Source organism: Bradyrhizobium sp. CB3481, assembly GCF_029714305.1.
Lineage (GTDB): Bacteria > Pseudomonadota > Alphaproteobacteria > Rhizobiales > Xanthobacteraceae > Bradyrhizobium.
On the sequence record NZ_CP121647.1, the window covers coordinates 3,170,076 to 3,283,953 of the forward strand.

Annotated in this window: 105 protein-coding genes, 3 tRNA genes and 2 pseudogenes (2 of these 110 only partly in view); 56 read left to right on the plus strand and 54 right to left on the minus strand. The window is 63.4% G+C overall.

Features of this window, described 5'->3' with window-relative positions; all coding sequences use genetic code 11:
• On the plus strand, nt 1-320 hold the 3' end of the coding sequence (locus QA643_RS15225) for an adenylate/guanylate cyclase domain-containing protein (RefSeq protein ID WP_283033940.1). The gene continues 988 nt to the left of window position 1, outside the view; 320 of the gene's 1,308 nt are visible here — the last part of the coding sequence; the start codon falls outside the window, past its left edge; its stop codon occupies nt 318-320.
• A 12-nt stretch (nt 321-332) separates the two neighbouring features.
• Nucleotides 333-1,247, plus strand: coding sequence for a PhzF family phenazine biosynthesis protein (locus QA643_RS15230; RefSeq protein WP_283033941.1), 915 nt, complete (start codon nt 333-335; stop codon nt 1,245-1,247).
• Between the two features lie 125 nt (nt 1,248-1,372).
• On the opposite strand, the gene QA643_RS15235 is transcribed toward QA643_RS15230, so the two are convergent.
• Complete coding sequence (locus QA643_RS15235) at nt 1,373-1,837, minus strand: DUF488 domain-containing protein (protein WP_283034812.1); 465 nt, start codon at nt 1,835-1,837, stop codon at nt 1,373-1,375.
• 140 nt (nt 1,838-1,977) lie between these two features.
• On the opposite strand from QA643_RS15235, the gene QA643_RS15240 reads away from it, so the two are divergent.
• Nucleotides 1,978-2,949, plus strand: coding sequence for a tripartite tricarboxylate transporter substrate binding protein (locus tag QA643_RS15240; protein ID WP_283033942.1), 972 nt, complete (start codon nt 1,978-1,980; stop codon nt 2,947-2,949).
• A 122-nt stretch (nt 2,950-3,071) separates the two neighbouring features.
• On the opposite strand, the gene QA643_RS15245 is transcribed toward QA643_RS15240, so the two are convergent.
• Both QA643_RS15245 and QA643_RS15250 read right to left on the minus strand, forming a co-directional pair.
• Nucleotides 3,072-3,896 carry a DUF72 domain-containing protein gene (locus tag QA643_RS15245; RefSeq protein ID WP_283033943.1) on the minus strand — a complete coding sequence of 275 codons (825 nt, stop codon included), beginning with the start codon at nt 3,894-3,896 and terminating at the stop codon, nt 3,072-3,074.
• Nucleotides 3,897-3,942: 46 nt separating this feature from the next.
• Nucleotides 3,943-4,380, minus strand: a complete 438-nt coding sequence (locus QA643_RS15250) for a hypothetical protein (RefSeq protein ID WP_283033944.1) — start codon at nt 4,378-4,380, stop codon at nt 3,943-3,945.
• A 149-nt stretch (nt 4,381-4,529) separates the two neighbouring features.
• Here QA643_RS15250 and QA643_RS15255 point away from each other — a divergent pair, with 149 nt between their 5' ends.
• Nucleotides 4,530-4,670, plus strand: coding sequence for a hypothetical protein (locus QA643_RS15255; RefSeq protein ID WP_283033945.1), 141 nt, complete (start codon nt 4,530-4,532; stop codon nt 4,668-4,670).
• Nucleotides 4,671-4,734: 64 nt separating this feature from the next.
• On the opposite strand, the gene QA643_RS15260 is transcribed toward QA643_RS15255, so the two are convergent.
• On the minus strand, nt 4,735-5,358 hold the full coding sequence (locus QA643_RS15260; RefSeq protein ID WP_283033946.1) for a phasin family protein: 624 nt from the start codon (nt 5,356-5,358) through the stop codon (nt 4,735-4,737).
• 213 nt (nt 5,359-5,571) lie between these two features.
• On the opposite strand from QA643_RS15260, the gene QA643_RS15265 reads away from it, so the two are divergent.
• The 3 genes from QA643_RS15265 (at nt 5,572) to QA643_RS15275 (ending at nt 8,979) form a co-directional block, all read left to right on the plus strand.
• Nucleotides 5,572-5,766: a hypothetical protein gene (locus QA643_RS15265; RefSeq protein WP_283033947.1), complete on the plus strand. Its 195-nt coding sequence runs from the start codon at nt 5,572-5,574 to the stop codon at nt 5,764-5,766.
• A gap of 317 nt (nt 5,767-6,083) precedes the next feature.
• Complete coding sequence (locus QA643_RS15270; RefSeq protein ID WP_283033948.1) at nt 6,084-7,214, plus strand: glycosyltransferase family 2 protein; 1,131 nt, start codon at nt 6,084-6,086, stop codon at nt 7,212-7,214.
• A 262-nt stretch (nt 7,215-7,476) separates the two neighbouring features.
• The gene (locus QA643_RS15275) at nt 7,477-8,979 is read left to right on the plus strand and encodes a glycosyltransferase family 39 protein (RefSeq protein ID WP_283033949.1); all 1,503 of its coding nucleotides are present in this window, start codon (nt 7,477-7,479) and stop codon (nt 8,977-8,979) included.
• Between the two features lie 13 nt (nt 8,980-8,992).
• Here the strand turns inward: QA643_RS15275 and QA643_RS15280 are convergent, their stop codons facing one another.
• Together QA643_RS15280 and QA643_RS15285 are read right to left on the minus strand one after the other, a co-directional pair.
• The gene (locus QA643_RS15280) at nt 8,993-10,888 is read right to left on the minus strand and encodes an adenylate/guanylate cyclase domain-containing protein (protein WP_283033950.1); all 1,896 of its coding nucleotides are present in this window, start codon (nt 10,886-10,888) and stop codon (nt 8,993-8,995) included.
• A gap of 42 nt (nt 10,889-10,930) precedes the next feature.
• Entirely contained in the window at nt 10,931-11,458 is a 528-nt protein-coding gene (locus QA643_RS15285) for a FecR domain-containing protein (protein ID WP_283033951.1), read from the minus strand.
• A 276-nt stretch (nt 11,459-11,734) separates the two neighbouring features.
• On the opposite strand from QA643_RS15285, the gene QA643_RS15290 reads away from it, so the two are divergent.
• The 10 genes from QA643_RS15290 to QA643_RS15335 all read left to right on the plus strand — a co-directional run bounded on the left by QA643_RS15290 (nt 11,735) and on the right by QA643_RS15335 (nt 21,392).
• Nucleotides 11,735-12,430: a DUF899 family protein gene (locus QA643_RS15290; protein WP_283033952.1), complete on the plus strand. Its 696-nt coding sequence runs from the start codon at nt 11,735-11,737 to the stop codon at nt 12,428-12,430.
• A 608-nt stretch (nt 12,431-13,038) separates the two neighbouring features.
• Nucleotides 13,039-13,386 carry a hypothetical protein gene (locus QA643_RS15295; protein WP_283033953.1) on the plus strand — a complete coding sequence of 116 codons (348 nt, stop codon included), beginning with the start codon at nt 13,039-13,041 and terminating at the stop codon, nt 13,384-13,386.
• A complete protein-coding gene (locus QA643_RS15300; protein WP_283033954.1) occupies nt 13,383-14,378 on the plus strand; it encodes an RtcB family protein in 996 nt (331 codons plus the stop codon). The genes QA643_RS15295 and QA643_RS15300 overlap by 4 nt, the downstream gene beginning before the upstream one ends.
• Before the next feature lie 263 nt (nt 14,379-14,641).
• Nucleotides 14,642-15,775: a DUF2778 domain-containing protein gene (locus QA643_RS15305; RefSeq protein ID WP_283033955.1), complete on the plus strand. Its 1,134-nt coding sequence runs from the start codon at nt 14,642-14,644 to the stop codon at nt 15,773-15,775.
• A 215-nt stretch (nt 15,776-15,990) separates the two neighbouring features.
• Nucleotides 15,991-17,475 (plus strand): AMP nucleosidase, encoded by a 1,485-nt coding sequence (locus QA643_RS15310; RefSeq protein ID WP_283034813.1) that lies wholly within the window; start codon nt 15,991-15,993, stop codon nt 17,473-17,475.
• Between the two features lie 348 nt (nt 17,476-17,823).
• A tRNA-OTHER gene (locus tag QA643_RS15315) sits at nt 17,824-17,895 on the plus strand.
• A 4-nt stretch (nt 17,896-17,899) separates the two neighbouring features.
• Nucleotides 17,900-17,965: transfer RNA gene (locus QA643_RS15320), tRNA-His, on the plus strand.
• A 339-nt stretch (nt 17,966-18,304) separates the two neighbouring features.
• Nucleotides 18,305-19,456, plus strand: coding sequence for a slipin family protein (locus tag QA643_RS15325; protein WP_283033956.1), 1,152 nt, complete (start codon nt 18,305-18,307; stop codon nt 19,454-19,456).
• Between the two features lie 65 nt (nt 19,457-19,521).
• Complete coding sequence (locus tag QA643_RS15330) at nt 19,522-20,112, plus strand: 2OG-Fe(II) oxygenase (RefSeq protein ID WP_283033957.1); 591 nt, start codon at nt 19,522-19,524, stop codon at nt 20,110-20,112.
• A 536-nt stretch (nt 20,113-20,648) separates the two neighbouring features.
• Nucleotides 20,649-21,392 carry a Crp/Fnr family transcriptional regulator gene (locus tag QA643_RS15335; protein ID WP_283033958.1) on the plus strand — a complete coding sequence of 248 codons (744 nt, stop codon included), beginning with the start codon at nt 20,649-20,651 and terminating at the stop codon, nt 21,390-21,392.
• 328 nt (nt 21,393-21,720) lie between these two features.
• Here the strand turns inward: QA643_RS15335 and QA643_RS15340 are convergent, their stop codons facing one another.
• The 4 genes from QA643_RS15340 to QA643_RS15355 all read right to left on the minus strand — a co-directional run bounded on the left by QA643_RS15340 (nt 21,721) and on the right by QA643_RS15355 (nt 25,040).
• The gene (locus QA643_RS15340) at nt 21,721-21,933 is read right to left on the minus strand and encodes a hypothetical protein (protein WP_283033959.1); all 213 of its coding nucleotides are present in this window, start codon (nt 21,931-21,933) and stop codon (nt 21,721-21,723) included.
• Between the two features lie 196 nt (nt 21,934-22,129).
• Nucleotides 22,130-22,591 (minus strand): phasin family protein, encoded by a 462-nt coding sequence (locus QA643_RS15345; protein ID WP_283033960.1) that lies wholly within the window; start codon nt 22,589-22,591, stop codon nt 22,130-22,132.
• A 403-nt stretch (nt 22,592-22,994) separates the two neighbouring features.
• Nucleotides 22,995-24,635 (minus strand): chaperonin GroEL, encoded by a 1,641-nt coding sequence (gene groL, locus QA643_RS15350; RefSeq protein ID WP_283033961.1) that lies wholly within the window; start codon nt 24,633-24,635, stop codon nt 22,995-22,997.
• 90 nt (nt 24,636-24,725) lie between these two features.
• The gene (locus QA643_RS15355; RefSeq protein WP_283033962.1) at nt 24,726-25,040 is read right to left on the minus strand and encodes a co-chaperone GroES; all 315 of its coding nucleotides are present in this window, start codon (nt 25,038-25,040) and stop codon (nt 24,726-24,728) included.
• Between the two features lie 376 nt (nt 25,041-25,416).
• On the opposite strand from QA643_RS15355, the gene QA643_RS15360 reads away from it, so the two are divergent.
• The gene (locus QA643_RS15360; RefSeq protein ID WP_283033963.1) at nt 25,417-25,701 is read left to right on the plus strand and encodes an usg protein; all 285 of its coding nucleotides are present in this window, start codon (nt 25,417-25,419) and stop codon (nt 25,699-25,701) included.
• A gap of 145 nt (nt 25,702-25,846) precedes the next feature.
• On the plus strand, nt 25,847-26,386 hold the full coding sequence (locus tag QA643_RS15365) for a cupin domain-containing protein (protein ID WP_283033964.1): 540 nt from the start codon (nt 25,847-25,849) through the stop codon (nt 26,384-26,386).
• A gap of 120 nt (nt 26,387-26,506) precedes the next feature.
• Here QA643_RS15365 and QA643_RS15370 read toward each other — a convergent pair whose 3' ends face one another.
• Nucleotides 26,507-27,757 carry a nucleoside transporter C-terminal domain-containing protein gene (locus tag QA643_RS15370; protein WP_283033965.1) on the minus strand — a complete coding sequence of 417 codons (1,251 nt, stop codon included), beginning with the start codon at nt 27,755-27,757 and terminating at the stop codon, nt 26,507-26,509.
• A 243-nt stretch (nt 27,758-28,000) separates the two neighbouring features.
• Here QA643_RS15370 and QA643_RS15375 point away from each other — a divergent pair, with 243 nt between their 5' ends.
• A complete protein-coding gene (locus QA643_RS15375; RefSeq protein ID WP_283033966.1) occupies nt 28,001-29,224 on the plus strand; it encodes an MFS transporter in 1,224 nt (407 codons plus the stop codon).
• 8 nt (nt 29,225-29,232) lie between these two features.
• Here the strand turns inward: QA643_RS15375 and QA643_RS15380 are convergent, their stop codons facing one another.
• Both QA643_RS15380 and QA643_RS15385 read right to left on the minus strand, forming a co-directional pair.
• Nucleotides 29,233-30,687 carry a GntP family permease gene (locus QA643_RS15380; RefSeq protein WP_283033967.1) on the minus strand — a complete coding sequence of 485 codons (1,455 nt, stop codon included), beginning with the start codon at nt 30,685-30,687 and terminating at the stop codon, nt 29,233-29,235.
• Between the two features lie 19 nt (nt 30,688-30,706).
• Nucleotides 30,707-31,753 carry a patatin-like phospholipase family protein gene (locus tag QA643_RS15385; RefSeq protein WP_283033968.1) on the minus strand — a complete coding sequence of 349 codons (1,047 nt, stop codon included), beginning with the start codon at nt 31,751-31,753 and terminating at the stop codon, nt 30,707-30,709.
• A gap of 214 nt (nt 31,754-31,967) precedes the next feature.
• Between QA643_RS15385 and QA643_RS15390 the strand changes: the two genes are divergently transcribed.
• The gene (locus QA643_RS15390) at nt 31,968-32,225 is read left to right on the plus strand and encodes a hypothetical protein (protein WP_283033969.1); all 258 of its coding nucleotides are present in this window, start codon (nt 31,968-31,970) and stop codon (nt 32,223-32,225) included.
• A gap of 20 nt (nt 32,226-32,245) precedes the next feature.
• Here QA643_RS15390 and QA643_RS15395 read toward each other — a convergent pair whose 3' ends face one another.
• Nucleotides 32,246-33,010: an SDR family oxidoreductase gene (locus QA643_RS15395; protein ID WP_283033970.1), complete on the minus strand. Its 765-nt coding sequence runs from the start codon at nt 33,008-33,010 to the stop codon at nt 32,246-32,248.
• 13 nt (nt 33,011-33,023) lie between these two features.
• Nucleotides 33,024-33,782 carry a proteasome-type protease gene (locus QA643_RS15400; RefSeq protein WP_283033971.1) on the minus strand — a complete coding sequence of 253 codons (759 nt, stop codon included), beginning with the start codon at nt 33,780-33,782 and terminating at the stop codon, nt 33,024-33,026.
• Nucleotides 33,783-33,913: 131 nt separating this feature from the next.
• Here QA643_RS15400 and QA643_RS15405 point away from each other — a divergent pair, with 131 nt between their 5' ends.
• Nucleotides 33,914-34,291: a hypothetical protein gene (locus tag QA643_RS15405; RefSeq protein ID WP_283033972.1), complete on the plus strand. Its 378-nt coding sequence runs from the start codon at nt 33,914-33,916 to the stop codon at nt 34,289-34,291.
• A 64-nt stretch (nt 34,292-34,355) separates the two neighbouring features.
• Nucleotides 34,356-35,969, plus strand: coding sequence for an ABC transporter substrate-binding protein (locus QA643_RS15410; RefSeq protein WP_283033973.1), 1,614 nt, complete (start codon nt 34,356-34,358; stop codon nt 35,967-35,969).
• An 11-nt stretch (nt 35,970-35,980) separates the two neighbouring features.
• On the opposite strand, the gene QA643_RS15415 is transcribed toward QA643_RS15410, so the two are convergent.
• Nucleotides 35,981-36,973 carry a tripartite tricarboxylate transporter substrate binding protein gene (locus QA643_RS15415; protein WP_283033974.1) on the minus strand — a complete coding sequence of 331 codons (993 nt, stop codon included), beginning with the start codon at nt 36,971-36,973 and terminating at the stop codon, nt 35,981-35,983.
• 117 nt (nt 36,974-37,090) lie between these two features.
• On the opposite strand from QA643_RS15415, the gene QA643_RS15420 reads away from it, so the two are divergent.
• Entirely contained in the window at nt 37,091-38,041 is a 951-nt protein-coding gene (locus tag QA643_RS15420) for a LysR family transcriptional regulator (protein ID WP_283033975.1), read from the plus strand.
• A gap of 44 nt (nt 38,042-38,085) precedes the next feature.
• Here the strand turns inward: QA643_RS15420 and QA643_RS15425 are convergent, their stop codons facing one another.
• The 3 genes from QA643_RS15425 to QA643_RS15435 all read right to left on the minus strand — a co-directional run bounded on the left by QA643_RS15425 (nt 38,086) and on the right by QA643_RS15435 (nt 41,393).
• Nucleotides 38,086-38,928, minus strand: coding sequence for a transglutaminase family protein (locus QA643_RS15425; protein ID WP_283033976.1), 843 nt, complete (start codon nt 38,926-38,928; stop codon nt 38,086-38,088).
• Nucleotides 38,929-39,027: 99 nt separating this feature from the next.
• A complete protein-coding gene (locus QA643_RS15430) occupies nt 39,028-39,972 on the minus strand; it encodes an alpha-E domain-containing protein (RefSeq protein WP_283033977.1) in 945 nt (314 codons plus the stop codon).
• A 2-nt stretch (nt 39,973-39,974) separates the two neighbouring features.
• Entirely contained in the window at nt 39,975-41,393 is a 1,419-nt protein-coding gene (locus QA643_RS15435) for a circularly permuted type 2 ATP-grasp protein (protein WP_283033978.1), read from the minus strand.
• Between the two features lie 220 nt (nt 41,394-41,613).
• Here QA643_RS15435 and QA643_RS15440 point away from each other — a divergent pair, with 220 nt between their 5' ends.
• The 3 genes from QA643_RS15440 to QA643_RS15450 all read left to right on the plus strand — a co-directional run bounded on the left by QA643_RS15440 (nt 41,614) and on the right by QA643_RS15450 (nt 43,828).
• Nucleotides 41,614-42,351, plus strand: coding sequence for a molybdopterin-binding protein (locus QA643_RS15440; RefSeq protein ID WP_283033979.1), 738 nt, complete (start codon nt 41,614-41,616; stop codon nt 42,349-42,351).
• Nucleotides 42,352-42,592: 241 nt separating this feature from the next.
• The gene (gene gpt, locus QA643_RS15445; RefSeq protein ID WP_283033980.1) at nt 42,593-43,111 is read left to right on the plus strand and encodes a xanthine phosphoribosyltransferase; all 519 of its coding nucleotides are present in this window, start codon (nt 42,593-42,595) and stop codon (nt 43,109-43,111) included.
• Nucleotides 43,112-43,207: 96 nt separating this feature from the next.
• Entirely contained in the window at nt 43,208-43,828 is a 621-nt protein-coding gene (locus QA643_RS15450) for a hypothetical protein (protein ID WP_283033981.1), read from the plus strand.
• 131 nt (nt 43,829-43,959) lie between these two features.
• Here the strand turns inward: QA643_RS15450 and QA643_RS15455 are convergent, their stop codons facing one another.
• Nucleotides 43,960-44,982, minus strand: coding sequence for a methionine synthase (locus QA643_RS15455; protein ID WP_283033982.1), 1,023 nt, complete (start codon nt 44,980-44,982; stop codon nt 43,960-43,962).
• A 119-nt stretch (nt 44,983-45,101) separates the two neighbouring features.
• Between QA643_RS15455 and QA643_RS15460 the strand changes: the two genes are divergently transcribed.
• From QA643_RS15460 to QA643_RS15470, 3 genes are all read left to right on the plus strand, one after another.
• The gene (locus tag QA643_RS15460; protein ID WP_283033983.1) at nt 45,102-45,803 is read left to right on the plus strand and encodes a glutathione S-transferase N-terminal domain-containing protein; all 702 of its coding nucleotides are present in this window, start codon (nt 45,102-45,104) and stop codon (nt 45,801-45,803) included.
• Between the two features lie 132 nt (nt 45,804-45,935).
• Nucleotides 45,936-46,547, plus strand: a complete 612-nt coding sequence (locus QA643_RS15465) for a 2-hydroxychromene-2-carboxylate isomerase (RefSeq protein ID WP_283033984.1) — start codon at nt 45,936-45,938, stop codon at nt 46,545-46,547.
• Nucleotides 46,547-47,521, plus strand: coding sequence for an NADPH:quinone oxidoreductase family protein (locus tag QA643_RS15470; protein ID WP_283033985.1), 975 nt, complete (start codon nt 46,547-46,549; stop codon nt 47,519-47,521). Before QA643_RS15465 ends, QA643_RS15470 begins: the two co-directional genes overlap by 1 nt.
• Before the next feature lie 315 nt (nt 47,522-47,836).
• Here QA643_RS15470 and QA643_RS15475 read toward each other — a convergent pair whose 3' ends face one another.
• The 9 genes from QA643_RS15475 to QA643_RS15515 all read right to left on the minus strand — a co-directional run bounded on the left by QA643_RS15475 (nt 47,837) and on the right by QA643_RS15515 (nt 59,072).
• Entirely contained in the window at nt 47,837-48,514 is a 678-nt protein-coding gene (locus tag QA643_RS15475) for an alpha/beta fold hydrolase (RefSeq protein ID WP_283033986.1), read from the minus strand.
• Nucleotides 48,515-48,600: 86 nt separating this feature from the next.
• The gene (locus tag QA643_RS15480; RefSeq protein ID WP_283033987.1) at nt 48,601-49,491 is read right to left on the minus strand and encodes a crotonase/enoyl-CoA hydratase family protein; all 891 of its coding nucleotides are present in this window, start codon (nt 49,489-49,491) and stop codon (nt 48,601-48,603) included.
• A 180-nt stretch (nt 49,492-49,671) separates the two neighbouring features.
• Nucleotides 49,672-51,093, minus strand: coding sequence for an amidase (locus QA643_RS15485; RefSeq protein WP_283033988.1), 1,422 nt, complete (start codon nt 51,091-51,093; stop codon nt 49,672-49,674).
• A complete protein-coding gene (locus tag QA643_RS15490; RefSeq protein WP_283033989.1) occupies nt 51,086-52,258 on the minus strand; it encodes a M20 aminoacylase family protein in 1,173 nt (390 codons plus the stop codon). Before QA643_RS15490 ends, QA643_RS15485 begins: the two co-directional genes overlap by 8 nt.
• Nucleotides 52,259-52,265: 7 nt before the next feature.
• A complete protein-coding gene (locus QA643_RS15495; RefSeq protein WP_283033990.1) occupies nt 52,266-53,801 on the minus strand; it encodes a M81 family metallopeptidase in 1,536 nt (511 codons plus the stop codon).
• Between the two features lie 226 nt (nt 53,802-54,027).
• Nucleotides 54,028-55,668, minus strand: a complete 1,641-nt coding sequence (locus QA643_RS15500) for an ABC transporter ATP-binding protein (RefSeq protein WP_283033991.1) — start codon at nt 55,666-55,668, stop codon at nt 54,028-54,030.
• Between the two features lie 172 nt (nt 55,669-55,840).
• Complete coding sequence (locus QA643_RS15505) at nt 55,841-56,731, minus strand: ABC transporter permease (RefSeq protein ID WP_283033992.1); 891 nt, start codon at nt 56,729-56,731, stop codon at nt 55,841-55,843.
• Nucleotides 56,732-56,743: 12 nt separating this feature from the next.
• A complete protein-coding gene (locus QA643_RS15510; protein WP_283033993.1) occupies nt 56,744-57,685 on the minus strand; it encodes an ABC transporter permease in 942 nt (313 codons plus the stop codon).
• A gap of 256 nt (nt 57,686-57,941) precedes the next feature.
• Nucleotides 57,942-59,072: a M20/M25/M40 family metallo-hydrolase gene (locus QA643_RS15515; RefSeq protein WP_283033994.1), complete on the minus strand. Its 1,131-nt coding sequence runs from the start codon at nt 59,070-59,072 to the stop codon at nt 57,942-57,944.
• 276 nt (nt 59,073-59,348) lie between these two features.
• Here QA643_RS15515 and QA643_RS15520 point away from each other — a divergent pair, with 276 nt between their 5' ends.
• Nucleotides 59,349-60,971 (plus strand): ABC transporter substrate-binding protein, encoded by a 1,623-nt coding sequence (locus QA643_RS15520; RefSeq protein WP_283033995.1) that lies wholly within the window; start codon nt 59,349-59,351, stop codon nt 60,969-60,971.
• Nucleotides 60,972-61,450: 479 nt separating this feature from the next.
• Here QA643_RS15520 and QA643_RS15525 read toward each other — a convergent pair whose 3' ends face one another.
• A complete protein-coding gene (locus QA643_RS15525; protein ID WP_283033996.1) occupies nt 61,451-62,308 on the minus strand; it encodes an alpha/beta hydrolase in 858 nt (285 codons plus the stop codon).
• Here QA643_RS15525 and QA643_RS15530 point away from each other — a divergent pair.
• Both QA643_RS15530 and QA643_RS15535 read left to right on the plus strand, forming a co-directional pair.
• Nucleotides 62,273-63,370, plus strand: coding sequence for a lysophospholipid acyltransferase family protein (locus QA643_RS15530; protein WP_283033997.1), 1,098 nt, complete (start codon nt 62,273-62,275; stop codon nt 63,368-63,370). The genes QA643_RS15525 and QA643_RS15530 overlap by 36 nt on opposite strands.
• 1,139 nt (nt 63,371-64,509) lie before the next feature.
• On the plus strand, nt 64,510-66,270 hold the full coding sequence (locus QA643_RS15535) for an adenylate/guanylate cyclase domain-containing protein (RefSeq protein ID WP_283033998.1): 1,761 nt from the start codon (nt 64,510-64,512) through the stop codon (nt 66,268-66,270).
• A gap of 379 nt (nt 66,271-66,649) precedes the next feature.
• On the opposite strand, the gene QA643_RS15540 is transcribed toward QA643_RS15535, so the two are convergent.
• A complete protein-coding gene (locus QA643_RS15540; protein ID WP_283034814.1) occupies nt 66,650-67,207 on the minus strand; it encodes a TMEM175 family protein in 558 nt (185 codons plus the stop codon).
• A gap of 276 nt (nt 67,208-67,483) precedes the next feature.
• On the opposite strand from QA643_RS15540, the gene QA643_RS15545 reads away from it, so the two are divergent.
• Nucleotides 67,484-68,974 carry a vanadium-dependent haloperoxidase gene (locus tag QA643_RS15545; protein ID WP_283033999.1) on the plus strand — a complete coding sequence of 497 codons (1,491 nt, stop codon included), beginning with the start codon at nt 67,484-67,486 and terminating at the stop codon, nt 68,972-68,974.
• 247 nt (nt 68,975-69,221) lie between these two features.
• On the opposite strand, the gene QA643_RS15550 is transcribed toward QA643_RS15545, so the two are convergent.
• Nucleotides 69,222-69,308 (minus strand) — tRNA-Leu (locus tag QA643_RS15550).
• Between the two features lie 174 nt (nt 69,309-69,482).
• Between QA643_RS15550 and QA643_RS15555 the strand changes: the two genes are divergently transcribed.
• Nucleotides 69,483-69,908 (plus strand): twin-arginine translocation pathway signal, encoded by a 426-nt coding sequence (locus tag QA643_RS15555; protein ID WP_283034000.1) that lies wholly within the window; start codon nt 69,483-69,485, stop codon nt 69,906-69,908.
• Between the two features lie 149 nt (nt 69,909-70,057).
• Here QA643_RS15555 and QA643_RS15560 read toward each other — a convergent pair whose 3' ends face one another.
• Entirely contained in the window at nt 70,058-71,260 is a 1,203-nt protein-coding gene (locus tag QA643_RS15560) for an FAD-dependent monooxygenase (RefSeq protein ID WP_283034001.1), read from the minus strand.
• Between the two features lie 7 nt (nt 71,261-71,267).
• Nucleotides 71,268-71,513 (minus strand): zinc-finger domain-containing protein, encoded by a 246-nt coding sequence (locus QA643_RS15565; RefSeq protein WP_057852504.1) that lies wholly within the window; start codon nt 71,511-71,513, stop codon nt 71,268-71,270.
• A 260-nt stretch (nt 71,514-71,773) separates the two neighbouring features.
• Between QA643_RS15565 and QA643_RS15570 the strand changes: the two genes are divergently transcribed.
• Together QA643_RS15570 and QA643_RS15575 are read left to right on the plus strand one after the other, a co-directional pair.
• Nucleotides 71,774-72,922, plus strand: coding sequence for a hypothetical protein (locus tag QA643_RS15570; RefSeq protein WP_283034002.1), 1,149 nt, complete (start codon nt 71,774-71,776; stop codon nt 72,920-72,922).
• A 53-nt stretch (nt 72,923-72,975) separates the two neighbouring features.
• Complete coding sequence (locus QA643_RS15575; protein ID WP_349253287.1) at nt 72,976-73,728, plus strand: alpha/beta fold hydrolase; 753 nt, start codon at nt 72,976-72,978, stop codon at nt 73,726-73,728.
• A gap of 42 nt (nt 73,729-73,770) precedes the next feature.
• On the opposite strand, the pseudogene QA643_RS15580 reads toward QA643_RS15575, so the two are convergent.
• Nucleotides 73,771-75,102 (minus strand): annotated as a pseudogene (locus QA643_RS15580) (hypothetical protein); the annotation flags it as partial.
• 206 nt (nt 75,103-75,308) lie between these two features.
• Between QA643_RS15580 and cysE the strand changes: the two are divergent.
• Entirely contained in the window at nt 75,309-76,136 is an 828-nt protein-coding gene (cysE, locus tag QA643_RS15585; protein ID WP_283034004.1) for a serine O-acetyltransferase, read from the plus strand.
• Between the two features lie 106 nt (nt 76,137-76,242).
• Complete coding sequence (locus tag QA643_RS15590) at nt 76,243-76,461, plus strand: DUF3126 family protein (RefSeq protein ID WP_171709115.1); 219 nt, start codon at nt 76,243-76,245, stop codon at nt 76,459-76,461.
• Between the two features lie 141 nt (nt 76,462-76,602).
• Here QA643_RS15590 and QA643_RS15595 read toward each other — a convergent pair whose 3' ends face one another.
• Entirely contained in the window at nt 76,603-77,319 is a 717-nt protein-coding gene (locus tag QA643_RS15595; protein WP_283034005.1) for a hypothetical protein, read from the minus strand.
• A gap of 220 nt (nt 77,320-77,539) precedes the next feature.
• Here QA643_RS15595 and QA643_RS15600 point away from each other — a divergent pair, with 220 nt between their 5' ends.
• Nucleotides 77,540-77,869 (plus strand): hypothetical protein, encoded by a 330-nt coding sequence (locus tag QA643_RS15600; RefSeq protein WP_283034006.1) that lies wholly within the window; start codon nt 77,540-77,542, stop codon nt 77,867-77,869.
• 65 nt (nt 77,870-77,934) lie between these two features.
• Nucleotides 77,935-78,465, plus strand: a complete 531-nt coding sequence (locus tag QA643_RS15605; protein ID WP_283034007.1) for a gamma carbonic anhydrase family protein — start codon at nt 77,935-77,937, stop codon at nt 78,463-78,465.
• Between the two features lie 36 nt (nt 78,466-78,501).
• Here the strand turns inward: QA643_RS15605 and QA643_RS15610 are convergent, their stop codons facing one another.
• Nucleotides 78,502-78,669, minus strand: a complete 168-nt coding sequence (locus tag QA643_RS15610) for a hypothetical protein (protein WP_283034008.1) — start codon at nt 78,667-78,669, stop codon at nt 78,502-78,504.
• Nucleotides 78,666-78,893, minus strand: coding sequence for a hypothetical protein (locus QA643_RS15615; protein WP_283034009.1), 228 nt, complete (start codon nt 78,891-78,893; stop codon nt 78,666-78,668). The genes QA643_RS15610 and QA643_RS15615 overlap by 4 nt, the downstream gene beginning before the upstream one ends.
• A 777-nt stretch (nt 78,894-79,670) precedes the next feature.
• Between QA643_RS15615 and QA643_RS15620 the strand changes: the two genes are divergently transcribed.
• The 3 genes from QA643_RS15620 (at nt 79,671) to QA643_RS15630 (ending at nt 87,806) form a co-directional block, all read left to right on the plus strand.
• Nucleotides 79,671-79,823, plus strand: coding sequence for a hypothetical protein (locus QA643_RS15620; protein ID WP_283034010.1), 153 nt, complete (start codon nt 79,671-79,673; stop codon nt 79,821-79,823).
• A 220-nt stretch (nt 79,824-80,043) separates the two neighbouring features.
• On the plus strand, nt 80,044-85,716 hold the full coding sequence (locus QA643_RS15625; RefSeq protein ID WP_283034011.1) for an MBG domain-containing protein: 5,673 nt from the start codon (nt 80,044-80,046) through the stop codon (nt 85,714-85,716).
• Nucleotides 85,717-86,027: 311 nt separating this feature from the next.
• The gene (locus QA643_RS15630; protein WP_283034012.1) at nt 86,028-87,806 is read left to right on the plus strand and encodes a ShlB/FhaC/HecB family hemolysin secretion/activation protein; all 1,779 of its coding nucleotides are present in this window, start codon (nt 86,028-86,030) and stop codon (nt 87,804-87,806) included.
• A 211-nt stretch (nt 87,807-88,017) separates the two neighbouring features.
• Here the strand turns inward: QA643_RS15630 and QA643_RS15635 are convergent.
• The 5 genes and pseudogenes from QA643_RS15635 to QA643_RS15655 all read right to left on the minus strand — a co-directional run bounded on the left by QA643_RS15635 (nt 88,018) and on the right by QA643_RS15655 (nt 92,412).
• Nucleotides 88,018-88,786: pseudogene (locus QA643_RS15635) on the minus strand (outer membrane beta-barrel protein).
• A gap of 263 nt (nt 88,787-89,049) precedes the next feature.
• Nucleotides 89,050-89,934, minus strand: a complete 885-nt coding sequence (locus QA643_RS15640) for a dienelactone hydrolase family protein (RefSeq protein WP_283034013.1) — start codon at nt 89,932-89,934, stop codon at nt 89,050-89,052.
• A gap of 409 nt (nt 89,935-90,343) precedes the next feature.
• Nucleotides 90,344-90,850, minus strand: coding sequence for a hypothetical protein (locus QA643_RS15645; protein WP_283034014.1), 507 nt, complete (start codon nt 90,848-90,850; stop codon nt 90,344-90,346).
• Nucleotides 90,851-91,045: 195 nt separating this feature from the next.
• A complete protein-coding gene (locus QA643_RS15650; RefSeq protein WP_283034015.1) occupies nt 91,046-91,933 on the minus strand; it encodes an alpha/beta hydrolase in 888 nt (295 codons plus the stop codon).
• Between the two features lie 14 nt (nt 91,934-91,947).
• Nucleotides 91,948-92,412 (minus strand): GNAT family N-acetyltransferase, encoded by a 465-nt coding sequence (locus QA643_RS15655; RefSeq protein ID WP_283034016.1) that lies wholly within the window; start codon nt 92,410-92,412, stop codon nt 91,948-91,950.
• Between the two features lie 296 nt (nt 92,413-92,708).
• Here QA643_RS15655 and QA643_RS15660 point away from each other — a divergent pair, with 296 nt between their 5' ends.
• The 3 genes from QA643_RS15660 to QA643_RS15670 all read left to right on the plus strand — a co-directional run bounded on the left by QA643_RS15660 (nt 92,709) and on the right by QA643_RS15670 (nt 94,387).
• Nucleotides 92,709-93,164 carry an Hsp20 family protein gene (locus QA643_RS15660; RefSeq protein WP_283034017.1) on the plus strand — a complete coding sequence of 152 codons (456 nt, stop codon included), beginning with the start codon at nt 92,709-92,711 and terminating at the stop codon, nt 93,162-93,164.
• A gap of 85 nt (nt 93,165-93,249) precedes the next feature.
• On the plus strand, nt 93,250-93,567 hold the full coding sequence (locus QA643_RS15665; protein ID WP_283034018.1) for a hypothetical protein: 318 nt from the start codon (nt 93,250-93,252) through the stop codon (nt 93,565-93,567).
• A 634-nt stretch (nt 93,568-94,201) separates the two neighbouring features.
• Nucleotides 94,202-94,387, plus strand: coding sequence for a hypothetical protein (locus QA643_RS15670; protein WP_283034019.1), 186 nt, complete (start codon nt 94,202-94,204; stop codon nt 94,385-94,387).
• Between the two features lie 428 nt (nt 94,388-94,815).
• Here QA643_RS15670 and QA643_RS15675 read toward each other — a convergent pair whose 3' ends face one another.
• Entirely contained in the window at nt 94,816-95,445 is a 630-nt protein-coding gene (locus QA643_RS15675; RefSeq protein ID WP_283034020.1) for a transglutaminase-like cysteine peptidase, read from the minus strand.
• Nucleotides 95,446-95,586: 141 nt separating this feature from the next.
• Between QA643_RS15675 and QA643_RS15680 the strand changes: the two genes are divergently transcribed.
• Nucleotides 95,587-95,790, plus strand: coding sequence for a hypothetical protein (locus tag QA643_RS15680; protein WP_283034021.1), 204 nt, complete (start codon nt 95,587-95,589; stop codon nt 95,788-95,790).
• On the opposite strand, the gene QA643_RS15685 is transcribed toward QA643_RS15680, so the two are convergent.
• A complete protein-coding gene (locus tag QA643_RS15685) occupies nt 95,777-96,394 on the minus strand; it encodes a PilZ domain-containing protein (protein WP_283034022.1) in 618 nt (205 codons plus the stop codon). The two genes, QA643_RS15680 and QA643_RS15685, sit on opposite strands and share 14 nt — an antisense overlap.
• A gap of 306 nt (nt 96,395-96,700) precedes the next feature.
• Here QA643_RS15685 and QA643_RS15690 point away from each other — a divergent pair, with 306 nt between their 5' ends.
• The gene (locus QA643_RS15690; protein WP_283034023.1) at nt 96,701-97,474 is read left to right on the plus strand and encodes an enoyl-CoA hydratase-related protein; all 774 of its coding nucleotides are present in this window, start codon (nt 96,701-96,703) and stop codon (nt 97,472-97,474) included.
• Nucleotides 97,475-97,620: 146 nt separating this feature from the next.
• Nucleotides 97,621-98,178: a hypothetical protein gene (locus tag QA643_RS15695; protein ID WP_283034024.1), complete on the plus strand. Its 558-nt coding sequence runs from the start codon at nt 97,621-97,623 to the stop codon at nt 98,176-98,178.
• A gap of 58 nt (nt 98,179-98,236) precedes the next feature.
• Here QA643_RS15695 and QA643_RS15700 read toward each other — a convergent pair whose 3' ends face one another.
• The 5 genes from QA643_RS15700 to QA643_RS15720 form a co-directional block, all read right to left on the minus strand.
• On the minus strand, nt 98,237-98,965 hold the full coding sequence (locus QA643_RS15700) for an amino acid ABC transporter ATP-binding protein (protein WP_283034025.1): 729 nt from the start codon (nt 98,963-98,965) through the stop codon (nt 98,237-98,239).
• Entirely contained in the window at nt 98,952-99,602 is a 651-nt protein-coding gene (locus QA643_RS15705) for an amino acid ABC transporter permease (protein ID WP_283034026.1), read from the minus strand. Before QA643_RS15705 ends, QA643_RS15700 begins: the two co-directional genes overlap by 14 nt.
• A 4-nt stretch (nt 99,603-99,606) precedes the next feature.
• Complete coding sequence (locus QA643_RS15710) at nt 99,607-100,269, minus strand: amino acid ABC transporter permease (RefSeq protein ID WP_283034027.1); 663 nt, start codon at nt 100,267-100,269, stop codon at nt 99,607-99,609.
• A gap of 20 nt (nt 100,270-100,289) precedes the next feature.
• Nucleotides 100,290-101,069: a transporter substrate-binding domain-containing protein gene (locus QA643_RS15715; protein ID WP_283034028.1), complete on the minus strand. Its 780-nt coding sequence runs from the start codon at nt 101,067-101,069 to the stop codon at nt 100,290-100,292.
• A 219-nt stretch (nt 101,070-101,288) separates the two neighbouring features.
• Nucleotides 101,289-101,843, minus strand: coding sequence for a PAS domain-containing protein (locus QA643_RS15720; RefSeq protein ID WP_283034029.1), 555 nt, complete (start codon nt 101,841-101,843; stop codon nt 101,289-101,291).
• 605 nt (nt 101,844-102,448) lie between these two features.
• Between QA643_RS15720 and QA643_RS15725 the strand changes: the two genes are divergently transcribed.
• Nucleotides 102,449-103,237: a rhomboid family intramembrane serine protease gene (locus QA643_RS15725; RefSeq protein WP_283034030.1), complete on the plus strand. Its 789-nt coding sequence runs from the start codon at nt 102,449-102,451 to the stop codon at nt 103,235-103,237.
• Nucleotides 103,238-103,427: 190 nt separating this feature from the next.
• A complete protein-coding gene (locus tag QA643_RS15730) occupies nt 103,428-103,856 on the plus strand; it encodes a CBS domain-containing protein (RefSeq protein WP_283034031.1) in 429 nt (142 codons plus the stop codon).
• Between the two features lie 3 nt (nt 103,857-103,859).
• Here QA643_RS15730 and QA643_RS15735 read toward each other — a convergent pair whose 3' ends face one another.
• Nucleotides 103,860-104,927 carry a patatin-like phospholipase family protein gene (locus tag QA643_RS15735; RefSeq protein WP_283034032.1) on the minus strand — a complete coding sequence of 356 codons (1,068 nt, stop codon included), beginning with the start codon at nt 104,925-104,927 and terminating at the stop codon, nt 103,860-103,862.
• Between the two features lie 237 nt (nt 104,928-105,164).
• Here QA643_RS15735 and QA643_RS15740 point away from each other — a divergent pair, with 237 nt between their 5' ends.
• The gene (locus tag QA643_RS15740) at nt 105,165-106,232 is read left to right on the plus strand and encodes a hypothetical protein (RefSeq protein WP_283034815.1); all 1,068 of its coding nucleotides are present in this window, start codon (nt 105,165-105,167) and stop codon (nt 106,230-106,232) included.
• A 150-nt stretch (nt 106,233-106,382) separates the two neighbouring features.
• Here QA643_RS15740 and QA643_RS15745 read toward each other — a convergent pair whose 3' ends face one another.
• A complete protein-coding gene (locus QA643_RS15745; RefSeq protein WP_283034033.1) occupies nt 106,383-106,946 on the minus strand; it encodes a nitroreductase in 564 nt (187 codons plus the stop codon).
• 82 nt (nt 106,947-107,028) lie between these two features.
• Entirely contained in the window at nt 107,029-109,074 is a 2,046-nt protein-coding gene (gene thrS / locus QA643_RS15750; RefSeq protein WP_283034034.1) for a threonine--tRNA ligase, read from the minus strand.
• A 254-nt stretch (nt 109,075-109,328) separates the two neighbouring features.
• On the opposite strand from thrS, the gene QA643_RS15755 reads away from it, so the two are divergent.
• Both QA643_RS15755 and QA643_RS15760 read left to right on the plus strand, forming a co-directional pair.
• Nucleotides 109,329-110,573: a hypothetical protein gene (locus QA643_RS15755; protein WP_283034035.1), complete on the plus strand. Its 1,245-nt coding sequence runs from the start codon at nt 109,329-109,331 to the stop codon at nt 110,571-110,573.
• Between the two features lie 105 nt (nt 110,574-110,678).
• On the plus strand, nt 110,679-111,794 hold the full coding sequence (locus QA643_RS15760; protein WP_283034816.1) for an MFS transporter: 1,116 nt from the start codon (nt 110,679-110,681) through the stop codon (nt 111,792-111,794).
• 23 nt (nt 111,795-111,817) lie between these two features.
• Here the strand turns inward: QA643_RS15760 and QA643_RS15765 are convergent, their stop codons facing one another.
• Nucleotides 111,818-113,041: an alpha/beta hydrolase gene (locus QA643_RS15765; RefSeq protein WP_283034817.1), complete on the minus strand. Its 1,224-nt coding sequence runs from the start codon at nt 113,039-113,041 to the stop codon at nt 111,818-111,820.
• A gap of 401 nt (nt 113,042-113,442) precedes the next feature.
• On the opposite strand from QA643_RS15765, the gene QA643_RS15770 reads away from it, so the two are divergent.
• Nucleotides 113,443-113,878: the beginning of an amino acid permease gene (locus QA643_RS15770; RefSeq protein ID WP_283034036.1), read on the plus strand. The gene runs 929 nt beyond the window's last position; only the first 436 of its 1,365 coding nucleotides appear in the window; its start codon is at nt 113,443-113,445; its stop codon lies beyond the right edge, outside the window.

Sequence of the window (113,878 nt, forward strand, 5' to 3'; positions counted from 1 at the left end):
CCGCGCGCGAAATGCTGGAAGCCAATGCGCGGGTCAACGAGGCGACGAGCTGGCCGCTGCGCATCGGCATCGGCATACACCTCGGCGAAGTCGTCGCCGGCAGCATCGGCTCGCCCAGGCGAAAGGAATACACCGTGATCGGCGACACCGTGAATTTCGCCTCGCGGCTTGAGGCACTCAACAAGGACTTCAATTCGCAATTTCTGATCTCGGAGGCGGTGCACGATGCGCTCGGCGACGCCTGCAGAGATGCCGTCTCGCTCGGCGAGGTCGAGGTCAGGGGCTATGAGCGGCCGATGGCCGTGTGGCGGCTGGGATAAGGGAGTAGCGAGATGCAACGGCGTTATATCACCGTCGACGTTTTCACCGACCGTGCCTTCGGCGGCAATCCGCTCGCCGTGGTGCTCGACGCCGGCGGGCTGTCGACCGAACAGATGCAGGCGATCGCGCGAGAATTCAATTATTCGGAAACGACCTTTGTGCTGCCGCCGCGCGATACCGCGCACGACGCGCAGGTCCGCATCTTCACCGTGAACCGCGAAATACCCTTTGCCGGTCATCCAAATGTTGGCACCGCCTTCGTGCTGGCGACACTGGCTGCAAAGCCGCCGGCGCGGCTCCTGTTCGAGGAGGAGGCCGGCCTGGTGCCGGTCGAGATCGCGACCGAGCAAGGCAGGGTCGCCAGCACCGAGTTCACGGCGCCGCAGCCGTTGAAGCGGATGTCGCATGTCAGCACTGACGAGGCTGCGGCTCTGCTTTCATTATCGGCGAGCGATGTGAAGATCGACCGGCACCCGCCGCAGGTCATCTCCGTGGGGCTATCCTTTATCGCGGTCGAACTTGCCTCGCGCGAAGCGCTACGCCGGGCGAAGCCGAATGCTGCGGCGTTCGAGAAGACGTTTCCGTGCGACGGCAGCGACGCCGTCTACTTCTATACGCGCGACGTAACGTCGGGCGAAAAGCCCTGCGACTTGCAGGCGCGCATGTTCCATCCCGGCTCGAGCGGCCTGTCGGAAGACCCTGCCACCGGAAGCGCGACGGCGGCGGCCGCGGCGCTGCTCGCCGATCTCGACGATACCAGGGACGGCGAACTGAAATTGAAGATCGGGCAGGGCGTCGACATGGGCCGGCCAAGCCTGCTGCTGACCCGCGTCCGCAAGCAGGGCGGAAAGGTCGCTTCCATTCATGTCGGCGGCGCCTGCGTGAAGATGATGGAGGGAACGTTCCACCTTGAGGGGAAGGGGTGAGAGTCGGGTGTTGCCGCAAACACAACCGTCATGCCCGGGCTTGACCCGGGCATCCACGCCTTCCTCGCTATGCGGCTGCAAAGACGTGGATGGCCGGGACAAGCCCGGCCATGACGGAGAGACGCTCACACCTGCGGCGCGACCAGGTTCTCCACCTTCACGCCATCGCGCTCCTCGATAATCTCCGCGATCCAATGCCGGTGGCAATGGGTGTGGTCGCGCTCATAGCAGAGAATGCAGACCGGCCCCGCCTGCTTAACGAGCGCGGACAGCTCGTCGAGCTCCTCCTTGGCCTGCGCCGTCTTCAGATGCTTGGAATAGATCCGGTGCAGCACATCGAACTTGCCGCTGCGCGCGGCCTCGCGGCCCTCCTTCGGCGTGCCCAGCCCCTTCAGATGCAGGTAGGCGATGCCGCGCTCATCGAGCCCTGCAGCCAGTTGATTCTTGGAAAAGCCCGGCCGCCGCGAAGAGGCCACGGCGCGCACGTCGACCAAAAGCTTGACGCCGGCCTGTTCCAATTCGTCGAGCACGGCCTTGGCCGGCGTCTGCTCATAACCGATCGTGAAGAGGCGTTTGGTCCTGCGGGCCATATCGATATCCACGGCGCTGATCTCCTGCCAAGCTAGGGTCGCGCGAAGAGGATTGCCATATCACGCGTTGCCGCCGGATGCGCCATATCGCATAGTCCCCTTAAAGAGCCTGCGAAAAGGCTCATCTGCGGGGGAATACAATGAACCGATTTGGCCGGATGCTCACACCGCTGCTCGCACTGCTCGTTTGCGGCGCTGCAACAGCGCAGGCGCAATCCAGCTATCCTGATCGTCCAGTAAAGATCATCGTCCCGATCGGTCCCGGTGGCAGCTACGACCTGGTCGGGCGGCAGCTTGCGGATGCGCTATCCAAGCGGATGGGGCAGGCCTTTGTGCTCGAGAACAAGCCGGGCGCCGGCACCGTCGTCGGCACGCAGGCGGCTGCTACGGCCGAGCCGGACGGCTACACGCTGGTGGTCGGCGGCCTCTCCAACATGGCGTTCAACTCGGCGCTCTATTCCAAGCTCGGCTACGATCCGCGCAAGGATTTTGTCCCGGTCGCGCTGATCTACAAGTTCGGCTACGTCATGGTCGCTCGCAAGGATCTGCCGCATGCGAGGCTGCCGGACATCGTCGCGGCGGCAAAAGCCAATCCGGGCTCGATCTCGGTCGCGACGGCCGGCGTCGGCACCGGCCAGCATCTGGTGGCGGCGGCGTTCATGAAGGCGGCCGGCGTGAAGTTTCAGGAGATACCCTACAAGGGCTCGCCGCCGGCCTTCACCGACCTGCTCGCCGGCCGCATCGACCTGTTTTTCGATTCCAATTCCGCCGGGCTGCCTTACGTGCAATCGGGGCAGGCCAAGGGCATCGCGGTGCTGTCGTCAAAACGGAGTCCGCTGGCGCCTGATGTGCCGACGATGTCGGAAGCCGGCGTCTCCGGCCTCGACGTCGATTCCTGGCTCGGCATCTTTGCGCCTGCCAAGACGCCGCCGGAGACAATCGCAAAACTACGCCGCGAAATCCGCGCCACGCTGCCCGAACTCAAGGAGCGCTTTGAGAAGAGCGGCGGGGAGGTATGGGACCTCGCCGACGACAAGCTCGATGCCTTCGTCGCCTCCGAATACGAGAACTGGACCAGGCTGATCCGCGAAGCCGGCATAAGGCTGGATTGACGCGCCAAGGTGGCCTGCATGGTTCGAGACGCCGCTTCGCGGCTCCTCACCATGAGGATCTGAGACCTCGTCCTGAGGAGCGGCCATCAGGCCGCGTCTCGAAGGACGAAAACCACGACCAGCTACTTCACGCGCTCGATCAATTCCATCGCGCCGGCCGGCGCGCGGATCTTGCCTTCGTGGATCACGTAGGCGAACACGTCGCGCGGCATCTTCTTCGGCTTGGCCTTGTCGACGCGCGGCAAATCGTCGGGCTCGCCGCCGCCGGCCCAGTCCTGAAAGCGCTTGGCCCAGGCGTCGAGCTGCTTTGGCGGATAGCAGGTCTTGATCTCGTCATTGCCCTTTTGCAGCCGCGCATAGACGAAGTCGCTGGCCACATCGGCAATCGCCGGATACTTGCCGTGCTCGGCGAACACGACGGGCGTCTCGAACTGGCGCAGCAGCGCGATGAACTCCGGCACGCAAAAGCTGTCATGCCGCACCTCGACCACATGGCGCAGCGCGCGCCCTTCGAGCTTGCGCGGCAACAGTTCGAGGAATTTCCCGAAATCGGCTTCGTCGAATTTTTTGGTCGGCGCGAACTGCCAGAGCACCGGTCCGAGCCGGTCGCCGAGCTCCAGCACGCCGGAATCGTAGAAGCGTTTGACGGAATCGCCGGCCTCCGCCAGCACACGGCGATTGGTCGCGAAGCGTGGTCCCTTCAACGAGAACACGAAACCGTCGGGCACCTCACGCGCCCATTTGCGAAAGCTCTCCGGCTTCTGCGAGCCGTAATAGGTGCCGTTGATCTCGATCGAGGTCAGTTTCGACGCGGCGTAGGATAGCTCCTTCGCCTGTGCGAGCTTCTCCGGATAGAAGACGCCGCGCCACGGCTCAAACGTCCAGCCGCCGATGCCGATATAGATGTTGCCGCTGTTTTTCGCGGTCGATTTTGCTGGCTTGCTCACGGGGATGGCTCATCGGGAAATGGGAGGAGGGGCTGAGCGATATTAGCTAAGCCGGTCCTGAATGGCCAGATTGTCGCAGCGGCGGCGAGCCTTTGGAAAATCCGGGATGAAGGCGAGGCGTGAATTCCGCCGAGCGGGACTGAACTGCAAGTCGCAAGGCCCGCCGCCACACAATCCGACTTCGAAGACACACCTTCGATCCTTTCGGTTCTCCGCGCGCCAAATTGGTTGTTCGCGAATCGCTCGCCGGTATCATCACGGCGCTGATTCCTGAGGTGATTTCGCTTTCCTTCGTCTCGGGCGTCGATCCCAAGGTGGCATTGGTCGCTTCTATCATGTTGTGTCTCGTGATGTTCGTGCTCGGCGGCAGGCCCGCCATGGTGACCGCCGCCGCCGGCTCGATCGGACCGATGGTGAAGCTGCTCGGCGTCGCTAACATCGCCGCCGGCTTCCATGGCGGCGGCGGCGGCCGCGCGATGATCACCCAGACCGTCGTCAACGTGAAGATGGGCAGGGCCGCACCTGCATTTCGACCGCGGTCGCCGCCATCCAGCGCAGCTCTACGTTTCACCAGCGACTCACCGGCCAGCTTGGCGCGCGAATTGCAGCGTTGCAGGACGAAAGGATCTATCGATGACCATCTTGCAGTGGATATCGACCATCACCAAGGCGATCATGCAGACCTGGGCCGGACGTTACCGGCCGGAACGGCATTACATGCGCGGCGCCGGACCTGCGTCGCAGCGCAGCCAGCGCCAGGGATCGCAGGCATGATTGCTCGAAAAAGAGGCTCCGGAAAACCGGAGCCTCATGGCTGTTGTCCGAACCGGTCGGTATCTCAGCGTTTGCCCTGTGACGGCGGTGCTTTGCCCGCCAGCCCCTTGAAGGGATCCAGGGTTTGCTTCGCGAGCCGAGTGTGGAGGTCGCAGATCTTCTGTGACTCCGCGACCGAGGTCTCATAGGCCCGTTTCACGAATTCGCTTTGCACGGTCATCGCCTTGTCAAGCGAGCGCGCGCCGCTGAGTTGCTCGACGAACGAGCCGAACTCTTCGATCGATTTTCGCGTGTAGTCGCGATAGGCATTCGCAATCGTCTGCAGGCTCACCGGTGCCGGCTCGGCTGACGGGGCCGGCGTGGGCTCGGTCGACGCAGGCTCGGCCGGCGAAGGAGCTGCCTCCGGCGCGGTCGCGGGCGCAACATCCTCGACCGGTGCAACAGCCTCGACCGGCGCGACAGTCTCGACCGGCTCGGCAACAGGTGGGGCTTGATCCACCGGCGGGCTTTCGACGATGGCTTGCTCCGGCTCCGATTGCAGGCTCAGGTCCGGGCTTTGCGGCTCGACAGGTTCCGAGGTCTGCAACTCGACCGGTGCCGAGGTCTGCCGGGCGTCCGCCTTCTTCTTGCGTTCGCCTTTCCCCTTGCGCCGTTTGCCGGCCGATTTGGTGTCATCTGTCGTCGACATTGCTTTCCCCTATTCCCTGTCAAATCAAAGGTCGAGACTCCGCCTTGTTTACGCTGGAATCGCGGTTCTTGCTTGTCACTTGCGCGGCAGTCGCGTGGTGAGATTTTGAACGTCGGCATTTTCGGCCGATTTTGGCGGCGGTTGGCGTCGGGCCTATTCCTCGCCGCGCTTTTTCCGTGATAACAGTTCCCGGTCAGGTGGGGATAATAGACTATGAATTCGCAATCAGTCGCTGGTCTTTTGGGAGCCATCGTCGCGTCGATTGTGATGGTGGTGGCAATCGCGTACGGGCCGATCGGCCAGTATGGAAAGCCCGCCAAGCCGGCCAACGTCCAGCAGACCGCGCCCGCGCCGGTTCCCGCGGCGCCAGCCCCGCGCGGGCCGGTGATTCGCGAGGTACCAAATTAGGTGATGTCCTTGCGGAATGCTTGGGGCGTTCCTATCTAGCCTCTAACGGCGACGTTGACGCGTAAAAGCTCCGGCGCTGGGACGACCATGAATAGCTTGGCTGCGCCGGATGTACGCGCGCCTCCTGTTCGTGGTCGTTGGCATTTTCAGAGCATTTTCAAGCAGCGCAGGTCTCCGGATCCGACCCCGGCAAGGCGGCTGATTCGCCGGCGCCGTACCGGGCCGGATCGTTTTCGCCTCGTTTTTCACCGTCTGGTCACCTCGTTCTCCAAGCTCGCCTTGGCATGTCAACCGGCTGCGGATATACGCTGCCGGTCATGAATCAAGCCATCAAACCGGGCTCCGAAACCCCGTCGCAGGCCGGTTTGCCTGAGCTCTCGGTCGTTGTCCCGACCTTCAACGAGCGCGACAACGTCACCGTGCTGTACCGGCGGCTGGAGGCCACGTTGGCCGGCACTGCCTGGGAAGTGGTCTTTGTCGACGACAATTCGCCCGACGGAACCTGGGACGTGGTGCGCGGGCTGGCGCGGAAGGATTCCCGCGTCCGCTGCATCCGCAGGATCGGACGGCGCGGACTGTCGGGGGCGTGCATCGAAGGCATTTTGGCCTCCAGCGCGCCCTACGCGGCGGTGATCGACGCCGACCTCCAGCATGACGAGACCCAGCTGCCGAAAATGGTCGCACTGCTCCGCAGTGGCGAGGCCGAGCTCGTGGTCGGCAGCCGCTACATCGAGGGCGGCAGCGCCGATAGTTTCAACAAGCAGCGGGCCGGCGCCAGTCAGCTTGCGACCGAGGTCGCCAAGCGGGCGCTGAAGGTCGAGATCGCCGATCCCATGAGCGGCTTCTTCATGATCCGCCGCGACCGTTTCGAGCAACTGGCGCCGCAACTCTCGACGCAGGGCTTCAAGATCCTGCTCGACGTCATCGCGACCGCGCAAGGCAAGCTCAAGACCGTCGAAATTCCCTACGCCTTCGGCTCGCGCCAGCACGGCGAGAGCAAGCTCGATTCCATGGTGGCGCTGGACTTCCTCGGCCTGGTGCTCGCCAAGCTGACGCACGACGTGGTTTCGCTGCGCTTCCTCTTGTTCGCGATGGTCGGCGGCACCGGCCTTGTGGTGCATCTAGTGGCGCTGTTCATCGCGCATGAAATCTTCCGGGAGCCGTTTGCCGAGGCGCAGGCCGCCGGCGCGCTGGTCGCCATGACCAGCAATTTCATCCTGAACAACTTCCTGACCTATCGCGACCAGCGGCTGAAGGGGTTTGCGATCCTGCGCGGTCTGTTGCTGTTCTATCTGGTTTGCGGCGTCGGACTGCTCGCCAATGTCGGCGTCGCCTTCGCGGTCTTCGACCAGGAGCCGATCTGGTGGCTCGCGGGCCTTGCCGGCGCGCTGATGGGCGTGGTCTGGAATTACGCGATGTCGGGCCTGTTCGTCTGGCGCAAGCGATGATCGATGGCGCTTTCGAGCGAAAGCCCTCGGACGTGATCTGAGGGTCAGTACCGGTTCGCGCGAAGGATGATGAGATGACGCGTGCCCCTCACACTCCACTGTCGTCGCCCGGCCTGACCGGGCGATCCAGTACGCCGCGGCCTTTCGATCTGATCGCAGGCTTCCCGGCGTACTGGATCCCCGCTTTCGCGGGGATGACGGGTAGTGGGTGGGACAGACTGGAGCCCAATCCTGATGCAATCAGGACCGCCAGGGCTTCAAAATGACCTCGAACGAGGCGCGGGTAGCCCTTAATACGAGTCTGGCGATTCTGGCGCTGGTGGCGCTACGCCTGATCGCCGCCTGGTTTACCCCGATCAGCTTCGACGAGGCCTATTACTGGATGTGGTCGAAGCATCTGGCCGGCGGCTACTACGATCATCCGCCGATGGTCGCCGTCGTGATCCGGCTCGGCACCATGATTGCCGGCGATACCGAGTTCGGGGTGCGGCTGGTGTCGATCCTGCTCGCGCTGCCGATGAGCTGGGCGATCTATCAGGCGGCCGCCATCCTGTTCGGCAGCCGCCGTGTCGCCGCCTCGTCTGCAATGCTGCTCAACATCACGCTGATGGCCGCGGTCGGCACCATGATCGTGACGCCGGATGCACCGCTCCTGGTGGCTTCCAGCCTGCTGTTGTTCGCGCTCGCCAAGGTGCTGCAGACCGGTCAAGGCGCGTGGTGGCTTGCGGTCGGCGCCGCCGCCGGCTGTGCGCTGCTGTCAAAATACACCGCGCTGTTCTTCGGGCCCGCCATCCTGATCTGGCTGGTCGCGGTCCCCAAGCTGCGGCATTGGCTGATCTCGCCTTGGCTTTATCTCGGCGGGCTTGTCGCGCTGCTGCTGTTCGCGCCGGTCATTCTCTGGAACGCCGACCATCATTGGGTTTCCTTCATCAAGCAGATGGGGCGGGCGCGGATCGAGGATTTCCGCCCGGTCTACATTGCCGAACTGGTTCCGACGCAGATCGCGTTTGCGACGCCGCTGGTCTGGATGCTGGGCACGATGGGGCTTTATGCGCTGCTCCGCCGCCGCGCCGGTGCGCTGCCGGCGCGGGCGCTCGTGAATACGATGTTCTGGATCATCGTCGCCTATTTCGTCTGGCATTCGCTGCATGCCCGCGTCGAGGCCAACTGGTTCGCGCCGGTCTACCCGGCGTTTGCGATCGCCGCGGCGGTTGCGGCGCATCTCGTGCAATGGCCGCCACGCTGGCAGAGCCTGGCCGATTTCTGCCGGCGCTGGGCGGCACCTAGCGGCATCGTGTTGTTCGTGGCTTTGGTCGTGCAGGCCGACACTGGGCTGCTGTCGGGCTATCGCCGCGACGCCACCGTGCGTAGCATCGGCATCGGCTGGCGCGAAACGGCGGCCGAGATCGAGGCGGCGAGGGCGCGAACGGGTGCGACCTGCGTGCTGGCCTCGGATTACGGCACCACCGGCTGGCTCGCCTTCCATCTGCCAAAGGGCACCTGCGTGGCGCAGCAGAGCCAGCGCATCCGCTGGGTCAACATGCCCGAGCCGGATGCGGCGCAGCTTGCCGGCCCTCTGCTCTATGCGCGCGAGGTTTTCCCGGGCGAGGACGAGATGAGCGGCTCGTTCGCAAGCGTCGAGAAGGTCGGCGACGTCGAGCGCAGGCGCGGCCCGCTCGTTATCGAGACCTATGCGCTGTATCTACTGCGCGGGCCGAAGGGCGACGTGCTCGACCATACGCCACCGCCGGAAATGATGAAGTAGGCGGCGGGGCCGTTCACTCGGCGGCGTCGGATCGCGTGTGCTGGTTGACCGCCGGGTGCTCGTTCCGCCACAGCCAGACCGCAAGCGAGCCCGACCTGCCGCGAATCTGCGCCTCGACGGGGCCGGTCAGGCTTCCGGTCTTCAACCGGGCGCCGGTGCGTTCCGCCGCGCCGCGCAGCGTATCGCTCAGCGCCAGCCGGACGTCATGGCGCGCCGCCACTTCCATCAGCCGGCTCGCCACGTTCACGGTGTCGCCGGTTGCGGTGATGTGCTGGTGGTTGCGGCCGCCGAGCCGGGAGGCGACGATCGGTCCGAAATGCGCGCCGATCTTGAAGCCGATACGTAGAGCGATTTGCGGCGGCAACGCCGCAATCCAGCGTTCGGTCTTGACGCAGAGCGCGATTGAACATTGCGCCGCGCGCGCCGCGTCGTCCGCCGCGGCTTCCGGCAGGCCGAACAGGATCATGGCGCCGTCGCCGAGGAAGCTCGTGATCACGCCGCCGCAGCGTGTCACTTCCTTGTCGACCAGGGCGTGAAACTCCTGCAGAAGGCCGCGCGTGGCGTCGGGATCGAGCGTTTCGCTGAGCGAGGTAAAGCCGGACAGATCGACAAACACGACGGCGGCGTCCTGCCTGACCGGCGCCAGCAGGAAGTCGGGATCGCGCGTCAGCCACTGCTGCAGGCCCGGCGTATGGAATTGTTCGAGCAGCTTGTTTTGCGCGGCGAGATGCTGGGCGCTGTGCCGGCCCGACCAGAGCTGGATGCCGCCGAACAGCATCAGTGGCGGCGCTGAAGCGGCGATGGTCACCGCGGCGTTGAGCCATTGACCGTGCGCAAAGGCGATCGCATTGGCGGCCGCCCATGCCAGCAGCACCGCGCTCACCGCAACCAGACCGACGGCGTTTCGCCGCCAGGCCAATAGCCCGACCAGCAGCATGGGCAGCAGGATCGTCGTCGCGGCGTCGATAATGCGAACCCGCCGATCACGCACGATACCGTCGCCTGCCAGCAGATGCGTGATCGCGGTTGCGATGATTTCCACGCCCGGCATCAGCGAGTCGAACGGCGTCGGAAAGAAGTCGCCGGCGCCGGTCGCGGTGGCGCCGAGGACGACGATCTTGCCTTGAATGGCTTCCTTGTCGACGTGGCCCTCGATCAGGTTAGCGGCACTGATGGTGCGAATGGTGTGGCGCGGACCGTAATAGGAAATCGGCAGCGCATAGTCTGCAGCCGTCAGGATCGGCCGGTCGCCGAACCTGAGGCGGTCGGGTTCAATCGTCAGCTTGTCGCCGATTGCGATCGAGGCGACGCGGAGCGGAAACGACAATTCGATATTGTCCCGCGTCCGGAACAGCATCGGCACCGACAGCGGCGTGCCGGTCTGGCCCGTCGCCACATTGGCAACGCCGACTTCCGCGCGCTCAACAAATGCTGGCAGCGGCAGCAGGAAGCGGCTGGCCTTCGGCAGGCCGGCCAGCGGCCCCTCGCTCTCTTCCGACGGTTGGACGGTGTTCGGGAATACGGCCGCTGCCGCGAGCACGGTCGGGCGCGCTGCGAACGCTTTCGCGAGGGCCGCATCGCCCTCGGCAGGGCCCTTGTCGATCAGCAGCAGATCGACGGCAATGACTTTCGGCTCCAGCCGTGCGATCGCCTCGACGATCTCGGCTATCTCTGCGCGCGGCAGCGGATAGGCACCGGCGAGCTTGACGATGGTGTCGTCGATCGCAACGATGGTGACGAGGTCCGGCGGCGCCTTTATGCCGCGCGTCAGCGTTCGCGCGTCGGTCAGTGCCGACTCGAGCCGGTCGAGAAAGCGCAAATAGCCGTTCGAATGGCCGAGCCATATCGCGCCTGCCCACAATCCCGTGCAGAGCAACGCAACCAGAATATGAAGACGTCGATGGCTCATTCGTGCGTTTCTTCCGTCCTGGTCTTCTATTGCCCCAGCCTTTTATTGTCCGAGCCTTGCCATCAGTGCCGCAACGCGCGCCGCGCCCCAGCGTTTGACGACCAGATCGCCCGATGTCTCGACGTCGACGCCCTCGCCGGGGCCGAGCAAGACGCTGCCGCGGCCGGCTGAGCGCGCGACGCTGACGCGGCCGTCGACGACAAAGACGGACGTTTTTCCGCTCTCGGCATCGACGGCCCATTTGGTGCCGCGCACCGCGGCAATCGCCTGCGGCGTCACCACGTTGAACCGCGTGCGGCCCGGCTTCTTCGGCACTTCGACCAGCAAGGCCTTGTTGCTGAGCTCGACGGAATCGACATGGCCATCGCGGTTGCGATCCCTGAGCTCGAACTTAGCACCGCTCTCGGCCACGATTGTGATAGCTGCTTCACACTGCAAGGTTTGGGTTCCCTGGGCGGTCGGCGTGGACGTGCAGCCTGATATTGCCGGCTGCGCCGCCGCAGCCCCGGCGAGCAGCAGCAGGGTGCCCGCGAAGGCAATGGATCCGGCGCGTGCCAGCGTTATTGTCATGGCAGCTTCCCCTGGGTACGGACGAATACAGCGAAGAAGGGCCTGATACGGTACCGTATCAGGCCCGTTCTCCAGCGCAAAGCCAATGGCCGGCGTTAATGTGTCTGCGCCCGGCGATTAAGGTTCGGCGATGGCTGCAATGCGAGAAAGCAGGCCTAAACGTCGCCAAAACGGCGTGAAACCGGGGGTTTAACACCGGATTTTTACCCGCCGCTGTCGGCGAAGCCGGGGGTTGAAACGTCTTCCAATCATCCAAACGCAACAGGAGGCGTTCCCATGTCCGGTTCCACCCTGAAGCCCGCCGCCGAACTCGCACGCGCAAACGCCGTGCGCTTTCCCAACGAGAGCGCCGAGTATCGCCGCGCCCGCGAGCAATTGCTCGCCGAGGAGATTGAGCTGCGCCGTCATATCGAACGCGTCGCCGCGTTGCGCCGCGCGCTGCCGCCGGGCGGTGTGGTGACGAAGAACTATGAATTCGAAGGCGAGGGCGGCAAGACCACGCTGTCGGACCTGTTCGGCAACAAGCAGACGCTGGTGATCTACAGCTACATGTTCGGCCCGCAGCGCGAACAGCCGTGCCCGATGTGCACATCCTTCATGAGCACCTGGCAAGCAAAGCTGCCCGATGTCGAACAGCGCATCGCCTTCGTGTTCGTGGCGCGCTCGCCGATCGCGCGGCTGATCGAGGCGAAGAAGGCGCGCGGCTGGACACGGCATCGGATCTATTCAGATGCGTCGGGCGACTTCACGCGCGACTATGTCAGCGCGGCGGATGCGGACGTGCCCGGCTACAACGTGTTCACGCGGCGCGACGGCAGCATCCGGCATTTCTGGTCGGGTGAAATGGGAGCATCGACCGCCGATCCCGGACAGGACCCGCGCGGTGCGCCCGATTTCGATCCGCTGTGGACCATCCTCGACACCACGCCGGAAGGGCGCGGCAAGGATTGGTATCCGCAGTTGCGCTATTAGGTAAGCTTCTCATGGTGAGGAGTGCCACCGGGTCCGCGCGAAGCGCGGCCCGATGACAGGCTCCGCGCGTCTCCGGACGATGCTTCGCATCGCCGGGCGAACCATGAAGCCCCGGTTGTGGCCTACATCCTTCGAGACGCCCGCTTTGCGGGCTCCTCAGGATGAGGAGTTAGCGCGGCCGTGACGCAGGAAACTTAGCGCGCCCGACGCGTGGAAATTGTGCGCACTATTTACAAATCCGGAAATTGATGTATGTGATCGCGCGCTTCCGCGATCCATGGAAAGACGATGCTTCGTTTAGACACCAACCCGTCACGTTATGCAGGCCGGCCGGTCGTCCGGCGCGGTCGTGCCATGGCGTGCGTCGTTGGCGTATGTTCGAATTACGCAGCGTTCCGCCAGGAAACACCGTCAGTGTAACGCGGCAGCGGGTCTCCCTCTGCCGCCATGGCAGGGAACGATCCGCGGCAGTGCCACTCGTGGCAAGCTCGACCTCATAATTGCTCCCTGCCTGCAAACCCGATCGTCCCATGTCGCGACTGACGTGGGGCACGCCGAAGATCCGGACCGGATTTCGGCGTATACTATTGCAAGTGAAGGAGAATGAGATGCGATCCGACCCCTTTCAGGAGCGCGCCCGCGCCTTGGCCGTCGAGGCCGGGCTCGATCCCGATGCGAAGATCGACCGTCCTGGGCAGCGGCCGATGCCGACCTGGTGCCTGTTTCGCGATGCCGCGCGCAAGGAAAAGCTGGCGCGCGATGCGGAGGCGGTTGCCGGCGACATCGCGATGAAGCCGCAGGCGGCGCAATACCAGAACAGCCCGCTGAAGATCTTCGGCACGCACGAGGACGCGACGATCGCGCAGATGCGCAACTGCATGTCGGTCGGCAACGCGGTTGCCGGCGTGATTTGCGCGGACGGCCATCTCGCTATGCCCAGCCGGTCGGCGGCGTGATTGCTTATGAGAAGCAGATCAGCATCTCCGGCGTCGGCTTCGACATCGGCTGCGGCAACATGGCCGTGCGGCTCGATACGCCGTTCAGCCAGATCGAGAACAATGTCGGCACCATCATCAAGGATGTGCACAGCGTGATCTCGTTCGGCGTTGGACGCACCAACGACGAGCGTGTCGAGCATGCGCTGTTCGACGACGACGACGCATGGCGCGAATCCGACATGGGCGCCTACCGGCAGAAGGCGGTCTCGCAGCTCGGCACCGTCGGATCGGGCAACCACTATGTTGACCTCCTGCGCGACGAGGAAGGCTTCGTCTGGATCGGCGTGCATTTCGGCAGCCGCGGTCTCGGCCACACCAGCGCGACCCGCTACCTCAAGGCCGCGGGCGGCAAGGACGGCATGAACGTGCCGCCCGCCGTGATCGACGAGGACAGCGAGATCGGGCGGCGCTACATCGCGGCGATGCAGCTCGCCGGCCGCTACTCCTATGCCGGCCGCGAATGGGTGATCGAGCGCGTGCGCAAAATCATCGGCGGCGAGGTCACCGACATGGTGCACAACCACCACAATTATGCGTGGCGCGAGAACCATGGCGGCAAGGATCTGTGGGTGGTGCGCAAGGGCGCAACGCCGGCATTTCCCGGCCAGCGCGGCTTCATCGGTGGATCGATGGGCGATGACGCTGTGATCGTCGAGGGCGTCGATAGTGAGGAGGCGAAGGCTTCGCTCTATTCGACCGTGCACGGCGCTGGACGCTTGTTCGGCCGCAAGGAGGCCAAGCGGCGGTTCACGCGCGCCGAGATGGACGCGTGGCTGCAATCGCGAGGTGTCACGTTGATTGGAGCCGATCTCGACGAAAGCCCGATGGCCTATCGCCGGCTGCCGGAAGTGCTGGCCGAGCACGCCGGCTCGATCCGGGTGCAGCACACGCTGCGGCCTTTCGCGGTGGCGATGGCCGGCGAGAACGAGTTCGATCCGTTCAAGGATTGAGGCTTAACTTGGTCCAATATGGGACATCCGGCCTGACCTCGCGCCGGATGTCCCTGAAAAGGCCCAATCCCCGGAGCGTTACGGGGATAATTTCTCCAATAGTTCCAGATATTTGAAGCCGCCTTAGTTCCGCCCGCGTTTAAGCCGGATTTAACTAAAATTCGCCTTAATGACGCTCTGTGCCTCTGCGAGATGCTGCTGGGGGCCCTCGGGACGGCGGCATCAATGGGGGACTTGGTGGAATTGTTCTGGGCGTTGTGTGAATGAGTAAGCGTACGCGTGCGTTCGGCCCTGCGGCCCACAACCGCAGGAAATCCTCTCGTAAAGCTATTCCCCAATATTTCCTCGGCGGTGTCGCGGTCACTGGCCTCGTGCTGGGCTGCGCCTGGACCGTCTACACCAACGTGATCGGCGCCAGCATCTATCCGTCGGTGAACGGTGCGGCGTACGACGCGCCCGTCGCCAACAATACGACGATGATCGCCGCTCGGGCGCAGCCGGCCTTCAATGAAATATTCGCCTCGTTCGAACAGCGCCCGCTGGTGATGCCGGCGCCGGAGAATGTCGCAAGCTCGCTGATGTTCAACGAAAGGTTCGCCGCTGCAGCGGCGCAGGGCGAGCCCTCGCGTGCGGGTGAGGCGAGGCCGGTCGAAACGACGAAACTGGCGGAAGCTTCGCCGCCGGCTGCCGCGCCAAAGGCCGTCGAGGCGCCCAAGCGCGCGGAAACGCCGAAGCCGAAGGCACCGGCGACCCAGCTCGCGCTCAATGTGCCGGCCGCGGCGCCGCAGGAGCCGGCGAAAGCATCGGGCAATCCGATCCGCGACATGGCGCAGCGCGCCAAGGCGGCGGTCATGTCGATCGGTTCGGGCGACCGGATCAACATGGTCGAGAAGCTGTGGGGCAAGCCGCAATCGAACTCGCTATTGGCCTATGCCTCGGCCGATGCCAGCGTCACCGGCAGCATCATCGATACGCGCAGCCAGAACCCGATGCTCGGCGGCTCGCCGCCCTATGATCGGCAGACGGCGGTCTACGACATTTCCGCGAAGATGGTCTATCTGCCCGACGGCACCAGGCTCGAGGCGCATTCCGGCCTCGGCTCCAGGATGGACGACGTTCGTTCCGCGCATGTGCGGATGCAGGGCGTGACGCCGCCGCACATTTATGAGCTGAAGCCGCGCGAAGCGCTGTTTCACGGTGTGCCGGCACTGCGGCTGACGCCGCTCGGCGGTCAGGACAAGATCTTCAACCGCGACGGACTGCTCGCTCACACCTACATGCTCGGGCCGAGCGGACAATCCAACGGCTGCGTCTCCTTCAAGGACTATTACGCCTTCCTCGACGCCTACAAGAACAAGGGCATCCGTCGTCTCGCGGTGCTGGCGAAGGTCCAGTAGGTCGTAAAAGCGGATATTTCGTAGGATGGGTAGAGCGAAGCGAAACCCATCATCGTTCCGCATGCGCGGTTGTAAGTGATGGGTTTCGCTTTCGCTCTACCCATCCTACGCGCAGACCTCTCTGGAACGAGCCTCGATTGTGGTTATATTGGCTGACCCAGCGTGAGTCTTTCGCGCTCGCAGCCAATCTGGCGGGAAACAACATGTGTTCCGCAATGCTCGTCGAAACTCCACCGCACATCGAGACTGAAGCCTTCGTCGATGCCGGCGCGGCCGTTGCCCGTATCGAGGAAATCTACGAGCGCAATACCCGGTTCCTTCGCGACCGGTTTGAAGCCTATGTCAATGGCGGGACGTTCGCGACGCGCGTGCGCGCCTGCTATCCGTTCGTGCGGATGACGACGGCGACCCATGCGCGGCTCGATTCGCGCCTCGCTTACGGCTTTGTCGCGGGACCGGGCGTGCACGAGACCAGTGTGACGCGCCCGGATATTTTCCGCACCTATTTCACCGAGCAGATCGAGCTGCTCGTGAAGAATCACGGCGTGCCGGTCGAGATCGGCGAGTCCAACGAGCCGATTCCGATACATTTCGCCTATCGGCGCGACATCAACATCGAGGCGGCGCTGACGATTGCCGACAGCTCGGCCTTTACGCGAACGCTGCGCGACGTGTTCGACACGCCCGACCTTGGCGCGATGGACGATGCGATCGTCGACGGCACGTTCGAGCTGCCCCCCGGCGCGCCGGAGCCGCTGTCGCTGTTTCGTGCGGCGCGGGTCGATTACTCGCTGCGCCGGCTTTATCACTACACCGGCACCGATCCCGAGCATTTCCAGAATTTCGTGATCTTCACGAACTACCAGTTCTATGTCGATGCCTTCGTGCAATTGTGCCAGCAACGGCTCGCATCGGGCGACGTCGGCCCCGAGGCGTTCGTTGCACCCGGCAATACGATCACGCGCAATGCACGCCTTGGCGGCGGCACGACCGGGACGGCGCTCGAGCGTAGCCCGCAGATGCCTGCCTTTCATCTCGTCGAGCCCGGCTATCGCGGCATTACCCTGATCAATATCGGCACCGGCCCGTCCAATGCGCGCAACGTCACCGACCACGTCGCCGTGTTGCGGCCGCATGCCTGGCTGATGGTGGGGCATTGCGCCGGCCTTCGGAATACGCAGCGGCTTGGCGACTACGTGCTCGCGCATGGTTACGTCCGCGAGGATCACGTGCTCGATCACGAGCTGCCGCTCTGGGTCCCGATCCCGGCGCTCGCCGAGATGCAGGTGGCGCTCGAGGAGGCGGTCGGCGAGGTGACCGGGCTGACCGGCTTCGAGCTCAAACGGGTGATGCGCACCGGGACGGTCGCAAGCGTCGACAACAGAAATTGGGAAATCAGCGGCCCGTCGGTCATCAGGCGGTTGTCGCAATCGCGCGCTGTCGCGCTCGACATGGAGTCCGCAGCGATCGCCGCCAACGGCTATCGCTTCCGCGTGCCCTACGGCACCTTGCTATGCGTCTCCGACAAGCCGCTGCATGGCGAGATCAAGCTCGCCGGCATGGCCAGCGAATTCTACCGCCGGCGCGTCGGTCAGCATCTGGAGATCGGCCTGAAGGCACTCGAACGGCTCAAGCATCAGGAATCCGAGCGGCTGCATTCGCGCAAGCTCAGAAGTTTTGCGGAAGTCGCATTTCAGTAGTGCGACCTTCAAGTGCGTAGTGCGTAGGGTGGGCAAAGCGGCTTGTCCGCCGTAGCTTGAAGAGCGAAGGCGGAAGCGTGCCCACCATTTGGAAGCGCGCTCGCCGATGGATGGTGGGCACGTCGCTGACGCTCCTTTGCCCACCCTACGAAGCTACGAGGTTGGTTAACGCTGTGATGGTGACGACACAGCGTCTGCGTGATCATAAAAAAATCTCGTCAGCACTCTTGCAACTGAAAGATGTTTCGTTTATTGACCCGCTCCTTCGCTTTGGCCATGTGTTCGGGCTCGTTGTGATCCCGACTGGCGCGGGCCGGTCTTCGGTTTCGTGTTCCGCCTGGTGAAGACGCGATAGTAGCTCAGCGGCAGAGCGTCGGGGTGACCCGAAGGTCGCCGGTTCGATTCCGGTCTATCACACCACAAAGGATAGCTCAGTTTGGTAGAGCAGATGAATGTGAATCATCCTGTCACGGGTTCGAATCCCGTTCCAGCGCTCCGTTTCAGCCTGATAAGCTGATACCTCTGAAGGGGACCGGACGCGCGCTTCAGTCGCAGTCCGGCCGCATTGCCGCAAGGCTTTTCGTCCGAACCTAGACACTGTGAGACCGGCTTTGCGCCGCGGTGGATACCGCTTGCGTTGATGCCGGGTGGCAACGTTTGGCCGCGCGACGCAAGTCGTGCGATCGACCGCGTGCGCCCGTCATTGCGCAAGCTTAAACCCGGCCCGCCGAGCTTCCAGGAAGCGTCGTCTGCGTCCTCACGTCCTTTGCAAAACGAAACCCGCACTTCGACCTCTTCAGGGCCGGAGCGCAAACCATGGAGGCGTGCCGTGACCTGGCATTTGCTGATGAAGACGCTGACGGTGAAGGATGGCGAGCGCGCGTTGCTGACGCGTAACGGCAGGCTCGAGCGCGTACTCGAACCCGGCCGTCACCTCTTGTTCGATCTGCGCCGTCAGTTGACGGCGGAGATCTTCAACGTCGTGCGCACCGAATTCCCCGCGGAGCGTTACGCGGTGCTGAAGGCCGCGCGGCCTGATCTCGCCGCCGAGCTGTTCGAGGCGGTGGAGACGAAGGCGAACGAGATCGCGATCGTCAGCCTCGACGGCCGTCCGGTGCACCTGATGACGCCCTGGCAGGCGCGCGTCTACTGGAAGGTCGCGACCTCCATCGATGTCGAGCGCATCGATGTGAGCCGTGATCCCCGCGTGACCGAGCGCCATCTGGCGATGATCGAACGCAACCGTCCGACCATCGTGACGGAGGCGGTGGTCGAGAACCACGAGGCTGGTCTGCTCTACGTCGAGGGCCGGCTGGTGGAGCGGCTCGCGCCCGGCCGGCACGCGTTCTGGATCGCCGGCCGCAAGATCGAGGTCAAGCGCCTCGACCTGCGTCCGCAGGCGGTCGAGATCACCGCGCAGGAAATGCTGACCAAGGATCGCATCGCGCTGCGTGTGACCCTGACGGCATTCCGCCGGATCGTCGACCCCGAGCGCGTGGTCGCTGCCGTGCCCGACGTGGATGCGTGGCTGTACCGCCTGGTGCAGTTCGCGATCCGCGAGGCGGTCGCCGGCCGCACGCTCGACGAGGTGCTGTCGGCGAAGGCGGCGCTGGATGCGGAGCTGCGCGACTATGTCCGCGACCGCGTCGCGGACAGCGGCGTGGAGGTCACGGAGCTCGGCGTGAAGGACGTGATCCTGCCCGGCGAGATCCGCGAGCTCGTCAATAAGGTGGTGGAGGCGGAGCGGGTCGCCAAGGCGAACCTGATCCGCCGTCAGGAAGAGACCGCGGCGACGCGCTCGCTTCTGAACACCGCCAAGCTGATGGAGGAGAACCCGCTGCTGCTGCGGCTCAAGGAGCTGGAGTCGCTGGAGCGGCTGGTCGAGAAGGTCGGCCGGATCGACCTGCATGCAGGCGACGGGCAGGGCCTCGACGCGCTGCTGAGCAAGCTGGTCCGCATCAAGTCGGCGGAGAACGCATGACAAAACAGAAGGGCCGCCCATGGACGGCCCTTCGCAAGGGCATCACATGACAATAGGAGCCGGTTATGGCTGAGATCTATTGGAGAGCGGACAACATTGCCACCATCGCCGGCTTCCTCTCGGCTGCCGAATGCGACGACTATATCAGGCTCGGCGAAGCGACCGGCTTCGAAGAGGCACCGATCACCACCGCGCGGGGGATGATCATGATGAAGGACGTGCGCAACAACGACCGGGTGATGATTGACGATCCAGCGCGGGCGCTGGCGCTTTATCAGCGTCTCTCGGACGATCTGGCGCCGCGCTTTCAGCGGACATGGACACCGGTGGCGTTCAACGAGCGGCTTCGGCTCTATCGCTACGATATCGGGCAGCAGTTCGATTGGCATCGTGACGGCTACTTCCAGAGGCCGAACGGCGAACGCAGCTTCTTCACGTTCATGGTCTACCTGAACGACGACTTCGACGGTGGCGCGACGTCGTTCAGCGACGATGGCTTCGGCTTCTCGACCGGCGGAATGCTGCGCATCACGCCGGCGAAAGGCATGGGGCTGCTGTTCCACCACCCGATTCTGCATCGCGGCGATCCCGTTACGACGGGACGCAAATACGTGTTGCGAACGGACGTGATGTATCGCCGTGCGGCGGCCGCATGACGGCAATTGTCCCCCTGGAATGACAGGCGGAGACATTTGATTCAAACAAAGAGTGCGCGGTTTGCGCCGCGCCCTCTGTCATCAGCCGCGTCGGCATGATCTTCTTTTCCCGCGACGCCGGCGACAACGGCAAGCCGCCGGCCATCCGTTACGAGCGGATCGGGACGGTGGTGCGCTGACAGCACGTGCGCAAATCCGGCAGCGATGCCGGGGTTTGCGTTTACCCAGTCGGTTCTACTTCTCGTTCTTGCTCGAAATCCACGCGCCGAAATTGGAACTTCGCGCACTGTTACCGTATTACCCATGCGCATTTTGCGGGTTGCGTCCGGCGGTCCGTTTGCATCTAACTCCCTTAGGCTCTGCAAGCAGAAAGTCTGCGCGCAGCCGGGCGTTTGGAATTTGGTAGCGTGCCAGCGTGTTTGTGCGAGTAGAGAGCAAATTTAATCGATGTTGAGACGATCGTTTCGCGATTCTCCAAATGGAGGACGCCGTAGACGCGTCACCGCGGGTATGTCGCAGTGATGCCTCACGGCGGAATGGGCAACCGCCTTCTCGCAGCATTGCCTGCGCCGGATCTCGGTCTGCTAGAACCCGATCTTGAGATGATCGCGCTCAATCAGGACGGGGTCGTTTCGCGGGCAGGTGACGCTATCGACTATGTTCTCTTCCCGAACAACGGCGCCATCACGTTGATGATCGACATGGCGGACGGACACACGGTGGCCACTGCGGCCATTGGACGTGAGGGAGCCGTCGGCCTGCTTTCGGTGCTCGGGCCATCACCTTCGGCGATTACGGCTGTCGTACGCGCGACCGGCACCGCCTTCCGGATCCCGGCATCGCGGTTTTACGGCGCATTCAACCGCAGTCCAGCGATCAGGCGCATGGTTCAAACTCACATCCGGGCGCTGTTGATACAGTTCCAGCTCGGTCTGGCCTGCAATGCGCTGCACCCTGTCCAGGCCCGCATGGCGCGCTGGCTGCTTCAGCTGCGTGATCGCGTCGACCATGATGCGCTCCCGCTCACCCAGCACGCGCTCTCGCAAATGCTCGGTGTGCGGCGTACGACCGTGACGCTCGTGATGCGTAATCTGCGTGCGCGCGGCGCGATCAGGTCAGATCGGCGCGGCCTGATCGAGATCAACCGGGCGCGGCTCGCGGCCGCCGCTTGCGAGTGCCACAACGCCATGCGCCTCGAAGTAGAGGAGATATTCTCGTCGAATTCGGCTCAATCTCGCGCGGCGGTTCTGCCCGAAGTCAAATCGCGTGATGCGATGTGAAGGCGCTTCGCGCCGCCGACTGACCTTCCACCTTGGACTTGCGGCTATCATGTTGGGGAAAGCCGATCGAGCGGATCGCCCACCGATCAGGTTCTCTGCCGCAAATCATGTTCACGTGCTGACCGAGATGCCGCCTCGAGTCTTGCAATCTCTCGCAGTACCTTCGCGGTTTGGCGCAGCTCCTTGCGCTCCGGACCCGGCTTTAGCCGTCGTGCCTCATCAAGTATGTCCTTGGCCTGCAACAGCCAGGTGGATGTCTCGCTTGAATTGTCCGTGCGCGGCATAACGTCCCCTCCGTCCCGACCATCATCTGATCAGCGTGAAACCATTACGCAGTGGCGCTCGCGTGATGATGCTGCACTCCGATGACTGGCTCCTCGACCCAGGCTTCGCGCGCAAACCACGGGTGATCGGTATGACAGATCACGCAACGGGTGCGCGAGAAGAATACCGGCCGGCGGCCGAAGCTTTCACGATCAGTCCTGATACCGGTGGGAATCGCATGTCCAGTTTGCGGACATTTGACCATCACCATACCCATGTCGCTCTCCCTGTGATTGCCTAGATTGTTGGCGCGAAGAGCACCGGCCGGTTGGATTGCCCTTGTCGGTGCGGCTTTACTGGGGGGCATCGCGCACCTCGTTCGGTCGAGCAGTGCTGGTGGGGCTTGTGCTCGCCGGGCTGTCCAACCGGCCGGATCCTCGTCGAACGTCCTGGACGTGAATTGAGCAGGCTCGCTAGCCGGCCTGGTGGAACACCTTGCTGAAGTGCTTCCTGATCGGTTCACCCGTTTCGGTCGCAAGCTTCTGTGCAAGTGTCCACAATTCCCTGTTCTGATCGGAAGCGGCGACGATGGCCTTGCGTGCTTGCTCCGCGGACAAGGTGAGAACATCGGTCGCCGACTTGCTGCCGCACAGATGGATCATGAAATCCAGCGTGGAGGCGGTGTTGGCGTTTGAGAGTTCAAACACCTTCAGCCCGTAGTCGGTCGCGCTTTTGGCGTTGCTTGAATAGGTCTCGCACAGCGCTTCCGTCATCTTCTCCGACGCGGCCTTGATCTTCTCGAAGCCTTCCTGTGTGCGGGCGAGGACCTGTTCGCTGCCGGCCATGCCGGGCAAGGCCATCTTGGAGAAGTCCGGCAGCGGCATTCCGAAGAGATTGGTTCCGTTCGCTTTGGTTCCGTTTGTCGTCACTTTCATTTCGCTTTCACTCACGCGACATTACTCCTTCCAAGCGAAAGCATTCTCCGCGACGCTCGTTTGCGTCACGAGAGCTCACGCTCCGTGTTCGATCAGATTTTGGATGAGCTTTGATTTAGCCCCTTACCCGTTATCGACTTTGGGCCAAGAGAAGCGAAACGTCGGTTCGAATTGCGACTCTCGCTGAATATTTTTTTGAGCTTGTCAACACAAACGATCGTATATTTATGTCGAACTGTGCATAACAAGGATATTTCAGGCCGAAGCCGATCTTTTCCTCAGCGTAGCGTTGCAAGGGAGGCGTCGGCATTCGCCGTGTTATGGCAACATTGTTGTTCCAAGCAAAAACCCCGGCATCGCTGCCGGGGTTCTGCATTCTTGTGATTGCCTTGAGTGGTTGGCCTTAGAAGTCCATGCCGCCCATGCCGCCGCCCGGGGGCATGCCGGCCGCCGGAGCGTTCTTCTTCGGCAGTTCGGCGATCATGGCTTCGGTGGTGATCAGGAGAGCCGCGACCGAGGACGCGTTCTGGATCGCGGTGCGGACCACCTTGGTCGGGTCGATGATGCCCTTGGAGACCAGGTTGCCGTACTCGCCGGTCTGCGAGTCGAAGCCGTAGTTGTACTGCTCCTTCTCGAGGATCTTGCCGACGATGACGGAGCCGTCTTCACCGGCGTTGACCGCGATCTGGCGGGCCGGTGCGGACAGCGCCTTGCGCACGATCTCGACGCCGGTCTTCTGGTCGTCGTTCTGGGTCTTGATGCGCTTGAGCTGCTCGGAGGCGCGGAGCAGGGCGACGCCGCCGCCCGGCACGATGCCTTCTTCAACAGCCGCGCGGGTCGCATGCATCGCGTCATCCACGCGATCCTTGCGCTCCTTCACCTCGACCTCGGTCGCGCCGCCGACGCGGATCACCGCGACGCCGCCCGCGAGCTTGGCCAGACGCTCCTGCAGCTTCTCACGGTCGTAGTCCGAGGTGGTTTCCTCGATCTGCGCCTTGATCTGGGCAACGCGGGCCTCGATATCGGCCTTCTTGCCGGCGCCGTTGACGATCGTGGTGTTTTCCTTGTCGATCATCACCTTCTTGGCGCGGCCGAGCATCTGCAGCGTGACGTTCTCGAGCTTGATGCCGAGATCTTCCGAGATCGCCTGGCCGCCGGTCAGGATCGCGATGTCCTGCAGCATGGCCTTGCGGCGATCGCCGAAGCCCGGAGCCTTGACGGCCGCGACCTTCAGGCCGCCACGCAGACGGTTGACGACGAGGGTGGCGAGGGCTTCGCCTTCGACGTCTTCGGCGACGATGACCAGCGGCTTGCCGGTCTGCACCACGGCTTCCAGCAGCGGCAGCAGCTCGTTCAGCGAGGACAGCTTCTTCTCGTTGATCAGGATGTAGGCGTCTTCCATCTCAACGCGCATCTTGTCGGCGTTGGTGACGAAGTAGGGCGAGATGTAGCCGCGGTCGAACTGCATGCCCTCGACGACGTCGAGTTCGGTCTCAAGCGACTTGGCTTCTTCAACCGTGATGACGCCCTCGTTGCCGACCTTCTTCATGGCGTCGGCGAGGAACTTGCCGATTTCGGCGTCGCCGTTGGCCGAGATGGTGCCGACCTGGGCGATTTCCTCGTTCGAGGTGACCTTCTTGGAGTTCTTCTCGAGGTCGGCGACCACGGCTTCCACCGCGAGGTCGATACCGCGCTTGAGATCCATCGGGTTCATGCCGGCGGCAACCGACTTGGCGCCTTCACGGACGATCGCAGCCGCGAGCACGGTCGCGGTGGTGGTGCCGTCGCCGGCCGCATCGGCGGACTTGGAGGCGACTTCGCGCACCATCTGCGCACCCATGTTCTCGAACTTGTCGTCGAGCTCGATCTCCTTGGCGACGGTGACGCCGTCCTTGGTGATGCGGGGCGCGCCGAACGACTTGTCGAGCACGACGTTGCGGCCCTTCGGACCGAGCGTGACCTTCACGGCATTGGCGAGGATGTCGACGCCGCGCAGCATGCGGTCGCGGGCATCAACGCCGAATTTGACTTCTTTGGCTGACATATCTGGTTTCCCTGAGTTGATCTTTGTTTCTCACCCTTTGAGGGGAGGCGCCTTGCGGCGCTCCTCAGGGTGAGCGTGGCAGGCGAAGGATTAGGCGGCCTTCTTCTTGGAGGCGGGCAGGTCGAGCACGCCCATGATGTCGGACTCCTTCATGATCAGGAGCTCCTGGCCGTCGATTTTGACCTCGGTGCCCGACCACTTGCCGAACAGCACGCGGTCGCCGACCTTGAGGTCGATCGGGATCAGCTTGCCGGCTTCGTCGCGGCCACCCGGGCCCACGGCGACGATTTCGCCCTGGGAGGGCTTTTCCTTGGCACTGTCCGGAATGATGATGCCGCCAGCGGTCTTCTCTTCTGCGTCGATGCGCTTGACCACGACGCGGTCGTGAAGCGGACGGAATGTCATGCAGTCCTCCTAAACGTCTGGAAATGTTGTCGAATTCTGGATTGTTAGCAGTCCGCACCGGCGAGTGCCAATGCGGCTGCGGCAGATTTAGGCCAGACTTGTTTGGGGGACAAGGGCTTCTAGCAGAAAAATTAGCACTCAAATATCTCGTCTGCCAAATTTCTCCGGCATGCTTAACGCCCGACCGGTCACCGCCCGATCCCGTATTAGCACGTGGGCTAAGCTGCTGCTAATGCTGGAATTTTCAACACATCATTAAACATTTAGGCTTGTGATGGGTTGGTAGCGTGCGTCACAATTCTCTCATGTGAGCGCATCTCCGCCGGGGTGGCTCGGTGCCACCACGACAATGCGCTCCAGAAATGGAGGTACAGGCATGGTCTCGCGGGTTGGTGTTTCCGACGACTTCCGGAAACAGGTGCTGGGTTACGGGCTGACGACGGCGCAAATCCTCTATCGGATGCCGGACCACCCTTCATTGCTGCAGACCTATGTCTGGCAGAACTACGATCTCTTTCCAAAATTCCCGGCGCTGAAGGACTTCCTCGCTTTCTGGCAGGAGAAGCTTGATGGCCCGCTGTATTCCGTGACCGTCGCCCATTCCAGGCTGATCAAGCCGGCCGAGCTGCGCGCGGTCGACGGGGTGTTTCAGCTGCATTGATTGGGCGGCGTAGGGTGGGTTAGCGCAGCGTAACCCACCATGCTTCTGCGTGCCGCAGCGCTGCGGTGGGTTACGCCTTCGGCTAACCCACCCTACGCAGGCGAATTCGTGTTAGCTTCCGCGATAAACAAAAAGGGAGGCACAAATGGCCAGGAAGAAAGTGACATCACGGCCCGCGGCACAGCCCGCCGTGAAGAAAAAATGGTCGGGCCACAAGGCATCAGCCAAGTCCTCGGCCCGCAAGACCATCAAATCCAAGGCGCGCGTGTCGAAGGCCAAGCCCGCTAAGAAGGCGCGGCCGAAGCAGACCATCGCCATCAGCCATCACCGCGAAGAGGATTTCAAAGCCGACGGCCTGCGCACTTACGCAAAGTACCGCGACCTCGGCATCAAGGATGCGACCCATGGCCTGGCGCAGGCGCATGTGATCCGCCTGCAGGGTCCGTGCAATCCGGCGGAAGTTTCCAAGCTGCATTACCACGACGTCGAATTCCAGATGGTCTACGTGCTCAAGGGCTGGGTGAAGACCTACATGGAAGGGCAAGGCGAGACGCTGATGAAAGAGGGCAGCGCCTGGACCCAGCCGCCGCGCATCAAACACCTGATCATGGATTATTCCGACGACGTGGAACTGCTGGAAGTGATCTTGCCGGCGGATTTCAAGACGGTGGAGTTGGCGTCGTAAGGGACGTGCGTTTACCTACGCTCGTCGTGCCCGGGCTTGACCCAGGCATCCACGTCTTACTTTCTCGTCGGTCAGAACAAGAACGTGGATGGCCGGGACAAGCCCGGCCATGACGGCAATCTATGTGAGAACCCCCACCACCGCGCCCATCAAACACGTCGTGATCGTCCCCGATACGATCGACTTCAATCCCAGCGCGTTGATTTCCTCGCGGCGCTCCGGCGCCATGGTGCCGAGGCCGCCGATCATGATGCCGAGGCTGGCGAAGTTGGCGAAGCCGCACATCGCATAGAGCATGATCAGCCGCGAGCGCGGATCGAGCGCCTCAGCGCCGAGTTTTGACAATTCGAGATAGGCGATCAGCTCGTTGAGCACGGTCTTGGTGCCCATCAGGCTTCCGGCCGTGATGGCCTGCGGCCAGGGCAGGCCGATCAGCCAGCAGACCGGCGCCATCAAATAGCCGAGCAGCCGCTGCAGCGAAATTTTTGCGCCGCCAATCTCGGGCAACAGGCCGAGAATGGCATTAGCGAGATAGACCAGCGCCACCAGCACCAAAAGCATCGCGACGATGTTGAGGAGCAGTTCGAGTCCCGCGGTGGTGCCCTTGACGATGGCATCCATGGTCGAGGACGTCTGCATATCAGGATCTTCCAATGATCCGCCGGTGCGCTTGTCCGATGTTTCCGGCACCATGATCAGGCTGACCAGGATCGCCGCTGGCGCGCCAAGCACCGATGCGATCACGAAATGCGCGGCAGCATCCGGAATCAGCGGCGCCAGGAAGGTGGCATAGAGCACCAGCACGGTGCCGGCGATGCCGGCCATGCCGCCGGTCATCACCAGGAACAATTCGCTGCGCGTCAGCTGCGCCAGATAGGGGCGGATGAACAGCGGCGCCTCGACCATGCCGAGAAAGATATTGGCCGCGGTGGACAGCCCGACTGCGCCGCCGACGCCGAGCGTGCGCTCTAGCAGCCACGCCATGCCGCGCACGATCGGCGGTAGCACGCGCCAATAGAACAGCAGCGTGGTCAGGACGCTCATAACAAGAACGATCGGCAATGCCTGGAACGCCAGTACGAAATCCGCGCCCGGCGCCTTGAGATCGAACGGCAGCGCGCCGCCGCCGATATAGCCGAACACGAAGGAGGTGCCCGCGCGCGTCGCCGCCGAGATGGTGTTGACCGCATCGTTGATGGCGCCGAATGCTTTTGCCACCGGCGGCAGCTTGAGCAGCACCAGCGCGGTGACGATGGTGGTGGCAAGGCCGATGGCCGCCTGCCGCAGCGAGACCGCGCGGCGGTTTTCACTGAGCGCCCACGCGATGGCCAATAGCGCCAGCACGCCAAACGCCGATTGTAGCTGCAGCATGGATCCCCCGAAGCCCCTGACGGGATTATGCCAGCGCCGCAAGATTGTGAAACCCCCAACTCGTGTCCCGGACGCGGTGCAGCGCCACTTGACGCTGCGCCGCAGAGCCGGGACCCATCTCGCGCATGGAAATAGGTCCCGGCTCAGCAGCGCGGCACTTCGCGCCGCGCTGCGTCCGGGACACGGTACCTATCCGCGCCTCGCCATTGACAACCATGCCGCGCTCGGCCACCCGTCTCCGCCATGTCCTCGACGCTACCGGTGGGTGCCCGCGAACTGCTCAGGCACGGGCCGTTCCTGTTTTTCCTGCTGTCGCGCAGCCTTTCGCGCTTCTCCAGCCAGATCGCCGCGGTCGCGATCGGCTGGCAGATCTATGACCTCACCGGCAGTGCCTTCGATCTCGGCATGGTCGGGCTGGTGCAGTTCCTGCCCACGGCGCTGCTGGTTTTCGTGGCCGGCCATGCCGCCGATCGCTTCGAGCGCAAGCGCGTGGTGCAGCTTTGCCAGATCGCCGAAGCCATGACGGCGCTGTTCCTGGCGGTCTCGACCTTTGCCGGCTGGCTCAACGAGGTGCAGATCTTCATCGCGACCTTCGTGATTGGGATCGCCGGCGCGTTCGAGAGTCCGGCTACGGCCGCGCTGCTGCCGCTGATCGCGCCAAAGGGCTCGCTGCAGCGGGCCACTGCGATTTCCTCCGGCGCTGCTCAGATCGCGACCATCACCGGGCCAGCGCTCGGCGGTCTCGCGTACGTCCTTGCGCCGAGCCTGCCTTATCTCGTCATCGTCGTATTCTGGCTGGCGGGCGCAGTCCTCACCGGCTTCATCCAGGCGGAACGGCAGGAGCTTTCGAAGCCCGACACGACGTCGGACGACGTGTACGCGGGCGTCCGTTTCATCCGCAACAACCCGGCGATTCTCGGCACCATCTCGCTCGACCTGTTCGCGGTGCTGCTCGGCGGCGTCACCGCGCTATTGCCGATCTATGCGCGCGACATCCTGCAGACCGGCCCGCTCGGGCTCGGTATCCTGCGCGCCGCGCCCGCGGTCGGCGCGCTTCTGATGACCGCCTATCTCGCCCGCCACACCATCAACCGCCATGTCGGTCTGCGGATGTTTCAGGCCGTGATCGTGTTCGGCGCAGCAACGGTGATATTTGCGCTCTCGCAGTGGATGTGGCTGTCGGTGCTGGCGCTGGCGCTGCTCGGCGCCGCCGACACGATCAGCGTCGTGATCCGCTTCTCGCTGGTGCAGCTAGCGACGCCCGATGAGATGCGCGGCCGCGTCGGCGCGGTCAATTTCCTGTTCATCAATGCCAGCAACCAGCTCGGCCAGTTCGAAAGCGGCGTCACCGCCGCGCTGTTCGGCACCGTGCCGGCCGCCGTCATCGGCGGCGTCGGCACCATCGCGGTCGCGCTGCTCTGGATGAAGCTGTTCCCGTCGCTGCGCAAGGTGGAGCGGCTGGAGTAGGGCGGCGGTTAGAAAGACCCAAGCATTGAACCTAAGGCGACCACGGCAGCCAGCGCAATGACCGGCCCAACGATATTGGCCATCACCATATCGAAGTAGCTGTCGCGATGGGTCGAGCCGCAGACCGCAAGCAGCGTCACGACGGCGCCGTTGTGCGGCAGGCTGTCGAGCGTGCCGGAGCCGATCACGGCAATGCGGTGCATGAGCCCCGGATCGATGTGGGCCGTCCTGGCAATTTGCAGGTAGGTGTCGCCGAGAGCATCGAGCGCGATGGTCAATCCGCCGGAAGCCGAGCCGGTCAGCGCGGCAAGGACATTCGTGGCGATCGCCAGAGAGACGAGAGGTCCGCCGGAGATCGACAGCACCCAGTCGCGCACCAACGCAAAGGCCGGCAGCGCCGCGACGACAGCGCCGAAGCCGACCAGGCTTGCCACGCTGAAAATCGGCAGCACCGACGCGTTTGCGCCGGCATCCATGCTCGCCCGGACATCTGCCAGACGGGCCCGATTGAGCGCAATGAGGGTCACCGTGGCGGTGGCGAGCGCGACCGCAACCGACCATACCCCGGCCACGCCCGCAAGCGATGTCCCGCCCCAACGCGCCTCCCCAAGAAACGAGAAGTCGAGGCGTGGCAGGATCACGGCCGACATCAGAAGGTTCACGCCGACGACGACGAGGATCGGGATGACGGCCGTGGCGATTGGCGGCAGCACCTCGCTGCGCTTGCCATGGGTTATTTCGGCTGGATCGAATTCATGGGACGATGTGGCGCGTTCCCGGATGAATTGATCGTCAGCAACATTGCCGGCAGAGGCCTCGGCATCTCTGCCATAGCCTTCGCCGGACTTGCGCGCCGATGCCTCGGCGCGGCCGAGCCACCATAGCCCGAAGGCGAGCATGATTACCGAAGCGATCACGCCCAATCCGGGCGCGGCGAATGGCGTCGTGCCAAAGAAAGGCATCGGGATGGTGTTTTGGATCGCCGGCGTTCCGGGCATGGCTGACATCGTGAAGGTGGACGTGCCCAAAGCAATGGCGGCCGGCATGAGCCGATGCGGGATGTCAGCGACACGAAACAATTCCCGGGCCATCGGCGCCAACACGAAAAAGGCGACGAACAGGCTCACGCCGCCGTAAGTGACGAGCGCGCCCGCAAGGACGACAGCAAGGATCGCCCGGCGCTGTCCCAGCCTGCTGCTGATGAAACGGGCGATGGCAAGGACCGACCCGCTGTCGTCCATCAGCTTGCCGAACAGCGCGCCCAAGAGAAATATCGGGAAGAATTGCGCAATGAAGTTCGCAGCACTGCCCATGAACGTCTGGGTCCAATGGGCGAGCAGGGGCTCCCCGGCGAAGGCCGCAGCGACGATCGCCACGGCCGGCGCGAGCAGGAGCACGCTCCATCCGCGGAACGACAACCAGACAAGGAGGCCAAGGGCAACAAGGATTCCGACGAGACCCATGCCGTCAAACCTCTTGCCGTCAAACGTGCTGTAACAGGATGTCCAGATCGACCGACGAACGCTGGCCGATGTTCTGGCCGTTCGCCGCAAGGAAGGCCTCCGCTGCATGGCGGCCTTCGTCGCGCAGCATGCAAAGGAAATCCCATTCGGCGTTGAACTTCGAGGATGCGCCGAGGTCAGCCAGCACCTTGCTGGTGATGAGATGGATGCGCATCTCGGCCCATTTGCGCCCCTCGGAGCTTCCGGCATCCACGACCTGTCGGAGCAGTGCGATCATGCGCAGCTCCTTGAGCAGCGTCGCGTTGAACGAGACCTCGTTCAATCGATCGAGGATTTCGCGCGCCGAGCGCGGTATGCCTTGCCGTTCGACCGGATTGACGGCCACGAGAAGCGTGTCGTGCGAATCGCACTCGCGTACCAGCGGCGTGATCGTCGGGTTGCCGGCGTAGCCACCGTCCCAATAAGGCTCGCCATCGATCTCGATCGCGCGGAATAGCGTTGGCAGGCAGGCGGAAGCGAGCAGGACATCGGGTGTCAGCTCGGCGTTGCGAAACACGCGTCCGCGACCGGTGTGAACGTTGGTGGCCGTCACGAACAACCGGATCGGAGAGTTCGCGACCTGGCCGAAATCGACGGACTCGGCGAGAACCTGATGCAGCGGGTTGGCGCGGGATAGATTCAGGTCATAAGGCGAGAACACGCGGCTTGCCATATCGAAGGCGAGATAGAACGGCGACGTATCAAGTGTCCAGCGGCCGAGCACGACGTCCAGCGGGGTCCGCCTGATCGGGCTGAATCGCGCCGAGTCGGCGACCCGCCGCCAGAACGCCTGCAACGCAGACTTGGCGCCGGCGGGGCCGTCGTTCTTGAAACCCGCCGCCAGCACCACCGCGTTCATCGCGCCTGCCGAGGTGCCCGATATACCCTCGATGCGCAGCCATGGCTCATCCATCAGCCGATCGAGTACACCCCAGGTAAATGCGCCGTGCGATCCGCCGCCCTGCAGCGCAAGATCGACAAGTACGGGATCGCGCCCCTCGCGCCGTCGCGGTTCCTTCGAGGACATGGCGAGCTCCGACTACTGTGCGAGCGCGTCGCGGGCCGCAGAGACCATACACCACGCCGATCGAGCGGCCATTTTCACAATTACGAGATGTATGGCGTCCGCTGCGGCTGAGTAAGCGGGATTGTCATATGTGGCTTCAACGCCGGGTTTGATGCGCCTCTCTCCGGTGGTAGCATGCTGGTCAGACTGCTACCGGCGGACGAGCGAGGCGCCGATGCGCGAATTTAGGAAAAAGGATCTGCTGATTTTCGTCGTATGCTTGATGCTGGGCGCCGCGCTCATCGGGCTGGGAATGGCCTATGTGATCCAGCTCAAGCAGCGCATTTTTTCGAGCGGTCAGACCACCAAGCAAAGTGAGGTCGGGCTCGTGCGCAGCGATGATTTTCCGGAAATGGATGTCCAACTGGTGGACGTCGATCCGGCAGTCTCGACCGAGACTGCCGGACATGCGCTGCGCAGTTTCCTGCGCTAACGCCTGCAGGGCGCGGGCGCTTAGCCCCGCCCGACGAACGGCATCTTGGTTGCCATCACCGTCATGAACAGAACGTTGGCATCGAGCGGCAGGCCGGCCATGTAGGCCACGGCATCGCCGACCGCCTTCGCATCCATGCGCGGTTCGTGCTTCATCGTGCCGTCGGGCTGCATCACGCCGGGGCCGGCGACCATGCGGTCCGTCATCGGGGTGGCGGCATTGCCGATATCGACCTGGCCGACGGCGATGTCGTACATGCGGCCGTCGAGATTGGAGGCCTTCGTCAGGCCGGTGATCGCGTGCTTGGTCGAGGTATAGGCCGCGGAGAACGGGCGCGGGGCGTGCGCCGAGATCGAGCCGTTGTTGATGATGCGGCCGCCGCGCGGGTTCTGGTCCTTCATGATGCGGAAGGCGTGCTGGGTGCACAGGAACGGGCCGGTGAGGTTGGTGTTCACCACCGCCTGCCACTGCTCCAGGCTGAGGTCCTCGAAATTGACCGGCGGCGCGCCCATGCCGGCATTGTTGAAGAGCACGTCGAGCCGGCCATAGGTGTCCTTCACCTTGGCGAACAGCGCCGCGATCGACTCCGGCTTGGTCATGTCGGCGGAAACGCACATGCTCTTGCCGACATTGTCGCCGAGCTTCTTGGTCTCCTCCAGCATCTCCATGCGGCGTCCGGCGAGCACCACGGTGTAGCCGGCATTCATCAGCGCCAACGATGCGGCGCGTCCGACACCGGTGCCTGCACCCGTGACGAGTGCGATCTTGTTGGTTGCGTCGGCCATTATTTCCTCGCCTTCAGTTCTTGGTTTCTGTTTCGGATTTGTAGGGTGGTCTCGGAATATTCTGATGCGCCGCGCGCAGCGCCGCCGACCAGCGCGAGCGCAGGTCGTGGAAATAGGGCTCGCCCGCCTCGATGCGGTGGTTGAGATCGGCCTCGCAGGCATCCGTGCGCACCACCAGCACGTCGATCGGCAGGCCGACGCCGAGGTTGGAGCGCATCGTCGAATCCATCGAGATCAGGCCGGTCTTCAGCGCCTCATACAATTCGACGTCGTAATGCATCGCGCGGTCGAGCACCGGCTTGCCGTATTTGTGCTCACCGATCTGCAAGTACGGCGTGTCGGTGGTGCATTCGATGAAATTGCCGGCGGTGTAGACCATGAACAGCCGCATTCGCGAGCCCTTGATCTGGCCGCCGAACAGGAAGGAGACGTCAAACGAGACGTCTTCGGACCGCAGCGCCGGGCCTTCGGTGGCATGGACCATGCGGATCGCCCGCCCGATGCGCTGCGCCGCCTGGAACATGGTCGGCGCGTTCATCAGCGTCTCGACCTCGCCGGTGTTGGGGTCTTCGATGCCCTCGGTCAGCGTCGACAGCACGGACTGGCTGATCGCCAGATTGCCGGCTGAGGCAATCGCCATAATGCGCTCGCCGGGCTTTGAGAAAATATGCAGCTTGCGGAAGGTCGAGACATTGTCGAGGCCGGCATTGGTGCGGGTATCCGCGATCATGACGAGACCGTCCCGCACCAGAATTCCGCAACAATAGGTCATTCCAAGTCCCCGAATGCATTCATTTTCGGCGCCAAACTAGTAGCCAATTTCGATGGGGCATCCAACCCCAAATCCCGTGGCGCGGCATGCTCCGGGTAGGTACCATGTCCCATCAAAAGGCGGGGGGAGACATGCGGAAATCAGCTCTGGCGGCGGGGATGCTCCTGTTCGGCAGCGCCCACACGCTGGCCGGTCCCTGGGAAGACGGCATGGTGGCCTATAATCGCGGCGACTACCTGCCCGCGATCCGCCTGTTCCGCCCGCTGGCCGAACAGGGCAATCCGAAGGCGCAAACCCAGATCGGAACCATGTATCGCAAGGGCGAGGGCACGGCGCCGAGCCTAGCCCGCGCCTTCATGTGGTTCAGCGTCGCCGCCAGGCGTGGCGATGCCAAGGCCAAAGCCGGCTTGCGCGAAGTGTCGAAGACGATGTCGCCGGCGGAAATGTCGCAGGCGAAGGCCATGGCGGATGTTTGCGCGGCATCGAACTATCGCGCCTGCGAATATTGACTTACGTCCGCCGCCTCCTGCACGCTGTGCCTTCATAACAACAAGAAGCATTGGGGAGGCCATCATGCGCGCCAAGCGGCTATCACGCCAACTCACCGTCTCGATGGCTGCCCTCTGTGCCGCCTTGCTCACGGCCGTCCCCGCCATGGCACAAAAGAAGGGCGGCACGCTCAGGCTCTATCACAACGACAATCCGCCCTCGACCTCACTGCACGAGGAAGCGACGATCGCTTCGGTGACGCCGTTTGCGGCGATCTTCAATAACCTCGTCGTGTTCGATCCGGCCAAGGTGCATGAGAGCATCGATACGGTCATTCCCGATCTCGCCGAAAGCTGGTCGTGGGATTCCAGCAACACGAAGCTGACGTTCAAGCTTCGGCAGGGCGTGAAATGGCACGACGGCCAGCCGTTCACTGCAAAGGACGTGCAGTGCACTTGGCGGATGCTGATCGGCAAGGGCGGGGATACCAAGGACTTTCACCGCAACCCGCGCAAGGTCTGGTACACGAAGCTGCAGGATGTCAGCATCAACGGCGATTATGAGGCGACCTTCGAGCTGAGCGAGGCGCAGCCGAGCCTGCCGGTGCTGCTGGCGAGCGCGTTCTCGCCGGTCTATCCCTGTCACGTGCCGCAGCAGGTGATGCGCACCAAGCCCATCGGCACCGGTCCGTTCAAATTCGTGGAGTTCAAGCGCGGCGAGTCCGTGCGCCTGGTGCGCAATCCTGATTACTGGAAAAAGGACCGTCCTTATCTCGACGAGATCACGTTCCGGATGATCGACAGCCGCGCCACCCGCATGCTGGCGTTTGCCACCGGCGAATACGACATTACTTTCCCTTCCGACGTCAGCGTTCCCCTAATGAAGGACGTCAAGGCACGTGCGCCGAATGCGATCTGCGAAATGACCACGACGGGGACGCTGATCAACCTGATGGTCAACCGCGTCAACCCGCCGTTCGACAATCCGGACATCCGAAAGGCGATGTCGCTGGCGCTGGACCGCAAGCCGTTCAATACGATCTTGATGGAGGGGCTGGCGCGCATGGGCGGGGCGATGTTGGCGCAGCCCGAGGGCGAATGGGGCATGCCGCCGGAAATGCTGTCGCAACTTCCCGGCTACGGTTCGGATACCGAAAAGAACATCGCCGAGGCGCAGGCCATCATGCAGAAGCTCGGCTACAGCGATGCAAAGCCGCTATCGATCAAGATCCAGACTCGAAACCTGCCGACCTATCGCGATCCCGCGGTGATCCTGATCGACCAGCTCAAGAAGATCTACATCGTCGGCGAGCTCGACATCCTCGACACACCGCGCTGGTACGCAAGGCTCGCCAAGAAGGATTACACGATAGGGCTGAACGTTACCGGCGTCAGCGTCGACGATCCCGACGGCAATATCGTCGAGAACTATTCCTGCAAGTCGGAGCGCAACTACACCCAGTATTGCAATGCCGAGGTCGACCGTCTGCTGGCGGCGCAATCGAGCGAGCTCGACAGGGAAAAGCGTAAGAAGATGGTCTGGGAGATCGAGCGGCTGCTGGTCGAGGATGCCGCGCGGCCCGTCATCCTGCACTCCTCGGCCGGCAATTGCTGGCAGCCCCACGTGAAGAATTTCCGCCCCCACGCCAACAGCCAGTACAACAATCTGCGGTTCGAGGATGTGTGGTTGGATAAGTGACGGCCGAACGGCTAATCGAATCGAATATTAGAGGTCTTGATAACCGTTCGCCATCGTTCGGAAGCAGATTTGAGCAGCTCGCTAGCTTCTGCACCGGTACTTCCGATCGGCTCCAAGGCCTGCGCTTGCAGCCGTGCTTGCAGATCGGGGGATTGCATGGCGTGCCGTACCTCGCGCTCGAGCCGCGCGCGGATCGGCTCCGGAACGCCCTTGGGCGCTAGCATCACCATGCAGAAGCGCGCCTCAAATCCCGGGTAGCCGCTCTCCGCGACAGTGGGGACATCCGGCATGAATGACGTCTGCTGTCCACTGGATATCGCAAGTGCTTTCAATCGTCCTTCACGCGCGACCTGTGCCACGCCGGGGGTGGCGAGAAAGCCAGCCAGTATCTGTCCGCCCACCACACCCATCACGACCTCGGCGTTACCCTTGTAGGGCACGTGGATCGCTTCAAATCCCGCATGCTGCCTAAAATACTCCATTGTCAGGTGCCCAGGATCGCCGCGCCCGCCACCGCTCCCGTAAAGCAGTGGGCGGTCCTTGCTCTTTGCGTATGCGACGAATTCCGTCACTGAAGCCACCGGAACGGAGGGGTGTACGACGAGCGTGAGCGAGAACCTTGCGACCGCGGAGATCGGCTCAAAATCTCTGACCGGATCGAACGGCAGCTTGGCATATAATGTCGGATGCGCCGTAAGCGGCGTGTCGAGCACGAACAATAGGGTGTAGCCGTCCGGCTCTGCCTTGGCGACGGCATCTGTTCCGATGTTACCCGAAGCACCGGGCCGATTTTCCACCACGAACGCCTGCTTGAAGCTGAGGGCGAGCTTTTCTGCCAGCAAGCGCGCGGTCATGTCCAGCGGGCCGCCGGCTGGGAAAGGTACCACGATCTTGATGGTCCTCGAGGGATAGTCCTGCGCCGAGGCAGCGCTGATCGATGCAACTGTGATCATCACTACAACGCTGGTTAGCGTCGTCAGTAATCTCAGGGCTGATGCGGACATTGCAGACTTCCGGTCGCTCGCAAGCATGATCCGTCGTCGAACCTTGCGCGGCGCAGACATATCTGTCCAATTCTGATATGTGACCCAGGCATAACCGTTTTGATAGGTATGTGTGTCATGCAGTGGGCTGATCGGGTTGGACGGCGTCTCAAGTTACGTGACTTGCATATCTTGCTCGCTGTCGTGCAACACGGCAGCATGGCGAGAGCTGCGGCCGAACTGGCGGTTTCGCAGCCAGCCGTCTCGAAGGCGATTGCTGACATGGAGCATGCGCTGGGGCTTCGCCTGCTTGATCGCGGGCGCAACGGGGTTGAGCCGACGGCTTATGGCCAAGCTCTCGTGGCACGGGGCCGGACGATTTTCGACGAACTGAAGAAGGGGGTTGAGGAACTCGCTTTTCTCACCGACCCTACGGTCGGAAATCTGCGCATCGCAAGCACCGAGGGCATCGCCGCCGGGTTTTTGCCGGCGGTCATTGAGAATTTCTCGCGCGAGCAGCCCCGTGTCCGCCTCGATGTTGCACAAGCGGTCATGAATGCGCAGCACTATCGCGATTTGCGCGAGCGCAGCATCGATCTGCTGCTGGGCCGCATCCCGACCCAGTTCGATGAGGAAGATCTCGACGTCGATACCGTATACGACGATCCGGTGGTCGTCGTCGCAAGCCGCCGGAGCAAATGGGCACGATTACGGCGGGTTGTGCTTGCCGAACTGACGGATGACCGCTGGGTCCTCCCGCCCGCAGATACAATGGCAGGTATTCTTGCCGCCGAGTGGTTTCGTGCTTGCAACATTGAACTGCCGCGCGCCTGCATCACAACACTTTCCATTCATCTGTGTTGCCGACTGGCAGCTACCGGACAATTCGTGACGACGCTTCCAACATCAGTCCTGCGTACCGCGGATCTCGCTCAGGTTTTCAAGGTGCTTCCGATCAAGTTACCCGTGCAGCGGCGTCCGGTGGGGATTGTGACATTGAAGAATCGGACTCTCAGTCCCGTCGCAAAGCTCTTTATTGAGTGCGCTCACAGAACGGCGGAGCAACAAGTGAAGCGCGTGAAACATTGATGCAGTCAGTGCCATGAGCTTCAATAGGCCGGCGCGATACGGCCTTACGACTGCGACTGGCTTTGCCACTGACCCGGCCGTCCGGCCTGTTCGACCTTCACCGCGACCGTCAGCGTCTCGTTGCCGCCGCCATAGCGGGTGCCGCGCACGGGGGCGGCGCCGAGGTAATCGAGCCCGATGGCGACGCGGGCGTGCGCGTCCGTCGTGCAGATGCCGTTGGCGGTGTCGAAGCCGACCCAGCCGAGATCGGGCACATGGGCTTCGGCCCAGGCGTGGCCCGCCTGCTGATGAATCGTTCCGTCGGCGCGCAGAAGATGACCTGAGACGAACCGGGCCGGCACGCCGCCGGAGCGGGCGCAGGCGATGAAGATGTGGGCGTAGTCCTGGCAGACCCCGCGCTTGAGCCCGAAGGCCTCCGCCGCCGACGTGCCCGAATTGGTCGGGTCCTCGTCGAACGTCATGTGCTCGTTGATCTGCATCATCAGCGCGTGCAGGAAGCCGAGCACATCACCATCGGATTCTGCGCGCAGCTCGCGGGCAAACGTCGCCATTGCCGGATTGACCGTGGTCAGGCCGGTCTGGCGCAGGAACAGGCCTGCCGGGAAGCGCTCGTCGGTGCCGCGCAGCACGCCGCCGGTGTCGTGGGTCTCGATCAGCCCCTCGACATGGATGGTGAGGTCGGCGATCGATCCATAGGTGAGGACATGGGTGACGTTGCCGAACGCGTCCTGGTGCATGTCGAGCCGCGAATCGGTCGAGACGCCGATCTGCCATTCGGCGACATATTGTCCGTCATGGCTGCCGGGCGTCATGCGCAGGATCTGGATCACGCCCGAGGCGGCCGGCTCGTAGCGATAGGTCGTGGTATGGGCAATTCGCAGGCGCATGGCTTACCGCTATTTCTCTCCGTCATTCCGGGGCGCGCAGCGAACCCGGAATCTCGAGATTCCGGGTCTGGTCCTGCGGACCATCCCGGAATGACGACTTCAAATCAAATACTGCCTGGTGATGATCTCACCCAGCCGCGAATTGTCGGCGATAAACTCCTGGATGAATTCATGCACGCCGTGCTGGAAGATATCGTCCATATGGCTGTGTTCAAGCCGGTTACGCACGCCGCGGGCATGGCGCTGGGACGGGCCCTGGCGGCCATAGGCGACGCCGATCTGGTCGAGATTGCGCACGAGGTTGCTGTAGCAGCTCGCCAGCGAGCGCGGCAGCGTGTCGTTGAGGATCAGGAGATCGGCGATCAGCCACGGCTTCAGCGTCTCGCGGTAGACCCAGTGATAGGCGGTCGTTGCCGACACCGATCGCAGGATCGAGGTCCACTGGTAATAATCCAGGGGGCCGCCGACATGCTCCTCCTCGGGCAGCAGCACATGGTATTTCACGTCGAGAATGCGGGCGGTGTTGTCGGCGCGCTCCAGATGCACGCCCAGCCGCGAAAACCAGTAGGCGTCGTTGCGCAGCATGGTGCGGTAGGCCGAGCCGTCGAAGCGCAGCGAGGTCTCCTGCACGAAACGGAGAAACCGCGCCAGTTCCTCGCGGCTCGAGGTGCCCTTGCCCCAGACCTCCTGCAATTCGATCCAGGCCGAGTTGATGGTGTCCCACATCTCGCTCGTTAGCGCGGTACGGACCGAGCGCGAGTTCAGCCGCGCCGCCTCGATGCAGTTCTTGATCGAGGATGGATTGGACGGCGAGAACGCCAGGTATTCGACGACGTTCTGCTCGTTGGCTTCGAGATAGGCTTCGAAGAAGCTCTCGCTGACGCCGGCGGTCAAAAGCGCCGATTCCCACTCATTGGTCTTGCCGATATAGGCGGCGGGCAGCGCGGTGACGCGCAAGGTCGCGTCTATGGTGCGCGCGATATATTCGGCGCGCTCGACATAGCGGGCCAGCCAGTACAGGTTTTCGGCGGTGCGCGACAGCATCTCTATTCGTCCAGTATCCAGGTGTCCTTGGTGCCGCCGCCCTGGCTGGAATTGACCACCAGTGAGCCTTCCTTCAGCGCCACCCGCGTCAGCCCGCCCGGCACGATGGTGACGTGCTTGCTCCCCGTCAGCACGAACGGCCGCAGGTCGACATGGCGAGGCGCGAGGCCGGAAGCGGTGCAGGTCGGGCAAGTCGAGAGCGCCAGCGTCGGCTGGGCGATAAAGCCTTCCGGCTCGCGCTTGAGCTTGTCGCGGAACGCCTCGATCGTCGCCTTGGTCGCGGCGGGGCCGATCAGCATGCCGTAGCCGCCGGAGCCGTGCACTTCCTTGACGACCAGCTCGTCCAGATTGTCGAGCACGTAGGCGAGATCCTTCGGCTCGCGGCAGCGCCAGGTCGGCACGTTCTTCAGGATCGGCTCCTCGCCGAGATAGAATTTTACGATATCAGGCATATAGGAATAGATCGCCTTGTCGTCGGCGATCCCGGTGCCGACCGCGTTCGCCAGCGTGATGTTGCCGGCGGCATAGGCCGACATCAGGCCGGGAACGCCGAGCGTCGAATCCGGCCGGAAGGTCAGGGGATCGAGGAAATCGTCATCGACGCGGCGGTAGATCACGTCGACGCGCTTCAGCCCTTCGGTGGTGCGCATGAACACCTCGTCGCTCTTGACGATGAGGTCTCGCCCCTCGACCAGCTCGATGCCGAGCTTGTCGGCGAGGAAGGAGTGTTCGTAATATGCGGAGTTGTAGATGCCGGGCGTCATCAGCGCGACCGTCGGCTCCGCCGAGGCGGAGAGCGGCGCCACCGAGCGCAGCGCGGCGAGCAGCTCATCCGGATAGCGCTCCACCGGCGCGACGCGGTGGCGGGCGAACAGGTCCGGAAACAGCCGCATCATGATTTCGCGGTTTTCCAGCATGTAGGACACGCCGGAAGGCGTGCGTGCATTGTCCTCCAGCACGATGAAATTCTCGGCGTCGACCCGGACGATGTCGATGCCGGCGATGTGCACGTAGACATCGTGCGGCACGCTCTGGCCGTTCATCTCGGGACGGAAGACCGGGTTCTGGAAGATCAGGTCGTCGGGAATGATGTTGGCGCGCAGGATGTCGCGGCCGTGATAGATGTCGCGCAGGAACATGTTGAGCGCGCGGACCCGCTGCTTCAGGCCCCTTTCCAGCACCGTCCATTCCTTGCCCGACATGATCCGCGGGATCACGTCGAACGGGATCAGCCGTTCCTGGGCTTCGGCGTCGCCATAGACGGCAAAGGTGATGCCGATCCGGCGGAACAAGAGTTCCGCTTCCTGGCGGCGATATTCCAGCGCCTCCGGCGGCGTCTCCTTTAGCCAGCGGGAGAGCTCCTGATAGGCGGGGCGGAGGTCACCGCCGGGCCCGTTCATTTCATCAAAGGCTACTGCCATAAATCCTGACTATCCCCCGAAGCCATGCGGCACAGTGCATGACTTCACGGGATGGTAGCAAGGCTCGGGCCAGCGCGATATGCATTGGCCAGCGGCATTTCGTGGGGGTAGCCGGCCGCGCTGCCCTAAAAAAGGGCTGCCGGGTGCTTATTTCGGCAGCAAAGCCCCGTGACTTCAATGCGTTGCTTGCGCAAAGTACCGGGAGAGGTGGGGAAAAGTCATGAGCGAGATCGTCACGGCGGGTATTCTGGTCATTGGCGACGAGATCCTGTCCGGCCGGACCAAGGACAAGAATATCGGCTTCATCGCCGAATACCTGACCAATATCGGCATCGACCTTAGGGAAGTCCGCATCGTCGCCGACGACGAGAGCGATATTGTCGACGCTCTTAATGCACTGCGGAAGCGCTACACCTACGTCTTTACCACCGGCGGCATCGGGCCGACTCATGACGACATTACCGCCGACAGCGTCGCCAAGGCGTTCGGCGTTCCGATCGACCATCACCCCGAGGTGGTGGCGCGCTTCCGTGAGCGCTGGAGCGAGCAAGATCTGAACGAGGCGCGGCTGCGGATGGCCCGGGTGCCCGACGGCGCCGAGCTGATCCAGAGCGCCACCATCCTGGCGCCCGGCTTCAAGCTCGGCAACGTCATCGTGATGGCCGGCATCCCCTCGATCATGCAGGCGATGATGGACATCGTCGCGCCCAAGCTGAAGTCCGGCGTGCGGATGCTCTCGGATTCGGTCCGTGCCAATGCGCGGGAAGGCGACATCGGCGGGCCGCTGCGGGAGATCGCGATCGCCCATCCCGACACCATCATCGGCAGCTATCCGTTCATGGACGAGGACAAGAAGCCCAACACCAACCTCGTCGTCCGCTCGCGCGACCCCGAAAAGCTCAACGCCGCAATGGCCGCGGTGAAGGAAATGCTGGCGGGATTGAACGTGGCGCGCTAGTGCACGATGATTTTTTGGTTGGATGAGTTTAGCCGCAGGCGCGCTTCACCTCTCCCGCTTGCGGGGAGGTCGGCGCGAAGCGCCGGGTGGGGGCTCTCTCCACTCGGGCAGTATCGCCTGCGGAGACACCCCCACCCCAACCCTCCCCCGCAAGCGGGAGAGGGAGCGCACCATCTCCGCGGCCGCAATCAAATCTAATTTCATGATGCGCTAGCAGGCCGGCAAGACGAGGCGAACCAAGATGGCAGACAACAATTCCGAACCGAACGCCGAGGCGCGGGCCGGCCGGCCCTTTCCGGTCTCCTGGGATCAGTTTCACCGGGACTGCCGGGCGCTGACCTGGCGGCTCAACGAGGTCGGGCCGTTTCATGCTGTTATCGCGATCACCCGCGGCGGGCTTGTGCCGGCCGCGATCGTGGCGCGCGAACTCGGCCTGCGCGTGATCGATACCGTCTGCATTGCGAGCTACGACCACACCAGCCAGGGCGACCTGCAGGTGCTCAAGGGCGTATCTGCCGACGTCGCCAGGCTCGGCGGCGGCACCGGCAAGGGGCTGTTGATCGTCGACGACCTCGTCGATACCGGCGCGACCGGGCGGATGGTGCGCCAGATGCTGCCCGACGCGCATTTCGCCACTGTCTACGCCAAGCCAAAGGGCAAGCCGCTGGTCGATACGTTTATTACCGAAGTGTCGCAGGATACCTGGATCCATTTTCCCTGGGACACCGCGCTGTCGTACCAGCCGCCGATCCGGTCGTGAGCAAGGCGAATAGGGAGTAGCGAATAGCGAGTGGTGAAAGGTACTATTCGCTATTCGCTATTCGCTATTCGCTACTCGCCATTCGCGTCCCGCCACATGCCCCTGCAAAACCGCGTCATCCCCACCGGCGACATCATCGCCACCCCACATCGCGGCCTGTTCACCGGCAACCGCGGCATCATCCACGATCCCGCGACGAAAACCTTGCTGAAAAAGCGCTGGTCCAGCCCGGCGTGGATCACCTGTCTGTGCGAGTTCAGGGGCTGGCGGCGGCCGGTGATGGGCCGGCGGAGCTGGACTGAGCTGTTCTTTCTCGATGAGGCCACCGCCTTCGCCGCCGGCCACCGCCCATGCTTCTTCTGCCGCCGCGACGATGCCAACCGCTTTCGCGCCGCCTGGGAAGAGGGCAATGGCGTGACGGATGTTCGTGCGCGGGAAATGGACGCCGTGCTGCACCGGGAGCGGCTCGAGCGTGGCAGCAAGAGATTGCACCCGTTGCCGGTGCCGGTAGAGAAGCTGCCTGACGGCGCGATGGTGGTGCGGGGAGACTACAGTTTCCTGATCGTGCAGGGCAGGGCGCTGCAGTGGTCGATGGAGGGTTATCGTAAGGCGGACGGCGCGATTGAGGACGCGCTGTTGCTGACGCCGCCTTCAACGCTGCGCGCGTTGGGCGCCGGGTATCGGCCGGTGCTGCATCAGAGCGCGGTCGAAGCTTAGCGTAGCCATCGATGCTCTATCCGTCGTCATGCCCGGGCTTGTCCCGGGCATCCACGTCTTCCTTTTCCACAACAGGCAAAGACGTGGATGGCCGGGACAAGCCCGGCCATGACGATGATTGCCGCAGCCGCTTAACCCAACTTCTGCCGCGCCAGCTTCGCGCCCGCGCCGAGCGCTATCAGCTTCGCCTCCGCAATATCCCGCCGCATCGGCGCCATGCCGCAATTGGTGGTGGCGACGATATTGCTGAGCGGCACGAATTTCGCGACCGCCTCAATCACCTTCACCACATCCTCGGCGGTCTCGACCGTATCGCTGGCCACATCAATGACGCCGGCTTGCACGACCTTGCCGGGCAGCAGCGCCAGCAGATCCAGCGGCACCTTCGAATTGCGGCACTCGATTGCTACCTGCTGGATCGGGCTTTTCGCGATCGCCGGGAAAATATCCTCGTACTGCCGCCATTCGCTGCCGAGCGTCTGTTTCCAGTCGGTATTGGCCTTGATGCCGTAGCCGTAGCAGATGTGGACGGCGGTGGTGCAGGTCAGGCCTTCGGCGGCGCGCTCCAGTGCCTTGATGCCCCAGTCGGAGACCTCGTCCATGAAAACGTTGAAGGCGGGCTCGTCGAACTGGATCACGTCGACGCCGTCGGCCTGCAATGCCTTGGCCTCGGCATTCAGCAGTTCGGCAAAGGCGAACGCCATCTTGACCTTGTCGCCGTAATATTTGTCCGCGACGGTGTCGGCGATGGTCATCGGGCCGGGCAGGGTGAATTTAAGCTTGCGCGTGGTGTGGCTGCGGGCGACCCGGGCTTCATCGGCATGGACGCGGCCCTTCAGCGTCAGCGGCGCCGTCACCTGCGGCACCATCGCCTTGTAGCGATCATTCCGGATGCCCATCTCGACCTTGTGGGCGAAATCGATGCCCTCGACCTTCTCCAGGAAGCCATGGACGAAATGCTGGCGGGCCTGCTCGCCCTCGGTGACGATGTCGACGCCGGCATCCTCCTGCAGCTTTACCGCCAGCATGGTGGCGTCGCGCTTGGCGCGGGCCAATTCGTCGCCCTTCGATTTCCAGGGCGCCCACAGCATGTTGGGCTCGGCCAGCCATTCCGGCTTCGGCAGCGAGCCTGCGATCGTGGTTGGAAACAGCATGGGAGCCTCCCGTTCAGTTCTGATTGAGCGCCTGTCTGCCATGTCTTAGGATCGAGGTACAGAACAACAAAAGTCGCCGCCCTGGGGAATATTCTCCGTGACCGGCAGCTAGGGGAGCCATGATCGACCTGCATTACGCGCCGACGCCGAATGGCTGGAAGATCGCGATCATGCTGGAGGAACTTGGGCTTCCCTATCGGGTCATTCCGGTCAACATCCGCGCCGGCGAGCAGTTCAGGCCGGAATTTTTGGCGATCAGCCCGAATAACCGGATTCCGGCCATCGTGGACCGCGAGCCCGCCGACGGCGGTGAGCCGATCTCCATATTCGAGACCGGGGCGATCCTGATCTATCTCGCCGACAAGACCGGGCGCTTCCTGCCGACGGAAACGCGGGCGCGGTCCCGCGTCATGGAATGGCTGATGTGGCAGATGAGTGGGCTGGGGCCCATGCTCGGCCAGCACGGCCATTTTGCGCTCTATGCGGCGGAAAAGATCCCCTATGCGATCGAGCGCTACCGCGATGAGGCGGCACGGCTCTACGGCGTGCTCGACCGCCAGCTCGGCAAGACCGGCGCCTATGTCGCCGGCGATTACTCGATCGCCGACATCGCCTGCTTCCCATGGACCATGACCCACAAGGCGCAGGGCTTTACGCTCGACGATTACCCGAACGTCAAGCGCTGGTACGCCGAGGTCCGCGCCCGGCCGCAGATGCAGGCGGGGCTGGCAATTGGCAAGTTCGTCAAGGAGCCGTTCGACGAGGAAGCGCGGCGGAATATGTTTGGGGCGCGAGCGAAGGAGCTGGCGGAGAGGAAGTGACACTCTATCCCCTCATGGTGAGGAGCGCAGAACGCGCGTCTCGAACCATGAGGCCACAGACGGGCCTGCATCCTTCGAGACGCCGCTGCGCGGCTCCTCAGGACGAGGGTCAACAACAAAAGGAAAACACCCATGCTCGAATTCTTCTTCGACTGTTCCAGTCCCTGGACCTATCTCGCCTTCCACAACATCCAGCCGCTCGCAAAAGAGCTCGGCGTCGAGATCAACTGGCGGCCGATCCTGGTTGGCGGCATCTTCAACACAGTGAACCCCAGCGTCTACGCCGCGCGAGAGACGCCGGTGCCGCTCAAGGCGCGCTACATGAAGAAGGACCTCGCCGACTGGGCGCGTTCCGCTGGGCTCACGATCAAGATGCCGCCGACGGTGTTTCCGGTGAACAGCGTCAAGGCGATGCGCGGCTGCATCTGGCTCGGCAACAAGGACATGGTGCCGTTCGCGCGCGCGGTGTTCGAGACTTATTGGGGCGACGACAAGGACATCTCGCAGGACTCCGTGTTGACGGAGATCTGCAAGAAGGTCGGCATCGACCATGTGAAGTTTTTCGAGGGTATCGGCCAGCAGGCGATCAAGGATCAGCTCAAGGCTAATACCGATGAGGTGATGGCGCGCGGCGGATTCGGGTCGCCGACCATCTTCGTCGGCAAGACCGACATGTATTTCGGCAATGACCGCATGCCCTTGATCCGCGAGGCGCTCGAGCGGCTGAAGGTGCAGGCCGCCTGATGCCGCGCGCCGTCGTCTGCCGCGAGCTCGGGCCGCCCGAGAATCTGCGCCTGGAAACATTTGCACCCGCGCCGCTGGCGCCCGGGCAGGTGCGCGTCGCCATTCGGGCCGCCGGGCTGAATTTCCCCGACGTGCTGATGGTGGCGGGCGAATATCAGCTCAAGCCGCCGCTGCCGTTCACCCCGGGCATGGAGGCCGCGGGTGATATTGTCGAGGTCCACGCGGCGGAAGGTGTCGCCGTGGGCGACCGCGTGATCGTCAGGATGCGGCACGGCGCCTATTGCGACGAGGCCGTCGCCACGCCCTCGCAGCTCACCAAACTGCCCTCGACCTTCGACTATGCCGAGGGCGCGACATTCCTGGCCGGCCACGGCACGGCGTATCATGCGCTGATCGACCGCGGGCAGCTGCGGGCCGGCGAGGTGCTGCTGGTGCATGGCGCCGGCGGCGGCGTCGGGCTCGCCGCCGTCGAGATCGGCAAGATGCTGGGGGCGACCGTCATCGCCACGGCCTCAAGCGACGAGAAGCTGGCGATTGCCAAAGCGAGGGGCGCCGACCATCTCGTCCGCTACGATCGTGAGCCATTCCGCGATGCCGTCAAGCGCATCACAGATGGGCGAGGCGTCGACGTCGTGTTCGATCCGGTCGGTGGCGAAGTATTCGAAAACTCGATGCGCTGCATCAACTGGGGCGCGCGGCTTCTGATCATCGGCTTCACCGGCGGCATCGGCCTTGCGAAGACGAATCTGTTGATGATCAAGGGCGCGAGCGTGCTCGGCGTCCGCGCCGGCGAGGCGGTGCGGCGAAACCCCGCGCTCGGCGAGGTCAGGATCAAGGCGCTGACGGAATGGGCGGAAGCCGGAAAGATCCGCCCCAACGTCTCGCACCGCCTGCCGCTGGAAGACTACGCCCAGGCGATGCGGCTGTTGATCGAGCGCAAGGCGATCGGTCGGGTGGCGCTGGTGATGGGGTGACTCTCTCCGTCGTCCCCGCGAAGGCGGGGACCCATACCGCGTGATCTACCGAGAAGGCAAACTGGCGGACGTCCGTCGCAAAACTAAAGCCGGTGGGTATGGGTCCCGGCTCGCGCTCGCGTTGCTCGCTTGGCCGGGACGACAGCGCTGACATCGTGGGCAAAGCGAAGCGTGCCCGTTGTCGCCGCAAAAGAGGTGGGCACGTCGCTTGCGCTCCTCTGCCCACCCTACGATGACTGTCATGCTCCGCGCATGCGGGGCATCCAGTACGCCGCGGCCGATCGATTTAAGCACCAGCGCCTCTGGAATACTGGATCACCCGCATTCGCGGGTGATGACGGGAGAGGTAAATTTCTCATCCTGCAAGAACGCAATCGTCTGTGCGATCGCGGTGCTATTTCGCACCAGCCAAGGATGTGAGGAGGGGATCACGATGTGATCCGCCATTCCTTCAAGTTTGGTGTTGGCAATCGACACCCGTCCGTCATGCGGCTTTGGCAGAAACCGTGACGCGATTGGATAGATCGAGCGGTTTCCGGCGATGATGCCGACGGGATAATCGACCGGCGGAAACAGCGCATTGATTGCATCATCTCGCAGCGTGCCGAGCTGCTGTCCCGCCGGTCCGAAAAAGGCGCGGTAGAGCCTGAGATGCCCGAGGCGATCGGCGATCTCGCTGCCGCTGTTCGGCGTGCCAAGCATGACGACGCGGCCCAAAGCTTCAGGCCGATGCCTCGCGATATACACGCGCGCGAGCAAGCCGCCCATGGAATGGCAGACGAAATGGACGGAGCCGTCGACCCGATCGGCAAACCGTTGAATGGAGGGATGGATGTCCTCCGCCAGCCCTTCAAGCGCCTTGCGGCGGCTGGCATAGTCCAGATTGTGAGTAGCGAAGCCGGCGGCTTCCAGCGCCGCCTGCATTTTCCGAAACGATCGTGCCGTTCTGCTGATGCCGTGCAGCAGGACGACGCCGTGAATACACTCGGTCATTCCGGGGCGATGCGGAGCATCGAACCCGGAATCTCGAGATCCCGGGTCTGGCGCTGACGCACCATCCCGGGATGACTGCTTCGCAGTCACTTGTACTCCCGCTCGTGCCACCACGGGAAATAATCCGGCATGTCGCTCGACACCTTGTTCTTGAACTGCGCCGGGCGCTTTTCCAGGAACGAGACCACGCCTTCCTTGACGTCATCCGAGCGGCCGCGGGCGTAGATGCCGCGGCTGTCGATCTTGTGGGCTTCCATCGGATCGTCGGCGCCGAGCATGCGCCACATCATCTGCCGGATCAACGCCACCGAAACCGGCGCGGTCTTGGCGGCGAATTCCTTGGCGAGGGCGCGAGCGGTCGCCAACAGCTCATCCGGCGGCACCACCTTGCTGACGAGGCGGCCGGCGAGCGCTTCCTGCGCCGGGAAGACACGGCCCGAGTAGCACCATTCCAGCGCCTGCGAGATGCCGACGATGCGCGGCAGGAACCAGCTCGAGGCGGCCTCCGGCACGATGCCGCGCTGGGAGAACACGAAGCCGAAGCGCGCCGCTTCGGAGGCGATGCGGATATCCATCGCGAGCTGCATGGTGACGCCGATGCCGACGGCAGGGCCGTTCACCGCCGCGATCACAGGCTTCAGGCACTTGAAGATCCGCAGCGTCACCTGGCCGCCGCCATCGCGCACCTGCGGATCGCTGTAATCCACCGCACCGCTGGCGAGCCGCTTGACCGGCCCGCGCCGCGCGTCGCGGTCGAACGTATTGGCGCCGGAAGAGAGATCAGCGCCGGCGCAGAAGCCGCGGCCTGCACCTGTGACGATGATGGCGCGGACATTGTCGTCCTTGTCGGCGGCATCGAAGGCGTCGATCAGCTCCTGCTGCATGGCGGCGTTGAAGGCGTTGAGCTTGTCGGGCCGGTTCAGCGTGATCGTGAGGATCTGATCGTCGACCTCGTACTTGATGGTCTCATACGCCATGGGTGTTTCCTTCGTTTATATTTTCTTGCGCTGCTGCTTGATGCATCGTCATGCCCCGGGCTAAAGCGCAAAGCGCGTCTTTGCGCAAGATGTCCCCGGGCATCCACGTCTTTCTATTCATCGGACACCGTAAAGACGTGGATGGCCGGGACAAGACCGGCCATGACGGCGAGATCAGACTTACATCTTCGGCGGCGTCGGCCACGGGCGCTGCGGGCCGCGGAGGCCTTCGAACGCCTTGGCCATGCCGAGCACGCCGAGATCGTCGAAGCGGCGGCCGATGATCTGCACGCCGATCGGGAAACCGTTCTTGTCGTACCCGCCATTGATCGAGATGGCGGGGTTCTCCGACATATTCCACGGCACGGTATAGCAGATGTGCTCGAACGGCCTGTCGGGATCGTTGATCGGGGAAGCGAACTCGGCGGGGAAGTTCACCACCGGCGATACCGGCGAAATCACGTAGTCGAATTCGCAGAACAGTTTTGCCGCGGCAGCGCGGATCGCCATCGTCGCGTTGAAACCCCTGATGACGTCCACGCCGGAAAGTTTTGCGCCGGCTTCCGCCCATTTGTGGATATAGGGCAGCGCCTTGTTGCGTTCCTCGAGCGTGAGCTTTGACAGATCGTCCCACATCCGGGCGCGCCAGAAATTGTCGAGCCCGTCGAGCATCTCGCGGGTCAGGATGCCGTCGACTTCCGTCACCACGGCACCGGCAGATTCGAACGCCTTGGCCGCCTTGACGGCAACGCTGCGCACTTCGCTCTCGAGCGCCTGGCCGGTGCCGGCGTCGAGCATCAGGCCGATACGCAGCTTGCGCGGCGACTTGTCGTGCGCCTTCCAGTTGATGGTGTCGGCCGGCAGACTCATGCCGTCGCGGCGGTCCGGTTTCGCCAGCACGCACATCATCAGTGCTGCGTCGTCAACGGTGCGCGTCATCGGCCCCGCGACGCGGCCGACATAGGGCGGATCGATCGGAATGCGGCCGAGGCTCGGCTTTAGCGCGACGAGGCCGCACCACGAAGCCGGGAGCCGCACTGAGCCGCCGATGTCGGTGCCGAGATGCAGCGGCCCGTAACCGGCGGCGGCCGCGGCGCCCGCGCCTGCGGAAGAGCCGCCGGGGTTCTTGCTGAGATCCCAGGGATTGCGGGTGAGGGGATGGAAACTGGAAAGGCCCGACGACAGCATGCCGTAATCCGGCATCGTCGTTTTGGCGAAGATGATCGCGCCGGATTCGCGTAGGCGCGCGGCGGGCGGCGCATCCTTCTCGGCTGGGACCAGCCTGACGCTGGCGGCGCCGAGCGGAATCGGCTGGCCCTTGGTGGCGATGTTGTCCTTGATCGTGACAGGCACGCCGTCGAGCGAGCCGGCGGGTTCGCCAAGCTGCCAGCGGTCGGTCGAAGCCTTTGCGGCGGCGCGCGCGCCGTCGGGATCGTACAGATACAGCGCCTTGATGTGCGGCTCCCACGCCGCGACATGCGCGATGATTTCCTCCAGCACTTCCGAGGGCGAGAACTGCTTGGCGCGATAACCCGCGATCAGGTCGGTCGCGGACAGGTCATGCAGCGAGGTGATCTCTTCTTCGGCGGCTGGGTTATGCATGCGAACCTACCGGGAGACGGGTTTCGATGATGCGGGCGAACACGCTGGCGCCGATCGGCAGGATCTTGTCGTCGAGCACATAGCCGGGATTATGCACCGGCACCGAGCCGTCATGACCGATCCAGAAATAGGCGCCGGGCACCACCTGCATCATGTCGGCGAAATCCTCGCTGCCCATCTTCGGCGTCGCCCGCGTGAACACGTTGGCCGGATCGACGATCGTCTTCGCGGCTTCCTCGACCACCCTGGACTGTTCTTCCTCGTTAACGAGCACGCTGAAGCCATCGCGGATGTCGACGGATATTTCGCAGTCGAAGGTCGCGGCGATGCCGGCGCTGATCGCCCGCATGCGTTCGCGGATCAGCGCGCGCACGCCATCGTCGAACGCGCGCACCGTGCCGCACAGTTTCGCATCGCCGGGGATGACGTTATAGGCCGAGCCTGCGTGAATCTGGGTGATCGAGAGCACCGCCGCCTTCAACGGATCGACGTTGCGGCTGACGATGGTCTGCAGCGCCTGCGCCAGCGTGGTCGCGATCACCACCCCGTCCTTGGAGCGCTCCGGCATCGCGCCATGCGCGCCATAGCCGTTGATGGTGATATCGAAGAAGTCGGCTCCGGCCATCGCCGGGCCCGGCAGGATCGCGATCTCGCCATGGTTGAGGTCGGGGGCGTTGTGCAGGCCATAGACCTCGTCGCACGGGAATTTCTGGAACAGGCCGTCCTTGATCATGGCGCGGGCGCCGCCAAGGCCTTCCTCGGCCGGCTGGAAGATGAAATGCACGGTGCCGTCGAAATTTTTGGTCTCGGCCAGATAGCGCGCGGTGCCGAGCAACATGGTGGTGTGGCCGTCATGGCCGCAGCCGTGGAAGCGGCCGGGAATGGTCGAGCGCCATTTCAGGTTGGTGTTCTCCTCCATCGGCAGCGCGTCCATGTCGGCGCGCAGGCCGATGCGCTTGGTGCCGCTGCCCTTGCCCTTGAGCACGCCGATCACGCCGGTGCCGCCGAGGCCGCGATGCACCTCGATGCCCCAGCCCTTCAGCTTCTCGGCAACGATGCCGGAGGTGCGCACTTCCTCGAAGCCGATCTCGGGATGGGCATGCAGATCGCGCCTGATGGCGGTGAGTTCCTCGGCGTAGCCGTCGATGCGTTCGATGGTGGGCATATGTCTGTTATCCCGTGACTGACGATGGTGAAGTTGATAGGGCGGATGGCGTGAAGGCGGGGCCGTTCGGCTTGATCCGGATGCCCGGACGCAGCCGCGTCCAGGGCAGCGTCGCCGTGTCGGCCGGCATCGCGCCGGGTGCGGCGCAGATCAACAGCGTTTCGGCGATTGGCTCGAAATCGGCGCGGAAGTGCACCGAGCTCTTGTTGACAAGGATTTTCTGCTCGGTCGGCTCGATGCCGACATAGCGGTACATCGCTTGGTCCGCAAGCTGCGCCTTGTAGGAGCCGACCACAACCCTGATATCGCCAATGCGCAGGCAGGCCGACGGCCCCATGTCCATATCGCGGCCGCCGTAATAGGGACCGGGCGCCACGAACTGACCATCGGATAATTTTTCGACGACGAAGGTTTCGTGGTAGGGCGCATCGCCCGGAATGCCGGATTTGCCGCCAAGCGACAGCGTCACCGTGGCGCCGACGCCGGCGGCATGCGCTGATTTCGCCGAGGTCGGATCATAGATCACCCCTAGCGCGGCGCCGGAGGCCTTGTTGCGCACCAGCGCGCGCAGCATGCCCGTGGTGTCGGAATCGCCGCCTGCGCCGGGATTGTCCTGGGTGTCGGCGATGATGATCGGCTTCTTCGCGGTTTTCGCCAACTCCATCGCAAGGCGCACGCCGTCATCGGGCGAATAGATGCGGCCGTCGAAATCGTCCTCGTGGCTCTCGACAAGGGCCGCGATCTTGTCGGCAGCGGCATCCGCGTCGGCCTGGGTCTTGCCATAGGCGAACACGCTCGGCCCGCAATGAGCAAAGTCCGCGGCCGGAAAGCCCGGCGCAAACGACAGCGTCGGCACGTCATCGTTTTCGAGCGCGGCGAGCTTTTCATAGATGCCCTTGGTCGGCTGGTCGTTGGTGCATTGCCAGGAGATCGGGATCAGGAACGGCAATTGTCGGAACGCTTTTGCCAAACGCATCTTCGACTTCAGCAGCAGCGCGAGGTGCCTTGCGCAGGCGCGGCCAGTGTCGGCCATGTCGACATGGGGATAGGTGCGGTAGGCGATCAGCGCGTCAGCATGCGCGATCATCTCCGGCGAGACGTTGGCGTGGAGGTCGAGGCTTGCGACCAGCGGTAAGTCCGGGCCGATCACCTTGCGCACACGGGCGAGGATTTCGCCTTCGCCGTCGTCGTAATGTTCGGTCACCATCGCGCCGTGCAGATCGAGATAGACGGCATCGATCGGTCCGGCATTGGCGATGCCGCTGGTCATCTCCTTCATGATGCGCTCGAACGCATCCCGGGTGACATGCGCGCAGGGGCTCGCCGCCGCCGAGACGGTCGGGACCAGCTCCCAGCCATTGGCTTCGGCCGACTCGACGAAGCCGGCGAGGCCAACGTTGATCTTGCGCATGACCTTGAGCACGCCAGCACCGTGCGCCATCGCCGGCCAGCCGCCGCCATGAACAAAGTCCTGATAAGTCGCCTTGGTCGGCGCGAAAGTATTGGTCTCATGCAGAAAGCCGCCGACGGCGATGCGGGTCATTTTTTCTCAGCCGGTTCTTGGTTGGGGGACGTTAAGCGGGACATCGTGGCAAGTGCAAGGATTGAAGCAATTCCGTTTTGCATGCCGCGTGGGCGTTAGTAATTGTCTTGCACCGCAATTAACCCCGTCATTGCGAGGAGCGTAGCGACGAAGCAATCCATAGCTCCACAAGCGGAGGCATGGATTGCTTCGCTTCGCTCGCAATGACGGGGAGAGAGCCTTGGCGTCACTCCGCCGCCACCTCAACCGGCCGGAAATTCGCAAAATCCCAGCCGCGTCCCGGCGCGGCATCCAGCAGCGCCTTGGTATAGGCCTGTTGCGGGTGTGTCAGCACCTCTGCGGCCGGTCCCTGTTCCACGATCCGGCCATGCTGCATCACGGCGACGTCGTCGCAGATCTGCGCGGCGACACGCAGGTCATGGGTGATGAACAGAAGTGCAATACCCAGCCGCTGTTGGATTTCGTCGAGCAGTTCGAGCACCTGCGCCTGCACGGAGACGTCGAGCGCCGACACCGCCTCGTCCGCGACGAGAACATCGGGATCGAGCGCGAGCGCGCGGGCAATCGCGATGCGCTGGCGTTGGCCGCCGGAGAACTGGTGCGGATAGCGCGAGACCGCATCGGCCGGCAGATCGACCAGCTCGAGCAGTTCGCGCGCCTTCGCCAAGGCCTCCGCGCGCGGCATGCCGTAATTGATCGGGCCTTCGGCGATGGTCTCGCCGACGGTGACGCGCGGATTGAGCGAGCGATAAGGGTCCTGGAAGATGATCTGGATCTTCTTGCGGTGCGGCTGCAACAAACGCCGCGACAGGTCGGAAATTTCGCGGCCGGCAAGCCGCACGCCGCCGGACGTCGGATCGATCAGGCGGACGATGCAGCGCGCCACCGTCGACTTGCCCGAGCCGCTCTCGCCGACGATGCCGAGCGTGCGGCCCTTGCGCAGCGTTAGCGTGACGTCCTTGGCGGCGGCGACTTCGCGCGGCTTTCCGAGGAAGGAACGCTCGCGATAGACCTTACCGAGCTCATTGGCTTCCAGCACCACGGGTTCGTTGGTTTCCGCCCGCGGCGGGCGCGGCACCAGGCTCGGCACCGCCGAGAGCAGGTTGCGGGTATATTCCATCGTCGGCGTGCGCAGGATGGTATCGAGCGTGCCGGTCTCGACCAGCCGGCCGTAGCGCATGACAGCGACGCGGTCGGCGATTTCGGCCACCACGCCCATGTCGTGGGTGATGAACAGCACGGCGGTGCCGTGGTCGCGCTGCAGGTCGCGGATCAAAGTGAGGATCTGCTTCTGCGTAGTGACGTCGAGCGCGGTGGTCGGCTCGTCGGCGATCAGGAGTTTCGGCTCTAACACCAGCGCCATCGCGATCATGATGCGCTGGCGCTGGCCGCCGGACAGCCGGTGCGGGTAGGAGGCGAAGATGCGCTCCACGTCGGGCAGCCGGACATGCTCCATCATCGCCAGAATCTTCTGGCGCCGCGCCCGCGCGTCGAGATTGGTATGGACGCGCAACACCTCGTCGATCTGGCGGCCGACCGGCACGACCGGGTTGAGCGCCGTCATCGGCTCCTGAAAGATCATCGCCATCCGCGTGGCGCGCAGTTCGCGCAAGCGGCGGTCGGAGGCGGTCAGCAGCTCCTCGCCGACTAGCTTGACGTTGCCGCCGGCCGGGGTCAGCGCGCCCTTTTGCAGGAGCCCCATCACGGTCAGCGAGGTCACGGATTTGCCGGAGCCGCTTTCGCCGACCACGCACAGCGTCTCGCCCGCGCGCACCTGCAGGGAGACGCCGTCGATGATGCGCGGGCCGCCGGGTTTCTTGCCGAGGCTGACGACGAGATTGTCGATGTCGAGAACGGTGTCGGTCATTTCGTGTTTCTTAGCGCCATGTATGAAGGGAGCGGAGCGACGATGTTTCGGGTCGTCATTCCGGGATGGTGCGCCAGCACCAGACCCGGAATCTCGAGATCCTCAGGTGCGCAATTGCGCACCGTAGTTCGCTTCGCGCCCCGGGATGACGGTTTCGATTGCATCGAAGCCGTCATTTCCCAGCCTCCCGCTGCTTCATGCGCGGATCGAGCGCATCGCGGGCGGCGTCGCCGATCAGATTGACGCTGAGGATCGCGATCGACAGCAGCAAGCCCGGCCAGAAGATCAGCGACGGCTTGACCTGGAAGTAGGCACGGCCCTCGGCCATGATGTTGCCCCAGGTCGGCGTTTCCGGAGAGATGCCGGCGCCGAGGAAGGACAGGATCGCCTCGGTGAGAATGGCTGACGCGGCGACGTACGTGCCTTGCACGATCAGCGGCGCCACCGTGTTCGGCATCAGATGCCGCCACATGATCTTGGGCAGGCTGCTGCCGACCGAGATCGCAGCCTCCACATAGGGCTCTTCGCGGGCGGAGAGCACGACGGAGCGCACCAGCCGCGCGACGCGCGGAATTTCGGGAATGGTGATCGCCACCATCACCGTCATCAGGCTGGCCCCGGACAGCGACACCACGGCGATCGCGAGCAGGATGGAGGGGATCGCCATCAGGCCGTCCATCACCCGCATCATCACGGCGTCGACCCATTTGAAGAAACCGGAGACGAGGCCGATCACGAGGCCGATGCCGATCGAGAAGATCGCTGCGCCAAGGCCGATCAGGAGCGAGATGCGGCCGCCATAGATGATGCGTGACAGCAAGTCGCGGCCAAACGCATCGGTGCCGAGCAGGAATTGCGCGCTCGACGGTTTCAGCCGCTGCGCCGGCGCCAGTAATTGCGGATCGTGCGGCGCGAGCAGGGGCGCTGCGATCGCCATCGCGATAACAAGCCCAAGGCAGATGGTCGCGCCTGCGATGATCGGCGTTGCCGTGAGAAATCCCAGTTTCGGCCGGAACGGCGTGGTGACCGGGATTGACGGTTCGGGAAGGGTATCGATCGCCATCAGGTGCGAGCCTCAATAACGAATTCTGGGATCAAGCAGGGTGTAGGCGACGTCGATCAGGAGATTGACGGTGACGTAGATCAGCGACGTCAGCAGGATCATCGCCTGGATGACCGGATAATCGCGCGCCAGCACCGCATCGACGGTGAGGCGGCCGATGCCCGGCAGGTTGAACACGCTCTCGGTGACGACCACGCCGGAAATCAGAAGCGCAAAGCCGGTGCCGATCACGGTGATGACGGGCACGGCGGCGTTGCGCAGCGCGTGACGCAGCAGGACGCCGGTCTCGCTGATGCCCTTGGCGCGCGCGGTGCGGACGTAATCCTCGCCAAGCACGTCCAGCATCGCCGCTCGCGTCATGCGCGCGATCAGTGCGACATAGATAAAGGAGAGCGTGCAGGTCGGCAGGATGATGCGCTCGAAGAACGGGCCGAAGCCCGCGGTGATGCTACGGAAACCCTGCACCGGCACCCAGCGCAGCTCGATCGCAAAAATCTGGATCAGCATGTAGCCGATCACGAATACCGGCACGGAGAAGCCGACCACCGACAGGCCCATCACGAAGCGGTCGATCCAGGTACCGTGCTTCCAGGCCGCGATCACGCCGAGCGGCACGGCGACCAGGATGGCTAATACGATGGTGGAAAGCGCAATCGAGATCGACGGCTCGATGCGCGTGCCGATCAATTTCAGCACGGGCACGTTCGAAATCAGCGACGTGCCGAGGTCGCCCTGCAACAGCCGGCCGATCCAGGTGAAGAACTGGGTGTAGAGCGGTTCATTGAGGCCGAGCGTGGTGCGAATGCGCTCGAGCTGTTCGGGCGTCGCATTGTCCCCGGCCAGGATCGCGGCGGGATCGCCGGGCGTCAACCGCAGCAGAAGAAATACAAACAGCGCGACCACGCCCATCACGGGAATGGCGGCGAGAATGCGGCGAAGCAGATATCCGAGCATCTTGATCCGTCAGTTGTGGGTGAATTGGGCAGCGCCGGTGCTGAACGTGATGTCCACGCCGCCAGCGTAGCAGTTCAGCAAGTCCCGTGCCATCGCGCCTGCGTTTTTTGCGGTGCAGCTAGGCGAGTGCCTGTGAGTGATCGAGAGTGCGTGCGTCATTCTCGCTGTCATTCCGGGATGGTCCGAAGGACCAGACCCGGAATCTCGAGATTCCGGGTTCGATGCTGCGCATCGCCCCGGAATGACGGCTTCGCCATCACTCCAGCGTCGCCAACAGCCCCGCCATCAGGCGGCCGCGCTCGGCGAGGCTGTCGACCTCGATATGCTCATTCAGCGTATGGGCGTCGGCGCCGCGGACCCCGAGCCCGTCGAGCGTTGGGATGCCCATCGCGCCGGTGAAATTGCCGTCGGACCCGCCGCCGGCGCTGCCATGGGGCAGTTCAAGGCCAAGCTGCGCGGCAATGCCGCGTGCCTTTTCGTATAAAGCCATGGTGCCGGCATCGGGTTCCCACACCGGGCGGGTCACGCCGCGCGTTACCGTGAAGGTCACGTCGTTGCTGGTGCCTGAGAGCGCCAGCATGCGCTCGACGCCGCGGTCGAGATCTTGCTGGCGCTTGGCCATGCTCAGCGCCTCGCCGGTGCAGGTGGTGGCGACGCAATTGACCCATTGGCCGCCGTGCACGATGCCGACCGAGAATGTGCAATCTTCGGTCGTCATGCCGTCGATCGCTATAATCTGGCGTGCGAATTCGCGGATCGCGGAGCGCCCCGAGGAGAGCGTCGCGCCGGCATGGCTCGGCTTGCCGACCGCTTCCAGATTGAAGCGCGCAATCGCGTAGCGCCCGGTGACGACGCCGTTGTTGGGCCGTCCAGGCTCCGGCACCAGCACATATTTGTTGCGTGCCGCTTCCGCCTCGATGATATCGCGGGTCGAGGGCGTGCCGACTTCCTCGTCCGGCGTGAACAGCACGGTGATCGGCAGCGGCGTGGTGAAGGCGGCGCGCGCCAGTTGCCGGATCGCCTCCAGCGACAGGTAGTTGCCGCCCTTCATGTCGAAGATGCCGGGGCCGAAGCATTTGTTGCCCTCGCGCCGCCATTGCAGCTTCTCGATGGTGCCGACGGGATGGACGGTATCCATGTGCCCGGCGATCAGGATGCCGGGCTCGCCTTGCCTTGGGTGAGGGAAGCGGGCGCGGACGCAGCCGGCAAAACCCTGGCGGCCGGCGATGCGCTCGATGGTCGCACCCATGATCGCCATGTCGCGGGCGGCGAGGTCGAGCATGCGCTCGACGGCGCTCTTGTCCCAGGTCGGGCTTTCGCATTCCACCCAGCTCCGCAATCCCTGCAACATGGCTTCGGAATCAAAGGGAAGATTGGCTGGGTTCATGGACTTCTCTCAGTTTTCTTATGTTGGTTAGCGAACGACCGGCGTCGCCCGCGGGCGGCTTACGAGAATGATCTCGGGCGCATTTGTAAAGTGAAAGATGAGCGCATGGGTGCACCGCATTGGGCAACGGCCACGCGATTAAGCCGATTGACGCGCCGCGTGCTTGGTGCAAGTCTCAAATAGTCAGGATTTACAGCGTGTTAGTTCGCCCAAATAACGAACCGCATGCATAATGAATCAGCGGACTTTGACCAGTTTCACGTCAGGAGAGATCGAATGTTCCCCATCATGCGCCGGAAACGTCCCACGATAGCATCGGCACTGTCTGCGCTCGCGTTGTCGGTGGCGCTGACATCGCTGGGCGCGATGTCGGAAGCCGTGGCGGCCGGCAAGAAGACCGTCACCGCCGTGATGCACTCCGACCTGCGCGTCATCGATCCCGGCTTCACCACCGCCTACATCACGCGCGACCATGGCTACATGGTCTACGACACGCTGCTGGCGACCGATTCCAGTTTCAAGATCCAGCCGCAGATGGCGGACTGGAAAGTCTCAGACGACAAGCTGACCTACACCTTCACCTTGCGCGATGGCCTGAAGTGGCATGACGGCGCGCCGGTGACGGCAGAGGATTGCGTCGCTTCGCTGAAGCGCTGGGGCCGCAACGACGCGATGGGCCAGAAGCTGATGGACTTCACCGCCAGCCTCGACGTCGTCGACGCCAAGACGTTTACGCTCAAGCTGAAGGAGCCCTATGGCCTGGTGCTGGAGTCCATCGGCAAGCCGTCGTCCTACACGCCGTTCATGATGCCGAAGCGGCTCGCGGAGACGCCGGCCGGCCAGCAGATCAAGGAGCAGATCGGCTCCGGTCCGTTCAAATTCGTTCAGGCGGAATTCCAGCCTGGCGTCAAAGCCGTCTATGAAAAGTTCGCCGATTATGTGCCGCGTAAGGAGCCGCCGAGCTGGACCGCGGGCGGCAAGGTGGTGAAGGTCGATCGTGTCGAATGGATCACGATGCCGGATGCGCAGACCGCGGTTAACGCGCTGCAATCGGGCGACATCGACTTCATGGAGAATTTGCCGTTCGATCTCTTGCCGGTGCTCGAGGCGAACCAGGACATCAAGATCGACGTCCTGAATAAGTTCGGCTTCCAGACCCTGGGCCGGATGAACTTCCTTTATCCGCCTTTCGACAACGTGAAGGTTCGACGCGCTGCCTTCCTGGCCATGAAGCAGAAAGATGTGCTCGATGCGCTGGTCGGCAATGAGAAGTATCAAAAGACCTGCGGTGCGATCTTCGTCTGTGGGACGCCGCTGGAGACCGATGTCGGTGGCGAGACCTTGGTCAAGGGCAACGCCATGGCGGAGGCGAAGAAGCTGCTCGCCGAGTCCGGCTATGACGGCACGCCTGTTGTCATCATGGCGCCCGGCGACGTCGTGACGCTGAAGGCGCAGCCGATCGTCGCGGCGCAGTTGCTTCGCGAAGCCGGCTTCAAGGTGGATCTGCAGGCCACCGACTGGCAGACCGTGGTCACCCGCCGCGCCAGCCAGAAGCCGCCGAAGGAAGGCGGCTGGAACATGTTCTTCACCAACTGGGTTGCGGCCGACGTCTCCAATCCCGTGGCCAACGCCTCGGTCGGCGGCCGTGGCAAGAACGGCGGCTGGTTCGGCTGGGCCGAAGACGCCAAGATCGAAGAGCTGCGCGACAAGTTTGCGCGTTCCGGTTCCGCGGACGAACAGAAGAAGATTGCCGCCGAACTCCAGAAGCGTGCCTATGAACAGGTGATCTACATCCCGCTCGGCCAGTACACGATCCCGAGCGGCTGGCGCAAATCGCTGACCGGCATCGTCGACGGCCCCGCGACCCCGGTGTTCTGGAACATCGACAAGAGCGAGTAGGGCGTAACAGCACTAAACCCTGATGATGTGAGGTTTGATTGCGACCACTGAGAAGGTGCGCTCCCTCTCCCGCTTGCGGGGGAGGGCTGGGGTGGGGTGTCTCCACGGAGAGACTGCCCAAGAGGAGAGAGCCCCCACCCGGCGCTTCGCGCCGACCTCCCCGCAAGCGGGAGAGGTGGGCGGGCCGGCTGCTAAAGCGATCTAACCAGAATCATCTTCAGGTCGAACGACAAACGCGACGGAGGTTTTGTCCTCCGTCGCGTTTCGCTATTCAGAAGCGCAAGTCAGCAATGACTATCTCGCTCTAGTTCCGGGCCGTCGCTCAGAAACGGCGGTTGAATCCGCGGCGCTTGCGATTGCTCCAAGTCCTCATCTTCGGGTAGTTCACGTCCGTCCGCGGCGGGCTTATCCAGGGCGTCTTCGGCCATTCGTCATGCTCCATTTTGTGCATGACAACATTTTCGAGTGCGTTGCGTTCCTCACGCCGGATGCGCCGCGATATGTTCCAGCAACAATTCGTTCACCCGCTCGGGCACCTGATCGGCCGCAAAATGCCCGACGTCAGGTAACACTTCGAAGCGGTAGGGCGCGGCGATGAAATCGACCGTGCCTTCGGCGGCGGTGCGGCCGACGGTGTCGTCGGCATCGCCCCAGATATAGAGCGTCGGCACGCGGATCGGGCCGAGCGGGCCGCGGATCGCCCCGCGCGCGCGATACCACGCGAGCGCCGCTTCCATCGCCTCCTTGTTGCCGAGCACGGCAAGGTGCCGCGCAATGGCTTCATGGGGAACGCCGTTGGCGGCGAGGCGCTCGCGCAGCCATCTGGCATCGTCCGCCAGCACGATATCGGCGGCATCCGGTTCCAGAAACGCCTTGTGGTGCCTCGAGCGCTGCGCCTGCTCGCGGTCGCTTGCCAGCGCGCGGTTGAAGGCGTTCGGGTGCGGCCGCGAAAGAATGGTGAGCGAAGCCAGCCGCGCATGATGGCGGTCGGCGATGCCCCAGGCGATGCTGCCGCCCCAGTCATGGCCGACGAGGTGAAAGCGCGCCTCGCCATAGCCGCAGGCCGCCGCGATCGCCATCGCGTCGTCCATCAGGCGGTCGATCAGGTAGTGCGAAAACTCGCGCGGATCGGGCCGGGCTCCCGGCGAATAGCCACGCTGGCTGGGCGCGATGGCGCGGTAGCCCATGTCGCCGAGCGCCGTGACCTGGGCGCGCCAGCAATGCATCGATTCCGCAAAACCGTGCAGCAGCAGCACCAGCGGCGCGCCGGGCGCGCCCGCGGTGATGGCGTCGAAGACGAGATGCGGCGCGATGGCGATTTTCTCGCTGACGGGCATGCGGCGATCCTGGAGGGACAATCGGGCCGATCCATGGTCGGCGCCATTTCAGGAGGGCCTATCGCATGTGCGGTCTTGTATGGGGTTGGGCGTCTCCACAAACTCGTCATGGCCGGGCTTGTCCCAGCCATCCACGATCTTTCTCGCGGCGCGAAGAACGTGGATGCCCGGGACCAGCCCGGGCATGACGATGCGGCAACACCCACGCACGCTCTCCAAGGCCATTATGCGATCACCCTGCCTATTTCGGCGGGGGGCCGCAATTGTGCAAGGCGGGAAAAGTGCTGTATTGGAGGCCGCTACCTGAGGCCCGAAGGGACGGAACGTTTGCATTATCTGAGGTCCATACTGTTCGATGCCGCCGTGGTGATCCTGACGGTGCTCGTTTCGCTGTCGGTGCCGTTCATGGCGCTGTTCAACGCGAGCAGCAAAACGGTTCGTGCCGTTTCCCAGGTATGGGTCAATGGCATCATGTTCCTGATGAAATACGTGATCGGGCTGGACTACCGCGTCGAGGGGCGCGAGCACGTCCCCGACGGCGCCTGCATCATCGCCTGCAATCATCAATCGCTGTGGGAGACGGCGGCGCTCTGCGCGATCTTTCCCGACGCCAGCATCGTCGCCAAGAAGGAGTTGCGGAAGCTGCCGCTGGTCGGCTGGTTCCTTGCGCGCTATCCGATGATCCTGGTCGATCGCTCGGCCGGCCGCCACGCGCTGCGCCAGATGGTCGACGAAGCAAGGCGCGCGGCCGGCGAGGGACGCAAAGTGCTGCTGTTTCCGCAAGGCACGCGCCAGGCGATCGATGAGCCGGTGAAATTCCACTCCGCCGGCATCTCCGCGCTCTACGCCAATCTCGAAGTGCCCGTGGTGCCGGCGGCGTGCAATTCGGGCCTGTTCTGGGGCAAGAAGACCCTGCTCATGCACTCAGGGACCATCACGCTATCCTTCCTGCCGCCGATCGCGCCCGGACTGCCGCGCAAGGAATTTCAGGAGAAGATGGAGCGGGCGATTGCGGAGGAGGCGAGCCGTTTGCTCACGGTGAGTGAGGCGAAGGTACGCTAGGATGTGGACTACTTGTCGCGGTAGTTTTCCTCTTTTTGCGATGGATGGAGTCTCGACAGGGTGAAAGCGAGGCCGCACGTTCTATGTCGGCTAGTAGCCCTCAGCCGAACTGGCTTTGAGCGGCCGAAAGGCCGCTCTCAGAGGAGAACCGGACCTGACGAGATGAGCGGCCGGACCGCCGCTTTTGACTCGAAGCAGAACTTCGATGCGTTGACTCAAACTCAAGAAGCGTGCCGAACAGCTTGCTCTGAACGAGCCGTTCGCGCCTGCTGATCTAACCACGGCAATTTCTGAGCTTCTCAACCAAATCCCGCCACCGCACGAATAATGCTCGCGTCAATTGAAAGTGCCCCTTCGCTGCATACGCTAGAGATAGAGGTATGACGCAAGATCAATCTCGACGGATCTGGAAACCGGGCGGATTGGCTTATTAGGTCTGGATCGCTGCTACACTATCCGGCACTGCCAGCCTATTAGAGGGATGATCCGCCACGCGCGGTGATCACCCGTTCACATACCCATTTACGTACGAACTAGATTGTAACTGCGCACGTACTTCAATCCGGTTGTGAGGGCTCAAGTCATGACGAAGCAATTTCCGAGGCGCATCATGACCGATGTGCTCGTCGTCTTAGTATCTGCAGTGATGATCACGATTGCAGCGGCATCTATGAGCGAGCCCATTGTGGCCGGCATCGCTGCTTCTATTCCGAGCCCATTCCATCTTGCGATGGAAAGGCCAATCGCAACCGCTGAATCGAGTACTCCGAAGCTGGCCCACGCGCGACCGAGATGCCGGCTTCGTGCCGCTCCTCTGCAATGGAACGTCGACTGGCTTTTCCGGCTGCCCACGGCTCCCGGTTAACGGTCCCTCTACAGAGACGAAGCAGCTCATCGCTGCCAAGATAAAATTTATGGGTGTGAGCGATTTCACACACGTAGCGTGATCTACCGATTAATTTTCGAGTGGTTTGCCAGGACGTCTACTAGTCGGGGAAGAGCGAAGTGATCGGCCTTCGATCGAAACATCGCAACTGACCCCTAACGGAATTCCGGAACCGCGCCCCGGACCGGATGACCGTCAGCACCTCGTCGGGTAGACGGGCTGCCTAAGCTCCCGAACGGGAACGGGTGCGCGCATGACCCGGAAGCTCGCCGCCATCATCGCCGCCGACGTTGTCAGCTACAGCCGGCTGATGGGTGTCGACGAGGCCGAGACCTTGGCGGCGCTCAAGACGCATCGACGAGATTTGATCGACCCGAACATTGCCGAGCATCAGGGCCGCATAGTCAAGACAACTGGGGATGGCCTTCTGATCGAATTCCCGAGCGTGATCGAAGCCGTCCAATGTGCGGTCGAGGTCCAGCGCGCGATGCAACAGCGTAATTCAGACGTGCCGGCGGACCATCGCATCGAGTTCCGCGTCGGCATCAATCTCGGGGACATCATCATTGACGGCGACGATATTTATGGCGATGGCGTTAACGTTGCGGCACGGCTCGAAGGCCTCGCCGAAGCTAATGGGATATGCGTAAGCAGAGTCGTACACGATCAGGTGCGCGACAAGCTGGGTCTGGGCTTCGAGGATCTAGGCGAACGGCAGCTCAAAAACATCGCCCGCCCGGTCCGCGTCTTCCGGATTGCAACCCCGGACGTCGGACCGCGGACGCAATCGGCAAACCCCGCACTCGCGATGCCGACCAAACCGTCGATTGCCGTATTGCCTTTCACCAACATGAGCGGGGATCCAGAACAGGACTACTTTGCCGATGGAATGGTCGAGGACATCATCACGGCGCTATCTCATTTCAAGGCACTGTTCGTCATCGCCCGCAACTCCAGCTTCACATACAAGGGGCGCGCCGTTGACATGAAGCTAGTCGGGCGTGAGCTAGGAGTGCGCTATGTGTTGGAAGGAAGCGTTCGCAAGGCCGCAAATCGGGTGCGCATCACGGGTCAGCTTGTCGACACCGCAACTGGTGCGCATCTTTGGGCGAACCGGTTTGATGGTGGGATCGGCGACATTTTCGATCTCCAGGACCAGGTGACGGAGAGCATTGTCGGAGCAATAGCGCCGGCGGTTGAAAAAGCCGAGATAGAGCGCGCCAGATGCAAGCCGACTGAGCGTCTCGACGCCTATGAACACTACTTGCGCGGTTTATCTAAGTCTTATCAAGATTCCAGTCAGCAGGCGTGCAGTGAAGCACTTCACCTATTTTACAGCGCGATCAAGCTCGACCCAGATTTTGCGACAGCCTACGCTCGTGCCGCCTTTTGCTATGCCAATGCCAAGGCCTTTGGCTGGCTTTCACTCACGCCGGAAAAGGTTGCCGAGGTATCGCGGCTCGCTCAGCGGGCGGTTGAGTTGGGTAGGGATGATGCGATCGCGCTCGCTGATAGCGGATGGGCATTGGCATATGTTGTTCGCGATCTCGATCGAGGCGCCGCTTTGATCGATCGCGCGCTTGCGCTTAATTCCAATGTGGCCGAGGCGTGGGATTGCGGTGGCTGGGTGAAGAATTGGCTCGGCGAGTACGAGCTAGCGATCGAGCGCTTCACGCGTGCCATACGCCTGAGCCCACTTGATCCGTGGATCGCACCGATGCGAGCTGGGACTGCGCATGCACATTTCTTTCTGAGTCGTTATGATGAAGCGGCATCGTGGGCGGCAATGGCGTTGCAGGACAATCCAAACTCCCAACCGCTACTTCGTATTGGCGCTGCGAGCAATGCGATGGCGGGACGGCTGGGTCAAGCGAAGAAGGCGATCGTGCGCCTGCGCCAACTCAATCCTACACTGCGGGTTTCCAACCTCAAAAGCGTGCTGGGACCTTATCGGCGTGCCGAAGACATCTCGCGATACGAAGAAGCATTGCGGCGTGCCGGGCTCCCCAAATGATGAGGAAGGAAGCCTTCCGGCTCTTTCGAGAGTTCGATTATTCGGAGGTTGCGATGTGCGCATCTTCCCCACACCGGATGGCGAGACGGGCCATAGAGAGGTGCGGCATTTCGGCCGGTGGTTCTATGTTGGTGATGGATGCATGGAATCGGTTCACATCTAGTCAACCCAAAGAGGAGCAGCGCTTGATTTTGATCACGCTGCCAGAGGGTCTCGACAGCCCGCCCAAATTCCAACTCTAGGAATTGCCGTCGAGTTGGTCGGATGAGCAATCGGATGTCCCAATTGGCCCATCTGCGACCTTGGAGAGTGTTCGCTCTGGGGCCGCTGTTAGAGTTGACCAGACTTCAGTCGGCCAGCCGCTTAATGAGTACATGTCTTATCTCGCGCGGCGCGCCGCGAGCCAGCCTGCGAACGGCGCGAGGAATGCCAGGCACCACGTGTACTGCGCAACCTCCGGCGCGACGACGGCGGCAGCCGTTCCCAGGACGAACACGATCACCGGAAACAGCGCCGTCGTCAGCAAGTGCGGATCCCTCCGACCCCCGAGCGCAAGCACCCACAGCACCGCATTCAGCGCGGCGATGGTGGTCAGATGAACCCCGTAGAGGACAGCCAGCACGCCATCGAGCCGATAGGTGCCGTAGAGTCCGTTCGTCACCGGCAGCAGGATGATCGAGAGCAGAAAAAACAGATTAAGAAACACCACGCCGCGGCCGCCCTCCGGCGCAACCGCGAGCCGCCGATGATGGCTGAACCAGAACATGCCGGCGACGATGAAGCTGATCATCAGCGCGATGACCGGCTGCGCATAGACGCGCATCAGGTCGTGCCAGTCCGGCGCCTCTTTGAAGCTGGATGCCTTGGGCAGGTCATAGGCGAGCAGCGTCATGGCAACGCCAAAGATGGTGTTGCTCAGCATCTCCAGCCGACGCATTTCGAACAGGCCGGTTTGCGGCAAGGTGGTCCCCCAGATTTTTCTTAATCGTCCGTCTCGAACCTCGGCATCATCCAGTATCAGCCCGTTGATGGCTGCGCGAGCCTGGGCTCGACCGGGTGCTGGTCTGAAAACCGCTGATGGGCCAATCCAGAGCCAGCGACGATACTATCTCACATTGCTTGTAATCTGGCTCACACGCTGTGCTTCGACACTCGTTTACGCTGATCGGTGCGACCATTCTGAGTATCCGCCACAACGCCGTAGGAGGACGAGATGGACGACCCAATCCTGTACTGGAATGCCGTTTCCCTCGAATGCAATCGGCGCGACCACACCGGGGTCATGGCGGCCCGCAACCAGCGCGGACCGACACTATCCTCCCGGGCGCTCGCCATCGTCCACATTGCTATGCACGATGCCTATGTGCTGACGCAAGCCGGTCTGGGCACGCCTGTCGCCAAGAACGATCCCTATCTCCCGCCCGCACAGCGTCCGGCTTTCTCTGCCGGGGTCAGCACGACGGCTACAGCCGCCGTTGCCGTGGCGGCGGCGGCATCGGTTACGTTGCTCAATCTTTATCCGAGCTTTACCGGTTTCATCAACGACGAGTACGCACGCTTCTCTTCGATGTGGGGTCCTGATGACGCCGGCCATCGCTTTGGCGCCGCTGTTGGTCAGGCGGTGCTTGCGTTGCGCCAGGGTGACGGCGCGCAGCCCGATCCTGACGACGCGATCCCGGATTACATGTATTCGGCCGGTCCTGGCCGGCATCGACCCGACCCGCTTAATCCAGGACAGGGATTCCTCGGACCACGCTATGGCTTTGTTCGCCCGTTCGCGATCAGCAGCTTCCATCCGCTTGCCCCTTATCCGCCCATCGGCAGTGCGGACTATGCGTTGCATCAGGCCCAGGTTTACACCAAAGGCGCCGCCGCCGCGTCAGCCGTCGTGGATCGGACGCCGCTCGAAACTTTGGTCGGCACGTATTGGGCCTATGACGGCGCAAAGGAGATCGGCACGCCACCCCGCCTGTACAATCAAATTGTCAGGTTGATTGCGGCGGCCAAGGGATTGTCTACCGAGCAGAATGCGCGGTTGTTCCTGCTCATCAACATCGCCATGGCGGACGCGGGCATCCTGGCCTGGTTCTACAAATACCTCTACGACCTCTGGCGGCCGGTCGTCGGCATCCGTGAGTACGATGCGAGCATGGGCCCCAGCGCCACAAAAGGCGGGATCATGTTCGACCCGGCTTGCGACCCGTTCTGGCGACCGCTCGGTGCGCCGAAGACCAACGTCATCGACGAGCGCATCCGCAGCTTTACGCCGCCGTTCCCGTCGTATCCCTCCGGTCATGCTACGTTCGGCGCGGCCGGCTTCCATGCGGCGCGCCTCTATCTCCAGTCAGTCGGTAAGGGCACGATCAATGCCGACGGCACGGACGACTTCACCTTTCAGTTCGTTTCGGATGAGATCAATGGCAAGAGCATCGATCCGGATGATACGGTGCGCGCGCGTCATATGCGTAGCTATGCGGGGTTGCACGAGGCAATCTTCGAGAATGCGCTTAGCCGCGTCTTCCTTGGCGTCCATTGGCGTTTCGATGGAACGACCGGCACTGACCCTGCATCGATGCTGGCAGCTACCGACAACATCGGCGGTGTTCCGCTGGGGCTCGCCATCGCCGCGGACATATTCGGCCAAGCTAACCTAAGGCCGTCGCCGTCCAGCGTGAAGCCGCCACCTTTCGACGCCACGCCCTGACACAGGAGGCGGGGAGTCTCAAAAGAGAAAATTCACCGAGGCATCTCTTTTGGTCCTGTCCGCATCCGATCGTCATCTGCGAATTGCGGCATCCGGTTTGGCGCACCGAATCGGCTGCCGCATCTATGCGCGCTGTGACCCTCGAATAGCGGTCCATTTCGCCGCGGATGAGCGCGGCGCTCCCTTGCCTCACCAGTCCGCCTTCGCCCTGCGGGCTTTCGGCGCGGCAGCCTTCGCGAGCGAAGGCTGGTGCGGGCGGTGGGACTCGAACCCACACGACGTTGCCATCGAGGGATTTTAAGTCCCTTGCGTCTACCAGTTCCGCCACGTCCGCTTTACTCAGGAGATCAGATACTTAGCGCCTTTATTGGAGAAGTAAAATCGGCATGTTCTCCGGCCATGCGCAGGCTTTGCTTTAAGCGAGGGCGGTTGCCAAAGCAAAGCCTCAATGCGGACACTTTGGCCCTGTTTTAGGCAATCTCAATACTATCCGCTTAGGCGAGGGTCGATGCCGATATCGCTGCTCCACGACAGGTCATTCAAAGGCTGCCTTGCCGCGCTGGCGCTGGTTGCGCTGGGGGCTGGCCTGTCCGGCTGCGCCGGGATGAGCGACACGATCGCCCCGGCCTTCGCCGATCCCGCCAAATACGATCTCTACGATTGCAAGCAGCTCGAGCCGGAGCGCAAGAAGCTTGCCGCACGTACGGCGGAATTGCAGGGGCTGATGACCAAGGCGGAAACCGGCGTCGCCGGTCCGATGGTCGCGGAGCTCGCCTACCGCAATGAATACATTGCGCTACGCGGACAGTCGAAGCTGGCCGATGAAGCCTGGCAGAAGAACAGGTGCGTGGAATCGGCGCCGGAGGCGCCGCCGACCGCTGCAACTCCGTCGGGCAAGGCCGGCCGTACGAAGGCGAAGCGGGCGGCGAATTAGACTTCGATGAGATGATGCCCGGTCCTTCGCCTGCAACATTAGCCCTTGACGGCTACTGTGCATGGGGTTGTTTTCGATATTTTTTGTTTTAGGCGGTCAACGGGGCCTCGGGCCGGACCCGATCTCATCCGTCGGAGCTGGAATTCCGCTCACACCCGCCAGTTGTAGATCCAATCCTGTCGCGCCAGCATGCGCGTAGGGCCCATCGCCTTGATGGCGAGGTCACGCGCCAGCGCCAGCGGGCCGGTGAGATGGTAGATGCGTCCCTGTTGCCACGCCGTGCGCTGCACCCGCTGCACGCGGCCGCGCCGCAAACGGCCGTAGTGCTCCAGTGCGGCCGTGATGCCGGCGGCAGTGCTGCCTGGGGCTTCGCTGAGGCATTTGGCAAGCACGGCGGCGTCCTCGATTGCCATGCCGGCGCCCTGGGCGGCGAACGGCAGCATCGCATGCGCGGCGTCGCCGAGCAGCGCGACTGCGCCGTCCGTCCATTTGCCGAGGTCGGGCAGGGTGAACAGGGCCCACCGCCGCCAGTCGTCGACGGCGCCGAGCAGCATGCGCGCCGTCGCAGGCCAGCCCGGGGAGGCGAATGCACCCTTGAGCTCGTTGGCCTCGCCGGGGGCGCTCCAGCCCGGCCGGTTCCAGGTTCCCGGCACGATCGCGACCACGTTGATCTGCCGCGCCGCCGAGATCGGGTAGGCGACCAGATGCGCATCCGGGCCCATCCAGAGCTGGACCCGCGGGGCGGTATATTCGCGCGGCAGCGTCGTCGCATCGAGGGTTCCGCGCCAGGCGATCAGGCCGGAAAATTGCGGCTGGACGTTTGGGAACAGGTGGTTTCGCACCGCTGACCAGATGCCGTCGGCGCCGACCAGTGCCGCCGCCAGCTCCTGCTGCCGTGTGTCACCGCGGCGCTGCACGACCGTCAACCCCTTGGCATGCGAGGTCACGTCCTCGAACTGGCAGCCGAGCCGCAGGTCGATGTCCGGATGGTCGCCGACCGCTGCGGCCAGCGCCGCCTGCAGGTCGGCCCGGTGCATCACCCAATAGGGCGCACCGGCGCGCTGGCCGGCGGCCTCGCCGAGCGGCACGCGCACGATCTCGCCGCCCGCCCGCGCGCTCATGACGTTGATGGCCTCGGGGGTTACGGCGCGCGGGGCGAGCCGCGCGCGCAGGCCGAGATCAACAAGGATTCGGCTGGCATTGGGCGAAAGTTGCAGACCGGCGCCGGCTTCCTCCAGCCGTTCGGTTTTCTCCAGGATGATGACGCGAAAGCCCTTCGCCGCGAGCGAAAGCGCTGCCGTCAGTCCCCCGATCCCGGCACCAGCAACGATGATGGTGCGCGCGGCAGCCACCGAAGGGTCAGGCGACCTTGTCCTTCAGGACGCATTCCGGAGGCCGGGCTTCGCCTGCGCCGAGGTCGGCGGCAAAGCGGTACAGCGTCGAGCAGTACGGGCAGATGATTTCGTTGTCGTTGCCGAGGTCCAGGAACACGTGCGGATGGTCGAACGGCGGGTTGGCGCCCACGCACATGAATTCCTGCGAGCCGATCTCGATTACCGAGACGCCGGCGTCGTTGTGGAAATGCGGGACGACATGGTCGGACATCAGTTTCACCTTGGATAGCAACGGTAGGCGGACGCAATCAACGCGATGCGGCAAACCCGAAACGCCGCGCACCATAGTGGGGGGTGCCGATGATTCCTAGAGCCGTTGGTGATCGATTCCTGGAGGTCCCCACCGCAACTTTGCTCATGCAAATTCGACACAATCTTGTCGTCGGAGAAAAGCCCTTCTTTCGTCGGGGCAGTTGTGTCTTAAAAACGGCACACCATCTTGAGATTGACGAAAACATTAGGCTTTTTTGGATGAGGCGATTGCGGCTCGGTTCGGCTCTGGCAGGGGTGGCACTCAGCGTGGCGGTGTGCGCGGCGCTGTGGCCGCATGCCCGCGAGGCCGGCGCCATCCTGGCGGCGCAGGACGACCCCGCGGTGCTGTCCGATATCCACATCAATTCCGCCCTGCGGAGCAATCAGGCACTGGTCGCCCAACATATCGAGGCCGCGCTCGCGGAAGGCGATGCCGATCTCGCGAGCAGCTTCGTCGAGCTCGCCCGTGACAAGGGCATTGCCGTCAGCGACGAATTGTCGAAGCGCGTCAGCGACGCCGTTACTGATGCCGGCTCGGCATCGCATTTCGCCAAGCGCTTTGCCACGGGTCTCGTAACCGGCAATGCCGATGACGTCGCGAGCCTGTCGGGCACGGTCGCCGGCGATCTCTTCGTGTTCGGCGACATCAGGGACGTCGTGCGCGAGGGCAAGCATCTGGCGACCGGTGAAGAGGTGGATCGGCTGGTGCTCGGTCTTGCGACAGTGGGACTTGCGGTCACCGCCGCGACCTACGTTTCCGTCGGCGGCTTTGGTCCGGTTCGCGCCGGCCTCTCGATGGTCAAGGATGCCCGCAAGGTCGGGCGGCTGGGCGAGGGGTTGACGCAGTGGGCCGGCCGCTCCGCGCGCGAGGTGGTCGATGCGCCCTTGTTGCAGCAGGCGGTTGCAAAGGGCTCGGTATTGCGGCCCGGTGAGACCGCCAGCGCGATCAAGGCGGCGTTCCGTGCCGAGAAGGCCGGTGCGCTGGTGCGGCTCGCAAAGGACGTCGGACGCGTCGGCGAGAAGGCCGGCACGCGCGGCGCGCTCGACACGCTGCGCATCGCGCAAGGGCCGAAGGATGTCGCCCGCGCCGCGCGGCTGGCCGAATCCAAGGGCGGCCAGACCCGCGCGATTCTCAAGGTGCTCGGCCGCGGCGCGCTACTGCTCGCCGCCGGCGCCTTCAATCTGACGATGTGGATCTTCGGTGCGCTGCTGGCGTTGTTTGGTTTCCTGTCATCGATCAAGGCGACGACCGAGCGGGCCACCGAAGCCTGGCTGCGTCGAAGCAAGGCGCGCCGGTTACGAAGGCAGGCAGCGGCGGCACCCTTGCCGTCGGACCCGGCTCTGGTAGGCGCTGCCCTGCAGGGCTAAACTTGCAGCATCGCAAGCCCGCTTCTTTCGATCCCCCAAAAATGGAACTGATGATGCCGAGCTTTCACAACGGCGCTGTCGAAATTGCCTATCTCGATGAGGGGGAGGGCGATCCGATCGTCCTGGTGCACGGCTTTGCCTCCAGCAAGAACGTGAACTGGGTCTATCCGACCTGGGTTTCCGATCTGAGAAAGGACGGCCGCCGCGTCATCGCGCTCGACAATCGCGGCCACGGCGACTCGGAAAAGCTGTACGACATCGCCGACTATGAAATCGCGATCATGGCAGGCGATGTCATCGCGCTGCTCGATCATCTCGGCATCGAGCGCGCCGATATCATGGGCTATTCGCTGGGCTCGCGGATGACGGCGATACTGGCGCGCGAACAGCCACAGCGGCTGCGCTCGGCGATTTTCGGCGGCATCGGGATCGGGCTGATCGAAGGCGGCGGGCCCGGCGAGAGCGTGGCACTGGCGCTGGAGGCGCCGTCGCTTGAGGACGTCACCGATCCGGTGGGGCGGACTTTTCGCGCCTTTGCCGACCAGACCCGCTCCGACCGCCGCGCGCTGGCCGCCTGCCTGCGCGGCTCACGGCGGCTGATGACGGCGGAAGAGGCCGCCGCGATCGACGTACCGGTGCTGATCGCAGTCGGCACCAAGGATGAGATCGCGGGCTCAGCCGCGGCGCTCGGGGAAATCATTCCGGGCGCCGAGGTGCTCGACATTCCGAACCGCGACCACATGCGCGCGGTCGGGGACAAGGTCTACAAGGCCGGCGTCACCGACTTCCTGTCGCGCCGGCAATGAACGGTCGCGCGACGCGGCTTCGCCGGTGACGAGCCTGACGGCCGCGATCAGCACTACCGTGGTCGTCAGCCACGCCATCCGCGCGCCATAGCGATCGTGCGGGCCGGATATCACGGCACAGATGAACGCATTGCCGAGCACGGCTGATGTGATCGTGCCGGCGAGCAGCGTGAGATCGTCGAGCGGCCGGCGCAGCGTGCCATGGCCGAACAGAACAGCGGCCAGGAGCAGTGATGCCAGTGCGACGGGAATGTGGACCCCGTTGATCGCGGTGAAGTCGAACCGCCAGCGCTGCTGTTGTGCCGCGCGCATCGGCTTCACTTGCGCAGGCAGAAAACGTTCGATGATGCCGTAGGTATGGCCGAGCCAGACGCCGACGCCTTCGCCGGTGCCGACCTGCATCAATTGTTGCGCGGTGCCCGTCAGCGCCGCCTTGGCCTGCCAGGCCGGATATTCGGCCAGCGAATGCAGGACGATCTGGCTCATCTCGTCGCTCATGCCCTGAAAGCGGCCGAGCGTGTTGAACATGCTGTTGCCCCACAGGAACTGATCGGCGGTGGCGGGAAGCTGGTCGCGATAGGGGCAGAGTTTGAATCGCTGCGCCTGACAATGATCGCGCAAATATTGCGCGACGATGCCATCCTGCAGCATCCGGCCGAACGCGACGCCGTAACCGCCGGGCGTCCACGCCAGTTTTCCGGACAACGCAAAATTGGTCGACAGCAACAGCACGGCGCCGGCAACGATGGTGAGGCAGCCCTGCGTCAAGCCGGAAACGGAAATTCGCCCGCGCAGAAAAGGGCGCATGATCCAGCCGACGCAGCACAGCCCGAGCAGAACCCCGAGCGTCGCGCTATGCGATGCGGCGGCAAAGGCAGTGAAGCCGAACAACAGGCATTTTTCCGGGATTGAGGTCCGCTTGTCCTGCGCGATCAAGATATAGAGCGCCAGTACGGCAAGGCCGGCAAAAATGTCGGTGAAGAGCGTGCTGACCAGCCAGGGCAGCGAGGTGGTCAACGCCAGTGCGAGGCTCATGGCGAGCAGCCGCAACGGCTGTAGCATGCCGAGCACGCGCAGCAGGAGCTGCAGGATCCACAGCGTCGCCAGCGCCTGGATGCCGAGATTGATCCAGAAGCTCGAATCCTCGCCGAAATGAAGATAGAGCCCGAACGTCGTCGAGCGGCTCGGCACCAGATAGCCCTCATACCAGCGGGCCAAATAGCCGCCGGTATCCCACTGGAGCAGGGGGTAGCCATTCCATAGCGCGGGGGCCAGCAACATCAATGGAATGGCGATGGTCGCGATCCAGGCCGACCGCGAAGCCGCGGCGGTCCGCGCCTGCAATATCTGCGTGCTGATCTGACTTTCCCCCATCAGGTCCCAGCATCCGGGAATGGCTGGCCGGCCGAAATTGACCAATAGTCGGACATGATCCGGCTTGATTTCCGGAATTGATTGACCACCTTGAACTAGCCCGAATGGCGTTCGGCAGCGGTTTACTTTGCCGAGGCCCGCCCGGGACAGAAGCCCGGCCGCCGTGCTATCATATCGGTCAACCGAACGAATTTGCGAGAGCCATCATGGCAGTGCATCAGGTCAATCCGCAAGCATCGAAGCTCGCCGCGCTCGATCCGATCTGGGACCGGATCCGTGGCGAGGCGGAGGACATCGTCCGCCGCGAGCCCGAGCTTGCTTCCTTCATCTATTCGACCGTGCTGCACCACGACCGCCTCGAAGATTCGGTGGTGCATCGTCTCGCTGAGCGGCTCGATCATTCGGCGCTGTCGGGCGATCTGATCCGCCAGACCTATGACGAGGCGCTGCGCGACGAGCCCGATCTCGGCAACGCGTTCCGCGCCGATCTGGTCGCGGTCTACGACCGCGATCCCGCAACCTCGCGCTTCATCGATCCCTTGCTCTACTTCAAGGGATTTCACGCGCTGCAGACCCATCGTCTGGCGTACTGGCTCTATCAAAAGGGCCGCAAGGATTTTGCCTATTACCTGCAGAGCCGTTCGTCGGCGGTGTTTCAGACCGACATCAATCCCGCCGCCAGGATCGGGCGCGGTATTTTCCTAGATCACGCGACCGGTTTCGTCTGCGGTGAGACCGCTGTCATCGACGACGACGTTTCGATTCTGCACGGCGTCACGCTCGGCGGTACCGGCAAGGAGAACGAAGACCGTCATCCGAAGATCAGGCGCGGCGTGCTGATCGGGGCGGGCGCGAAGATTCTCGGCAATATCGAGATCGGCCACTGCGCGCGCATTGCCGCGGGTTCGGTGGTGGTCAAGCCGGTGCCGCATAACGTCACGGTGGCCGGCGTTCCCGCCAAGATCGTGGGCGAAGCCGGCTGTGCGGAGCCGTCGCGCACGATGGATCAGATGCTCGGCGCCATCGGGCTTTGATTTTCCACGCTTTCTCCCAGCCGTATTTGTGAACTTACGGCTGGTAGTCTGTGTCGTCTCGTCCTAAAAACCTCCCGGAAATTCAGTGAATCCGATGGAGACCGCCGTGGACGTTCAGGAAGTCAGGAAGCTCGACGCATATCTCAAGCGCGTATTCGGCAATCCCAAGATCCGTGTCGTGCCGCGGCCGAAAAAGGACGACTCCGCGGAAGTCTATATCGGCGAGGAGTTCGTCGGCGTGCTGTTCGTCGATGACGAGGACGACGATCGCTCGTTCCAGTTTCAGATGGCGATCCTCGAGGAGGATCTGGCCGACATCGGCTGAGGCTGCACATTCGCGCCTAGCGCAAGCGTCGTAGGGTGGGCAAAGGCGCGAGCGCCGTGCCCACCATTTTTCTATCGCATGGCTGCGTGATTGGTGAGCACGCTCCGCTCTGCCCACCCTACATCCGATGCTAGGCGTCCACTATCCCCTTGGCCCGCGCATCTGCGCCGTCAGGCGGTCCATCGCATTTGCGACGTCGCGCCATTGCGACAGCCAGCTCCGGGGAAAGCGGAACGTCAGGTCGGCGCCGTCGACGCGGCGCTCGCTCAGGCACATGCCGGGCGTCAGGCCGTCGCGGGTGCAGCGTGCGTTGAACCCGGGCGCGGCGGCGGAAAACAGATCCTCGTTGGCATAAGGCGAGCCGTCGCGAAAGGCGCGCATCGTCAATCCGTCATTGATCGGCGTCGCTGCCTGATCGAGGTAACGCGGATAGATCGTGCGGACCCGCATATCCGGCGCCAGCAGCGCATCGTGGTGAGCCGATATCGAGACGAAGATTCGGTCGATCGGCTGTACCTTGTCCTCGATCGTGTCGGCGCTGACGTGCTTTGGCGCATCCGGCGCTTCAAGCGACGGGAAAACAAAGCCGAGGTCGACGCGTTCCTGCGGACCTGAATGGCGCTGGATCTTGCGACGGATCGCAGACGTCGGCACGTTGAAGAGCGTAGCGCCGACGCTGACCGGCAGCCGGTCCGGACCGCCGGCCGGACGCGCAACCCAGGTCGGCCACAACAAATAGGCGACCAGCGCAATGGCGCCCGCGGCGATGGTCACCGCAACCATGATCAGGATCATGTGCGAGCGCGGGTCCCTGCGGGTGTCGCGGGCGAGGTGCTGGGCCGTCGAAAGCAGGGTCATGAACGAAGCGTCGATCGATGGTGGAACACGCGAATCACTTGGCGAATATGCCATGAGGCCGGCGATTTCCGCATGATTTCGCAGGGTTTCCGGCCACGGCAGCCATGCGTAAACCGGGCTTCCGCGCTCACCTGTTAACCTTTCCTTAAGGATGCTGTGGCGGCGGCCGGGCAATTTTGCGAAAGCAGGGCGCGGTTTGTTGAGTTGCGGGAAGTTTGTCATGTCGCCCGATGCGTTGAATTCCCTGTTCGCCCTTTGCATCGGCTTTGCGTTCGCAGGCGCGCTCGCCAGCGGCTACCAGGCGATGGCGGCGCGGCCGGCGGGATTCGGCCTGCTTGGCGAAGGCGTGGCGCCGAAGACGTTTGCGGCGGTGCCGTTTCTGGTCTTTGCCGCACCATTCATCATCATGCGCAACACCCTACGCGGCGCAAAGATCGAGCGTCGCCGTTTCGAATTCGTGATGATGGCGACGGTGCTCGCGGGGTTCTGGAGCATGATGTCCGGCACGTTCTTCATCATGACGCTGCGCGCCGCGGGCCTTTTGGTCTGAGCCTGCTCGCTTGATCCCCTGCCAGCGGCTGTGCCAAGGTCTCCGTCAACGGAGACCTTTTTGTCATGGCGATTTATGAACTCGACGGGCAGGGGCCCGAGCTTCCTGCGGACGGCAACTATTTCATCGCAGATACCGCGACCGTGATCGGCAAGGTGCGCCTGCTGGACCAGGCCAGCGTGTGGTTCGGCGCGGTGCTGCGCGGCGACAATGAATGGATCGAGATCGGCGAAGGCTCCAACGTGCAGGACAATTGCACCTGTCACACCGATCCCGGCTTCCCGCTGACCATCGGCAAGAACTGCACCGTCGGCCACAACGTCATCCTGCACGGCTGCACGCTGGAAGACGATGCGCTGGTTGGCATGGGATCGATCGTGATGAACGGCGCGCGGATCCGCCGCGGCAGCGTTGTCGGCGCGGGATCGGTCATTACCGAAGGCAAGGAATACCCCGAATATTCGCTGATCATCGGCTCGCCCGCGCGCGCGATCCGCACGCTGACACCCGAGCAGGCGACCGCGATGGGACGTGCCGCAAAATCCTACCAGCGCAATGGGCCGCGATTCAAAAACGGATTGAAGAAGATCGGCTGAGGACGCCAGTGCACATCTGACATTCCTCGAGCGTGCTCAGGTATCTTCGCCCTCGTTTGCCTCGCGGGCGCCGGCAACCTTTTCATGACCGGCGGCCCAGAGGGCGTGCTCCTCGCTGCCGTCCCGATATGGATTGGCCTCCGCCGGAATGTTCTGGCGCGCGGCGCGCTCGCCCTGCTCGAATGGGTCCGGGTCTGAATTCATGACGACGTCCTTCCGCTTCGCGCGCGTGTCTTCTTCGGCGTCTCGTCCTTCGAAAGCCGGGCGCTCTTTCGCAGCGCATCCTTGAGGTCGATCGGAATGCCGTGCTTCTTGAGCAGGTCGGCAAAGGCCTCGTCGGCCAATTCCTGAAATGTCGCCATCCGGTCGCGGCCAAGCTGCGTGAGCTTGTCGAGGGTGTCGTCGTCGAAAGCGATCAATTTGCGCAAGGCGAGACCACTCCGGACCATCGAGCGGATGTGAATGAATGATCCGGCGCGGGAATCGTTCCGGCCGGAACAAGGCCACGGGTGCAGTCGTTGCCCCGTAAAGTTACTCCGTAAAGGAGATTTCCGATGAAGCTGGCGTCTATAGTCGCCGCAGTTGCGGCTATCACAATCCTGACATCCCCGGTGTCGTCGTTTGCACAGAGCGCGGGCGGATCATCGGCCGGCAGCAGTAGCGGTAGCGCCGCCGGTTCACCGAGCGCGGGCTCGGCCGGCGCGGGCGCACAAGGCGTTACTGGCGCGCCAGCGGCTCCTACAAGTCCCGGCGCGTTGAACAACAATGCGGGCGGAGATCGAGGCGGAGCAGCGAACCCGTCCAGGCTGGCCTCGCCGCCTCCGCCTGGCACCAACTCTGCCGGCACTGCCCAGTCGTCAGGCGGGGGAGTGACGACGGGCTCTGCAAGATCGGACAGAACGGGTGCTGACGCTGCGATCAACGAAGAAAACAAGACGGTAGACCGCAAGATCAAGAGTATTTGCCGCGGCTGCTAACAACCGCGCCCGAGCGACGTCCGGTCGCAGGGCGGCGTGCCAAATAGCACCAGCCATCTCCGAGAATCCGTTCTAGATTTGCCTTGGGATCCACGAGGATCCGACGCCGAAAGCGTCGAGCACTTCGAGGGCAAATCGCGGGCGAGCCGTTCGGTATCTTCCAGAAACTGTAGTCGTTTGTCGAACCCATCCGCGGGTGTGCCCCCATCGCATCGGGGGATGTCGAACATGCTCACAGTCCCGGCTTTGACGTTTGTACTTATCTGCATTGTGATTGGCTTAGGTGCGGCGTTCATCTGGATGTTCTGGGAGATCGAACAGAGGATGGCGAAGCTGCATCAAATATCCAAGCCGCATCGCAAGAGCGATCGCGCCGCGTAGCCGGCTTCGACGGTGTGGCGCGCATGTACCACGCCACGATCGGTGATCGTCGACACCGGGCGTCAGATCGCATTTTCCGAAAAATTGCACATATTTTTTGATGCATCCTTAGATAGTCGCCTGCGACGTTGCGGTTCCGCGCGTGGAACCCGCGCATGCCTGACAAAGAATTTGTGGAGAGGAAAGCCTTGCGGTGCCGCCTTAAGCGGATGGTGGTTCGATGATTGTCTCATCCACGTCCTGTCTCTCGTCAGCCATCAAATTGTGCACCAGGGATTTTCGAGCTTCCGTCAGCGCGATCGCGTTGTTGTGGGGCCTTGGCTGCGGGCAGCCGGTGATGGCGCAATCGCTGCCGAGCGGCGGCACGGTGGTCAGCGGGAGCGTTGCGATCGGCTCGACGTCGCCGAGCAATCTGACGGTCATCCAGTCAAGCCGCACCGGCATCGTCAACTGGTCGAATTTTTCGGTCGGGCATGGCTACCAGGTTCAGTTCAACAACGGCAGCGGGGCGACGCTCAACCGCGTGACCGGCAACGTGCCCTCGTCGATCAACGGCGTCGTGTCGGCAACTGGCTCGGTCTATCTCGTCAATCCGTCGGGGGTCGTGGTCGGGCCGACCGGCGTGGTGAAAACCGGCGGCAGCTTCGTCGCTTCGACGCTGGATGTGAAGGATGCGGATTTCCGCGCCGGTGGGGCGCTGACCTTCAGCGGTAGCAGCAAAGCTTCGGTGGTGAATCTCGGCAAGATCGGCTCGTCGAAGGGCGACGTCGTTCTGGTCGCGCGTCAAGTTCGCAACGAGGGCTCGCTGAGCGCACGCAACGGCACGGCCGCGATGGCGTCCGGCAGCGAGGTGCTGCTGAGCGACGGCTCGCTCGGCAACGGCAAAGTCCTGGTTCGGCGTTCCGCGCCGGACGGCGAGATCCGCAACAGCGGCGCGATCCGCGCCACCGAAGTGGAATTGCGTGCCAATGGCGGCAACATCTACGCGCTGGCCGGCAATGCCGGTCGCGCGATCTCGGCGACCGGTATTGCCAACAAGGGCGGGCGCATTTTCCTCACTTCCGAGGGCGGTTCGGTCAATGTGACGCAGAAGGTCGTCGCTCGGCGTCTGCAGGCCGATACGGCGTCGCGGCGCTCGTCTATCGGCGGCGATGTCGTTATCAGCGGCGACAGGGTCGCGGTCGGCGCCACGGTCGCAGCGAAGGGCGACGGCGGCGCAGGCGGGACCGTGGTGGTGACCGGCAATGACGTCACCCTGACCTCGGCCGCGCGGATCGACGCCAGCGGAAAGTCCGGCGGCACCGTGCTGATCGGCGGCGACCGTGCCGGCGGAGTGGACGCTACGCGAAAATTTCTGCCGCAGGCCGTCGCCAATGCACAGACCACGACGATCGAGGTGGGCGCGACGATTACGGCGGACGGCACGTCGGGCGCCGGCGGCAATGTCGTGGTGTGGTCGGATGGCACGACGTCGTTCGGCGGCACGATCAGCGCAAGGGGACTGCGCGGCGGCTTCATCGAGACTTCCGGGCATACGTTCGATTTCGCCGGCGGCAGCGTCAATGCCGGCGTCGGCGGCACCTGGCTGCTCGATCCGGTCGATCTCACGATCGATGCGACGCTGGCCGGCACCATCGCCACCGCGCTCGATGGGGGCAGCAACGTCACCCAGGAGACCAACGCGGCCGGCAGCGGCGGCAGTGGCGACATAACGGTGGCGAGCGGGATCAACTGGTCGACCAGCGCGACGCTGACGCTGAGCGCCTATCGCAACATCGCGGTCAACGCCAACATCGCGAGCACCGGCGGCGGCGGTGTCGTGCTGCGCGCCGACAATGCCGGCACGGGCGCCGGCACCGTGACGTTCGGCGGCGGGCAGGTGTCGACCGCGGGAGCGGTCTCGATCTACTACAATCCGACCGGCAGCAGTTCGACCGTCAACACGACGAAATACACGGCGCCGACGCAGACGAATTTCAGTGGCAATGTCACCGGCGGCGCCACGCTCAAGACGTACATGCTGATCAACAATGTATTCGACCTGCAGAATATGAAGAACAGCCTCACCGGCACCTATGCCCTCGGCCGCGACATCGACGCGAGCATCACGTCCGGCTGGAACAGCGGCTCAGGCTTCGATTCGATCGGCGCCGGGGCGAGCTTCAACGGAAGCTTGAATGGCGAGGGCCACACGATCTCCGGCCTCTTCATTAATCGGCCGTCAAGCCAAAACGTCGGGCTGATCGGCTATCTCAGCACCAGCGGCACGGTGAGCAACGTTGGCGTCATCGGTGCGACCGTCAGTGGCAGGACTGCTGTCGGCGCGATCGTCGGCACGAACTGGGGGGCGGTCGCGAATGTCTACTCGAGCGGATCGGTCACCGCCACCGAAGCCGGCGCCGGCGGGCTCGTCGGCTACAACTTTCAGACCGTGTCGAATGCCTATTCGAACAGCGCCGTGAGCGGACCGCTCTACGTCGGCGGCGCTATCGGGCTGAACAATGTCGGTGCCGGCAATACCGCCGGCTTGCTATCGCAGGTCTATGCGACGGGCGCTGTGACCGGTACAGGCACCGGTCCAAGCTCTATCGGCGGCTTCGTCGGCTTCAACGGCGGCACAATCACGGCGTCCTACTGGGACAGCTACACCAGCGGACAGACGCTCGCCATCGGCACCGGTTCGGGCAGCGTAACGGCCGTGACCAGCGACCCCGCACAATCAGCCGCAGCCAATTACGCCTTCAAGCAGAGCGCCTATGGTAGCTTCAGCTTTCCCGGAACGGGCGCGGCCGGCTGGTTCATGATCGATGGCCAGACCCGGCCGTTCGGCCGTTGGGAACACCAAACCACCATCACTAACGCGCATCAGCTCCAGTTGATGGCGATGAATCTCGGCGCGAGCTACACGCTGGCGGCCAATATCGACCTGGGCTCCAGCCTCGCACCGGTCAACGGCAAATATCCCGGCATGTGGTCGTCGGCGGGCTTCGTTCCGATCGGCAGCACCGCCGCGAATTTCACCGGAGGGTTCAACGGCCGGGGGTATACCGTTGCTAACCTGACCATCAATCGGCCGACCACCGACGACGTCGGACTGTTTGGCTATGTCGGTGCGGGCGTAACGGTGCAGGACGTCGGTCTGCAGGGCGCCTCTGTGACCGGCTCGAACCATGTCGGAGCGCTGGCCGGCACCAACGCCGGCACCATCACGCGTTCCTATGCGAGTGGCGTGGTGAACGGCACCGGCAGTTATATTGGCGGGCTGGTCGGGTACAACGTCGGCACGGGCAGCAACGTCACGCAATCCTACGCCACCGCGACGGTGGGCAGCCCCAACTTTTATGTCGGCGGGCTGGTCGGCTACAATGATGGCGCGATCTCGCAGGTCTACGCCGTCGGCGCGGTCAGCGGCAGGTACGCCGGAGGCCTTGTCGGCAACAATAGCGGCACGATTGCCCAGGCCTACGCGGCTGGGGCGGTAAGCGGCACGACCCCCGGCGGGCTGGTCGGCAATAACGGCGGCACGATCAGCCAATCCTATTTTGACACGGTGACGACAGGCCGGAACGCCGCCATCGGAAACGGAGCCGTCAACGGCGGGATCGGCCTGACGACCAGCCAGATGCAGGATTCTGCCAACTATGCAACGACGTATGCTGGTTGGGACTTCACCAACGTCTGGTCGGCGCCGAGCGCCGGCTATTATCCGCAGCTCTACGGCGTCAACCATGTCCTGCGCGTCGATCCCGCCAATGCCTCGCGGGCCTATGGCGATGCCAACCCGGCTCTCACCTACACATCCTATGGCTTGCACGCAGGCGACACGTCAGCCATCCTCTCCGGTCTTTCGCTGTCGACGGCAGCGACGACGACGTCCAATGTCGGCAGCTATGCGATCACTGCGGGCGGAAGCGTCATCAGCACCACCGGGCAGGCCTATCGCCTGATCCAGGCGCCGGCCACGCTGACAGTCACACCGCGCGCCATCACGGTGGCGGCGGAGGCCAAGAACCGTGCCTATGGCGACGCCAATCCGGCGCTGACCTGGCAGGTCGGCGGCGCGGGCCTCGTCAACGGCGATACGCTGTCGGGCGCGCTGGCGACGTCGGCCACGACGACGAGCAACATCGGCACTTACGGCATCACCCAAGGCACGCTGGCGGCGAGCAGCAACTACGCGCTGAGCTACACCAGCGCCAACCTGACGGTGACACCGCGTGCGATCACCGTCACGGCCGAAGCCAAGAGCCGTGCCTATGGCGATGTCAATCCGCCATTGACCTGGCAGGTCGGCGGCGCGGGCCTTGTTAACGGCGATACGCTGTCGGGCGCGCTGGCGACGTCGGCCACGACGACGAGCAACATCGGCACCTACGGTATCACCCAAGGCACGCTGGCGGCGAGCAGCAACTACGCGCTGAGCTACACCAGCGCCAACCTGACGGTGACACCGCGTGCGATCACCGTCACGGCCGAAGCCAAGAGCCGTGCCTATGGCGATGTCAATCCAACGCTGACTTATCAAGTCGGTGGCGCAGGCCTCGCCAATGGCGATACGCTGTCAGGCGCGCTCGCGACATCGGCGACGGCAGCGAGCAATGTCGGCACCTACGGGATCACGCAAGGCACGCTGGCGGCAAGCGGCAATTACGCGCTGAGCTACACGGGCGCCAACCTGACAGTGACGCCGCGCGCGATCACGGTGACGGCCGAGGCCAAGAGCCGCGCCTATGGCGATACCAATCCCGCGCTGACCTATCAGGTCGGTGGTGCAGGCCTCGTCAATGGCGACACGCTGTCCGGCGCACTCGCGACATCGGCGACGGCAGCGAGCAATGTCGGCACCTACGGGATCACGCAAGGCACGCTGGCGGCAAGCAGCAATTACGCGCTGAGCTACACGGGCGCCAACCTGATAGTGACGCCGCGCGCGATCACCGTCACGGCCGAAGCCAAGAGCCGCACCTATGGCGACACCAATCCGGCGCTGACCTGGCAGGTCGGCGGTGCAGGCTTGGTCAATGGCGACACATTGTCGGGCGGGCTGGCGACATCGGCGACGTCAACCAGCAATGTCGGTGCCTACGGGATCGGGCAGGGCACGCTCGCGGCCTCGGCCAACTATGCGCTGAACTATACGAGCGCGAACCTCACGGTGACGCCGCGTGCGATCACGGTGACGGCCGAAGCCAAGAGCCGCACCTATGGCGACGCCAATCCGGCGCTGACCTGGCAGGTCGGCGGCGCAGGCCTCGTCAATGGCGATACCTTGTCTGGCGCGCTGGCGACCTCGGCGACGACAGCCAGCAATGTGGGTACCTACGGCATCACGCAAGGCACGCTCGCAGCATCTAGCAACTACACGGTATCCTCGTTCACGGGCGGCAGCCTCACGGTGTCGCCGCGTGCGATCACGGTGACGGCTGACGCCAAGAGCCGCGCCTATGGCGATGCCAATCCTGCTCTGACCTGGCGGGTCGGCGGCGCGGGCCTTGCTAACGGCGATACGCTATCGGGCCTGCTCGCGACATCGGCGACCACATCCAGCGCGGCCGGTATCTACGGCATCACGCAAGGTACGCTCGCGGCGTCATCGAATTATGCCTTCTCCTTCGTCGGGGCGAACCTCACGGTTACGCCGGCAGCCGCGCCGCGTGTGCCGACCGCAGAGCTCACCTCCTATGTGAGGTCGCGGGTGTCTCTGCCTGCGCCACAGCCGCTCGAGCAGATGCGGATTCCTGAAAGCCTCGAGCCGTCTCCTTCCGCAATCACCTGCAATTCCAGGCAGTGTCTTGAATTGCCTCATCCCCATAATCGGCGGATCGGCACGCGCGCCAGATTCGTCGATACGACAGTCAGTCGCGATCGGTTGCCTGCGTTTGCCGACAATTGATTCGGGCGGCGAGGCCGCACGCATCGCGCGAGGAGATCGAAAATTCGTCTTTTCGGAAGTGGCGTTTGCGCTTCCGATAAAGGCCCCACGCGCATCTTCACACGCAATAGTTGGTGCTTTCGACAGCGCTGCAATTTACACGTTGTAGTTCTGCCACATATGGAACTCAACTTAAACCGTTATTAAGCGATCAACCATATTGATTGACTCATTCATTGTTCGCCGTGTGTGCGACAGAACGTCGGAACGTGCAGACTCATGCGAACTCACTCGTCGGCACCACAAGGCCCATGCGGGCTGTGGTCGTCATGATGCCGCGACTTCCCCAACAACTCGAAGCGCGCGCGGCGCGTCATGCGCGCGGCATCGGCGTCGGTTGCGCGCTGATGATGGCCTGCGCCGTTGCTGCCGCGCCTGACGGTGTTGCGCAGGCGCAGGTGGTGGAGCGCAATCTTCCGCCGGAGTCGCCGCGCCGCGCGAGCGCGATCAAGCTCGGCACCGATGATCTTCTGAAGAGCGATGACGCGACGCCGCTCGGCGTGAATCTTCAAGGCATCATCCTGGTCGGTGCAGACGCCAACGCAAAACCGGCTGCTGCTGCGAAGGGTATCGATGTCAGTCAGGTCAGCGGCATCGATACCGCCGGCCTGCGCGAGCAGCTCACGCCGTTCCTGGATCGCCCGCTCAGCCGCAAGCTGATTGCCGAAGTGCAGGCAAAGGTGGCCGCTGTCTACCGCGAAGCCGGGCGGCCGTTCGTATCGATCACGCTGCCGCCGCAGGAAGTATCGACCGGTCTGCTTCAGTTACGCGTGATCGCGTTCAAGGTCGCCGGCATCAAAGTGACGGGCGCCGCGCCCGAAAACTATCCGCAAAACCGCATCCGCCTCGTTCCCGGCCAGGAGATCGATGCACGCAAGCTCGAGACCGATCTCGACTGGGCCAACCGCAATCCGTTTCGCCAGGTCGAAGCGGTGTTCGGCCCGGGCAAGGATCTCGGCATGACCGACGTCAACATCCAGGTGACGGACCGCAAGCCGTGGCAGGTTTATGCCGGCTACGCCAACAGCGGCACACGCGCGACCGACCGTAACCGCTATTATGTCGGCGCCAACGGGGCGCCGTCAGCCGATATCTTCGCATCCTATCAGCTCACCGGCAGCGGCAATTTCTGGGTCGATGATGGCCTGTTCAACCGGCCCGACGATGCCAAATATGTCAGTCAGGCGGGAAGGCTGCTCACGCCGCTTGGACTGCGCACCAGCCTCGAAGTCGTCGGCGATCACGTGCTGACCAATGAGAGGCCGAACGATCTTTTCCGGATCAAGACGCAGACGAGCCAGGCCTCAGTCATCGTTCGCACCGCGCTCTCCAACTTCGCACCGCCGGCGACCGGCGATCTGCTCGGCGGCGTCGAGCTCAAGCACCAGCTGCGCACGACCATCTTCGACGGCACGCCGGTCGCCGAAGGCAGAGCCGACGTCGCACAATTGGTGGTGGGGTGGAACGGGCGCTGGTCGGACAATCTGGGCAGCAACACGCTCGACGTTCGTCTCAAGTCCAATCCCGGCGGCATTCTCTCCGGTAACAATTCGGGGGCCTGGAGCGCCTTCACCAATGGACGCGTCACCGATGTGCAGACCAATCTCGTCACCCTCGAATATGGCCGCGTGACACCGCTGCCGAAGGGCTTATCGCTGAAGTCGGAAGTCACCGTGCTCGCATCATCCAAGCCGCTTCCGGACACCGAGCGTGTCTCGCTCGGCGGCATCAGCACCGTGCGCGGCTATGTGAGCGAAGACGGCGTGGTCGACCAGGCACTGATCCTGCGCAACTCCCTCTATTTCTCCATGCCCAGCATGCCGTCCTGGATGCCCGGCACGCTGGCGCCGTTCCTCCTGGCTGACGTCGGGTGGGGGCGAGACCTGTTGTCCAAACGCGACACCACCTTGTCGTCGCTCGGGGCCGGACTGGATTTTGCGGCGGGCGCGAACTTCAATTCCAAACTGCTGGCGGCGCGGGCGATGAGTGATGGGCAATATAGCCGGGCCGGTTCCTGGCGTGTATCGGTGCAGGCCTCGATGAGCTATTGAGGACATCACCGATTTCAGCTCGAGCGTACACTCATAAAACGCCAAGTCGCGTCAGCTTTCGGGCGAACCGGACGTAGAGCTAACATCACCGAATGACCGAGTCTGACAAAGCGGACATCGAGCCAAGCCCGGTCGCATTGAAATGAAAACAAAAAAGCCCCGGCAAAGGCCGAGGCTTCTGATTCTTAGCGGATCGATCGATGAAAATAGATCAGTACTTCGCGACCACGGGGCCGCCGAACGTGTAGTTGATGCGGATCGTTCCTATGTCGATGTTCTGCCGGATGTTGTCGCTCCGCGTGACCGCAATCGCCGACTGCGGGAACGTCACGTTGGAGTTGCCCATGAACAGGTGGTCGTATTCGACGGCAACCGACCAGCGCGGCGCAAAACCGATTTCAATTCCGGCCCCGACGGTGCCGCCCCAGCGGGTGTCGCTTGCCTGATTGAACGGGACGCCGGCGGCGGCGAAGCCGTTTCCTACCGGAAAGAAGCTGCTATATTTGTTATTGGTGACCGCAGCGCCGCCCTTGACGTACAGCAGAACGCTGTTGAAGACCGGTGAACAGACCGAGGGCGTCGACCTTGGTCTGGTTCACGTACGGAATGAGCGCGGTCAGGCTCGAATTCGCTCCCTTCAAATTGGCCCAATCGCCCTGGGCCTCGACGCCGAACACCCAATTGGCGGCCTGCCAGCGATAGCCGATCTGGCCTCCGGCGAGGCCGCCGGTTGCATCGTGACAGCCTTCGCTCGGGGTATTGGCAATCGGAAGGCCGGCAACGCTGGTGAGCGTGTAGCATTCGCGGCTCAGGGCGCCCCCGCCGTTGACGCCGACGTAGAAGCCGCCCCAATTGTAGATCGGTGCGATCACCGGAGGCGCCTTGGTGTAGACCTTGGCGGGAAGATCGGCAGCGGAAGCTGTGCCCGAAAAGCCAGCCATCGACGCAAGCACAAAACCCGCCACTGCAAGACGACGCATTCCAAGTCCCCAGTGCAATCGAAAATGGTAATGCGTTCTGGCATGGACCCGTCAAGTGCGCCAGACTACCTCACTTCCAGGTTGCAGCTTTCTGTGATGTGTTGTGAGAATGCCTCAAGCGCCCGCAGCGAACTTCCATCCGACGAAACGCCTGCTATTAGCCCTTCTCTGACCTGGCAAATGTCCGAGTTGAGTCCGGAAGGCAGACCCAATCGGACATTGGCCAAAGTCGCTGTCGCGAGCGATTTTATGAGTTCACGGCCTCAGCTCAACACGCCGTACTTCTTGAACCAGGCCTGCATCTGCGACCAGGCATCTTCCGCTGCGTCCTTGCGATAACTCGGGCGATAGTCGGCGTGGAAGCCGTGTGGGGCGCCAGGGTAGATCTTGAACTCGGCGGTCTTCTTGTCTGCCGCCAGCGCCGCCTTGAAGGCTTCCACCTGGGCCACCGGAATCCCGGTGTCGGCCCCGCCGTAGAGGCCGAGGACGGGCGCCTTCATCTCGGCTACGAGCTGGGTCGGGCTCTTCGGCCAGGCCGGGTTGGGCGGATCGACCAGCGAGCCATAGAACGCGGCGCCGGCCTTGAGCGCTCCGCTATGGGCGGCATATTCCCAGACCGTCCGCCCGCCGCGGCAGAACCCGATGATGGCGAGCCGCGAGGTATCGCCACCTTGCGACTTGGCCCAGGCCACGGTGCTGTCGAGGTCGGACAACAGCTCGGCGTCCGGTTTTGAGTTTACGAGCGGCATGAGCTGCGGTATTTCGCTGACCTTCGTTAGGTCGCCCTTGCGGAAATAGTAGTCGGGCGCTACCGCGAGCGCGCCCAGTTTGGCGAGGCGCCGCGTCACGTCCTTGATGTATTCGTGCAGACCGAAAACCTCCATCGCCACCAGCACCACCGGCGGGTTGCCGACGCCGGCCGGCCGCGCGAAATAGCCGGGCATCTCGCCATCCGGGACCTTGATCTTGGCCTCGCCGTCGGTGAGGCCGCCGGTATCCGTCTTGATCGCGTCGGCGCGCACCGGCCCAGCCGCCAGCGTGTAGCCTGCGGTCACCGCGGCGGATGCGGTCATGAAGCCGCGGCGCGAGAATGGCGCGACCTTGGTCAGTCCGATGACATCCGAGGCTAGCTGGGGTTCGGCGCTCATTGGCAAGTCCTCCTTTTTGGGAGGCGCATTCAGCTTGCAAACGGGCGCGAACACAAATCACCTGCTTGCGAGACAGCCGTCGGTTTGGGGAGTGCAAGCGTCCGAAAACCGGACAAAAAACAAGGCCGTCGACGCAGTATACCGTCAACGACCTTGCCAGCCCCGGACATTGAAATCGGCTCACGCCATCCGGTGAGTTTCAGCATGACCGGGAATCCTGCGGGGATGTGTGAACCAGTTCACAAAGGTGCAAAAAAGTTCCGTCAACGATATCTTAACGGTGGAAAGTATCCCGCCGGCCAGGGCGCGGCGGGATGGCCGGACCTTTGAGGGGACCATACTGGCGCGGCCGACGCAGGATATCGGCTCCGCGGAGTGGGGATAGGTCGTCAGGCGCCGCGGGGGGCAGCTATCCGCGCGTCCTGGCACGGCCGCGGTTGGCCGACCTGCTGGCGCGCGGCTTTGCCTTGGCCGCACGCTTGCGCGGGGAGGAAGCGGCGTCGGGTTCGGATGCCTGCGCACTGGCAAAGGATTGCCGCAGCCCATCGACCGCTTCCGTCAGCGTTCCCAGTTGCTCGGAAAGCTTCTTGGTATCGGCCTGCTGCGCGGCAAGCAGGCGGCGCACCGTCAACAGCTGGTCCTGCACCATCTGCAACTGGTCGATCGATTCCTGCTGTGTCGCTTCCAATCCCTTGGTCTTCTCGACCAGCTGCTCGGATGCCTGCGTGGCGCGTGCCTGCAATTGCCGGGCCGCAACCGCGCGATCGGTCTCGGGCGCGCTGCCGGTATAGGCCCGCCAGAGGGCGATAGAACTAACGCCAAGTACAACAGCAATAAGAGCCACAGCGGCGATCGCAATCGGCTGGCCGCCGAAACGCGCGATGGGGCTAGCACTCCGGGGGCCGAGTTCGATCATGCGACTCCAAATCCGGACGTGATTCCAAAGTTCCAAACTAGCACAGGCCGGACTCGGCCAAAACCCGGGATTTATCTGATAGAGCCGGACAGACTTGGGATTGCGGGGGCCTTGGGATTGCGGACTTGGGATTGCAGGCAAAATCTCGTTCGCCCCGGGGGCGGGCGGGAATGGCTCCGGCCGGGGATGCCCCCGCTAGCGCATCCGCCCCCGGATGAACTGACCGGCGAATGCCAGCGCGCGACGACCGTCCTCGAGATGGGCATTCCAGACCGGCCACGCATGGATCATGTGAGGCCAGATTTGCAGCGTCACATCGACGTCGGCCGCTCCCGCGGCCTCGGCAAGCCGCGTGGCGTCGGCGAGCAATGTCTCGGCCGATCCGACCTGAATAAGGCACGGTGGAAAACCCCTTAAGTCGGCGACCAAGGGCGAGATCAGCGGGTCCCGGCGATCGTTCGACGGCGGCACATAGGCGTCCGCGAGTTCGTCGAGATAGGCCTTGTGGATCAGCGGATCGACGGCGTCCTTGGTCTGCAGCGTGCTGCCCGACATCGTGAGGTCGGTCCAGGGGGAGAGGAGCCAGGCGCACGCCGGCAGTTCTTCGTTGGCTGCGCGCAGGCGATTGATCAGACCGAGCGTCAGGTTGCCGCCGGCGCTGTCGCCGCCGACGGCAATGCTTGATGCGGCAATGCCCTGCCGGCGCAGAAAGCGCCATGCGGCGAGGGCGTCTTCATGGGCGGCCGGGTAGGGATGTTCTGGTGCGAGCCGATATTCGATCGCCAGCGTGCGCGTGCCCGCCGCGCGCCCGGCCTCCGTCACCAGACGGCGGTGGCTCAGAATCGAACCGGAGCAGTACCCGCCGCCATGGAAATACAGCAGCACGCGCGAAGGCTCGCTGCCGGGAACGATCGACCACTCGCCGGCGACGCCGTCGCAATCGACCGCCTCGCATCGGACGTCCGACGCCACCGGCCAGGTCGATCCGACTTCGTCGAGACGTTCACGTCGTTCCGACCAGCCGACCGGCCGTGGTTTTGAGGTCAGCAATTTGCGGATGGCGTCGATTTCGCGCTCGGCCATGTCGCCCTCCCGCGCTACAACAGCCCGCGATAGATGCCGGGCTCGGAGCCCTCGATCGGTATCGCGCCGACCGCCTTTGCATAGAATTCGGCAGGGCCGACGCCGCCGATGATGGCGTAGCCATATCCCTGCTGCTTCATGGCCTCGAGGCAGTTGAACAGCAGGGCCTTGCCGATCCCGTGCTTCCTTTCGTTCGGGTCGACGCCGGTGGGCCCGAAGAAGTTGGGGCAGGTTGCGTCATGGCAGGCGAACCCCAAAATGGTCTTTTGCCTGATCGCGATGAAGCAGGAGACCGGTTGCCGGGAAAACGCCACTTCGACTTCGCTGGCCCAGGCCTCGCTAAAATTCTGCCGGACCCAGGCGACCACCTTGTGCTTTTCCGGCGCCAGCGCCCGCCGTGTCGTGATGCCCGCCTTGCCGAGGCGCTCAAACGCGTCGTGGGGGGAAGGCAGGGCATAAAGCTTGACGAGCATATCCATCGGGCGACGGCTTTCCTTCCAGAATTCGGCCGGCGCATTATCGCGGTTGGGCGCGCCCGCGTAAATCTCTGGCCCGGGCTTTGAGGCGGGCCGGGATCCTTCCTTTGGCTACGGCGGCCGGGGGACCACCTTGGCCAAAAATTTTTAGCATCCCGCTTGAAACCAAATCGGGGTTTTCCAATTTTTTTTGCTGCCGCCGCTGGGCGGTCCGGGCGCCTGATGGGCCCGGTCTGGAGACGGGCACCGGTCGTGTCCGGTGCCGCTCGTAACCAACTTGCTCCATGGAGGATTTGGCTATGCGCACATACGACTTCTCACCCCTCTGGCGTTCGACCATCGGCTTCGACCGCCTTTTCGACCTCGTTGAGACCGCGCAACGCGCCGGCGAGGATAACTACCCTCCCTACAACATCGAACGGCTGGGCGAGGATCGCTATCAAATCTCGCTTGCCGTGGCCGGCTTCGCCGCCGACGAGATCTCCGTGACCGCCGAGCAGAACACGGTGACGATCGAAGGTCGCAAGTCCGAGAAGGAACAGCGCGAATATCTTTATCAGGGAATCTCCGCGCGGCCCTTCAAGCGTCAGTTCAGCCTTGCTGACCATGTGCAGGTAAAGAGCGCGTCGTTCGAGCACGGCCTGCTGCGGATCGAACTGTTCCGGGAAGTGCCGGAGGCGATGAAGCCGCGCCGCATCGCTATCAACGGTGCTGCGCCGAACAACGTGCAGCAGATCGAGGCGAAGGCGGCTTAAGCCCGCAGCGCTTCGAAGGATCGGAAGCCCCCGCCCGAACATTGCGGGCGGGAGGCGTTTCGCACCTTTTGGGGAGGATAGACCAATGATCGAGCGAGCAGACAATGTGTTTGATCTGAATGCCGTGCTGCATCCGGGGACCGTATTCGATCACCCGCGTGACGTGGTCGCCGACGCGACGCTTTCGCTCGCCGAAAAGCGCGCGATCCTGGCGTCCTGGGCATCGGATGCCGCGGCAGTGACTTCAAATCCCGCGCTGCGCGAGCTGGCGGGCACGAGACGCATCGTGACGATCGATGAGATTCTCGAAGCGCTCGCGATGCTCGACCACAAACCGCCGGGACCGCCCGGCGGCAAGCCGATGCGCCAGAAATCGACCTCGCGCGTGGCGCTAGCAGCGTAGCCATCAAGATCAGTGCGAAAACCCGACGACCCACAGCGGGCCGTCCTAATTCCGCGCCCCGAGGGCAGTGAGCCAGTTTTGTGGCAGCCTTGCTCACTGGAAAATGGGCGGCCCGGGGCGCATATTTCGAGAATGACAATTGTCCGATGCGATTGTGGCGCTGAGTACCAACGCACTGAGGAAAAGTTCTTGGTACCGCACACCGGTCACGCATCCTGTAAAGTATGCGGGGCTACGTTGGAGTCATGGTCCGAAAGCACCCACGTTCCCACATTCGATCTGGTCAAACGTCCAGACGAAAAGCCGGTTTGATCCTCACCCCACTTGCGGGTTGCCGATTTCTCACAGGTCGTTGGGAACGATCTACACCCAAAGGCGTAGGAATCGGGTGGCGTCGCCTAAGGCGCCACCCAGGGACTCCAGTTCTTTGTGCCGTCGTGCCGACTCCCGGGCTGGAGCTACCTTGGAGCTACGCGCCCTTTGACGGCTTCGGCGATCCCGGCATCACGAACATCTGCCGCAGCAGTTGGATCACAGCTGGCATGCCTGGCAAAACGGTGCAGCGCTAACCCACATCGGAAAACCGGAGCAGAAGGGGTAAATCCCCGATGCTCCATACCCGAGGAGTAACACCATGACCGCCTACATCTCCGAGGATTTTGCCACCAAATTGATTGACTGTCCCTTCGCGATCATCGGCAACACGATGCCGCCCCGAGATCCTAATGAAGACGGAGAGGACGAGGATGAAGAGGATGAAGAGAATGAGGAGGACAGCGACGACGAGCAGCCGGTGGTGCGCGAGCCGGACGAGGACTAGAGCAGAACGTTCTTAGGATTGAGGTATAGCCCGAGTTTCTCACCTTCTGGCTCCGTCACATCGTCGATATGACGAGGTACTTCGCGGTTAGCCTGTATTCCTGGCCGCTTCAGCTAGCATGACGTCAAGCTGGCCTTTGAGTCCCCAGGCTGTATCATTTCCCGAGACACTTTTGCCACCGGGCGAGCTCACAGGCAGCCAACAGCGTTAGTCTTTGTGTGGCACCGGTCTAATGCAGGTTTTGCGGTTGGGGGCTTTTGGCCGCGCTAGCTTGATGAGATGCATGACAACGGCGCGCCGCGCCGGAACGGCCGCACAAAAAAGTTGCGGCCAGGCTTTGGGGGAAGCCTGGCCGCGCGCGAACCGGTCTGGGACGGGGAGGGGTGGGGATGTGACCGGGTCGCGGGTTCGTAAAATCCTTGGTTTCGTTATCGGTCGCGTGACGAGGCGGTAGCGACCGCCGGGCGGCTGTCACCGAGCGAGACCCAGACATTAGGATCGCTCTGCGACTGGCGCTTGACGAAGCGGTAGCCGGTCTCGGTCCAGGCCAGGACGTTTTCGTTCTGGTTGTCGAGCACGAACTCGCCCTTGTCGGTCTTCACCGTCAGCACCGCGTGGCCTTCGCCCTTCTTGTCGCGCACCACCGTGATCAGCAGCGCCTCGCGCGGCCATCCGGCGTCGACCAGCATCTTGCGCTTCAGAAGCACATAGTCCTCGCAGTCACCGTAACCGTCCGTCGGCAACGACCACTTCTCGATCACGCCCCAGTGATCCATGTCGGTGATCGGCTTGACGGTCTCGTTGACCCACTTGTTGACCCGCAAGAGATCGCGCCATGCCGTCTGCGACAGCACGATGTCGCGCGGCTGCGAAGTGCCACCGCGGCATTCGCTGGCGTTTTCAGCGCAGAATTCGACCCAGCCGATCGGCGCACGTGCGGTTTCGCCCAAGCTGGCATAGAGCACGTCGCCGGCTTTCGCCGAGACGCACATCGAAGCGCTTATCCCTAAAAGGGCGGCAATAACAGCCAGTCCCTTTCCCCGTCCCCTGAATGACATCGTGGCCCCCGTTTTTTGTTGGGACCATCTTTCGCACAGAGGATTTGCGCTGCGGCTAAGTCAGGCAAGTACATTTGATGCGAATGCCAGTAAAGCAAGCCACCAATTCGAAACTATGCTTGCATCGAGCCCGACTAAAATTTGAAACAACTGCAATTGATTCAAATTTTATCTATTAACGCCTGCGGCGCTGGAACTGCAGGCGTTGGTGACGGAAAAGCGGACGGCATTAACCGACTTTGGCCGGTGCCAAACAGCGAAAAGGCGGCATCCGATCGCGCGGATACCGCCTTTGAGGCTGAAAAATCAGGGCTTTTTGACGGCTGGCGCTTTACCGCGCGGTAACTGCGTCTTCGAGCGTCTCGGCGACCTGCTCATGGACGAACTCGAGCGCAAAGCCTTCCTCGAGGTTTCGCACCACGCGGGATTGGACTTTGCCGAGCATGACCAGGGATTTCAGGGGCGGGCGGTTCTCCGCGGCGATCGCGGCGCCCGACAGCGACAGGTCGATGATGCGGCAGGTCATCTTGCTGCCGTCCTCGAGGGTCAGGAGCGCGATCGGGTTGCGCGGCACGATACGGTCGTGGCGGCGGTCTTCCGGCAGGTTGAGGATATCGCGGTTGGCGAGCCAGGTGAGCTGGGCGGCCAGCTTGTCGCGCTTGCGCGCGGTCGCCCCGACCGTCATGGCAAAGCCGTTGTCGATGATGCGGGTGATCTTGCCCTCGACGCGGCCGATATGGTCGAGATAGGCGATCACGCGGTCGCCGACATTGCCGATGCCCGGTGCCAGCAGCGCAAGGCCGCCCGGCGACATGTTAATAATCTGGCAAGGAAATTCACGGCGATCCGGCAGCATGTAGCGGCCGAGCAGGTGGACCTTGACGCGCTGAAAGCGCCGCCGCTCCTCTGCGGACGGGACCGTGCTTGTTTTCTTTTGCGCAAACGACATTCTTCGCCACCAGACAGCCGGTCTTTCGGCGTCGCCAAGACCCTAAGGCCGACAGGGTTAACGATGTGTTAGCAGCGGTTGCAGGAAGCGCTCAAGATTACGAGACGGACAATTTGGCGCGACCGCATGGCGTGCAAGCCACGATCGTCGCGATTACTTCTGCTCGAGCTGATTGAGATCCTGCTTGATCGTCTTCAGAAGCTGCTCCAGACGAGGAGATTGTTCTTCGCTGCGTTGTTTCGGTAGCATTACAATTACCTGCCGCGCCCGGTCGAACCGGGCCAAAGGCCAGCGAACGGAGGAAAAATGCCCGGAGTAAAGCGCGAGCGAGACGGCAAAGTCGGCATTCTGACATTGGACGAGCCGGCGAGCCTGAATGCAATGACGCCTGATCTGTTGGGCGATCTCGCCACCGCCATTGCCGAGACGACCGGCGATCCAGAGGTGAGGGCGCTGGTGCTGACGGGCGCCGGCCGCGGCTTCTGCTCGGGCCAGAATCTGAAGGCCGCGCAGATCCTCGGCGACGATATCGCGGCCGGCGTGATGAAATATTACTGGCCAACGTTCAAGGCGATGCGCGAATGCCGCGTGCCGATCGTGGTCGCCGTCAATGGCGTGGCCGCGGGCGGCGGGTTCAGCCTTGCGATGGCCGGCGACATGATCGTCGCTGCGCGTTCGGCGCGCTTCATCCAGGTCTTCAGCCGCATCGCGCTGGTCCCCGATCTCGGTTCGACCTGGCTGTTGCCGCGCCTCGTCGGTCGGCAGCGCGCGCTCGAATTGATGATGACGAACGAGCCGCTCTCGGCCGATCAGGCCAGGGAGTGGGGATTGGTCCGCGAGGTATTTGACGACGCGGCGCTGGCCGATGGTGCACTTGAACTGGCGCGCAGGCTTGCGACCGGACCGACGCGGGCGCTGGTCGCGACGCGCCGCCTGATCGATGAGAGCGAGCACGCGAGCTATGCCGACCAATTCCGCCGCGAGATCGAGACCCAGGCAGAGATTCGCCTGAGCGCTGATGCCTTGGAAGGGCGCAATGCGTTTCTCGAGAAGCGCGCGGCCCTGTTCACCGGACGCTGAGGAGGGACCACGCAACATCAAGCTCGAGTACAGTTGCCGATCGCATAGCAAAATGACGGGCAACTGGTGGGCGCGCTATACGCGGGCTCCGATGGAACTTTCAATTCGGCTGGATCGTTGTTTGGTTGGCTAACCAACAAGGCTCCATGTCCAAATGGCTTAACCAGTTTCTGTTTGGAGTTTGGGGTCTTCTGCTGATCCCGCTGATCGTGCCTATCCTTGGAAAATGGCTGGCCGAAAATGTCTTCTCCGATCCTAACGCGGCGGCTACGACCGTTTTTGAAGACTTTCTCGCACTGGACCGCCAGCGTTGGTTCAAATTCGCCTTGGTTTTCTGGACCGGTGTCGTCCTTGGCGTCTCATTAGAGTGGCTAAACCGGAAGTCGGATGAAAAGCGAGCTTCCGAGCTCCGGAGCCTTGGCTCTAAATTTCGCAGTCTTTCAGATAGCCTCAAAAATCGGACCACGTCAGGCTGGCCGGACAATGTGCCTGATCTCAAACCGGCAATTACGTCTGCATTTGGCTCCGCCAGGAAATTTCATCTGTGGGCTCCGGACGAGCACGTGTACCAACTACCCGACGCGTCGTTCCTTTGTGAATACTTCAGATCTGTCGGCAAGCTGCTAGAGGACGGACAATTCGACAAGGCGAACAGAGAGGCGCTCTCCTGGAAGCCATTCCTCGATAACGTGACGCTGTCTTGAGCTTCGGCCGTGGTCCAACCGAACCGGGGCTGTGTGCCTGGTAAGCTCACGCCCACGCTCAGCCGACCTGGCCCACAAACTGCTGCAGCTCCGGCGTCCGCGGCGCGGCGAATACTTCCTTTGGCACGCCTTCCTCATGCACCTTGCCGTGGTGCATGAAAACGAGCTTGGTGCCGACGTCGCGGGCGAAGCGCATTTCATGCGTCACCAGAATGAGCGTCATGCCTTCGCGCGCCAATTGCTCGACCACGCGCAAGACCTCGTTGACCAGCTCGGGATCGAGCGCGGAGGTGATCTCGTCGCACAGCAGGACTTTTGGCCGCATCGCCAGCGAGCGGGCGATGGCGACGCGCTGCTGCTGGCCGCCGGAGAGTTCGCTCGGATAGGCGTCCATCTTTTCCGACAGGCCGACCTTGGCCAGCACCTCGGCGGCGGTGGCGCGGGCTTCCGCCTTTGACACCTTGTTGACGACGGTCGGTGCCAACATGACGTTCTCGGCCGCCGTCAGGTGCGGAAACAGATTGAACTGCTGGAACACCATGCCGACATGGCGGCGCAGCTCGCGCAGATTGGTGGCGGCGCCGCCGACTTCGATGCCGTCGGCGACGATGCTGCCGGACTGATAGGTCTCGAGACCATTGATGCAGCGGAGCAGGGTGCTCTTGCCCGAGCCGGAGCGACCGATGATCGCGACCACGTCGCCCTTGGCGATGTCGAGCGAGACGCCTTTCAGCACCTCATTCGCGCCAAAACTCTTCCTGACGTCACGAATGCTAACGAGCGACATTGAGGCGGCCTTCGATTTTCTTCGCCCACCAGGACAGCGGGAAACACAGGCAGAAATAGATCAGCGCGACCAGCGAGTAGACCAGGAACGGCCGGAAGGTCGCGTTGTTGAGCATGGTGCCGGCCTTGGTCAGTTCGACGAAGCCGATGATCGAGGCGAGCGCGGTGCCCTTGATCACCTGCACCGAGAAGCCGACGGTTGGCGCCACCGCGATGCGCGAGGCCTGCGGCAGGATAACATAGCGCATCTGCTCGATGTAACTCAGCGCAAGGCTGGAGGAGGCCTCCCACTGGCCCTTGGGTATCGACTCGACGCAGCCGCGCCAGATCTCGGCCAGGAACGCGCTGGTCCAGAACGTTAGCGCCAGCGTCGCCGCCGCCCACGGCGAGACCTCGACGCCGAACAGCGCAATGCCGAAGAAGAACAGGAACAGCTGCATCAGAAGCGGCGTGCCCTGGAAGAACTCGATGTAGACCTTGGTGAACCATTCCAGCGGCGCGATCCGCGACGTCCGCATGAACAAGAGGATCAGGCCGACGATCCCGCCGCAGACAAACGCGATCAGCGACAGCACGATCGTCCATTGCGTGGCGACCAGGAGGTTCGACAGGATGTCCCAGAAGCTGAACTGCAGCATGGGTTCACCTCGCCTTGAAGATGACGCGGCCGAGCGCGCGCAGCGCGGCGCGCATCAGCATTGCGAGTACGAGGTAGGCGAGCGCGACCAGCAGGTAGACCTCGAAGTTCCGGAAGTTCCGCGACGCCACGAAGTTGGCGGCATAGGTCAGGTCTTCCGCCGAGATCTGCGACACCACCGCCGAACCCAACATCACGATGATGATCTGCGACGACAGCGCCGGATAGATTTTCCGGAACGCCTGGTTGAGCACGATGTGGCGCAGCACCTCCCATTTGGTCATGGCGAGGCTGAGGCCGGCTTCGACATGTCCTTTAGGGACCGCCTCGATGCCGGCGCGGATGATCTCGGTCGAATAGGCGCCGAGATTGATGACCATGGCGAGGAAGGCCGCGGTGGTTTCGCTGAGCTTCAGCCCGAGCGCCGGCAGGCCAAAGAAGATGAAGAACAACTGCACGATGAACGGCGTGTTGCGGATCAATTCCACATACACCGCGACGATGCGGCCGAGCCAAACGGGTCCGAACGTGCGCGCCGCGGCGCCCGCGGTGCCGACGGCGATGCCGGCGACGGTCGACACGATCGTCAGCACGATCGTGAAGACCAGCCCGTACAGCAGCACGTTCCAGTAGGGCAGCAGTTCGGCGAATTGCAGCTTGTAGGACACTCGGGCGCCCCGGCCTTACGTCAGAAGCCGGGCGGCAATGGCGCTTTCAGCCATTTCTCCGACAGTTTGCCGATCTCGCCCGATGCCTTGGCCTTGGTGATGATCTCGTTGACCTTGGCGAGCAGCGCCGGCTCGTTCTTGTTGAGCCCGACATAGCAGGGGCTGTCCTTGATTACGAATTTCAGCGTCGGCGCGCGGGCAGGGACCTTTTCGGCGATCGCAGCCGCAACCGTGTTGCCGGTGGCGATCAGATCGACCTGGCCGGAGACGAACGCGGCGATGGTGGCGTTGTTATCCTCGAAGCGCTTCACCGTCGCATCCGGCGGCACCATGGCCGTCAATGCCTGCTCCTCGATCGCGCCACGGGTGGCGCCGATCGTCTTGCCCTTGAGGTCGGCAGCGCTCGTAACCGCGATCGCCTTGGTGCCGAACACGGCCGAGAAGAACGGCGCATAGGCGATCGAGAAGTCGATGACCTTTTCGCGCTCCTCGTTCTTGCCGAGGCTGGAGATGACGAGGTCGGCCTTGTTGGTCTGCAGGTAGGGGATGCGGTTGGCGCTGGTCACCGGAATGATCTCGGTCTTCACCCCGAGTTCCTTGCCGATCAGGTTGGCCATATCGATGTCGTAGCCCTGCGGCTTGAGATCGAGCCCGGCCGAGCCGAACGGTGCGAAATCCTGCGGCACCGCGATCTTGATCACCTTCGATTTCATGATGTTATCGAGGGCGTCGGCATGGGCTTGCGTCGCCACCGCGGCAGTCACGAGTGCGGCGGCAAGCATCAATCTCTTGAACAACATACTAAAGGTCTCCGAGGTTACGTCGAATACGCGCCCTGCGAGATGTTCTCTCGGTGCGTATCATCAGGCGATGTGGCCCGGCTCCACGTCGTGATTCGACCCTGCCTCACGCCTCGCATTTAGGCAATGCTTGGCCGTGCTTTTTTTGGAGGCTGTTTGTGAAGCGTTTTCGAGCATGGTCGCGAGACCGTGCGGTGTCAGAGAACCGGCGGTTCGTGATTACCGCAGGCCTTCATAGACCATGAAGCCGCGGGCGATCGCGAGCTTGCGCAAGGCGCGGGGGACGAGCTTTTGCGGCGTGTGCAAATAGCGCCACGACGTCAGCTTGAAATTGCTGATCGTGCCGAGGTCGTCTTCAAACGGCGCCAACAATCCGGTCAGGCTGATCGGCGCATGCGCCCGGTTGTTGAAGGGCAGCAGCAACAACTCCAGATGTGCCGTCTTGCCTTCGTCCGAGACCGCGGTGACGCCGGCAACCGCCGGCAGCATTTCTTCCGCGACATAGGTGATGATGTCCTCGATCTCGCGGCGGCTGTCGTCGGCGAACAGCGTCGAAAAACTGGCGTCCTTGAGGTCGCGGCCGAGCAGGGCGCTGACCCGCGTTCCGGCGACGCGAAACGGATAGCCGGCCTCGTTGTCGTAAGACAGCACGAAGATGTCGCCGAGCAGCTCGCGCACCGCCCCCGGCTCGATCTCGCTGCGGTCCGGCGCCCGGGCATCGCCGCGCTTCGCATTCCAATAGGCGAAGAACTCGCGGCTCGATGGGTGTTTCATGTCCTTGTCCTTCGCCCCCGGGTTGCTTGCCGCGAGACATTTCTGTCCCGCTTTTGCGCAACACGCCTTCCCTTGGCTGTTGTGCAGGAGGGGCTTTGCAGCGTCCATGCCGTTGAGCCGATTTGGCCTCGCCGGACGCGGCTTTGCGTTGTTAACGTTAAATTAACTATGAGGTTGGCGAGGGCGGGTCGCCGCGCATAGGGTGGAACGCATCGGACGGCGCCGGCTTATCTCAGGGTAACTCCGGCGCAGTTGGTACACAGTGGCGTCAAACAGTTTGGTCATCGCGCGGGGAGGGGTGGGGATGTAATCCTCCGCTCCTGGGGCGTGAGAAGATCAGCAGGACAAGGGAGGATGTTCTCAGCATCCTCCCTTTTTCGTTTTCGGATGGAGCACATTTCGTGCCCCGGACGCGGCGCAGCGCCTCTTGGCGGTGCGACGCAGAGCCGAGGCCTAAAAGCTTCTGGGTCCCGGCTCTGCGTCGCGTCACTTCGTGCCGCGCCGCGTCCGGGACACGAAAGCTGTGTTTGCGCACTTGCGCAGGGCGGGCAAAGCCGCCTATCTGGACCCATACGCCTTCAAGCCCAGCTAAGGTCCTGGTCCCCTTGGAATCCCAGCCCTACTCCTCCGATGTTGAGCCGCCGGCCGCGCCGCATGAGCCGATCCTGACGCTGCCGGGTGCGCTGACGGCCTATATCGCGCTGATCGCCATCATTCACTTGCGGGTGCTGCTGCCGGCGGAGCTGGAGAACTGGACCATCGACGTGTTCGGTTTCATCCCGAAGCGCTACGATTCCACGCTGCTCAAAATTACCTTTCCCGGCGGAGCGGGCGCCAAGGTCTGGACCTTCGTCACCTATTCGCTGCTGCACGCCAATCTCAGCCATATCGGCTTCAACGTCCTGTGGCTGCTGCCGTTCGGCAGCGCGCTGGCGCGCCGGTTCGGCCCCGTCAGGTTCTTCACGTTCATGGCGGTGACGGCGGCGGCGGGCGCGTTGGCGCATCTCGTCACCCATGAGCACGCGATCGCGCCGATGATCGGCGCCTCGGCCTCGGTTTCGGGCGCCATGGCCGCCGCCATCCGCTTTGCCTTCGTACGTGGAAGCTTTCTTTCGCTCCGGCGGGGCGATGCGGACGCCGCCGCCAAGGTTCCGGCGCTGTCGTTGTCCCGTGCACTGCGCAACCCGCGGGTGCTCGGATTTCTGGCGGTGTGGTTTGGCGTCAACATCATCTTCGGCCTGGGCTCGATTTCGATCGGTGCCGAGGGTGCCACTGTTGCATGGCAGGCGCATATCGGCGGGTTTCTTGCCGGCCTGATGTTGTTTTCGCTGTTCGATCCGGTGCCGCACGGCATGCCGCACGCGGCATCGCCGGACGAGTCCGGCCGCGTCTGATCGCCGCTTGCGGCGAGGGGCGATTTCATTCATCATCCACTACAAAAGTTGTACGCAAGCCAATGCCGCTGCGACGCCATGGCAGCCGCGCTTGCTGGCCGTGCCCCGAAACGAAACCGGCGCGGAACTGTTGATTGAAGACTCGCGAACAAGTCGGGCCCTCGGGCGCGAACGGATTCAGGAGGCGACAATGACGGTACGTTCAATTCTCGACACCAAGGGCCATCAGATCACGAGCGTCGAGCCGGACGCCAAGCTTTCGGCTGCGATCAAGATCCTCAGCGAGCGCAAGATCGGCGCGGTGCTGGTGATGAACGACGGGCGGCTCGAAGGAATTTTGTCGGAGCGCGACATCGTTCGCGTGCTGGGCGAGCGCGGCGCCAGGGTGCTGGAGGAACCGGTCGGTGCCGTCATGACGCGGAAGGTCGTGAGCTGCCGCGAGTCGGATACCGTCGCAGGGATCATGGAAATGATGACGATCGGCAAGTTCCGCCATTTGCCGGTCGTCGAGAACGGCAAGGTGGTGGGCCTGATTTCGATCGGTGACATCGTCAAGCGCCGCGTCCAGGAATACGAGGCCGAGCAGGAAGCGCTGCGCGACTACATCAAGACGGCTTGATCGCTATTCCTTGTCCGCCTTGTCGACCGGCGGTTCGGCTACGGCAGCCTGCGGCGCCAGAATATGGATCGCCTCCTGGATCGAATCGATCGCGCGCTCGGCCGCCTTGACGCCATGGGCGATCAGGTCGTCGGCACGGTGGAAATCGAACCAGCCGATCTTGCCGACGCGGGGCGAGATCAGGAGATCGGGCGGGTCGCCGGCAAGCCGGGCGCGGGTGATGCGGTCCTGCATGATGTTGAAGGCATCGACCATCACCGAGGAGATGCCCGGCCGTCCGCCGCCGCCGAAGAACTCTCGCTTCATCGTGCGCTCGGCCGAGAAGAACTTTCCGATGCCGCGCCGGCGCGGCTCCGGCTCGGCTGCCACCTCGGGCATCACCGATACCGAAACGCTGGGCACGGCGCCATGCGAATAGATCGTGGTGGAGTGCGCGAAGACGTCGCTGGAAAGATTGGCGGCGATGACGATTTCGGCGCCGAGCGCGCGCGCCGCCGACACCGGCACCGGATTGACCAGCGCGCCGTCGACCAGCCAGCGGTCACCCACCAATACCGGCGAAAAAATTCCAGGCAGCGCGTAGGAGGCGCGCATCGCGTCCACCATCGGGCCATGGGTCAGCCAGATCTCGTGGCCCGTACGCACCTCGGTCGCTACCGTGGCAAATTTCACCGGCAACTCCTCGATCAGGCTCTGGCCGAGCGCGGTCTCCAGTTCGGCCGCGAGCTTGGCGCCGCCGATCAGGCCGGAGCCGTTCAGGCGGATGTCGAGGTAGGATAGGACGGTTCGCGGCTGCAGGCTGCGCGCCCATTCCTCCAGCGTATCGAGGTGTCCGGCGGCATAGGCACCGCCGACCACGGCGCCGATCGACGTTCCGACCACGACATTGGGCATGATTCCATGGGCGGCCAGCGTCCGGACGATGCCGATATGGGCAAAGCCGCGCGCGGCGCCGCCGCCCAGCGCCAGCCCGATCACCGGCCGGCGAATGCTGCCGAGCCCCACTTTGTCCTGGGCTTTCTCCTGGGCGTCAGCACCCTTTTGGCCGCGGCCCATCCAGCTATCCAACACGCAAAACTCTCCTGCGGCTGCAAAGGATATTCGCCGCGGCGCGGTCGCGCCAGAACTGCCTATTCCGATCCGGAGGCATGGTTTACGCCCCGAGGAAGCCGGCCTAGGCGGGGAATGTGACTGGACCACGACCGCCGCATTAACATTGGGTACCGGGGGCGGTTCCGGCCCCCGTAGCTACCCGGACTGCGGCGCCGGAGGCTTGAATTCGCCGCGTTTTCGGTGAAAAGCATGGCCATGATTTCGGGCGATCACGGTATCGTTGGGAGCGGGCGGGCCGGATGGCCTTTCCCGGCGCTGGCGCTTGCCTGGACGCTGCTGCTTCCGTCGGCCGCCTCGGCCCAGTGGTTCTCGGATCGCCCGCCGCCGGTGCCGCCGGCCGCCGTTCCCGAAAGCCAGTCCGGGCCTGCCATGAACCTGGCGCCGCCATCGGATACGAGGGGGCTGCCGCCGCTTTCCACACCGCTGACCCAGCCGACCCTCGTTCAGCCGCAGGTTACCGCGGTGCCGCCGGTCGTACCGCCGCCTGCGGCGGCAACCCCCAACCAAGCCGTGCTGTCGCTGAACGCGCGCTATGGCAAGGACCTGCCTGTTATCAACGGCGGGCTGGTGTGGCGGGTCTTCGCTGACAAGCCCGACGATACCGGCACGTTCAAGCTGATCCGCGAGGAGCGCGGCGCGACGCCGAACATCGTGCTGCCGCCCGGCAATTACGTCGTTCACGTCGCCCTTGGTCTCGTCAGCGCGGTACGTGCCGTGAACCTGAAGGCGGAGACCGACCGTGTCTCCTTCGTGCTGCCGGCCGGCGGGCTGCGTATCGAAGGTCGCGTCGGCTCCAGCAAGATTCCGCCGAACCAGATTTCATTCGCCCTCTACAAGGGCAGCCAGTTCGAGGGCGGCGCCGAGCGCTCCTCTTTCATCCCCAACGTCGCCGCCGGCGACGTCGCGCTGCTGCCGGAGGGCACCTATTACATCATCTCCAACTATGGCGACGCCAACTCCGTCGTGCGCTCCGACATCCGCGTCCAGGCCGGCAAGCTGACCGACGTCACGGTTTCCCACCGCGCCGCGGTGATCACGCTGAAACTCGTCGGCGACAAGGGCGGCGAAGCGCTCGCCAACACCGCATGGTCGGTGATCACGCCGGGTGGCGACGTCATCAAGGAATCGATCGGCGCGTTCCCGCGCGTGGTGCTGTCTGAGGGCGAATACCGCGCCATCGCCAAGAACGAAGGCAAGGTGTTCGAGCGATCTTTCAACGTCGTCAACGGTGTCGATGCCGAGGTCGAGGTCATCGCGCGCTAGCCGCGGGATGGGTTGGCGGTACACCGCCGGGCTGTCTGGATAAAAAATCGCAAAACAACCCCATGCAAAGTAGAATTTGCCCCGGTTGCCGGCCCCACGCCGCTTGCATCTGAGACACGAGAGGTCCGCCGTTGCCGCGGCGTGTCGGCCTCAAAACCGCGTCACGATATCGGACAGTGCGGGGCGAGGGCGGTCCTCGGCGGGCTTTGCCGGCGTGCCGATATGGATGAAGCCGGCGAGCTTTTCATCCGCCTTCAATCCGAGCCCGTCCAGCACGTCACGGTCGAACGCGAACCAGCCGGTCAGCCAGTTGGCGCCATAGCCAAGCGCGGTAGCGGCTGTGACGATGTTCATCGCGCTGGCTCCGGCGGACAATTCCTGCTCCCAAGCCGGCACCTTTGGATGCGGCCTTGTGAAGCTGACCACCGCGATCACCAGCGGCGCGTCCATCAGCCGGCGCTTCTCGATCTCGATATCGGCTGTGGGGGCGGACGGATTCTTCTTTGCGAATACCCGCGCGATGATGTCGCCAGCCCGTGCGCGCGCGTCGCCCTCGAACACGATGAAGCGCCACGGCGCCAGCTTGCCGTGGTCCGGCACCCGCGCGCCGATGGTCAGGATGGTATCGAGTTCGGAGGGCGACGGGCCGGGGCCGCTCATCTCGCGGGGTTTTACGGAGCGGCGGATCTTCAGGAGTTCGATAGCATCTAGCACAAGGGTCTCTTTCGTCGGAACGGGCTGTGCCAGAGATAATGGCACAGCCCGTCCAGCGAAAGCCGATTTAGACCGATTATGATCAGGCCGCCGCCCGCGCCCGCTTCGCGTCCGGCGGGGTCGCTTCCTCGACGAGGGCGGCTATCGCCTCATCGGTCGGCATCACCTTCTGCCCGTCGCTGCCGAGCCGGCGAACCGAGACGGTGTGGGTCTCGGCTTCCTTCTTGCCGACGACGAGCAGGGCAGGGATTTTTGCCAGCGAGTGCTCGCGGACCTTGTAGTTGATCTTCTCGTTGCGCAGGTCGATCTCGACGCGAAGGCCTGCGCGCCGCGCGGCGGCGGCAACCACCTTGGCGTATTCGTCGCCCTCCGAAGTGATGGTCGTGACCACCACCTGGGTCGGCGAGAGCCAGAGCGGGAAGTTGCCGGCAAAGTGCTCGATCAGGATGCCGATGAAGCGCTCCATCGAGCCGCAGATCGCGCGATGCACCATCACCGGCGCCTTCTTCGAGCCGTCGGCGTCGATGTAGAACGCGCCGAAGCGCTCCGGCAGGTTGAAGTCGACCTGTGTGGTGCCGCATTGCCAGTCGCGGCCGATGGCGTCACGCAGCACATATTCGAACTTCGGCCCGTAGAACGCACCTTCGCCCGGATTGATCGCGGTCTTGATGCGGTTGCTGCCGCTGGCCTGAATTTCCGCAAGCACGGTCGCCATCACGCGCTCGGCGTGCTCCCACATCTCGTCGGTGCCGACGCGCTTCTCCGGCCGGGTCGAGAGTTTCACCGTCAGCTCGCCGTCGAAGCCGAAATCGGCGTAGGTCGACAGGATCAGCTCGTTGATCTTGAGGCACTCTTCCGCAAGCTGCGCCTCGGTGCAGAACACATGGGCGTCGTCCTGGGTGAAGCCGCGCACGCGCATCAGGCCGTGCATGGCGCCCGACGCCTCATAGCGATGCACCACGCCGAACTCGGCGAGGCGCAACGGCAGGTCGCGGTAGCTCTTCAGACCGTGCTTGAAGATCTGCACATGGCCGGGGCAGTTCATCGGTTTGAGCGCAAACCAGCGCTTGTCCTCGGCCTCGTCGCCGGCCGACTGCGCCGCGAACATGTTCTCGCGATACCAGTCCCAATGGCCTGAGGTTTCCCACAACACCTTGTCGAGGATCTGCGGCGCGTTGACCTCGTCATAGTCGCCGGTCAGGCGCCGCCGCATATAGGCGATCAGGGCCTGGAAGATGGTCCAGCCCTTCGGGTGCCAGAACACCACGCCGGGGCCTTCCTCCTGGAAGTGGAACAGGTCGAGCTCGCGGCCGAGCTTGCGGTGGTCGCGCTTCTCGGCTTCCTCGATCTGCTTGAGGTAAGCATCGAGCTCTTCCTGCCTGGCGAAGGCGGTGCCGTAGATGCGCGTCAGCATCGGGTTGTTGGCGTCGCCGCGCCAATAGGCGCCCGCCACCTTCATCAGCTTGAAGGCGCCTCCGATCTTGCCGGTCGAGTTCATGTGCGGGCCGCGGCATAGGTCGAACCAGTCGCCCTGGAAATAGATCTTGATCGGCTCGTCGCCGGGAATGGCGTCGACCAGCTCAACCTTGAAGGCTTCGCCCTTGTCGCGAAACACCTGCTTGGTCTTCTCGCGGTCCCACACCTGCTTGGTGAAGGGCTTGTCGTGCGCGATGATCTCGCGCATCCGCTTTTCGATCGCGGTGAAGTCTTCCGGCGTGAATGGTTCGTTGCGGAAGAAGTCGTAATAGAAACCGTTCTCGATGACGGGGCCGATCGTGACCTGCGTGCCCGGCCACAGCGACTGCACCGCTTCGGCCAGCACGTGCGCGCAGTCATGCCGGATTAGCTCCAGCGCGCGCGGATCCTCGCGGTTGATCAGCTCGAGCCTGGCATCCTGCGAGATCGGGTCGTTGAGATCGGTCACCACGCCGTCGAGCGCCATTGCCACCGTGCGCTTGGCAAGGGAAGGCGAGATACCCTTGGCGATGTCGAAGCCGGTGGTGCCCTTGGCGTAGTCGCGTTTCGCGCCGTCGGGGAAGGTAACTGTGATTTTTTCCAAGGGTTCGGCCGGTTTGAGATTGGCGAGGCCAAACTGGAAGCCCGATGGGGGCGTATTCTGGTCAGGCATTGTCGTCTCCTAGAGCTCACTCCTGCGAACGAGCGCAGGTAAGCGGGAAGCAGCAGCGGTATAGCAGGGGATTCGGCTCCTGCAATCGGGCAATATCGAGAAAATCGCGCGGAACGCCGGTCACAGAGAGCGGCGGGGCTGTGGATTGCCTGTGACGTCACATACAATGCGGTCCGCCGCTGGGCATTGCCGGGTTGCCTTGCATTGTTTAGCCTTTCGCTTTGCCCATTCGCCAAAATCGTTCCAGCCCGATGATGTTTCGCCTTTTTCTCTTCGCCGCCCTGTTGACGATGTCAGGCGAATTGCGCGCTGAAACGGCGGCCGAGAAGGCCGGGTTCGCACCGCGGCTGCTGATCTACAACGCCAGGGGGCCGGCCAATTCCTGCGGCGCGGGCTGCGACCGCTGGATCGCGATCGAGGGCCAGGTCGATGTCGGCGCGGCGGCGCGGGTCGCCCGGTTCCTGCGCGACGCCAAGGACACCACGCGCCCGATCTATTTCCATTCGCCCGGCGGTTCGGTCAGGCCGTCCTATGTCATCGCCCGGATGCTGCGCGGCAGGAAGGCGGTTGCCCGGATCGGCCGCACCCTCGCTGCCGCCTGCGCATCGGGAACGCAGGTCGACGCTGCCTGCGTCAAGATCAAGAGCGCCGGCGGCGAGATCGAGGCCGAACTGACGACGCGCAACGCGATGTGCAATTCGGCCTGCGGCTACCAGTTTCTCGGCGCCACGACCCGTGAGGTCGCGCCCGATGCCGTGATGGCCGTGCATAACTCCAAGCTGACGCTGGTCGTTCACGGGCAGGTCTCGGCGCAGCAGATGGCCGAATTCAAGCAGCGCGGCATGGCCAACGCCGATCGCGAGCGCGCCGCCTTCGTCACCTCGATGGGTGTCAGCCGCGAGCTGGATGACCTGATCAAGACGGTGAAGTTCGAGACCCTGCACGTCTTGACGCGCGCCGAGCTCTATCGCTTCGGCATCGACAAGCGTTCCCTGCTCGAAACGCCCTGGACGTTCGAAACCGCAGCCCGCCCCTACGTGCGCAAGCTGGCCACGGCGAGGCAGGGCGACGGCGCGGCGTTCCGGTCGATGGAATGGCGTTTGTTCTGCGAGGCCAAGACCCGCGCCAGGCTGATGTTCGTCCGGGAGTCTGCCGAGGACGCCGGCAACAGGACGGTGATGCTGATGGCCGGCCCACAAAAGTCCATTGCTTTCGGCAAGTATCCCGCGCGCGTCGGCAAGTACGAGGTCTGGAGCGATATCGTCGCGCCCGAGGCCATGCAGGCGATGCTGGCCGCCTCCCGCCTGCAGATGGGCGAGGGCAGCCCCGCGGCGGAAGGCAAGACCAGCGTTTCGACATTCGACATCGATACGCTTGGCCTCGAAGGGGCGTGGACGCGGCTGCTGGCATCGTGCCCGGCCGACAGTCCGCGGCCTGCGGCGGCATCCACCAATCTCAACGCGGCACCCCCCGCAGCCACCGCTACTCCCGCCAAGTAAGCGCAAGGCGCGAAATCGATCGGCGGCCATGCATTTGGATGCAGTTGCATTAAAATTGCCAGCTGCTATAGGCGCGGCGTGAAGTCATTTGCGCCCACCGCCCTGATGCTCGGCAACATCGTCACCGGCTGCTCGGTGCTGGCGCCGGCGGGCATGCTGGTCGAATTGTCTGCTGGACTCGACGTTTCGATTCGCACCGCCGGGCTTCTGATCACCTTCGGCGCGATCGTGCTCTGCATCGGCTCGCCGGTCACGGCCTGGCTGACCTCCAGGATCGAGCGCCGCGCCTTGTTGATGGCGACGATCGGTGTGCTCGCCGTCGGCAATCTCGCTTCGGCCCTGTCGTCTGATTACGCCAGCCTGCTGGCGATCCGCCTCGTCATGCTCGCCATCGGCGCGCTTTACACCCCGCAGGCCGCCGGCACCGCGGCGCTGATCGTGCCGCCGGAAAAACGCGGCGGCGCCATTGCCTATATTTTTCTCGGCTGGTCGCTGGCGGCGGCCGTGGGCCTGCCCTCGATCACCTTCGTCGCCAGCCGCTATGGCTGGCAGGCGGTTTACGGTGTGATCGGCGCGATGAGCTGCGCCAGCTTTCTGCTGCTGGCGTGGCGCCTGCCGCGCGGGCTGATCGGCGCGCCGGTCGACCTCAAGACTTGGGCCGCGATCGGCCGCAACCCGATGATCCTTTTGCTGCTGTTGATCACGACGCTGCAGATGGCCGGCCAGTTCGTGGTGTTCACCTATATGGGGCCGCTGCTGGCGCGGCTGACCGGCGCCGGCCCGGATCCGATCGCGCTGGTGTTTGCCTGCTATGGCGTATGCGGCGTGATCGGCACGGCGATCGCAAGCCGCATCGTCGATTCGTGGGGCGCCTGGAAGACGTCCATGCTGTTCACCTCGGTGTTGCTGGCGGGCCTCGCCGGCTGGGCGCTCAGCGCAGGCATCTATCCGCTGATGGCGGTTTCCGTCGCGATCTGGGGCATCGGGTTTGCTTCCACCAATTCGATGCAGCAGGTGAGGCTGGTCGGCGCCGCGCCTGCGCTGGCCTCCGCCTCAGTGTCGCTCAATACATCGGTGCTCTATATCGGGCAGGCCATCGGCTCGGCGATCGGCGGCTTTCTCTACGCGCGCGATCTGCTCTATGCCTCCGGCTATGTCGCCACCGCTTTCGTCGCGCTTGCGGTTATGATGGTGATCGTGACGAGGCCGCGGAAGGCCTAGTTCAAGGTCGCAGCATTAGGCCGCTATCGGTTCGCGTAGGGCGCGCTGGCGATCCGCGTCAGCGCGGGCGTTGCCGCCATCTTGACCAGCACGTCCTTGACCGGATGCTCGGTCCAGGCCTGGGTCACGTAATCGCGGTGCGTGATGCCGTCAGGCGTCTGCACGAACACGACGCTGCCGGGGCGAAGCGGCCCATCCATGCTCTCGGTGACGGTGATGCCGCGGTCGCGGAGCATCTGCATCAGCTCCAGATCGTGCCGCTTAGTGTAGCGGGTGTAGGAAGAGACGAAGAAGCCGGTCCGGTTCTTCTCGATCCAGGAGGCGAACTTGTCGAGCTCGCCATAGACGGCGTCGAGCAGGAATACGCCGCGGACGCGATTGGGAAGGCCACCGACCTCGAGGCTCCAGGCGGTCGGCAGGAAGCCGCCGCTATAGCCGACGATCACGATCGGCAGGTTCGCAAAGGCCTGTGCCGATTTCGGATCGCCATAGAGGCGGGCGAGGTGGCCCGCCGATTCATCGATGAAGCGCTTGAGGCCGCCCGGCTGCCAGAACTTGCCGGCCGAGGAGTCGGCGGCATTCACCGCCATCTGGGGCGCGAGCAGCACGGCGTTGGCGCCGGAATCGGAGATCTGCTGCGGCACCAATTGCCGGTCGCGAACGTCGCGCTCCAGCGTCGCGCCATTGCCGTGGAAGAACACCACGATCACGCCGGGCTTTTTGAGGTCGAATGATTCAGGGACATGCACCAGCACGCGGCTGTCATTGTAGGTCTCGTCCTGCCAATAGACCCGCCCGTTAAAGCTCTTGTGTCCCTTGCGCTCGCCCTTGGTGATGTTGAGGAAGGGCTCTTCGGAGCGTGGATTGGTGCCGAAATAGGGGAAGGCGGAGGACTTCATGCTGACAAGCGCGGTCAATTCCTCGCGCTCAGGTCGCGGCAGGGTCAGCGTCGGCGTCAGCGAGGCGACCCGCACCTGTTCGGTGCGCACGGCGCGCGGCTCCGGCGCAAGCGCGACCTGGCGGTGAAGCTGCAGCAGGCTTTCGCTGCCAGTCGGGAAACGATCGGCGAATTGCGGCTGCGGGAAGCGGTCTTCGAACGTGTCGGCTGAAGCCTGTGGCGAAGCCTGTGCCTTGGACTTGCCGGCGTGCGATTTGGCGCCGTCGGTGTTCGCGGCCAGCATGCCGGCATCGGGCGCCTTGCCGCATTGAACGAGGGCGAAGGACAGCGGCACAACCAGCGCAGCCATGGCAACCCAGTGCCATCGTCGTTGCAGGACGTGGCGCAGCACGATAGATCGCGCCGGCCGGACGGCATGATCTATCGTCTGGAATTTCGGATTAGCTCCGACCATCCACCCCAATGTCCCAAGATCCACCGTCAACCAGCGTAAACCCGTACGCGTTTAGGCGACGCTAAGCGTCCGGAAAAACTCCCCACTTCCGGACGCCCCAAGAGACCACGCAATCGTGTCCCGATTGTGGGACCGCCACGATGTTTTCGCAATCCAGTAGTCCCACGGTGGCGCTTGGCGGTACCATGAGACCTATTTTGTCTTTCAATTTAAACCCTTGTTAACACTGCTTGAATTGGGAGGCTTCAGCCTGCACGATGCAGTTGTGGCTGCGGGCGCTTGAGGGTGGGTCCGAGATGGCGGCATCAGAAACGGGGACTTGGTCCGGCCCGCTCTCCGGAGGCGGCTCCACGGTTTCAGTGCTGGTGGCGGTTGCCATTGTCGTTGCCGACATGGTCGGTGTCGGCGTCTTCACCAGCCTCGGTTTTCAGGTCAAGGACATCCCGTCGGGCTTCTCGATCCTGCTGCTGTGGACCGTCGGCGGCATCGTCGCGTTATGCGGGGTGTTTTCCTATGGCGAGCTCGGCGCGATGTTTCCGCGCTCGAGCGGCGAGTACAATTTTCTCGGCCGGGCCTATCATCCGGCCTTCGGTTTTGTGGCGGGGTGGGTCTCGGCGACCGTCGGCTTCGCAGCACCGGTCGCGCTCGCTGCCATGGCATTCGGCGAGTACGGCAAGTCGGTATTTCCGGATGCGCCGCCGCTGGCGCTTGCGGTCGGCGTGGTCTGGCTGG

Coding starts and splice junctions, on each gene's coding strand:
- QA643_RS15230 (WP_283033941.1), top strand. CDS start 333: ATGCAACGGCGTTATATCACCGTCGACGTTTTCACCGACCGTGCCTTC.
- QA643_RS15235 (WP_283034812.1), bottom strand. CDS start 1,837: ATGGCCCGCAGGACCAAACGCCTCTTCACGATCGGTTATGAGCAGACG.
- QA643_RS15240 (WP_283033942.1), top strand. CDS start 1,978: ATGAACCGATTTGGCCGGATGCTCACACCGCTGCTCGCACTGCTCGTT.
- QA643_RS15255 (WP_283033945.1), top strand. CDS start 4,530: ATGACCATCTTGCAGTGGATATCGACCATCACCAAGGCGATCATGCAG.
- QA643_RS15260 (WP_283033946.1), bottom strand. CDS start 5,358: ATGTCGACGACAGATGACACCAAATCGGCCGGCAAACGGCGCAAGGGG.
- QA643_RS15265 (WP_283033947.1), top strand. CDS start 5,572: ATGAATTCGCAATCAGTCGCTGGTCTTTTGGGAGCCATCGTCGCGTCG.
- QA643_RS15270 (WP_283033948.1), top strand. CDS start 6,084: ATGAATCAAGCCATCAAACCGGGCTCCGAAACCCCGTCGCAGGCCGGT.
- QA643_RS15275 (WP_283033949.1), top strand. CDS start 7,477: ATGACCTCGAACGAGGCGCGGGTAGCCCTTAATACGAGTCTGGCGATT.
- QA643_RS15280 (WP_283033950.1), bottom strand. CDS start 10,888: ATGAGCCATCGACGTCTTCATATTCTGGTTGCGTTGCTCTGCACGGGA.
- QA643_RS15285 (WP_283033951.1), bottom strand. CDS start 11,458: ATGACAATAACGCTGGCACGCGCCGGATCCATTGCCTTCGCGGGCACC.
- QA643_RS15290 (WP_283033952.1), top strand. CDS start 11,735: ATGTCCGGTTCCACCCTGAAGCCCGCCGCCGAACTCGCACGCGCAAAC.
- QA643_RS15295 (WP_283033953.1), top strand. CDS start 13,039: ATGCGATCCGACCCCTTTCAGGAGCGCGCCCGCGCCTTGGCCGTCGAG.
- QA643_RS15305 (WP_283033955.1), top strand. CDS start 14,642: ATGAGTAAGCGTACGCGTGCGTTCGGCCCTGCGGCCCACAACCGCAGG.
- QA643_RS15310 (WP_283034813.1), top strand. CDS start 15,991: ATGCTCGTCGAAACTCCACCGCACATCGAGACTGAAGCCTTCGTCGAT.
- QA643_RS15330 (WP_283033957.1), top strand. CDS start 19,522: ATGGCTGAGATCTATTGGAGAGCGGACAACATTGCCACCATCGCCGGC.
- QA643_RS15335 (WP_283033958.1), top strand. CDS start 20,649: ATGGGCAACCGCCTTCTCGCAGCATTGCCTGCGCCGGATCTCGGTCTG.
- QA643_RS15340 (WP_283033959.1), bottom strand. CDS start 21,933: ATGGGTATGGTGATGGTCAAATGTCCGCAAACTGGACATGCGATTCCC.
- QA643_RS15345 (WP_283033960.1), bottom strand. CDS start 22,591: ATGAAAGTGACGACAAACGGAACCAAAGCGAACGGAACCAATCTCTTC.
- groL (WP_283033961.1), bottom strand. CDS start 24,635: ATGTCAGCCAAAGAAGTCAAATTCGGCGTTGATGCCCGCGACCGCATG.
- QA643_RS15355 (WP_283033962.1), bottom strand. CDS start 25,040: ATGACATTCCGTCCGCTTCACGACCGCGTCGTGGTCAAGCGCATCGAC.
- QA643_RS15360 (WP_283033963.1), top strand. CDS start 25,417: ATGGTCTCGCGGGTTGGTGTTTCCGACGACTTCCGGAAACAGGTGCTG.
- QA643_RS15365 (WP_283033964.1), top strand. CDS start 25,847: ATGGCCAGGAAGAAAGTGACATCACGGCCCGCGGCACAGCCCGCCGTG.
- QA643_RS15370 (WP_283033965.1), bottom strand. CDS start 27,757: ATGCTGCAGCTACAATCGGCGTTTGGCGTGCTGGCGCTATTGGCCATC.
- QA643_RS15375 (WP_283033966.1), top strand. CDS start 28,001: ATGTCCTCGACGCTACCGGTGGGTGCCCGCGAACTGCTCAGGCACGGG.
- QA643_RS15380 (WP_283033967.1), bottom strand. CDS start 30,687: ATGGGTCTCGTCGGAATCCTTGTTGCCCTTGGCCTCCTTGTCTGGTTG.
- QA643_RS15385 (WP_283033968.1), bottom strand. CDS start 31,753: ATGTCCTCGAAGGAACCGCGACGGCGCGAGGGGCGCGATCCCGTACTT.
- QA643_RS15390 (WP_283033969.1), top strand. CDS start 31,968: ATGCGCGAATTTAGGAAAAAGGATCTGCTGATTTTCGTCGTATGCTTG.
- QA643_RS15395 (WP_283033970.1), bottom strand. CDS start 33,010: ATGGCCGACGCAACCAACAAGATCGCACTCGTCACGGGTGCAGGCACC.
- QA643_RS15400 (WP_283033971.1), bottom strand. CDS start 33,782: ATGACCTATTGTTGCGGAATTCTGGTGCGGGACGGTCTCGTCATGATC.
- QA643_RS15405 (WP_283033972.1), top strand. CDS start 33,914: ATGCGGAAATCAGCTCTGGCGGCGGGGATGCTCCTGTTCGGCAGCGCC.
- QA643_RS15410 (WP_283033973.1), top strand. CDS start 34,356: ATGCGCGCCAAGCGGCTATCACGCCAACTCACCGTCTCGATGGCTGCC.
- QA643_RS15415 (WP_283033974.1), bottom strand. CDS start 36,973: ATGTCCGCATCAGCCCTGAGATTACTGACGACGCTAACCAGCGTTGTA.
- QA643_RS15420 (WP_283033975.1), top strand. CDS start 37,091: ATGCAGTGGGCTGATCGGGTTGGACGGCGTCTCAAGTTACGTGACTTG.
- QA643_RS15425 (WP_283033976.1), bottom strand. CDS start 38,928: ATGCGCCTGCGAATTGCCCATACCACGACCTATCGCTACGAGCCGGCC.
- QA643_RS15430 (WP_283033977.1), bottom strand. CDS start 39,972: ATGCTGTCGCGCACCGCCGAAAACCTGTACTGGCTGGCCCGCTATGTC.
- QA643_RS15435 (WP_283033978.1), bottom strand. CDS start 41,393: ATGGCAGTAGCCTTTGATGAAATGAACGGGCCCGGCGGTGACCTCCGC.
- QA643_RS15440 (WP_283033979.1), top strand. CDS start 41,614: ATGAGCGAGATCGTCACGGCGGGTATTCTGGTCATTGGCGACGAGATC.
- gpt (WP_283033980.1), top strand. CDS start 42,593: ATGGCAGACAACAATTCCGAACCGAACGCCGAGGCGCGGGCCGGCCGG.
- QA643_RS15450 (WP_283033981.1), top strand. CDS start 43,208: ATGCCCCTGCAAAACCGCGTCATCCCCACCGGCGACATCATCGCCACC.
- QA643_RS15455 (WP_283033982.1), bottom strand. CDS start 44,982: ATGCTGTTTCCAACCACGATCGCAGGCTCGCTGCCGAAGCCGGAATGG.
- QA643_RS15460 (WP_283033983.1), top strand. CDS start 45,102: ATGATCGACCTGCATTACGCGCCGACGCCGAATGGCTGGAAGATCGCG.
- QA643_RS15465 (WP_283033984.1), top strand. CDS start 45,936: ATGCTCGAATTCTTCTTCGACTGTTCCAGTCCCTGGACCTATCTCGCC.
- QA643_RS15470 (WP_283033985.1), top strand. CDS start 46,547: ATGCCGCGCGCCGTCGTCTGCCGCGAGCTCGGGCCGCCCGAGAATCTG.
- QA643_RS15475 (WP_283033986.1), bottom strand. CDS start 48,514: ATGACCGAGTGTATTCACGGCGTCGTCCTGCTGCACGGCATCAGCAGA.
- QA643_RS15480 (WP_283033987.1), bottom strand. CDS start 49,491: ATGGCGTATGAGACCATCAAGTACGAGGTCGACGATCAGATCCTCACG.
- QA643_RS15485 (WP_283033988.1), bottom strand. CDS start 51,093: ATGCATAACCCAGCCGCCGAAGAAGAGATCACCTCGCTGCATGACCTG.
- QA643_RS15490 (WP_283033989.1), bottom strand. CDS start 52,258: ATGCCCACCATCGAACGCATCGACGGCTACGCCGAGGAACTCACCGCC.
- QA643_RS15495 (WP_283033990.1), bottom strand. CDS start 53,801: ATGACCCGCATCGCCGTCGGCGGCTTTCTGCATGAGACCAATACTTTC.
- QA643_RS15500 (WP_283033991.1), bottom strand. CDS start 55,668: ATGACCGACACCGTTCTCGACATCGACAATCTCGTCGTCAGCCTCGGC.
- QA643_RS15505 (WP_283033992.1), bottom strand. CDS start 56,731: ATGGCGATCGATACCCTTCCCGAACCGTCAATCCCGGTCACCACGCCG.
- QA643_RS15510 (WP_283033993.1), bottom strand. CDS start 57,685: ATGCTCGGATATCTGCTTCGCCGCATTCTCGCCGCCATTCCCGTGATG.
- QA643_RS15515 (WP_283033994.1), bottom strand. CDS start 59,072: ATGAACCCAGCCAATCTTCCCTTTGATTCCGAAGCCATGTTGCAGGGA.
- QA643_RS15520 (WP_283033995.1), top strand. CDS start 59,349: ATGTTCCCCATCATGCGCCGGAAACGTCCCACGATAGCATCGGCACTG.
- QA643_RS15530 (WP_283033997.1), top strand. CDS start 62,273: ATGCGGCGCGATGGCGATTTTCTCGCTGACGGGCATGCGGCGATCCTG.
- QA643_RS15525 (WP_283033996.1), bottom strand. CDS start 62,308: ATGCCCGTCAGCGAGAAAATCGCCATCGCGCCGCATCTCGTCTTCGAC.
- QA643_RS15535 (WP_283033998.1), top strand. CDS start 64,510: ATGACCCGGAAGCTCGCCGCCATCATCGCCGCCGACGTTGTCAGCTAC.
- QA643_RS15540 (WP_283034814.1), bottom strand. CDS start 67,207: ATGCGTCGGCTGGAGATGCTGAGCAACACCATCTTTGGCGTTGCCATG.
- QA643_RS15545 (WP_283033999.1), top strand. CDS start 67,484: ATGGACGACCCAATCCTGTACTGGAATGCCGTTTCCCTCGAATGCAAT.
- QA643_RS15555 (WP_283034000.1), top strand. CDS start 69,483: ATGCCGATATCGCTGCTCCACGACAGGTCATTCAAAGGCTGCCTTGCC.
- QA643_RS15565 (WP_057852504.1), bottom strand. CDS start 71,513: ATGTCCGACCATGTCGTCCCGCATTTCCACAACGACGCCGGCGTCTCG.
- QA643_RS15570 (WP_283034002.1), top strand. CDS start 71,774: ATGAGGCGATTGCGGCTCGGTTCGGCTCTGGCAGGGGTGGCACTCAGC.
- QA643_RS15575 (WP_349253287.1), top strand. CDS start 72,976: ATGCCGAGCTTTCACAACGGCGCTGTCGAAATTGCCTATCTCGATGAG.
- cysE (WP_283034004.1), top strand. CDS start 75,309: ATGGCAGTGCATCAGGTCAATCCGCAAGCATCGAAGCTCGCCGCGCTC.
- QA643_RS15595 (WP_283034005.1), bottom strand. CDS start 77,319: ATGACCCTGCTTTCGACGGCCCAGCACCTCGCCCGCGACACCCGCAGG.
- QA643_RS15600 (WP_283034006.1), top strand. CDS start 77,540: ATGTCGCCCGATGCGTTGAATTCCCTGTTCGCCCTTTGCATCGGCTTT.
- QA643_RS15605 (WP_283034007.1), top strand. CDS start 77,935: ATGGCGATTTATGAACTCGACGGGCAGGGGCCCGAGCTTCCTGCGGAC.
- QA643_RS15610 (WP_283034008.1), bottom strand. CDS start 78,669: ATGAATTCAGACCCGGACCCATTCGAGCAGGGCGAGCGCGCCGCGCGC.
- QA643_RS15620 (WP_283034010.1), top strand. CDS start 79,671: ATGCTCACAGTCCCGGCTTTGACGTTTGTACTTATCTGCATTGTGATT.
- QA643_RS15625 (WP_283034011.1), top strand. CDS start 80,044: ATGATTGTCTCATCCACGTCCTGTCTCTCGTCAGCCATCAAATTGTGC.
- QA643_RS15630 (WP_283034012.1), top strand. CDS start 86,028: ATGCCGCGACTTCCCCAACAACTCGAAGCGCGCGCGGCGCGTCATGCG.
- QA643_RS15640 (WP_283034013.1), bottom strand. CDS start 89,934: ATGAGCGCCGAACCCCAGCTAGCCTCGGATGTCATCGGACTGACCAAG.
- QA643_RS15645 (WP_283034014.1), bottom strand. CDS start 90,850: ATGATCGAACTCGGCCCCCGGAGTGCTAGCCCCATCGCGCGTTTCGGC.
- QA643_RS15650 (WP_283034015.1), bottom strand. CDS start 91,933: ATGGCCGAGCGCGAAATCGACGCCATCCGCAAATTGCTGACCTCAAAA.
- QA643_RS15655 (WP_283034016.1), bottom strand. CDS start 92,412: ATGGATATGCTCGTCAAGCTTTATGCCCTGCCTTCCCCCCACGACGCG.
- QA643_RS15660 (WP_283034017.1), top strand. CDS start 92,709: ATGCGCACATACGACTTCTCACCCCTCTGGCGTTCGACCATCGGCTTC.
- QA643_RS15665 (WP_283034018.1), top strand. CDS start 93,250: ATGATCGAGCGAGCAGACAATGTGTTTGATCTGAATGCCGTGCTGCAT.
- QA643_RS15670 (WP_283034019.1), top strand. CDS start 94,202: ATGACCGCCTACATCTCCGAGGATTTTGCCACCAAATTGATTGACTGT.
- QA643_RS15675 (WP_283034020.1), bottom strand. CDS start 95,445: ATGTCATTCAGGGGACGGGGAAAGGGACTGGCTGTTATTGCCGCCCTT.
- QA643_RS15685 (WP_283034022.1), bottom strand. CDS start 96,394: ATGTCGTTTGCGCAAAAGAAAACAAGCACGGTCCCGTCCGCAGAGGAG.
- QA643_RS15690 (WP_283034023.1), top strand. CDS start 96,701: ATGCCCGGAGTAAAGCGCGAGCGAGACGGCAAAGTCGGCATTCTGACA.
- QA643_RS15695 (WP_283034024.1), top strand. CDS start 97,621: ATGTCCAAATGGCTTAACCAGTTTCTGTTTGGAGTTTGGGGTCTTCTG.
- QA643_RS15700 (WP_283034025.1), bottom strand. CDS start 98,965: ATGTCGCTCGTTAGCATTCGTGACGTCAGGAAGAGTTTTGGCGCGAAT.
- QA643_RS15705 (WP_283034026.1), bottom strand. CDS start 99,602: ATGCTGCAGTTCAGCTTCTGGGACATCCTGTCGAACCTCCTGGTCGCC.
- QA643_RS15715 (WP_283034028.1), bottom strand. CDS start 101,069: ATGTTGTTCAAGAGATTGATGCTTGCCGCCGCACTCGTGACTGCCGCG.
- QA643_RS15720 (WP_283034029.1), bottom strand. CDS start 101,843: ATGAAACACCCATCGAGCCGCGAGTTCTTCGCCTATTGGAATGCGAAG.
- QA643_RS15730 (WP_283034031.1), top strand. CDS start 103,428: ATGACGGTACGTTCAATTCTCGACACCAAGGGCCATCAGATCACGAGC.
- QA643_RS15740 (WP_283034815.1), top strand. CDS start 105,165: ATGATTTCGGGCGATCACGGTATCGTTGGGAGCGGGCGGGCCGGATGG.
- thrS (WP_283034034.1), bottom strand. CDS start 109,074: ATGCCTGACCAGAATACGCCCCCATCGGGCTTCCAGTTTGGCCTCGCC.
- QA643_RS15755 (WP_283034035.1), top strand. CDS start 109,329: ATGTTTCGCCTTTTTCTCTTCGCCGCCCTGTTGACGATGTCAGGCGAA.
- QA643_RS15760 (WP_283034816.1), top strand. CDS start 110,679: ATGCTCGGCAACATCGTCACCGGCTGCTCGGTGCTGGCGCCGGCGGGC.
- QA643_RS15765 (WP_283034817.1), bottom strand. CDS start 113,041: ATGGCTGCGCTGGTTGTGCCGCTGTCCTTCGCCCTCGTTCAATGCGGC.